This window comes from Streptomyces griseoruber (assembly GCF_001514205.1).
GTDB classification, from domain to species: Bacteria; Actinomycetota; Actinomycetes; order Streptomycetales; family Streptomycetaceae; genus Streptomyces; species Streptomyces griseoruber.
Window position 1 is genome coordinate 57,385 of record NZ_KQ948771.1, and the last position, 112,739, is coordinate 170,123.

The 112,739-nt window shown below is 72.1% G+C and carries 102 protein-coding genes and 6 pseudogenes (2 of these 108 only partly in view); 58 read left to right on the top strand and 50 right to left on the bottom strand.

Annotation, left to right across the window (positions count from 1 at the left end; all coding sequences use genetic code 11):
- The 4 genes from AQJ64_RS22595 to AQJ64_RS22610 form a co-directional block, all read right to left on the bottom strand.
- Positions 1-606, bottom strand: the 5' portion of a protein-coding gene (locus AQJ64_RS22595; RefSeq protein ID WP_211286499.1) for a LacI family DNA-binding transcriptional regulator. 510 nt of this gene lie to the left of the window's left edge; 606 of the gene's 1,116 nt are visible here — the first part of the coding sequence; the start codon lies at positions 604-606; its stop codon lies off the left edge, out of view.
- Between the two features lie 178 nt (positions 607-784).
- Positions 785-2,230: a glyceraldehyde-3-phosphate dehydrogenase gene (locus tag AQJ64_RS22600; RefSeq protein ID WP_059202935.1), complete on the bottom strand. Its 1,446-nt coding sequence runs from the start codon at positions 2,228-2,230 to the stop codon at positions 785-787.
- Positions 2,231-2,393: 163 nt separating this feature from the next.
- On the bottom strand, positions 2,394-3,836 hold the full coding sequence (locus AQJ64_RS22605; RefSeq protein ID WP_079061875.1) for an MFS transporter: 1,443 nt from the start codon (positions 3,834-3,836) through the stop codon (positions 2,394-2,396).
- 28 nt (positions 3,837-3,864) lie between these two features.
- Positions 3,865-4,266, bottom strand: coding sequence for a DUF3291 domain-containing protein (locus AQJ64_RS22610; RefSeq protein WP_059202936.1), 402 nt, complete (start codon positions 4,264-4,266; stop codon positions 3,865-3,867).
- Between the two features lie 117 nt (positions 4,267-4,383).
- Here AQJ64_RS22610 and AQJ64_RS22615 point away from each other — a divergent pair, with 117 nt between their 5' ends.
- The 4 genes from AQJ64_RS22615 to AQJ64_RS22630 all read left to right on the top strand — a co-directional run bounded on the left by AQJ64_RS22615 (position 4,384) and on the right by AQJ64_RS22630 (position 7,326).
- Positions 4,384-5,001 (top strand): MerR family transcriptional regulator, encoded by a 618-nt coding sequence (locus AQJ64_RS22615; RefSeq protein WP_059202937.1) that lies wholly within the window; start codon positions 4,384-4,386, stop codon positions 4,999-5,001.
- 326 nt (positions 5,002-5,327) lie between these two features.
- Positions 5,328-5,531 (top strand): IclR family transcriptional regulator domain-containing protein, encoded by a 204-nt coding sequence (locus tag AQJ64_RS49180; RefSeq protein WP_055639082.1) that lies wholly within the window; start codon positions 5,328-5,330, stop codon positions 5,529-5,531.
- Positions 5,532-5,781: 250 nt separating this feature from the next.
- Entirely contained in the window at positions 5,782-6,180 is a 399-nt protein-coding gene (locus AQJ64_RS22625) for an SseB family protein (RefSeq protein ID WP_055639104.1), read from the top strand.
- A 54-nt stretch (positions 6,181-6,234) separates the two neighbouring features.
- A complete protein-coding gene (locus AQJ64_RS22630; RefSeq protein WP_059202938.1) occupies positions 6,235-7,326 on the top strand; it encodes a hypothetical protein in 1,092 nt (363 codons plus the stop codon).
- A gap of 12 nt (positions 7,327-7,338) precedes the next feature.
- On the opposite strand, the gene AQJ64_RS22635 is transcribed toward AQJ64_RS22630, so the two are convergent.
- The 6 genes from AQJ64_RS22635 to AQJ64_RS22660 form a co-directional block, all read right to left on the bottom strand.
- On the bottom strand, positions 7,339-7,731 hold the full coding sequence (locus AQJ64_RS22635; protein WP_055636147.1) for a MarR family winged helix-turn-helix transcriptional regulator: 393 nt from the start codon (positions 7,729-7,731) through the stop codon (positions 7,339-7,341).
- A gap of 66 nt (positions 7,732-7,797) precedes the next feature.
- On the bottom strand, positions 7,798-8,151 hold the full coding sequence (locus AQJ64_RS22640) for a VOC family protein (protein ID WP_055636148.1): 354 nt from the start codon (positions 8,149-8,151) through the stop codon (positions 7,798-7,800).
- Positions 8,152-8,264: 113 nt separating this feature from the next.
- On the bottom strand, positions 8,265-9,299 hold the full coding sequence (locus tag AQJ64_RS22645) for a LacI family DNA-binding transcriptional regulator (protein WP_055636149.1): 1,035 nt from the start codon (positions 9,297-9,299) through the stop codon (positions 8,265-8,267).
- Complete coding sequence (locus tag AQJ64_RS22650; RefSeq protein ID WP_055636150.1) at positions 9,296-10,201, bottom strand: carbohydrate ABC transporter permease; 906 nt, start codon at positions 10,199-10,201, stop codon at positions 9,296-9,298. Before AQJ64_RS22650 ends, AQJ64_RS22645 begins: the two co-directional genes overlap by 4 nt.
- Positions 10,198-11,121: a carbohydrate ABC transporter permease gene (locus AQJ64_RS22655; RefSeq protein WP_055636151.1), complete on the bottom strand. Its 924-nt coding sequence runs from the start codon at positions 11,119-11,121 to the stop codon at positions 10,198-10,200. The genes AQJ64_RS22650 and AQJ64_RS22655 overlap by 4 nt, the downstream gene beginning before the upstream one ends.
- Complete coding sequence (locus AQJ64_RS22660) at positions 11,118-12,449, bottom strand: ABC transporter substrate-binding protein (RefSeq protein ID WP_055636152.1); 1,332 nt, start codon at positions 12,447-12,449, stop codon at positions 11,118-11,120. The genes AQJ64_RS22655 and AQJ64_RS22660 overlap by 4 nt, the downstream gene beginning before the upstream one ends.
- A gap of 161 nt (positions 12,450-12,610) precedes the next feature.
- On the opposite strand from AQJ64_RS22660, the gene AQJ64_RS22665 reads away from it, so the two are divergent.
- From AQJ64_RS22665 to AQJ64_RS52070, 15 genes are all read left to right on the top strand, one after another.
- A complete protein-coding gene (locus AQJ64_RS22665; RefSeq protein WP_055636153.1) occupies positions 12,611-14,632 on the top strand; it encodes a beta-galactosidase in 2,022 nt (673 codons plus the stop codon).
- A gap of 103 nt (positions 14,633-14,735) precedes the next feature.
- Positions 14,736-16,304: a glycosyl hydrolase 53 family protein gene (locus AQJ64_RS22670; protein ID WP_055636154.1), complete on the top strand. Its 1,569-nt coding sequence runs from the start codon at positions 14,736-14,738 to the stop codon at positions 16,302-16,304.
- 206 nt (positions 16,305-16,510) lie between these two features.
- On the top strand, positions 16,511-16,798 hold the full coding sequence (locus AQJ64_RS22675; RefSeq protein ID WP_055636155.1) for an ArsR/SmtB family transcription factor: 288 nt from the start codon (positions 16,511-16,513) through the stop codon (positions 16,796-16,798).
- A gap of 67 nt (positions 16,799-16,865) precedes the next feature.
- Positions 16,866-17,834, top strand: coding sequence for an SMP-30/gluconolactonase/LRE family protein (locus AQJ64_RS22680; protein WP_055636156.1), 969 nt, complete (start codon positions 16,866-16,868; stop codon positions 17,832-17,834).
- 22 nt (positions 17,835-17,856) lie between these two features.
- Positions 17,857-18,318, top strand: coding sequence for a fluoride efflux transporter CrcB (gene crcB / locus AQJ64_RS22685; RefSeq protein WP_055636157.1), 462 nt, complete (start codon positions 17,857-17,859; stop codon positions 18,316-18,318).
- Entirely contained in the window at positions 18,318-18,698 is a 381-nt protein-coding gene (locus AQJ64_RS22690) for a DUF190 domain-containing protein (RefSeq protein WP_055636158.1), read from the top strand. Before crcB (AQJ64_RS22685) ends, AQJ64_RS22690 begins: the two co-directional genes overlap by 1 nt.
- Positions 18,695-19,054 (top strand): fluoride efflux transporter CrcB, encoded by a 360-nt coding sequence (gene crcB / locus AQJ64_RS22695; protein WP_055636159.1) that lies wholly within the window; start codon positions 18,695-18,697, stop codon positions 19,052-19,054. The genes AQJ64_RS22690 and crcB (AQJ64_RS22695) overlap by 4 nt, the downstream gene beginning before the upstream one ends.
- 88 nt (positions 19,055-19,142) lie before the next feature.
- A complete protein-coding gene (locus AQJ64_RS22700; RefSeq protein WP_055636160.1) occupies positions 19,143-19,979 on the top strand; it encodes an undecaprenyl-diphosphate phosphatase in 837 nt (278 codons plus the stop codon).
- A gap of 185 nt (positions 19,980-20,164) precedes the next feature.
- Positions 20,165-20,842, top strand: coding sequence for a FadR/GntR family transcriptional regulator (locus AQJ64_RS22705; protein WP_055636161.1), 678 nt, complete (start codon positions 20,165-20,167; stop codon positions 20,840-20,842).
- On the top strand, positions 20,839-22,278 hold the full coding sequence (locus AQJ64_RS22710; protein ID WP_055636162.1) for an amino acid permease: 1,440 nt from the start codon (positions 20,839-20,841) through the stop codon (positions 22,276-22,278). The genes AQJ64_RS22705 and AQJ64_RS22710 overlap by 4 nt, the downstream gene beginning before the upstream one ends.
- A gap of 44 nt (positions 22,279-22,322) precedes the next feature.
- The gene (locus tag AQJ64_RS22715) at positions 22,323-23,339 is read left to right on the top strand and encodes an asparaginase (protein WP_055636163.1); all 1,017 of its coding nucleotides are present in this window, start codon (positions 22,323-22,325) and stop codon (positions 23,337-23,339) included.
- A 310-nt stretch (positions 23,340-23,649) separates the two neighbouring features.
- Complete coding sequence (gene aspA / locus AQJ64_RS22725) at positions 23,650-25,062, top strand: aspartate ammonia-lyase (protein WP_055636165.1); 1,413 nt, start codon at positions 23,650-23,652, stop codon at positions 25,060-25,062.
- A 47-nt stretch (positions 25,063-25,109) separates the two neighbouring features.
- Positions 25,110-26,048, top strand: a complete 939-nt coding sequence (locus AQJ64_RS22730) for a glutaminase (RefSeq protein WP_055636166.1) — start codon at positions 25,110-25,112, stop codon at positions 26,046-26,048.
- A 103-nt stretch (positions 26,049-26,151) separates the two neighbouring features.
- Entirely contained in the window at positions 26,152-27,549 is a 1,398-nt protein-coding gene (mptB, locus tag AQJ64_RS22735; protein WP_055636167.1) for a polyprenol phosphomannose-dependent alpha 1,6 mannosyltransferase MptB, read from the top strand.
- Positions 27,546-28,931 carry a glycosyltransferase 87 family protein gene (locus AQJ64_RS52070; protein WP_055636168.1) on the top strand — a complete coding sequence of 462 codons (1,386 nt, stop codon included), beginning with the start codon at positions 27,546-27,548 and terminating at the stop codon, positions 28,929-28,931. The genes mptB and AQJ64_RS52070 overlap by 4 nt, the downstream gene beginning before the upstream one ends.
- Before the next feature lie 35 nt (positions 28,932-28,966).
- On the opposite strand, the pseudogene AQJ64_RS46255 reads toward AQJ64_RS52070, so the two are convergent.
- The 3 genes and pseudogenes from AQJ64_RS46255 to AQJ64_RS22750 form a co-directional block, all read right to left on the bottom strand.
- Positions 28,967-29,866 (bottom strand): annotated as a pseudogene (locus tag AQJ64_RS46255) (D-alanyl-D-alanine carboxypeptidase family protein); the annotation flags it as partial.
- A gap of 82 nt (positions 29,867-29,948) precedes the next feature.
- On the bottom strand, positions 29,949-31,091 hold the full coding sequence (gene rho / locus AQJ64_RS22745; protein ID WP_059202939.1) for a transcription termination factor Rho: 1,143 nt from the start codon (positions 31,089-31,091) through the stop codon (positions 29,949-29,951).
- A gap of 269 nt (positions 31,092-31,360) precedes the next feature.
- Entirely contained in the window at positions 31,361-31,810 is a 450-nt protein-coding gene (locus AQJ64_RS22750) for a MarR family transcriptional regulator (RefSeq protein WP_244902683.1), read from the bottom strand.
- A 98-nt stretch (positions 31,811-31,908) separates the two neighbouring features.
- On the opposite strand from AQJ64_RS22750, the gene AQJ64_RS22755 reads away from it, so the two are divergent.
- From AQJ64_RS22755 to AQJ64_RS22775, 6 genes and pseudogenes are all read left to right on the top strand, one after another.
- Entirely contained in the window at positions 31,909-32,778 is an 870-nt protein-coding gene (locus AQJ64_RS22755; protein WP_059202940.1) for an alpha/beta fold hydrolase, read from the top strand.
- 81 nt (positions 32,779-32,859) lie between these two features.
- Positions 32,860-33,135, top strand: a pseudogene (locus AQJ64_RS51775) (SDR family NAD(P)-dependent oxidoreductase); the annotation flags it as partial.
- A 91-nt stretch (positions 33,136-33,226) separates the two neighbouring features.
- Entirely contained in the window at positions 33,227-33,568 is a 342-nt protein-coding gene (locus AQJ64_RS51780) for an SDR family oxidoreductase (protein ID WP_280529282.1), read from the top strand.
- A gap of 6 nt (positions 33,569-33,574) precedes the next feature.
- On the top strand, positions 33,575-33,991 hold the full coding sequence (locus tag AQJ64_RS22765; protein WP_059202941.1) for a VOC family protein: 417 nt from the start codon (positions 33,575-33,577) through the stop codon (positions 33,989-33,991).
- Positions 33,988-35,505 carry an MFS transporter gene (locus tag AQJ64_RS22770; RefSeq protein ID WP_059202942.1) on the top strand — a complete coding sequence of 506 codons (1,518 nt, stop codon included), beginning with the start codon at positions 33,988-33,990 and terminating at the stop codon, positions 35,503-35,505. Before AQJ64_RS22765 ends, AQJ64_RS22770 begins: the two co-directional genes overlap by 4 nt.
- Before the next feature lie 134 nt (positions 35,506-35,639).
- The gene (locus AQJ64_RS22775; RefSeq protein ID WP_211286501.1) at positions 35,640-36,587 is read left to right on the top strand and encodes a hypothetical protein; all 948 of its coding nucleotides are present in this window, start codon (positions 35,640-35,642) and stop codon (positions 36,585-36,587) included.
- Positions 36,588-36,635: 48 nt separating this feature from the next.
- Here AQJ64_RS22775 and AQJ64_RS22780 read toward each other — a convergent pair whose 3' ends face one another.
- The 4 genes and pseudogenes from AQJ64_RS22780 to AQJ64_RS22795 form a co-directional block, all read right to left on the bottom strand.
- Positions 36,636-37,418, bottom strand: a complete 783-nt coding sequence (locus tag AQJ64_RS22780; RefSeq protein ID WP_055636600.1) for an SDR family NAD(P)-dependent oxidoreductase — start codon at positions 37,416-37,418, stop codon at positions 36,636-36,638.
- Positions 37,419-37,457: 39 nt separating this feature from the next.
- Complete coding sequence (locus AQJ64_RS22785) at positions 37,458-38,126, bottom strand: LysR substrate-binding domain-containing protein (protein WP_240512807.1); 669 nt, start codon at positions 38,124-38,126, stop codon at positions 37,458-37,460.
- Positions 38,127-38,358: 232 nt separating this feature from the next.
- The gene (locus tag AQJ64_RS22790) at positions 38,359-39,723 is read right to left on the bottom strand and encodes an FAD-binding oxidoreductase (RefSeq protein WP_055636599.1); all 1,365 of its coding nucleotides are present in this window, start codon (positions 39,721-39,723) and stop codon (positions 38,359-38,361) included.
- 8 nt (positions 39,724-39,731) lie between these two features.
- Positions 39,732-40,010: pseudogene (locus tag AQJ64_RS22795) on the bottom strand (cyclase family protein); the annotation flags it as partial.
- On the opposite strand from AQJ64_RS22795, the gene AQJ64_RS22800 reads away from it, so the two are divergent.
- The 4 genes from AQJ64_RS22800 to AQJ64_RS22810 all read left to right on the top strand — a co-directional run bounded on the left by AQJ64_RS22800 (position 39,990) and on the right by AQJ64_RS22810 (position 43,382).
- A complete protein-coding gene (locus AQJ64_RS22800) occupies positions 39,990-40,523 on the top strand; it encodes an SDR family NAD(P)-dependent oxidoreductase (protein WP_276206700.1) in 534 nt (177 codons plus the stop codon). The pseudogene AQJ64_RS22795 and the gene AQJ64_RS22800 sit on opposite strands and share 21 nt — an antisense overlap.
- 272 nt (positions 40,524-40,795) lie before the next feature.
- A complete protein-coding gene (locus AQJ64_RS51035; RefSeq protein ID WP_107103422.1) occupies positions 40,796-41,578 on the top strand; it encodes a hypothetical protein in 783 nt (260 codons plus the stop codon).
- Entirely contained in the window at positions 41,557-42,549 is a 993-nt protein-coding gene (locus AQJ64_RS51040) for a hypothetical protein (protein ID WP_107103421.1), read from the top strand. The genes AQJ64_RS51035 and AQJ64_RS51040 overlap by 22 nt, the downstream gene beginning before the upstream one ends.
- Positions 42,550-42,656: 107 nt before the next feature.
- The gene (locus tag AQJ64_RS22810) at positions 42,657-43,382 is read left to right on the top strand and encodes a class I SAM-dependent methyltransferase (protein ID WP_055636597.1); all 726 of its coding nucleotides are present in this window, start codon (positions 42,657-42,659) and stop codon (positions 43,380-43,382) included.
- 16 nt (positions 43,383-43,398) lie between these two features.
- Here the strand turns inward: AQJ64_RS22810 and AQJ64_RS22815 are convergent, their stop codons facing one another.
- The 5 genes from AQJ64_RS22815 to AQJ64_RS22835 form a co-directional block, all read right to left on the bottom strand.
- Positions 43,399-44,565, bottom strand: coding sequence for a serine hydrolase domain-containing protein (locus AQJ64_RS22815; RefSeq protein WP_055636596.1), 1,167 nt, complete (start codon positions 44,563-44,565; stop codon positions 43,399-43,401).
- Positions 44,566-44,667: 102 nt separating this feature from the next.
- Complete coding sequence (locus AQJ64_RS22820) at positions 44,668-45,636, bottom strand: acetylxylan esterase (protein ID WP_055636595.1); 969 nt, start codon at positions 45,634-45,636, stop codon at positions 44,668-44,670.
- Between the two features lie 98 nt (positions 45,637-45,734).
- Entirely contained in the window at positions 45,735-46,322 is a 588-nt protein-coding gene (locus tag AQJ64_RS22825; protein ID WP_055636594.1) for an Rv1733c family protein, read from the bottom strand.
- A 122-nt stretch (positions 46,323-46,444) separates the two neighbouring features.
- Positions 46,445-47,215, bottom strand: coding sequence for a ferredoxin reductase (locus AQJ64_RS22830; protein ID WP_055636593.1), 771 nt, complete (start codon positions 47,213-47,215; stop codon positions 46,445-46,447).
- Positions 47,208-47,813, bottom strand: a complete 606-nt coding sequence (locus AQJ64_RS22835) for a sulfite oxidase-like oxidoreductase (protein WP_055636592.1) — start codon at positions 47,811-47,813, stop codon at positions 47,208-47,210. The genes AQJ64_RS22830 and AQJ64_RS22835 overlap by 8 nt, the downstream gene beginning before the upstream one ends.
- A 169-nt stretch (positions 47,814-47,982) precedes the next feature.
- Here AQJ64_RS22835 and AQJ64_RS22840 point away from each other — a divergent pair, with 169 nt between their 5' ends.
- Both AQJ64_RS22840 and AQJ64_RS22845 read left to right on the top strand, forming a co-directional pair.
- Complete coding sequence (locus AQJ64_RS22840; protein WP_055636591.1) at positions 47,983-48,909, top strand: NADP-dependent oxidoreductase; 927 nt, start codon at positions 47,983-47,985, stop codon at positions 48,907-48,909.
- Positions 48,906-49,607, top strand: coding sequence for a GNAT family N-acetyltransferase (locus AQJ64_RS22845; RefSeq protein ID WP_055636590.1), 702 nt, complete (start codon positions 48,906-48,908; stop codon positions 49,605-49,607). The genes AQJ64_RS22840 and AQJ64_RS22845 overlap by 4 nt, the downstream gene beginning before the upstream one ends.
- A 55-nt stretch (positions 49,608-49,662) precedes the next feature.
- Here AQJ64_RS22845 and AQJ64_RS22850 read toward each other — a convergent pair whose 3' ends face one another.
- Together AQJ64_RS22850 and AQJ64_RS22855 are read right to left on the bottom strand one after the other, a co-directional pair.
- Positions 49,663-50,451, bottom strand: a complete 789-nt coding sequence (locus AQJ64_RS22850; RefSeq protein ID WP_055636589.1) for a hypothetical protein — start codon at positions 50,449-50,451, stop codon at positions 49,663-49,665.
- Between the two features lie 83 nt (positions 50,452-50,534).
- The gene (locus tag AQJ64_RS22855) at positions 50,535-50,969 is read right to left on the bottom strand and encodes a MarR family winged helix-turn-helix transcriptional regulator (protein ID WP_055636588.1); all 435 of its coding nucleotides are present in this window, start codon (positions 50,967-50,969) and stop codon (positions 50,535-50,537) included.
- Between the two features lie 151 nt (positions 50,970-51,120).
- On the opposite strand from AQJ64_RS22855, the gene AQJ64_RS22860 reads away from it, so the two are divergent.
- On the top strand, positions 51,121-51,921 hold the full coding sequence (locus AQJ64_RS22860) for a putative protein N(5)-glutamine methyltransferase (protein WP_055636587.1): 801 nt from the start codon (positions 51,121-51,123) through the stop codon (positions 51,919-51,921).
- Here AQJ64_RS22860 and AQJ64_RS22865 read toward each other — a convergent pair.
- Entirely contained in the window at positions 51,914-52,627 is a 714-nt protein-coding gene (locus tag AQJ64_RS22865) for a hypothetical protein (RefSeq protein WP_055636586.1), read from the bottom strand. The two genes, AQJ64_RS22860 and AQJ64_RS22865, sit on opposite strands and share 8 nt — an antisense overlap.
- A gap of 127 nt (positions 52,628-52,754) precedes the next feature.
- Complete coding sequence (locus AQJ64_RS22870; protein WP_055636585.1) at positions 52,755-54,818, bottom strand: SpoIIE family protein phosphatase; 2,064 nt, start codon at positions 54,816-54,818, stop codon at positions 52,755-52,757.
- 345 nt (positions 54,819-55,163) lie between these two features.
- Here AQJ64_RS22870 and AQJ64_RS22875 point away from each other — a divergent pair, with 345 nt between their 5' ends.
- The 3 genes from AQJ64_RS22875 (at position 55,164) to AQJ64_RS22885 (ending at position 58,225) form a co-directional block, all read left to right on the top strand.
- Entirely contained in the window at positions 55,164-55,532 is a 369-nt protein-coding gene (locus AQJ64_RS22875; RefSeq protein WP_055636584.1) for a hypothetical protein, read from the top strand.
- A gap of 100 nt (positions 55,533-55,632) precedes the next feature.
- Positions 55,633-57,648, top strand: coding sequence for an oxidoreductase (locus tag AQJ64_RS22880; protein WP_059202943.1), 2,016 nt, complete (start codon positions 55,633-55,635; stop codon positions 57,646-57,648).
- A gap of 31 nt (positions 57,649-57,679) precedes the next feature.
- Entirely contained in the window at positions 57,680-58,225 is a 546-nt protein-coding gene (locus AQJ64_RS22885; protein ID WP_059202944.1) for a PadR family transcriptional regulator, read from the top strand.
- 32 nt (positions 58,226-58,257) lie between these two features.
- Here AQJ64_RS22885 and AQJ64_RS22890 read toward each other — a convergent pair whose 3' ends face one another.
- Together AQJ64_RS22890 and AQJ64_RS22895 are read right to left on the bottom strand one after the other, a co-directional pair.
- Positions 58,258-58,800 (bottom strand): hypothetical protein, encoded by a 543-nt coding sequence (locus AQJ64_RS22890; protein ID WP_055631601.1) that lies wholly within the window; start codon positions 58,798-58,800, stop codon positions 58,258-58,260.
- A 194-nt stretch (positions 58,801-58,994) separates the two neighbouring features.
- Positions 58,995-59,942, bottom strand: a complete 948-nt coding sequence (locus AQJ64_RS22895) for a fibronectin type III domain-containing protein (RefSeq protein ID WP_055631602.1) — start codon at positions 59,940-59,942, stop codon at positions 58,995-58,997.
- 407 nt (positions 59,943-60,349) lie between these two features.
- Between AQJ64_RS22895 and AQJ64_RS22900 the strand changes: the two are divergent.
- Positions 60,350-61,051: pseudogene (locus AQJ64_RS22900) on the top strand (glycoside hydrolase family 75 protein); the annotation flags it as partial.
- Positions 61,052-61,299: 248 nt separating this feature from the next.
- Here the strand turns inward: AQJ64_RS22900 and AQJ64_RS22905 are convergent.
- Positions 61,300-62,061 (bottom strand): SDR family NAD(P)-dependent oxidoreductase, encoded by a 762-nt coding sequence (locus AQJ64_RS22905; protein ID WP_055631600.1) that lies wholly within the window; start codon positions 62,059-62,061, stop codon positions 61,300-61,302.
- 147 nt (positions 62,062-62,208) lie between these two features.
- On the opposite strand from AQJ64_RS22905, the gene AQJ64_RS22910 reads away from it, so the two are divergent.
- Positions 62,209-62,847 carry a TetR/AcrR family transcriptional regulator gene (locus AQJ64_RS22910; RefSeq protein WP_055631599.1) on the top strand — a complete coding sequence of 213 codons (639 nt, stop codon included), beginning with the start codon at positions 62,209-62,211 and terminating at the stop codon, positions 62,845-62,847.
- Positions 62,848-62,951: 104 nt separating this feature from the next.
- On the opposite strand, the gene AQJ64_RS22915 is transcribed toward AQJ64_RS22910, so the two are convergent.
- Genes AQJ64_RS22915 through dhaK form a run of 3 tightly spaced genes read right to left on the bottom strand, consistent with a single transcriptional unit; the run spans position 62,952 to position 65,002 of the window.
- Positions 62,952-63,362, bottom strand: coding sequence for a PTS sugar transporter subunit IIA domain-containing protein (locus AQJ64_RS22915; RefSeq protein ID WP_055631598.1), 411 nt, complete (start codon positions 63,360-63,362; stop codon positions 62,952-62,954).
- Between the two features lie 7 nt (positions 63,363-63,369).
- Positions 63,370-63,969, bottom strand: a complete 600-nt coding sequence (gene dhaL, locus AQJ64_RS22920; protein ID WP_055631597.1) for a dihydroxyacetone kinase subunit DhaL — start codon at positions 63,967-63,969, stop codon at positions 63,370-63,372.
- Positions 63,970-64,009: 40 nt separating this feature from the next.
- Entirely contained in the window at positions 64,010-65,002 is a 993-nt protein-coding gene (gene dhaK, locus AQJ64_RS22925) for a dihydroxyacetone kinase subunit DhaK (protein ID WP_055631596.1), read from the bottom strand.
- A gap of 325 nt (positions 65,003-65,327) precedes the next feature.
- Between dhaK and icmF the strand changes: the two genes are divergently transcribed.
- A complete protein-coding gene (gene icmF, locus AQJ64_RS22930) occupies positions 65,328-68,558 on the top strand; it encodes a fused isobutyryl-CoA mutase/GTPase IcmF (protein ID WP_055631595.1) in 3,231 nt (1,076 codons plus the stop codon).
- Between the two features lie 315 nt (positions 68,559-68,873).
- Here icmF and AQJ64_RS22935 read toward each other — a convergent pair whose 3' ends face one another.
- The 4 genes from AQJ64_RS22935 to AQJ64_RS22950 all read right to left on the bottom strand — a co-directional run bounded on the left by AQJ64_RS22935 (position 68,874) and on the right by AQJ64_RS22950 (position 73,697).
- Positions 68,874-70,382: a sigma-70 family RNA polymerase sigma factor gene (locus tag AQJ64_RS22935; RefSeq protein ID WP_079061879.1), complete on the bottom strand. Its 1,509-nt coding sequence runs from the start codon at positions 70,380-70,382 to the stop codon at positions 68,874-68,876.
- A 100-nt stretch (positions 70,383-70,482) separates the two neighbouring features.
- Positions 70,483-71,775, bottom strand: a complete 1,293-nt coding sequence (locus tag AQJ64_RS22940) for a sugar ABC transporter permease (protein WP_079061913.1) — start codon at positions 71,773-71,775, stop codon at positions 70,483-70,485.
- 5 nt (positions 71,776-71,780) lie between these two features.
- Positions 71,781-72,554 (bottom strand): ATP-binding cassette domain-containing protein, encoded by a 774-nt coding sequence (locus AQJ64_RS22945; RefSeq protein WP_079061880.1) that lies wholly within the window; start codon positions 72,552-72,554, stop codon positions 71,781-71,783.
- A gap of 54 nt (positions 72,555-72,608) precedes the next feature.
- The gene (locus AQJ64_RS22950) at positions 72,609-73,697 is read right to left on the bottom strand and encodes a sugar ABC transporter substrate-binding protein (protein WP_055633095.1); all 1,089 of its coding nucleotides are present in this window, start codon (positions 73,695-73,697) and stop codon (positions 72,609-72,611) included.
- 142 nt (positions 73,698-73,839) lie between these two features.
- Here AQJ64_RS22950 and AQJ64_RS22955 point away from each other — a divergent pair, with 142 nt between their 5' ends.
- Positions 73,840-76,266, top strand: a complete 2,427-nt coding sequence (locus AQJ64_RS22955) for a SpoIIE family protein phosphatase (RefSeq protein WP_240512560.1) — start codon at positions 73,840-73,842, stop codon at positions 76,264-76,266.
- On the top strand, positions 76,263-77,351 hold the full coding sequence (locus AQJ64_RS22960) for a sugar ABC transporter substrate-binding protein (protein WP_055633094.1): 1,089 nt from the start codon (positions 76,263-76,265) through the stop codon (positions 77,349-77,351). The genes AQJ64_RS22955 and AQJ64_RS22960 overlap by 4 nt, the downstream gene beginning before the upstream one ends.
- A 12-nt stretch (positions 77,352-77,363) precedes the next feature.
- Here the strand turns inward: AQJ64_RS22960 and AQJ64_RS51045 are convergent.
- Positions 77,364-77,483: pseudogene (locus tag AQJ64_RS51045) on the bottom strand (zinc-ribbon domain-containing protein); the annotation flags it as partial.
- A 187-nt stretch (positions 77,484-77,670) separates the two neighbouring features.
- On the opposite strand from AQJ64_RS51045, the gene AQJ64_RS22965 reads away from it, so the two are divergent.
- On the top strand, positions 77,671-78,651 hold the full coding sequence (locus AQJ64_RS22965) for an SMP-30/gluconolactonase/LRE family protein (RefSeq protein WP_055633093.1): 981 nt from the start codon (positions 77,671-77,673) through the stop codon (positions 78,649-78,651).
- A gap of 1 nt (position 78,652) precedes the next feature.
- Here AQJ64_RS22965 and AQJ64_RS22970 read toward each other — a convergent pair whose 3' ends face one another.
- Genes AQJ64_RS22970 through AQJ64_RS22985 form a run of 4 tightly spaced genes read right to left on the bottom strand, consistent with a single transcriptional unit; the run spans position 78,653 to position 83,939 of the window.
- The gene (locus AQJ64_RS22970; protein WP_055633092.1) at positions 78,653-80,350 is read right to left on the bottom strand and encodes an amidohydrolase; all 1,698 of its coding nucleotides are present in this window, start codon (positions 80,348-80,350) and stop codon (positions 78,653-78,655) included.
- Between the two features lie 35 nt (positions 80,351-80,385).
- Positions 80,386-81,357: an ABC transporter permease gene (locus AQJ64_RS22975; RefSeq protein WP_055638275.1), complete on the bottom strand. Its 972-nt coding sequence runs from the start codon at positions 81,355-81,357 to the stop codon at positions 80,386-80,388.
- Positions 81,354-82,889 carry a sugar ABC transporter ATP-binding protein gene (locus AQJ64_RS22980; RefSeq protein ID WP_055638276.1) on the bottom strand — a complete coding sequence of 512 codons (1,536 nt, stop codon included), beginning with the start codon at positions 82,887-82,889 and terminating at the stop codon, positions 81,354-81,356. The genes AQJ64_RS22975 and AQJ64_RS22980 overlap by 4 nt, the downstream gene beginning before the upstream one ends.
- 9 nt (positions 82,890-82,898) lie before the next feature.
- Positions 82,899-83,939: a sugar ABC transporter substrate-binding protein gene (locus AQJ64_RS22985; protein ID WP_055638277.1), complete on the bottom strand. Its 1,041-nt coding sequence runs from the start codon at positions 83,937-83,939 to the stop codon at positions 82,899-82,901.
- A 268-nt stretch (positions 83,940-84,207) separates the two neighbouring features.
- On the opposite strand from AQJ64_RS22985, the gene AQJ64_RS22990 reads away from it, so the two are divergent.
- Together AQJ64_RS22990 and AQJ64_RS51050 are read left to right on the top strand one after the other, a co-directional pair.
- On the top strand, positions 84,208-85,221 hold the full coding sequence (locus AQJ64_RS22990) for a helix-turn-helix transcriptional regulator (RefSeq protein WP_099054141.1): 1,014 nt from the start codon (positions 84,208-84,210) through the stop codon (positions 85,219-85,221).
- A gap of 77 nt (positions 85,222-85,298) precedes the next feature.
- A pseudogene (locus tag AQJ64_RS51050) lies at positions 85,299-85,662 on the top strand (IclR family transcriptional regulator); the annotation flags it as partial.
- Here the strand turns inward: AQJ64_RS51050 and AQJ64_RS22995 are convergent.
- Both AQJ64_RS22995 and AQJ64_RS23000 read right to left on the bottom strand, forming a co-directional pair.
- Entirely contained in the window at positions 85,599-88,517 is a 2,919-nt protein-coding gene (locus tag AQJ64_RS22995) for a glycosyl hydrolase 115 family protein (protein WP_079061883.1), read from the bottom strand. The pseudogene AQJ64_RS51050 and the gene AQJ64_RS22995 overlap by 64 nt on opposite strands.
- Positions 88,518-88,780: 263 nt before the next feature.
- On the bottom strand, positions 88,781-89,362 hold the full coding sequence (locus tag AQJ64_RS23000; protein ID WP_055638278.1) for a hypothetical protein: 582 nt from the start codon (positions 89,360-89,362) through the stop codon (positions 88,781-88,783).
- A gap of 103 nt (positions 89,363-89,465) precedes the next feature.
- On the opposite strand from AQJ64_RS23000, the gene AQJ64_RS23005 reads away from it, so the two are divergent.
- Positions 89,466-90,368, top strand: a complete 903-nt coding sequence (locus AQJ64_RS23005) for an alpha/beta fold hydrolase (RefSeq protein WP_079061914.1) — start codon at positions 89,466-89,468, stop codon at positions 90,366-90,368.
- Here the strand turns inward: AQJ64_RS23005 and AQJ64_RS23010 are convergent.
- Positions 90,304-90,831: a hypothetical protein gene (locus tag AQJ64_RS23010; RefSeq protein ID WP_055638279.1), complete on the bottom strand. Its 528-nt coding sequence runs from the start codon at positions 90,829-90,831 to the stop codon at positions 90,304-90,306. The genes AQJ64_RS23005 and AQJ64_RS23010 overlap by 65 nt on opposite strands.
- Before the next feature lie 111 nt (positions 90,832-90,942).
- On the opposite strand from AQJ64_RS23010, the gene AQJ64_RS23015 reads away from it, so the two are divergent.
- The 4 genes from AQJ64_RS23015 to AQJ64_RS23030 all read left to right on the top strand — a co-directional run bounded on the left by AQJ64_RS23015 (position 90,943) and on the right by AQJ64_RS23030 (position 96,701).
- Complete coding sequence (locus tag AQJ64_RS23015; RefSeq protein WP_059202975.1) at positions 90,943-91,824, top strand: SCO6745 family protein; 882 nt, start codon at positions 90,943-90,945, stop codon at positions 91,822-91,824.
- A 559-nt stretch (positions 91,825-92,383) separates the two neighbouring features.
- On the top strand, positions 92,384-92,839 hold the full coding sequence (locus AQJ64_RS23020; RefSeq protein ID WP_055632743.1) for an RpiB/LacA/LacB family sugar-phosphate isomerase: 456 nt from the start codon (positions 92,384-92,386) through the stop codon (positions 92,837-92,839).
- A gap of 160 nt (positions 92,840-92,999) precedes the next feature.
- Positions 93,000-95,384, top strand: coding sequence for a phosphoketolase family protein (locus AQJ64_RS23025; protein ID WP_055632744.1), 2,385 nt, complete (start codon positions 93,000-93,002; stop codon positions 95,382-95,384).
- 339 nt (positions 95,385-95,723) lie between these two features.
- A complete protein-coding gene (locus AQJ64_RS23030) occupies positions 95,724-96,701 on the top strand; it encodes an ATP-grasp domain-containing protein (RefSeq protein WP_055632745.1) in 978 nt (325 codons plus the stop codon).
- Here the strand turns inward: AQJ64_RS23030 and AQJ64_RS46280 are convergent.
- The gene (locus AQJ64_RS46280; RefSeq protein WP_079061885.1) at positions 96,685-98,640 is read right to left on the bottom strand and encodes a PAS domain S-box protein; all 1,956 of its coding nucleotides are present in this window, start codon (positions 98,638-98,640) and stop codon (positions 96,685-96,687) included. The genes AQJ64_RS23030 and AQJ64_RS46280 overlap by 17 nt on opposite strands.
- Before the next feature lie 252 nt (positions 98,641-98,892).
- Between AQJ64_RS46280 and AQJ64_RS23040 the strand changes: the two genes are divergently transcribed.
- The gene (locus tag AQJ64_RS23040; RefSeq protein WP_055632782.1) at positions 98,893-99,687 is read left to right on the top strand and encodes a fructosamine kinase family protein; all 795 of its coding nucleotides are present in this window, start codon (positions 98,893-98,895) and stop codon (positions 99,685-99,687) included.
- A 16-nt stretch (positions 99,688-99,703) separates the two neighbouring features.
- Here the strand turns inward: AQJ64_RS23040 and AQJ64_RS23045 are convergent, their stop codons facing one another.
- Positions 99,704-100,069, bottom strand: coding sequence for a DUF6479 family protein (locus tag AQJ64_RS23045; RefSeq protein ID WP_055632746.1), 366 nt, complete (start codon positions 100,067-100,069; stop codon positions 99,704-99,706).
- A gap of 106 nt (positions 100,070-100,175) precedes the next feature.
- On the opposite strand from AQJ64_RS23045, the gene AQJ64_RS23050 reads away from it, so the two are divergent.
- The gene (locus tag AQJ64_RS23050) at positions 100,176-100,472 is read left to right on the top strand and encodes a four-helix bundle copper-binding protein (protein WP_478078896.1); all 297 of its coding nucleotides are present in this window, start codon (positions 100,176-100,178) and stop codon (positions 100,470-100,472) included.
- Positions 100,473-100,478: 6 nt separating this feature from the next.
- On the opposite strand, the gene AQJ64_RS23055 is transcribed toward AQJ64_RS23050, so the two are convergent.
- Positions 100,479-102,449: a hypothetical protein gene (locus tag AQJ64_RS23055; RefSeq protein WP_055632748.1), complete on the bottom strand. Its 1,971-nt coding sequence runs from the start codon at positions 102,447-102,449 to the stop codon at positions 100,479-100,481.
- A gap of 114 nt (positions 102,450-102,563) precedes the next feature.
- On the opposite strand from AQJ64_RS23055, the gene AQJ64_RS23060 reads away from it, so the two are divergent.
- Positions 102,564-103,742, top strand: coding sequence for an acyl-CoA dehydrogenase family protein (locus AQJ64_RS23060; protein WP_055632749.1), 1,179 nt, complete (start codon positions 102,564-102,566; stop codon positions 103,740-103,742).
- 66 nt (positions 103,743-103,808) lie between these two features.
- Here the strand turns inward: AQJ64_RS23060 and AQJ64_RS23065 are convergent, their stop codons facing one another.
- The 3 genes from AQJ64_RS23065 to AQJ64_RS23075 form a co-directional block, all read right to left on the bottom strand.
- The gene (locus tag AQJ64_RS23065) at positions 103,809-104,315 is read right to left on the bottom strand and encodes a hypothetical protein (protein ID WP_240512533.1); all 507 of its coding nucleotides are present in this window, start codon (positions 104,313-104,315) and stop codon (positions 103,809-103,811) included.
- Positions 104,249-104,677: a hypothetical protein gene (locus tag AQJ64_RS23070; protein ID WP_055632783.1), complete on the bottom strand. Its 429-nt coding sequence runs from the start codon at positions 104,675-104,677 to the stop codon at positions 104,249-104,251. Before AQJ64_RS23070 ends, AQJ64_RS23065 begins: the two co-directional genes overlap by 67 nt.
- 110 nt (positions 104,678-104,787) lie before the next feature.
- The gene (locus AQJ64_RS23075; RefSeq protein WP_055632751.1) at positions 104,788-105,819 is read right to left on the bottom strand and encodes a type 2 periplasmic-binding domain-containing protein; all 1,032 of its coding nucleotides are present in this window, start codon (positions 105,817-105,819) and stop codon (positions 104,788-104,790) included.
- Positions 105,820-106,188: 369 nt separating this feature from the next.
- On the opposite strand from AQJ64_RS23075, the gene AQJ64_RS23080 reads away from it, so the two are divergent.
- The 7 genes from AQJ64_RS23080 to AQJ64_RS23100 all read left to right on the top strand — a co-directional run.
- The gene (locus AQJ64_RS23080; RefSeq protein ID WP_240512534.1) at positions 106,189-106,560 is read left to right on the top strand and encodes a helix-turn-helix domain-containing protein; all 372 of its coding nucleotides are present in this window, start codon (positions 106,189-106,191) and stop codon (positions 106,558-106,560) included.
- An 11-nt stretch (positions 106,561-106,571) separates the two neighbouring features.
- Positions 106,572-107,126 (top strand): ImmA/IrrE family metallo-endopeptidase, encoded by a 555-nt coding sequence (locus tag AQJ64_RS46290; RefSeq protein ID WP_079061889.1) that lies wholly within the window; start codon positions 106,572-106,574, stop codon positions 107,124-107,126.
- Positions 107,127-108,914: 1,788 nt separating this feature from the next.
- Positions 108,915-109,178: a helix-turn-helix transcriptional regulator gene (locus AQJ64_RS23085; RefSeq protein WP_055632752.1), complete on the top strand. Its 264-nt coding sequence runs from the start codon at positions 108,915-108,917 to the stop codon at positions 109,176-109,178.
- Between the two features lie 158 nt (positions 109,179-109,336).
- On the top strand, positions 109,337-110,221 hold the full coding sequence (locus tag AQJ64_RS51060; RefSeq protein ID WP_079061890.1) for a DUF6083 domain-containing protein: 885 nt from the start codon (positions 109,337-109,339) through the stop codon (positions 110,219-110,221).
- A complete protein-coding gene (locus AQJ64_RS23090) occupies positions 110,218-110,727 on the top strand; it encodes a hypothetical protein (protein ID WP_055632753.1) in 510 nt (169 codons plus the stop codon). Before AQJ64_RS51060 ends, AQJ64_RS23090 begins: the two co-directional genes overlap by 4 nt.
- A 9-nt stretch (positions 110,728-110,736) precedes the next feature.
- Positions 110,737-112,281 carry a UvrD-helicase domain-containing protein gene (locus AQJ64_RS23095; RefSeq protein WP_079061891.1) on the top strand — a complete coding sequence of 515 codons (1,545 nt, stop codon included), beginning with the start codon at positions 110,737-110,739 and terminating at the stop codon, positions 112,279-112,281.
- Positions 112,278-112,739, top strand: partial view of a hypothetical protein gene (locus AQJ64_RS23100; protein WP_055632754.1) — the 5' portion only. 117 nt of this gene lie beyond the right edge of the window; 462 of the gene's 579 nt are visible here — the first part of the coding sequence; it begins with the start codon at positions 112,278-112,280; the stop codon falls past the right edge of the window. Before AQJ64_RS23095 ends, AQJ64_RS23100 begins: the two co-directional genes overlap by 4 nt.

A 112,739-nucleotide genomic window follows, 5' to 3' on the forward strand; every position in this document is an offset into this window, starting at 1 on the left:
GCCGCCGCGGTTGTCGTACTCGATCACCGTGGCCGGCGCGTCGGAGGGCAGCGGCGGGCGGCCGACCAGGACCAGCCGGGACCCCGCCGAGGCCAGGCCGTGCGCGTATCCGGCCATCCGCTCGTGGTACGCGTCGTCCACCTCCGCGCCGCCGACGAGCACCACAGCGGCGGCGTGCTGTTCGCGCATCAGCTGCACGAGGTCGTTCTCCCGGGCCGGATCGCCGTGCGTGGCGCAGACCAGGCTCAGCCGGCCGCGCATCGCCGCCTCCTGCTCGACGCCGGCCGCCACATGGGCGAGCGAGGGGCCGGTGATGTCGTGGAGGACCAGGGCGACCGGACCGGGAACGCCGCCCGAGAGCGCCTTGGCGTGCACGTTCACCACGTAGTGGAGCGCCTCGACCGCCGCCGTCACCCGGGCCCGGGTCGTCTCGGAGACCGGGTAGTTCCCGGCGAGCGTCCGGGACACGGTGGCCACCGACACGCCCGCCCTGGCGGCGACGTCGCGGATGGTGGCGGGCTTGTCCTGACCCGCGGTGCCGCGCCGCCGCCTGCCCCCGCCCGCGGGCCGCCGGCGCGCGCTGTCTCCGGTGGTGTGATCCGTCACGGCTTGACGTTACTGCATCCGGGGTCGTCCGCAGCCGCGCGCGACGGGCGAAGTGCCTTTCCGGAACGCCGGAAAACGTTTGTCCCCCGGTGCCGGACCGCCCCGGCCCCTTTCCCGGTCCCCGGTGGCCGGTGGCCGGTGACCGGTGGCCGGGACGGGGGCCTTGGGCGGCCGTCGGCTAGACGCTCGTCGCCGGGTACGTCGGGTACTCGACGCCGGAGACGTGCTGGACGACGCGGACGACCTGGCAGGAGTAGCCGAACTCGTTGTCGTACCAGAGGTAGAGGATGGCGTTGTCGCCGTCGACCTTGGTGGCGCCGGCGTCGACGATCGAGGCGTGGCGCGAGCCGATGAAGTCCATGGAGACCGCGTCGGGGGCCGTGGTGAAGTCGATCTGGCGCCGGAGCGGCGAGGTCAGTGAGACGTCGCGGAGGTGGTCCAGGACCTCCTCGCGGGTCGTCTCGCGGCCGAGGCGCAGGCTGAGGATCGCGATCGAGACGTCCGGCACGGGTACGCGGATCGAGCTGCCGGTGATCGGCGCCTTGAGTTCGGGCAGCGCCTTGGCGACGGCGGACGCGGCTCCGGTCTCGGTGATCACCATGTTCAGCGGCGCCGAGCGGCCGCGGCGGTCGGCCTTGTGGTAGTTGTCCAGCAGGTTCTGGTCGTTGGTGAACGAGTGGACGGTCTCCACGTGGCCGCGCTCCACGCCGTACTCGTCGTTCATCGCCTTCAGCGGCGGGACGATCGCGTTGGTGGTGCAGGAGGCGCAGGACAGGATCTGCTCGTCCGGCTTGATCGTGTCGTGGTTGACGCCGTGCACGATGTTCGGGACGTCGCCCTTGCCGGGCGCGGTCAGCACGACCTTGTCGATGCCCGGCCGCAGATGCTGGGAGAGGCCCTCGCGGTCGCGCCACTTGCCCGTGTTGTCGATGAGGATGGCGTGGTTGACGCCGTACGCCGTGTAGTCGATCTCGGCCGGGCTGTCGGCGTAGATGACCTTGATCTCGTTGCCGTTGGCGACGATCGTGCCGTTCGCCTCGTTCACTGTGATCGTGCCCTGGAACTGGCCGTGGACGGAGTCGCGGCGCAGCAGCGAGGCGCGCTTGATCAGGTCCTGCTCCCCGCCGCCGCGCACCACGATGGCGCGCAGTCGCAGACCGTTGCCGGAGCCGGTCTTCTCGATGAGCAGACGGGCGACGAGCCGGCCGATGCGGCCGAAGCCGTACAGGACGACGTCGCGCGGCTCACGGCGGTCGATCTTGTTGCCGCCCGTGGCGCCGGCGACGGCCTCCGCGGTGAAGTCCAGGACCGACAGACCGCGGTCGTCGGCGCGGTGGTTCTCGGCGAGTATGCCGATGTCGATCTGGGACGGTCCGAGGTCGAGCGTGGTGAGCGCCTCGAGGAACGGCAGGGTCTCGGTGACCGAGAGCTCCTCACCCGCGATCTGGCGGGCGAACCGGTGGGTCTTGAGGATGCTGACCACCGACTTGTTCACCAGGGAGCGGCTGTGCAGCAGGATCGTCACGTCCCGCTCGCGGTGCAGCTTCCCGATCATCGGGATCATCGACTCCGCGATCTCCTCGCGGTTCTTCCAGTGGGTGAACGAATCGTCGTTGAGCGTCACGGGCCTATCTTTCGAGCTAGGTGGCGCTCAGATGCTAACCCGATGCCCTTCTGATCATTCAAGCGGGGGTGCGCTCAGGTGTGCGGGACGGCCGGGACGGACACCTCGGCGGGGGAATCCGGAGGCGTCCGCCCCCACCCCGGGTCGGGGGAGAAGAGGCTGGTCAGGCCTCTTCGGGGGCCTGTAGGCGGCGCGGGATCCCCAGGGCGCACAGCGCTCCGGCGAACACCACGGCGACACCGACCCACACCGCGGGGTGCAGACCGTCGACGAACTGCCGGGGACCCTCGGTGCTGCCGTGCGCCACGAACACCGTGCTCAGTACGGCGATGCCGAGCGCGCCGCCGACCTCGCGCACGGTGGTGTTGGCGCCGGACGCCTTGCCCGCGTGATCCTTGGCGACCGAGCCGAGCACGACCGCCGCCGTCGGCGCGAACACGAAGCCCATGCCGACACCGGCCACGATCATCGGGCCGACCAGGGACGAGTAGTCCGTGTCCACATCGGCGACCAGGTTGATCCAGCCCAGCCCGACGCCCTGGAGGAAGAGCCCGAGGGCCATCAGCCGGCCGCCGCCCACCCTGTCGGTGAGCAGTCCGGCGACGGGGGCCACGAACATCGGCATCAGCGTCCAGGCGAGGGTGCGCACACCGGCCTCCAGCGGGGTGCGCGGCGGCACGATCTGGAGGTACTGGGCGAGCAGGAACAGCGAGCCGAAGACACCGAAGTACATGGTCGCGGAGACGACGTTGGTGAGGGTGAAGGCCCGCACCCGGTAGAAGGACAGCGGCAGCATCGGCTCCTCGGTCCGGGCCTCCCGGGCGACGAACGCGGCCAGCAGCACCGCGCCGCCGGTGAACGCGCCCAGCACCTTGCCGGAGGTCCAGCCGTCGGGCTCGCCGTGCACGATCGCCCACACCACGGCGCACAGTCCGGCCGCCGCCAGAACCATGCCGACCAGGTCGAGCCGGATGCCGGGCAGGGAGCTCTCCTCGAGCGCGAAGAGCACCAGCGGGATGGCGATCACGCAGACCGGCACATTGATCCAGAAGATCCACCGCCAGTCCAGACCGTCCACGACCGCGCCGCCGGCGACCGGACCCATCGCCACGGCGAGCCCGCTCACCCCGGACCACACACCGAGCGCCATCCCGCGCAGCCGCTCCGGCACCGCCTGCGACAGCAGCGTCAGCGACAGTGGCATCACGGCGGCCGCGCCGCATCCCTGGAGCGCACGGAAGGTGATCAGCTGGGCGCTGGTGTCCGACAGGCCGCAGCCGATGGAGGCCAGGGTGAACAGGGCGATGCCGACGACGAACACCTTCCGGCGCCCGAAGCGGTCACCGAGCGCGGCACCGGTCATCAGCAGACAGGCGAAGCTCAGGACGTAGGCGTTGACGAACCACTGGAGTTCCTGGGTGTCCGCCTCCAGGTCCACGGCCAGGGTGCGCAGGGCCGTGGAGACGACGAGGTTGTCCAGCGCGACCATGAACATGGGCACGCTCGCCGCGACGATCGCGAGCCAGAGGGGTGTCCGGCGGCCCCCGGTCGCCGGGGCGGAGGCGGCCGGGTCGTCGAGGGCCGGGCTCTCTTCGGACAGGGTCATGGTGGGGCTCTCTCCTGGGTGAGGGGTGTCAGGCACCGGTGCGTTCCTGCTCGGCGAGGCGGCGCCGGGCGTCCGTCCAGTCGATGGGCAGCTCGGCGGCGGGGACCTGCCAGAACGTGAAGACCGAGTCCTTCATCGTGGGCCGCAGCCCCTTCATGATCGACTTGTGCGGCTCGGTCTTCGCGTACGTGTGGAGCGCGGCCTCGTCCTCCCAGGCCGACAGCGTCCAGAAGGTGCGCTTGAGGGGCTCGGCGATCAGTGAGGCGCCGTACGCCCCCGGCGCGCCGGAGACCTGCTTCCACGCGGCCAGCGACTTCAGGAAGAAGCGCGGCACGTCCTTGAGCGAGCGGACCTCCAGCCGGGACGCCATCACGAACGCCTCGGTGTCGGGTGCGGGGGTGCTGACTGTCGTCCAGCGCAGGGTGGGCATGGCTGCGGCCTTCTCTCCGGCGGCGCGAAGGAATATTGGATACCTCTACTATCTATGTTAGACAGTAGAGGTATCCAGTTTTCAAGTGTGGAGCCGGACGAATCGGAGCCGAACCGTATGCGCATCTCCGAACTGAGCAGCCGCAGTGGCGTCTCCGTGACGACGATCAAGTACTACCTGCGCGAGGGACTGCTGCCGCCGGGCCGCCAGACGGCCGCCACCCAGGCCGAGTACGACGACCAGCACCTGCGCCGGCTCCGCCTGATCCGCGCCCTGACCGGCGTGCGCGGACTGTCGGTCAGCACCACCCGCGAGGTGCTCGACGCCCTCGCGGAGTACACCGGCGACACCCACCGCCTGCTGGGCCTGGCCCTGGGCTCCATCCGGGTGGGCGAGGTGCCCTCCGGCGACGCCTCGCAGGCGGCCGAGGTCCAGGCGCTGGTCGAGGAACTGCACTGGGACGTGCACGCCTCGGCGCCCGCCCGGACCACCCTCGCCGAGACCCTCGCCTCCCTGCGCGCCCTGGGCGTCCCGCTCGACTGGCGCACCCTCCTGCCGTACGCCCGGCTCGCCGAACGCACCGCGGCCCTCGACCTCGACCAGCTCGAGGGCCTGGACGACCCGCTGGAGGCCGCCGAGCGCGCCCTGCTGCTGACCGTCCTCCTGGAACCCGCCCTGATGGCCCTCAGGCGCATGGCCCAGGAGAACGAGTCGGCCCGCCGGCACACGTCCTAGGCGTATTGATCACGAGCGTTGTCCGATGTCGCCCTGGTCGGTGACCGTCTCGTGCGGGCGTGGCGGGCAGGCGCGCGGCGGAAGGAGTACGCCGAGGGCGCTCGCGCAAACGGCGGTCTTCGCTTTCTGTTCGTCTCCGTGGAACGCGGCGAGGAACCACGGTCGTCAAGTCGCCGGTCGTCCGGTGCGGCTGCATGGTGCGGACTGCGACTTCTTCGGAGACTTCTTCCCGGCCCACCGTCGCGATACCGGAGCCGGGTCGGCAGACCGCCCGGCAGGGCGGGCTTCAACGATGGATGCGGTCGCGGCGATGCCAGATCACTTCCGTGCTCCAGCAGTGCCTGGCCAAGGTCCGCCGGGAGGGCTGCGCCGCCGTCCAGGGCGCGCTGACCACCGACACCGGTCGGGCTTTCGCGGTGCCGGTGCGCGACAGCCGCGGTGCGGTCGTGGCCGCCGTCGGCGTGGCGGGCCCGCCGGACGTGGCCCGGCCGAGACGGGTGGCCCCCATGTACGTGCCGCCGCCGCGATGATCCAGCGATGCATACGCAGCGAGGGCTTGCGCGTCGCGGAGGTCGGCGCGTGAGCCGACCACGGGGCCGGGGCGCACCGGCATGGCGCGCTCCTCCTCCCGCCGGCCCCGCCCCGACCCGTTCCCCCTGCCGCGACGGCCCGCTCCCGTGGGGCATGATCCGCGCCCGACCGGGTACGCGAGGCCGGACCGCGTCCGGAGGGAAGTATTCCGGAGCGGGCCGTACGACCGTCGCGACAAGGGGAACTGTCATGGAGACGCCTGCCCACGACCGCAACGCCAACCCCGCCCGCTGGGCGCTGGACGCGCTGGCCCGGGACACCGAGGACACGGTGGCCCTGGACACGCTCGCGCACTGCGACGTCCTGGTGCCCGTGCCCGAGGACGCCACCGACGAGGACGTGAGCGACCCGGGCCGGGTGGCCCTGCCGGTACTGGACAATCCCGGCGGCGCACCCGTCGTCCCGGTGTTCACCTCCGAACCCGAGATGGCCGGACTGCTGCCCGGGATCGACCGCTACCGGCTGGTGCCCCTCGGCGCGCTCGCCGCGCAGTGGCCCACCGGGGAACTCTCGCTCGCCATAGACGCCGCCGGTGATCACCCGCTGACGCTCACCTCGGAGGGAGTACGCACGCTGCTCGCCCGCTGACCCGCCACCCGGGCGGCCCGCGCCCGCCCGCTGCCCGTGATCCAGAATGACCCCATGATCTGGCTCTCCGGTGTGGCCGGCGGTCTCGTGCTCGCACTGGTGCTCGGGAGTGTCCTGCGCACCCTCGTCGTCCCGCGCGGCCTGTACTCCGTGGTCGTGTACCGGCTGTGGTGGACCCTGCGCCGGCTGCTGCGCCTCGCCGCCCTGCGCCGGGGTTACGAGGCCGTCGACCGGTGGCAGACCTGGCTCGCCCCGCTGACGCTGGTCGGCATGCTGGGGATCTGGCTGCTCGGCGCCCTGGCCGGATACGGGCTGCTGCTGTACGCGCTGTCCCCGCTGGACTGGACCACCTCCTTCCGGGAGGCCGGCTCGAGTCTGTTCACCCTCGGCTTCGCCGGCGGTGCCCGCGTGCGGCTGTCCGTCCTCGACTTCGCGGCCGCGATCACCGGCCCGGTCGTCATCGCCCTCCAGATCGCCTATCTGCCCACCCTCTACGCCGCCTACAACCGCCGTGAGCTGGAGGTCACCCTGCTCCAGTCCCGGGCCGGCGAGCCCGCCTGGGGCCCCGAGATCCTCGCCCGGCAGTGGCTCGTCGACACCGAGACCGCGCTGCCCGAGCTGTACCGGGCCTGGGAACGGCTGGCCGCGGACATGGGGGAGAGCCACTCGACGTACCCCGTGCTGCTGGCGTTCCGCTCCCCGCGCCCGCACCGCAGCTGGCTGGTCGGGCTGATCGCGGTGATGGACGCGGCGGCCATGCAGCTCGCGCTGTCCCCGCGCTCCGCGCCGCCGGAGGCCCGGCTGGTGCTGCGCGCGGGGTTCACCGCGCTGCGGGACATCGCCCGCTCGATCCGCTTCCCCTTCGACCCCGACCCCGCGCCGGACGGCCCCGTCCGGCTGACCTACGTCGAGTTCGAGGCGGCGGTGTCGATGCTGGAGTCGACGGGCTTCCGGGCCGAACGCAGCTCCGAGGAGGCCTGGCCGCACTTCCGGGGCTGGCGCGTCAACTACGAGGCGATCGGCTACGAACTGTGCCGCCGCTGCGACGCGGTCCCCGCCCTGTGGACGGGCCCCCGCGACTTCCCCTCCACCCCGATCCCGCCCCACCGCCCGGCGGACCGCCGCCCTGGGGAAACAGGGGGCTAGGGACGGCGCCCCTCAGGAACCGCCGAGCATCCGCTCCAGCACTCCCCGCTGCAACGGCAGCACCTCCGTGTGCAGGTCGCGGCCCTTGCGGGTGAGGGTGACGTACACCCCGCGCCGGTCCTCCAGACAGACGGCCCGGGCCACCAGGCCCTCCTTCTCCAGCCGGCCGATCAGACGGGACAGGGCGCTCTGACTGAGGTGGACCCGGCCGACGAGGTCCTGGACCCGGCACTGGTCGCCCTGCCGGGGCGCCTCGGCGGCGAGGATGTCGAGCACCTCGAAGTCGCTCGCGCCGAGGCCGTGCGGGTGCAGCGCGCGGTCGATCTCGCACATCGTGCGCGCGTGCACCGACAGGATGTCCCGCCACCGCTCCTCGAGGCCCGCCCCGGCCGTCTTCGCTGCCATACCCGCACGGTAACACCGATTCCGGTATTTGTTGACTGTGCAACTAGTGCGGGTGCAAGCATGCTGCTACGACGGGTCCTGAAGCAGCCCGACCAGGTTGCCGTCCGGGTCCTTCACGGAGGCGATCAGCCGGCCGTTGCCGACGTCCTGCACGTCCTGGAGCACCTCGGCCCCCGCCTCCACCAGCGCCGCGAGCCGCGCCCGGAGGTCGGAGACGTGCCAGTAGGGGACCGGTCCGGTCAGCCCCTGGGCGTGCCCGTTCGGGTTGAGGCCGACGTCCTGGCCGGCCGCCTTGTAGCCGACGTAGTAGGGCTCGTCGGCGTACGGCTCGACCTGGAGCAGCGCGCCGAACACGGCCTTGGCCCGCTCCAGGTCCTTGACGGGGTAGATGATCGTCTGCACACCGGTGGTGGTCGTCATGGCCGGTCACTCCTCGGTCTTCGTGTGGTTCCGGCGGGATGCGCCGGTGGTCTCACGCTAGGCCGGGGTACGGGGAGTGCGCTTCTCCGATCCTGACCGACCGACGTCACCTCTCAGGTCGAGTCCCGCTTCACCAGCTCCGTCGGCAGGATCACCGCCGCCGGGTCCTCGCCCCCTATCTGGGCGAGGAGGACCCGCACCATCTCGGCGCTGACCCGGTCGTAGGGCTGGCGGATCGTGGTCAGCGCGGGCACCGCCTCCGTCGCCGCGACGGAGTCGTCGAAGCCGCCCACGGAGACGTCCTCGGGGACCCGGCGCCCCGCCCGGTGCAGCGCCGTCAGCGCACCGCGCGCCATCAGGTCGGAGGCGACGAACAGGGCGTCCAGATCCGGGGCCTGCGCCAGCAGCCGTTCGGCGCCCGCCTCCCCGCTGGCCCGGCTGTAGTCGCCGGAGACCACGAGCCGCTCGTCGATCTCGACGCCCGCCTCCGTGAGCACCTCCTTGTAGCCGGCGAGCCGGTCCACACCGCCCGGCGTGTCCAGCGGGCCGCTCACCATGCCGATCCGGCGCCGGCCCAGCGACAGCAGATGGCGCACCATGTCACGGGCGCCGTCCCGGTCGTCCGCCGCCACATAGCTCACCTTGGAGCGCAGCCCCATCGGCTTGCCGCACTGCACGAGGGGCACCCCCGCCTCGCGCAGCTCCTCCGCGACCGGGTCGCCGGAGTGACTGGAGACCAGCAGCACGCCGTCGACATGGCCTGCGGTGATGTACCGCGTGATGCGCCGCCGTTCGTCCTTGGTGCCCGCGAGCATCAGCAGCAGCGGGATGTCGTGCGCCGCCAGCGCCTGGGTGCAGCCGCTGAGCAGGACGTTGAAGTTGGGGTCCTCGAAGAACCGCTCCTGGGGCTCGGTCAGCAGGAAACCCACCGAGTCCGAACGGCCGGTGATCAGCGAGCGGGCGTGCCGGTTCACGACGTAACCCGTCTTGCGGATGGCGGCGTTGACCGCCTCCGCCGCCGCGGGGCTGACGTAGTGCCCGCCGTTGAGCACCCGGGAGACGGTGCCGCGCGAGACCCCTGCCTCCCGCGCCACGTCGTGGATCGTCGGCGGTCTGCGCCGGCCCCCCGCACCATTGCTCATGGTCATGACTTTACGGCCCCGGACAGCAGATCCAGGCTCCAGAACCGCTGAATGACCAGGAACAGCGCCACCAGCGGGATCACCGCGAGGAACGCCCCGGTGATCACCAGTGTGTACAGCGCGGGCTGGTTCGAGCCCTGCTCGAGCAGCGTGAACAGACCCAGCGTGATCGGGAACTTCTCGTCGTCGCTGAGCATGATGTACGGCAGCAGGAAGTTGTTCCACACGGCCACGAACTGGAACAGGAACACCGTCACCAGCCCGGGCACCATCATCGGCAGCGCGATCCGGGTGAAGATCCGCCACTCGCTCGCCCCGTCCATCCGGCCGGCCTCCACCACGTCGGTGGGAACGGCCGCCGCCGCGTAGATGCGGGCGAGATAGACGCCGTACGGGGAGAGGATCTGCGGCAGCAGCACCGACCAGTACGAGTCCGTGAGGTCCGCCTTGGCCAGCAGCAGGTACTGCGGGACGGCCAGGATGATCGGCGGCATCAGCACGCCCGCGAGCAGGATGTTGAAGATCGACTCACGGCCGCGGAAGCGGTAGGTCGCCAGGGCGTAGCCGCTGAACGCCGACACGCACGTCGACAGCAGCGCGCCGAGACCGGCGTACAGGGCGGAGTTGCCCATCCACTTCCAGTAGACGCCGTCGCGGTAGGCGGTGAGCTCCTTGACGTTGTCGGTGAAGCCCGTGCCCGGCAGGAAGGTGAACGTGGAGAACAGCTCACGGCCGGACTTGGTGGAGGCGATCACCACCCAGGCCACGGGCAGCAGGCAGTAGAGCGCGCCCAGCAGGAGGGTGACCGTCGGCATGAGCGCGATCCGGCCGCGCAGCGGGGGCCGGTTCTGCGCCGCACCCGTCGTACCGGCGGCGGTGGGGGCCTTCTGTACGGCAAGAGAACTCATCCCGCTGCCTCCTGCTTGTCACGACGGTTCGCCGCCCGCAGGAAGCCGAAGCTCAGCACCAGCGTGGCGAGGGCGATGATCACGGCCTCGGCGGCCGCCTGGTAGATGTCACCCGTGCCGAACGCGTCCCGGTACACCTTCATCAGCGGACTCCACGTCGTGGACACGGCGTTGGTGAGCGGCTTCAGGGTGGTCGGCTCGTTGAACACCTGGAGCGTGGCGATGATCGAGAAGAAGAAGGTCAGCACCAGCGAGGGCGCCACCATCGGGATCTTGATCCGCAGGGCGATCTGCAGCGGGGTGGCGCCGTCCAGCTTCGCCGCCTCGTACACCTCGGCCGGGATCGCCTGGAGCGAGGTGTAGATGACGATCATGTTGAAGCCGGTGCCTCCCCAGACCGCGATGTTGGAGAGGGCGAGATACAGCGGGCCGCCGTCCAGCAGGTCCGGCTGCGGCAGGCCCAGCTTCTCCAGCACGAAGTAGAAGGGGCTGACGTCCGGCAGGTACAGGAAGCCCCACAGCAGCGCCGCCACCACACCGGGGATGGCGTACGGCAGGAAGATCGCGAGCCGGGTGAACGGGGCGAGCCGCACCTTCTCGGAGTCCAGCATCAGGGCGAACAGCAGGGCCAGGCCCAGCATCACCGGGACGACGATGCAGCCGTAGCCCAGGACGCGCAGCGCGCCGTCCAGCATTTCGCTGTCGGTGAAGGCGTCCGTGTAGTTCTCGACGCCGGCCCAGACCTCGCTGCGCGCTCCCTTGCCCAGCCCGAGGCCGGAGACGCGCACCTTGTGGAAGCTGAGCCAGACCGCGTACCCGATGGGCAGTGCGAAGAACAGGGAGAAGAGGACCGTCGCGGGGAGGAGGAAGGCGTACGGGGCCCCCTTGACCCCGTACGGCTTCCGGCGTGCGGTGGTCACTCGGAGACCTCGAAGCCCTGCTTCTTGAGGTCGGCGACCGTGGCGTCCTGCATGGTCTTCAGGGCGGCGGAGAAGTCCGACCTGTTCTTGGCGGCGGCGCCGAAGGCGTCGTTGAAGGTCTGGTAGGCGACGTTCACGTTGGGGCCCCAGGCCGAGGGCGCCGTGGTGCGCGCGATCTTGGCGGCCAGGGTGTAGAACTCCGGCTGCGTCGAGAAGTAGTCCGGCGGGGTGGCGAAGGCGCCGCTGGTCTGGGCGTTCGTGGCGGCCGGGTAGATGCCGCTCTCCTTGGCCAGCGCCGTCAGGGCCGCGCCGTCGGTGTTCAGCCAGGCGGCGAACTTCGCGGCGGCCTCCTGGTGCTTGGAGTCCGTGGTCACGGCCGTGGAGGAGCCGCCCCAGCTGCCGGTGACGTTGTCGCCGGCCGACCACTGGGGGAGCGGCGCCATGGCCCACTTGCCCTTGGTGTCGGGCGCGGCGGTGGTCAGGGTGCCCGGCGCCCACACGGCCGACACCCAGGCGATCTGCTTGCCGGTGTTCAGCGCCTTGTTCCAGGACGGGGTGTACATCGGCTGGTTGTCGACGGCGCCCTCCTTGACGAGGCCGCCCCAGAAGTCGGCGACCTTCTTGGTGGCCGCGTCGTCGATGCCGACCTGCCACTTGTCGCCGGAGGTCGTCCACCACTTGGCGCCGGCCTGCTGGGCGAGGCCCGCGAAGAGACCGGAGTCGTTGGCGGAGAACGTGGTCAGGTCCTTGTCCGGCGCCTTCTTCTTCAGCGCGCGGGCCGTCTCGGCGAACTCGTCCCAGGTCGTCGGGACCGTCAGACCGTACTTCTTGAAGAGGTCGGCGCGGTAGTAGAACATCATCGGGCCGATGTCCTGCGGGACCGCGTAGACCGCGTCCGTGCCCAGCGTCGTCTGCTGCCACACACCGTCGGCGAACTTGCTCTTGGCGTCGCCCACGTTCTTGGCTATGTCCGCCAGCGCGTCATTGCTGACCAGCGTCGGCAGCGCCTGGTACTCGGCCTGCACCAGGTCGGGCGCCTTGCCCGCCTTGTGCGCGGTGAGGATCTTGGTGACCAGCGTGTCGCCGGACGCCTGCTTCTTCACCGTGACGGTGATCTGGTCCTTCTTGCCCTGGCCCTTGTTCCAGAGGTCGACGACCTTGTCCATGCCGGGCGTCCAGGTCCAGTACGTGAGCGAGACCGGACCGGACTCGGCCTTGCCCTCGTCGTCGGACGAGCCGCAGGCGGCGAGTGCGGTGGCGCCGAGCGTGACGGCGATGGCGGATGCTGCGCCTCTGACAAAGAGCCGCCGGCGCTTCGTGTTGGGCATGGATCTCTCCCCTGACCTGGGTCCTGGTGTCTGTGAGCGTTCACAGTAGAGAAACATCCCGGACACTTGTCAATGGTTGTTGCTGTGCGGTTATGTTGGGCCCGCACCGCCATCCCGATGTGTGCACGTTCCCAAATGTTCGATCAAACGGGAGAAAATCCATGCCGGAGACCACCCCCAAGGGCCTCACCGGGCTCGCCTTCGGTGGGGACTACAACCCCGAGCAGTGGCCGGAAAGCGTCTGGCAGGAGGACGTCCGTCTGATGCGGGAGGCCGGCGTCACCATGGTGAGCGTCGGGATCTTCTCCTGGGCCCTGCTCGAGCCCTCACCCGGGGAGTACGACTTCGGCTGGCTGGACCGGATCATCGGTCTGCTCCACGACCACGGCATCCGGGTCGACCTGGGCACCCCCACCGTCGTCCCGCCGGTCTGGTTCTACCGCGCCCACCCCGACGCCCTGCCCGTGACGCCCGAGGGCGTCCGCCTGGAGTTCGGCTCGCGCGGCGCCATCTGCCACAGCAACGCCGACTACCGCGCGGCCGCCGCGCGCATCACCACCCGGCTCGCCGAGCGCTACGGCGACCACCCCGCCCTCGCGATGTGGCACGTGCACAACGAGTACGGCGTCCCCGTCTCGGCCTGCTACTGCGACTCCTGCGCCGCCCACTTCCGCCGCTGGCTCGCGACGACGTACGGCACCGTCGAGGCGGTGAACGAGGCCTGGGGCACCGCCTTCTGGGGCCAGCGCTACGCGAGCCTCGAGGACATCAACCCGCCGCGCGCCACCCCCACGGTCGGCAACCCGGGCCAGGCCCTCGACTACAAGCGGTTCGCCGACGCCACCATGCGCGAGAACTTCTGCGCGGAGCGGGACATCCTGCACCGCCTCGCACCGGGCGTCCCGGTCACCACCAACTTCATGACGGCCCTCAGCCAGTGCGACTCCGTCGACTACTGGGCCTGGGGCCGCGAGGTGGACATCGTCACCAACGACCACTACCTCATCACCGACGGCCGCCGTACCCACGTCAACCTGGCGATGGCCGCCGACCTCACCCGCTCGGTCGCGGGCGGCGCCCCCTGGATCCTGCTCGAACACTCCACCTCGGGCATCAACTGGCAGCCCCGCAACCCCGCGAAGGCCCCCGGCCAGATGGCCCGCAACTCCCTCGGCCATGTCGCCCGCGGCTCCGAGGGCGCGATGTTCTTCCAGTGGCGCCAGTCCCGGCGCGGCGCCGAGAAGTTCCACTCGGCGATGGTCCCGCACGGCGGCACCGACACGCGCGTGTGGCGCGAGGTGGTCGGACTCGGGGCGTCCCTCGACTCCCTGGCCACCCTCCGCGGCACCCGCACCGAGGCCGACGTGGCCCTCCTGTGGGACTGGCAATCCTGGTGGGCCCAGAACCTCGCCTGGCGGCCCAGCGAGGACCACGACGCCCGCGAGCGCGCCGACGCCTTCTACGAGGCGCTCTACGACCGTCACCTCACCGTCGACTTCGCCCACCCCGAGGCCGACCTGTCGGCGTACCCCCTGGTCGTGGTGCCCGCGCTCTACCTGATGACGGAGGCGGCCGGGAACAACCTCAAGGAGTACGTCGAGAACGGCGGCACCCTCGTGGTGTCGTACTTCTCCGGCATCGTCGACGAGCACGACTGCGTCCACGAGGGCGCCTACCCCGGCGTGCTGCGCGACGTCCTGGGCCTGACCGTCGAGGAGTTCTCCCCGCTGCTGGCGGACCAGAGCGTACGGCTGACCGGCCCCGACGGCTCCGAACTCGGCGGGGACGTGTGGACCGAGTTCGTCGTGCCGCGCGGCGCCGAGACCGTCTGGACGTACGCCGACGGCCTCACCGCCGGCCACCCGGCCGTCACCCGGCACCGCCTCGGCGAGGGCACCGCCTGGTACGTCTCCACCCGCCTCGGCCACGAGGGACTGGACGCCCTGCTCGGCTGGGCCGCCGAGGACGCGCGCCTCGACCCGCGCGCCGGCCTGCCCCACGACGTCGAGGTCGTGCGCCGCTCAGGAGAGAGCGGCAGCTACCTCTTCGCCGTCAACCACACCGCCGCCGACGCCAAGGTGCCGCTGGAGACCTCCGGCACCGAGCTGCTCACGGGCGAACGTGCCGCCGGCCGCCTCGCGGTCCCGGCCGGAGCCGTCAGGGTCGTCCGACTCGACGGCTGAGCCGACTCCTCCTCCGCCCGTGGAGCCGCGAGCCGCGGGCGGAGGGGGTCTCTCCCTCACCCGAGGGATCCCCACCCCTACGTCGAAGGGACGACGGACGACGATGTTCCATCCCAGACGCACCCTCAGAGCTCTGCTGCTGCCGCTGGTCGCGGGGTTCGCCCTCACCGCGCTGCCCGCGCAGACCGCCCAGGCGGCGAGCACGCTCACCAACGGCGGCTTCGAGTCCGACGGCACCGGCACCGCCACCCCCACGGGCTGGTCCACCTACTCGGCGGCGGGCCAGAACTCCGCCTCCTTCACCGAGTCCGGCGGCCACGCCGGCAGCTACCGCCTCACCCACTGGGCGTCCACCGCCTACAAGGTGGAGACGTACCAGTACCTCTCCGGACTGACCAACGGCACCTACACCCTCACCGCCTGGGTCCGCTCCGGCGGCGGCCAGAACTCCGCCTACCTCGCGCTGAAGAACTGCGGCAGTTCCGAACAGCGCACCGATCTGCCGGTGTCCACCAGCAGCTGGGTGCGGATCGTCACGTCGATCAATGTGACGAACAGCCAGTGCACCATCAGCGTCAACAGTGATGCGAACGCGGGCAACTGGATCAATGTGGACGACCTGACCTTCACGTCGGGATCGACCGGCCTGTCCATCAAGGGTTCCGACATCTCCTCCCTCGCCAAGAGCGAGGCCTACGGCGGTGTCTACAAGACCAGCTCCGGCACCACCGGCGACGCGGTCACCATCCTGAAGAACGCCGGCATGAACTACGCGCGCCTGAAGGTCTGGGTCAACCCCGCCGACGGCTACAACAACAAGACGCGCGTCCTGGCCATGGCCAAGCGGATCAAGGCCACCGGCATGAAGCTGCTGGTCGACTTCCACTACTCGGACACCTGGGCCGACCCCGGCAAGCAGACCAAGCCCGCCGCCTGGTCCGGCCACTCCTACAGCCAGCTCAAGACGGACGTCTACAACCACACGTACGACGTGCTCAACGCGCTGAAGGCACAGGGCACCACGGCCGACATGGTCCAGGTCGGCAACGAGATCAACGGCGGCATGCTGTGGAGCGAGGGTTCCACCGACAACTGGTCGCAGCTCGCCGGGCTGCTCAACTCCGGCTACAGCGCGGTCAAGGCGGTCTCCTCCGGCACCCGGGTGGCCCTGCACCTCGCCAACGCCGGTGACGACGCCACCGTCCGCTGGTGGTTCGACAACGCCAAGACGTACGGCATCAACTACGACGTGATCGGCCTGTCGTACTACGGCTACTGGCACGGCTCGCTGGCCGCCGCCCAGACCACCCTGGACGACGTGGCCTCCCGGTACTCCAAGCCGGTGTTCATCGCCGAGACGGCCTACCCCTTCCGTCTCGACAGCGACGACTCGCTCACCAACCAGATCGACACCACCGGTGAGCTGGTCACCGGCTACCCGGCCACCGCTGCCGGTCAGCTCGCCTGGATGAACGCGGTCGCGAACATCGTGGAGGCCGTCCCGAACGGCCGCGGGCTCGGCGTCTTCTACTGGGAGGCGACCTGGACCGCCGTCACCGGCAACGGCTGGGACCCGGCCGACGCCACCTCGGGCAACGGCTGGGAGAACCAGGCCCTGTTCGGCTACGACGACAAGGCCCTCTCCTCGATGGCGTGGTTCAGCCACCGCTGACCCCCGCCACCTGGTGAACCAGGGGCCCGGCCGCACCCCGCGGCCGGGCCCGCACGCCTCGTTGCCGCCCCTCCCCGTCCGAACACCTCCGCATGGCAGAGCTGTTCGATCCCGGCCAAGGCTCACAGAGTCCGGGACACGGCACCTCCGACTGCGGAAGAGTGGGACGACACGGCTCGAGGAGGCCCGGACGGAGGGGGAAGACGATGCTGAGGACTCCCGTCGGCGAGAAGCGACTGGACATCCTGGAATGGCTGAAGGAGCCGCACCGGCACTTCCCGCCCCAGCGGCACGGCGACCTGGTCGAGGACGGCGTCACCGCGGACGCGATCGCGGCGAGACTCGGGGTGCGCCGCGAGGTCGCCGAGACCCACCTCGCCCTGCTCACCGACATCGGCCTGCTGCGCGCCACCCGCATCAAGCGGCGCCTGTACTACCGGCGCGACGAGATACGCATAGCCGAGGTGGCGCGCATGTTCGAGAAGGGTTGGTGAAGGGCCCCCGGGAAAGACGCCCGAGCACCTGCGAGGATGGCCGCCTCCTCCAGGAAGGCGGACCCTCATGGACCGTCGGACGGCCCTCGTTCCGATCAGGTACCTCACTCTCCCCGGACACGGTCCCGAAGACGTCGTGGCCGATTCCGGCGGACGGGTGCTGACCGGGGTGGCCGACGGCCGGATCCTGCGGATCGACGGCCTGGACGACCCGTCCGCGACCCGCGTCACCTGTGTCGCCGAGACCGGCGGCCGCCCGCTCGGCCTCGAACTCCTGCCCGACGGCGACCTGTTGGTGTGCGACGCCGAGGGCGCCCTGCTGCGTGTCGACCCCGAGGGCGGCTCCGACAACGTCCGCGTGCTCACCGAGACGGCGGAGGGGGAGCGGCTGCGCTTCTGCAGCAACGTCGTCGCCCTGCCCGACGGCACGGTGTACTTCACCGTCTCCAACCGCGTCCACCCGCTGCGCGACTGGATGGGCGACCTCGTCGAACACACCGGCACCGGACGGCTGCTGCGCCTCGCACCGGGCGCGGACGATGCCGAGGTCGTCCTGGACGGGCTCCAGTTCGCCAACGGGATCGCCCGCAGCGGCGACGACACGTTCCTCGTCGTCGCCGAGACCGGTGCTCGCCGCCTCACCCGGTTCCACCTCACCGGCCCCCGTGCCGGACAGGCCGAACCCTTCGCCGAGAACCTGCCCGGCTTCCCCGACAACCTGTGGCGCGGCGCCCCCGGCGGCCCGATCTGGGTCGCCCTGGCCGGCCCGCGCGTCCCCCCGCTCGACCTCCTGCACCGCGCCCGCCCCGCCGTACGCCGCCGCGCCGCCCGTGCGGCCCTGCGCGTGCCGTACCGCCCCTCGGGCACGGTCGGCGTCCTCGCGCTCGACGACGACGGCCGGACCCTCGCACACCTCACCCGTCGCCACTCCGGCTACCGCATGGTCACCAGCGTCTGCGAGACGGGCGGCCGGCTGATCCTCGGCAGCCTCCGGGAGCCCGGCATCGCCGTCTGCGAGGCGCCCCCGGCCGGGTGAGGCGGCGATACGCTGGTGCGACATGTCAGCTCCCGAGGCCGAGAGCCTCCGCACCAGCACCCCGCGCGGGACCACCGGGACCGGTCAGCTCCCGGTGGTCGCCGTGGTCGCCGTCGGCGGCGGGATCGGCGCCGCCGCCCGCTACGCGGCCACGCTGTGGTGGCCCACGGCCACCGGCGGCTTCCCCTGGACCACCTTCTGGGTGAACGTCGTCGGCTGCGCGGTGATCGGCGTCTTCCTGGTGCTGATCACCGAGGTGCTGACCGTGCACCGGCTGGTGCGCCCCTTCTTCGGCACCGGCGTCCTCGGTGGCTTCACCACCTTCTCGACGTACACCGTCGACATCCAGCGGCTGGTCGACGCGGGCCGCCCCGGCGCCGCGTTCGCCTACCTCGCCGCGACCCTGAGCGCGGCCCTCGGGGCCGTGTGGCTCGCCGCCACCGCGACCCGCCGTGCCCTGCCCACGCGCCTCAGGAGGCAGTGATGACCAGGCTGACCGGCAACGCCCTGCGCCTGACCGTGTTCGTCGGCGAGAACGACACCTGGCACCACAAGCCCCTCTACAGCGAGATCGTCCACCGCGCCCACGCGGCCGGACTCGCCGGCGCCAGCGTCTTCCACGGAGTCGAGGGCTTCGGCGCCTCCTCCCGGATCCACACCTCACGGCTGCTCTCGCTCAGCGAGGACCTGCCGGTCGCCGTCGTCATCGTGGACACGGAGGAGCGGGTGCAGGCCTTCCTGCCGCAGCTCGACGAACTGGTCACCGAAGGCCTGGCCGTGCTCGACGCGTGCCATGTGATCAGCTACGCGGACCGCACCAAGAACCGGGGCGAAACGGACGCGAAGGGTAAGAAGTCGTTGTGAACTGGCTGGTGGTCGTCGTGGGCGGCATGATCGGCGCCCCCGCGCGCTATCTCACCGACCGCGCGGTGCAGTCCCGGCACGATGCGGTGTTCCCGTGGGGCACCTTCGTCGTCAACGTGATCGGCTGTCTGATCCTCGGCACCCTGACCGGAGCCGCCTCCCTCAGCCCCGACCTGCGGTTGTTCCTGGGCACGGGCTTCTGCGGGGCGCTGACCACGTACTCGACGTTCTCGTACGAGACGCTCCGGCTGACGGAGACCGGCGCGGGCCTCTACGCTGCCGCCAACGTCCTCGGGAGTCTGGTGGCGGGCCTCGGGGCCGCGTTCGCCGGGGTCGCGATAGGCCAGGCCGTGTGACCGGAGCGGGTCCGCCCCGCCCCGGCCGCCGGTAATCGCCTGGTAGGACTGTCCCTCGCCGTTGTCGACCCACCCAGAACTGGATTCCATGAGCGCCATCTCCGTCGGCCAAGCCGTCGTCCTCGGAGCCGTCGAGGGAGTGACCGAGTTCCTCCCCGTCTCCTCCACCGGCCATCTGAAGATCACCGAGGGCCTGATGAGCATCCCGGTCGACGACGACGCGGTCGTCGGCTTCTCCGCCGTGATCCAGGTCGGGGCGATCGCCGCCGTGCTGGTGTACTTCCGCAAGGACATCGTGCGGATCGTGTCGGCCTGGTTCCGGGGTCTGCGCCACCGCGAGGAGCGCGTCCACCACGACTACAAGTTCGCCTGGTGGGTGATCTGCGCGACGATCCCGATCGTGGTCGTGGGCCTCGCCGCCAAACCGCTCATCGAGGGCCCGCTGGCCTCCCTGTGGGTCGTCGCGGGCTCGCTGATCGCCGGCAGCGGGGTGATGTGGGCGGCCGACCAGATGGGCCGGCACAAGCGGGGCGAGGACGACACCTCGTTCAAGGACGCGATGCTCGTCGGCAGCTCACAGATCCTCGCGCTGCTCTTCCCCGGCTTCTCCCGCTCCGGCGCCACCATGTCCACGGCGCTCATCCTGGACCTGGACCGCGTCGCGGCCACCCGGCTCTCCTTCTTCCTGGGCATCCCCGCCCTGACCGGCGCGGGCCTGTACGAGCTGAAGGACGCGCTCGGCACCGGTGTGGGCGTCGCCCCGCTGGCCGTCGGCACCGCCGTCTCCTTCGTGGTGGCGTACGCCTCCATCGCCTGGCTGCTGAAGTTCGTCGCCAAGCACTCCTTCAACGCCTTCGTGATCTACCGGATCGTCATCGGCGTCCTGCTGTTCGGGCTGCTGGGCACCGGGGTGCTGAACGGTTGATCCCCGGGCGGTCGATCCCCGGGCGGTCGATCCCCGGCGGGCGGGAAGTTCTGATGCAGACTTCCCGCCCGTTGAATTTTTCGTTTCGGTTCCCTTGACACCAGCCGTACGTAAACCGGAACATCTCTCCCGTGAACCTGTCAGACAGCCAGACAGGTGGTCCGGCACCGCGGCGCGTCAGCGCGATGGAAGCGGTTCTCGGCCACCTCCGTGGCGCCATCGAGCGCGGCGAGTACGCCATCGGCGAGAAGCTTCCCTCCGAGGCGGAACTCTGCCGCACCCTCGAGGTGTCCCGGCCCGTGCTGCGGGAGGCGCTGCGCGCCTTGCAGACCATGGGCCTGACGGTCGCCAAGACCGGCAAGGGCACCTTCGTGATCGCGAACACCGTCGAGGACCCCACCTTCGGCGACTACGCGGCCAGCGACCTGCTGGAAGTGCGCCGCCACGTCGAGATCCCGGTCGCCGGGTACGCGGCCGCGCGCCGCACCCCGGAGAACCTGGACCACCTGGCCCATCTGCTCGACCGCATGGAACGGGAGACGGACACCACCGCGTGGGTCGCGATGGACACCCTCTTCCACCTGGCCGTCGCCGAAGCCGCCCAGAACCCGGTCTTCCGCCGGGTCATCGAGGAGATCCGGGACGCACTGGCGCGTCAGTCGGCCTTCCTCAACGAGCTGGGCGGCCGGCGCGAACAGTCCAACCGCGAGCACCGGGCCATCGTCGAGGCGCTGATCGACGGTTCCGAGCACGACGCGGTGGAGGCGATGAGCCATCACCTCGACCGCGTCGAGACGACCCTCACCGACATCGTGCGCTCCCCCGGCACGATCACTCCCCTGGAAGGCGGACCCGAGGCGTGAGCGAACAGCACCTCAAAGACGAGACGCGCCCCTCGTCCGGTCACATCGACGCCGGAGACCACGGCTACAGCAAGTCGCTGAAGCACCGGCACGTCAACATGATCGCGATCGGCGGTGCCATCGGCACCGGCCTCTTCCTCGGCGCGGGCGGCCGGCTCGCCGACGCCGGGCCCTCCCTCTTCGTCGCGTACGCCGTCTGCGGCGTCTTCGCGTTCCTCGTCGTGCGCGCGCTCGGCGAACTCGTCCTGTACCGCCCGTCCTCCGGCGCGTTCGTGTCGTACGCCCGCGAGTTCCTCGGCGAGAAGGGCGCGTACACGGCCGGCTGGATGTACTTCCTCAACTGGGCCACCACCGGCATCGCCGACATCACCGCGGTCGCCACCTACACCCACTACTGGGGCATGTTCTCCGACATCCCCCAGTGGGTGATCGCCCTGATCGCCCTGGCCGTGGTGCTCACCGTGAACCTGATCTCGGTGAAGATCTTCGGCGAACTGGAGTTCTGGTTCGCCATCGTCAAGGTCAGCGCCCTGGTGATCTTCATGTGCATCGGCATCTTCCTGCTGGTCACCCAGCACCCGGTGGACGGCACCACCCCCGGACCCTCCCTGATCACCGACAACGGCGGCGTCTTCCCCAACGGCCTGCTGCCCATGCTGCTGATCATCCAGGGCGTCGTCTTCGCCTACGCCTCCGTCGAGCTGGTCGGCGTCGCCGCCGGTGAGACCGAGAACCCCGAGAAGATCATGCCGAAGGCGATCAACTCGATCATGTGGCGGGTGGGCCTGTTCTACGTCGGCTCGGTCGTCCTGCTGTCGATGCTGCTCCCCTGGAACAAGTACACGGCCGGCGAGAGCCCCTTCGTCACCGTCCTGTCCAACATCGGCGTCCCCGCGGCCGGCGGTGTGATGAACCTGGTCGTCCTCACGGCGGCCATGTCCTCCCTGAACTCCGGCCTCTACTCCACCGGCCGCATCCTGCGCTCCATGGCCGTCAACGGCTCCGCCCCGAAGTTCACCGCGAAGATGAGCCGCAGCCAGGTCCCGTACGGCGGCATCCTGCTCACCAGCAGTGTCTGTGTCCTGGGTGTCGGCCTCAACTTCGTGGTCCCGGCGGACGCCTTCGAGATCGTCCTGAACTTCGCGGCGATCGGCATCCTCTGTACCTGGGGCATGATCATGATCTGTCACCTGCTCTTCTGGCAGAAGACCCAGAAGGGCGAGCTGACCCGCCCGGACTACCAGCTCCCGGGCTCCCCCTGGACCGAACTCGTCACCCTGTTCTTCCTCGCGTCGGTCCTGGTCCTCATGTACGCCGACGGCGGCGCCGGACGCACCACCGTGCTGTGCCTGCCGCTGATCGTCGCAGCGCTCGTCGCGGGCTGGTACGCCATCCGCCGCAACCGCGAGCGCACCTCGGCCAAGGCCGACGCGTGAACCCGGCGCCGGCCCACGACAACCCCCAAGTGATCCAGGCAGTGATGTACAGCAGTTCCCTCACGGACGCCCCCGTGATCCGTGAACCCCTCCACGCGCCCGTCGCCCACCTCGTGCGGGGCGGGGTGACGGAGGGTGTCCACCACGGCTCGGTCGTCGTCCTCGGCGCGAACGGTGACGTCGAGTTCCAGCTCGGCGACATCGAGGCCGCCTTCTACCCGCGCTCCGCGCTCAAGCCCGCCCAGGCGGTCGCGATGGTGCGGGCCGGGCTGCCGCTCGACGGCGAGCTGCTCTCGCTCGCCGCCGCCAGCCACTCCGGCGAGGAACGCCACCTCGCCGGGACCCTGCGGATCCTCGAGCTGGCCGGCCTCACGGAGGACGACCTGCGCAACGTCACGGACATGCCGTACGACCCGGCGGTCCGCGACACCTGGATACGCGAGGGCCGCCGGCCCTCCCGTCTCGCGCAGAACTGCTCCGGCAAGCACGCGGCCATGCTGTACACCTGCAAGCTCAACGGCTGGTCCCTCGACGACTACCTCGCACCGGAGCACCCGCTCCAGCAGGCGATCGCGGAGATCGTCGAGGACCTCACCGGACAGCGGATCGCCCGGGTCACCGTCGACGGGTGCGGCGCCCCGCTCTTCTCCGTCTCCCTGCACGGCCTCGCCCGGGCCGCCGCCCGGATCACCACGGCGGCGCCGGGCACCCCCGAGGCCCGGGTCGCGGACGCCATGCGCGACCACGCCGAGATGGCCTCCGGCACCGGCCGGGACGTGGCCGCCCTCATGCGGGCCGTCCCCGGCCTGCTCGCCAAGGACGGCTTCGAGGGCGTGGAGGTCGCCGCGCTCCCGGACGGCCGGGCCGTCGCCGTCAAGATCTCCGACGGCGCGAACCGGGCCCGGATCCCGGTCGCCGCGGCCGCCCTCGCCCGCGCGGGCGTCGACCCCGCCCTCCTCACGGAGTTCGCGGGCGAGGCGCTGCTCGGCGGCGGCGAACCGGTCGGCTCGGTCCGCCCGGTACGGGCCCTGGACCCGGTGACCGTCCGCGCCTGCGCCTGACGACTCCGGTGGCCACCGAGTGTGCGCGGTGGCCACCGGCGGACGGCCCGACCCGGTCGTCCGGCGGCCCGATCCGGTCGTCCGGCGGCCCGATCCGGTCGTGCGACGGCCCGATCCGCGAGGTCGTTCCCCCCAGCGTCGGCCGCATCCTCGCCGACGGCCCCGAACCCGCCGGTCCGGTCACCACCGGGCCGGTGTTCCGGCCGGCTCGGGCGGACGTACCCCGTTCCGTCCGAGCCGGCTCCCGTGCCACCCGTCGTCGCCGGCTCCCCCTCACCCTCACCACCCCCAGAAAGAGGACCCGCACCTCATGACCGTCGCAGCCACCCGCAGCGAACACGACCTGCTCGGCGACCGGGACGTCCCCGCCGACGCGTACTGGGGCGTCCACACCCTGCGCGCCACCGAGAACTTCCCCATCACCGGCGCCACCATCTCCGCCTACCCGCACCTCGTGGACGCGCTCGCCGCCGTCAAGGAGGCCGCCGCCCTCGCCAACGAGGAACTCGGCCTGCTGGCGCCCGAGAAGGCCGCCGCGATCGTCGCCGCCTGCCGCGAGATCCGCGAGGGCCGACTGCACGACCAGTTCGTCGTGGACGTCATCCAGGGCGGCGCCGGCACCTCCACCAACATGAACGCCAACGAGGTCGTGGCGAACCGGGCCCTGGAGCTGATGGGCCACGAGAAGGGGCAGTACCAGTACCTGCACCCCAACGAGGACGTCAACCTCGGTCAGTCCACCAATGACGTCTACCCGACCGCCGTCAAGATCGCGACGGTCTTCGCGGTCCGTGGACTGCTCAAGGCGATGGCCGTACTGCAGGACTCCTTCGGCCGCAAGGCCGTCGAGTTCCGCAGTGTGCTCAAGATGGGCCGTACACAGTTGCAGGACGCGGTCCCCATGACGCTCGGTCAAGAGTTCTCGGCCTATGCCGTCATGATCGACGAGGACCGCAACCGTCTTGACGAGGCCGTCCAGCTGATCCATGAGATCAACCTCGGCGCCACGGCCATCGGCACCGGCCTCAACGCTCCCGCCGGCTACGCCGAGTCCGCCCGCCGCCACCTCGCCGAGATCACCGGCCTGCCCCTGGTCACCGCCGCCAACCTGGTCGAGGCCACCCAGGACTGCGGCGCGTTCGTCCAGATGTCCGGTGTGCTGAAGCGGATCGCGGTCAAGCTGAGCAAGAGCTGCAACGACCTGCGCCTGCTGTCCTCCGGCCCCCGCGCGGGCCTCGGCGAGATCAACCTCCCGCCCGTGCAGGCCGGATCGTCCATCATGCCCGGCAAGGTCAACCCGGTGATCCCCGAGGTCGTCAACCAGGTCGCCTTCGAGGTGATCGGCAACGACGTCACCATCACCATGGCCGCCGAGGCCGGACAGCTCCAGCTCAACGCCTTCGAGCCGATCATCCTGCACTCCCTGTCGGAGAGCATCACGCATCTGCGGGCCGCCTGCCTCACCCTGGCCGACCGCTGCGTCGACGGCATCACCGCCAACACCGAGGCCCTGCGCGCGACCGTCGAGAACTCCATCGGCCTGGTCACCGCCCTCAACCCGCACATCGGGTACACCGCGGCCACCGACATCGCCAAGGAGGCGCTCGTCTCCGGCCGGGGCGTCGCCGAACTCGTCCTGGAGAAGGGCCTGTTGCCCGCCGAGCGGCTCGCCGACCTGCTGCGTCCCGAGGTGCTGGCCGGCAGCGGCGCACCTCAGGTGTGACCCCTTCCTGACCTGCGGTGACGCACCAGGACCGGCCCGGAGGCACAATGGTGATCATGACAACGACGTCGTCCCTCGCCTTCCAGCCGGTCCTGGAGCGCATCGCCGAGGAGATGGAGCACACCCCGGGCCGCGGCCGGCCCGCCGACTACATCCCGGCGCTCGCCGCCCGCGATCCGCACAGCTTCGGCATGGCCGTCGCCGAACTCGACGGCACGGTGTACGGCGTGGGGGACTGGCGCGAGCCGTTCTCCACGCAGTCCATCACCAAGGTCTTCACCCTCGCCCTCGACCTGGCCCGCGAGGGCGACGCGCTCTGGGAGCACGTGGGCCGCGAGCCCTCCGGCAACCCCTTCAACTCCCTGGTCCAGCTGGAGTACGAGCACGGCATCCCGCGCAACCCGTTCATCAACGCGGGCGCCCTCGTCGTCACCGACCGCCTCCAGACCCGTACCGGGGACGCGTCCGGCGAACTCCGCGCCTTCCTGCGCGCCGAGAGCGGCAACCCCGTGCTCGACTTCGACGCGGAGGTCGCCGCGTCCGAGTCCGCGCACGGCGACCGCAACGCCGCCCTCGCCCATTTCATGGCGTCCTACGGCAACATCGACAACCCCGTGCCGGCCCTGCTCGACCAGTACTTCCGCCAGTGCTCGCTCACCGCGTCCTGCGCCGACCTGGCCCTCGCCACCACCTTCCTCGCCCGGCACGGCATCCGCGCCGACGGCACCCGGCTGCTGACGCGCAGCCAGGCCAAGCAGGTCAACGCGGTGATGCTGACCTGCGGCACCTACGACGCGGCGGGCGAGTTCGCCTACCGCGTCGGGCTGCCCGGCAAGAGCGGGGTCGGCGGCGGCATCATCGCCGTCGTGCCCGGCCGCTGCACCCTGTGCGTATGGAGCCCCGGCCTCGACGAACGGGGCAACTCGGTGGCGGGCGTGGCGGCCCTGGACCGCTTCACGACCCTGACGGGGCTGTCGGTGTTCTGAGCCCGCCGTGCGCACACCGCCCGGTCACGCGCAGGTCCCCGGGCGGAGGGCGGCACGTCAGGTTCCGGCCATCCCGCGTTGACACCCTGACCGAGTGTTGGCCATGGGTTTGCCCGTCGATCTCCGTCGCTGCCAGGTCATCGGCCTGGCCGGCACGGTCTGTCTCGCGCTGGGCGGAGAGAGCGCCGGCGCGCTGCCCGCGCGGGAACTTCTGGCCCCGTCCTCCGTGCACGCCGTCCTCGGTCTGGTCGGCGTGTACTTCGGGCTGGTGCTGCTGACCGCGGCCTGGATCCTCCTCGGCGGACTCGTCCGCGGCGCGGACCCGCCGACACCGCGCGCCCTGGTGCTCGTCCTCGCGGTCTGGGCGGCGCCCTTGGTGGTGGGGCCGCCGCTGTTCAGCCGGGACGTCTACAGCTATCTCGCCCAGGGCGCGATGGTGGACGCGCACATCGACGTGTACACCCACGGCCCGGCCCGGCTCGGCGGCCCGCTCGCGGCCGAGGTCGCCCCGCTGTGGCAGCACACCGGAGCCCCGTACGGACCGGTCTTCATGGCCGTCGCCGCCGCGCTGTACGGCCTGACCCACGGGGAACTGCCCGCCGGGCTGCTCGGCATGCGGCTGGTCGCGCTGTGCGGGGTGGCGCTGATGGCGGCCGCGCTGCCCCGGCTCGCCCGGCACAGCGGCGCCGACCCGGCCGCCGCCCTGTGGCTGGGCGTCCTCAACCCGCTGGTGCTGCTGCATCTGGTGGCGGGCGCCCACAACGACGCCATGATGCTGGGCCTGCTCGGGACCGGGCTGGTCGCCGCGCTCGCCCGGCGGCCGGTCCCGGCGGCCGTCCTCGTCACGCTCGCGGCCCTGGTCAAGGCCCCCGCGATCCTGGGCCTCGCCGCGGTCGTGCTGCTGGCCGTGCGCGCGGGCCGGCATCCTGTGCGGGCCGTCCTGGCCACCCTGGCCGCCTGCGCCGCCACCACGGTCGCCGCGACCGCCCTCGCGGGCACCGGATACGGCTGGATAGCCGCCCTCAGCACTCCGGTCTCCCCGCAGAACTGGGCCCTCACCAGCCTCCTGGGCCGCGCCACGGGTGCCCTTCTCGACCACCTCGGCAGCGATCTCGCCCCGCTGGCCGTCCCCGCCTGGCACGCGTTCGGCCTGGCCGTCACCGCCGTCGCCCTGGTCGCCATATGGTGGCGGCTGCGCCCCCGCCCGGTGTACGCGCTCGGTCTCAGCCTCGCCACGGTGGCCGCGTTCGGCCCGGCGATCCGCCCCTGGTACGCCCTGTGGGGCCTGTTCCTCATGGCCGCCGCGGCCCCCAGCACCTCGGTACGGCATCGCATGGCGGCCGTGGCCGGTGTCCTGGCCCTCGCCGTCCTGCCGGACGGCGGGCCCGCCGACGGCAGCCGGCTGCTCCTCGCGGTCTGCGGCGGCGCGCTCGCCGTGGTCGTCCTCTGGCAGGCCCACCTCGCGGCCCAGGCACCGGCCGCGCTGGGGCGTACGGCATGAGAGCGCCCGCCACCGACCGCGGCCGTCTGCTGCTGCTGGGCTGCCTGGTCGCGGCCGTCACCCTGTTCACCGCCACGGTCCCGCTGCTGCGCGACTGGTTCGACCTGCGGGTCTACTACGGCACCGTCAACACCTGGATCCACCACGGCGGCCGTGTCTACGACTACCGGGTGCCGGGGACGCCGTACGGCTTCACCTATCCGCCGTTCGCGGCCGTCACCATGCTGCCCATGGCGCTGGTCGGGCTGCGGACCGCGATCGCGGTCGCCCTGCTGCTCAACCTGGCGGCGCTGGCCGTCGTCGTCCGTGTGCTGGCGGGGCCGGGCTGGCGGCGGCACGGCTGGTACGGCGCGGTCCTCGCGGCCTGTGTCCTCGCCCTGTTCGAACCGCTGCGGGACACTTTCAGCTTCGGCCAGGTCAACCTGCTCCTGCTGGCCCTGGTCCTGGCCGACGCCTGGCTGCTGGCGAGCGGCCGGGGCCGCTGGGCCGGGGTCGGCATCGGGCTCGCGGCGGCCGTGAAGCTCACCCCGGCCGTCTTCATCGGGCTGCTGCTGATCGCCCGCCGCCGACGCACGGCCGCCGTCGCGACGGCCGTCGCGCTCGCCGCCACGGGGTGCGCGGCGCTGGTCGCCCCGGACGCGTCCCGGTTCTACTGGACGCGGGCGCTGTGGGACACCAGCCGCGTGGGCCGGCTCGGCTATGTGTCGAACCAGTCGCTCCAGGGCGTCCTGGCCCGGCTCGGCGTGGACAGCAAGGCCGTGTGGGCGGTGCTGGTCGTGGTGGTGCTGGGCGTGTGGGCGCGGCGGGCCCGGCAGGCGGTGGACGCGGGGCACTGGCAGGCGGCCTTCGCCCTCACGGGCGTCACCGCCTGCCTGGTCAGCCCGGTCACCTGGGTGCACCACCTGGTGTGGCTGCTGCCGTCGTTCGCCGTCCTGGTGCGCGCGGGGCACGCGCGCGTGGCCGGTGCCCTGTACGCCGTGCTGTGCACCAGCGTGGTGTGGCTCTGGTTCGACGACGCGTCCGGCGTCGACGGCTTCCTCGGCAGCAACACCTACACCTGGGTCACGCTGGGCCTGCTGCTGTTCCTGCCGGCCGGTCAGCCGCGCGCCGAGCGCCGCCCCACGAGCCACAGCGCCAGCGCGACGACGGACCCGCCCAGCACGGCCGCCCCCGCGATCGCCGCCACCCGTGACCAGCCCGGACGCCCGGCCGCGACGGCGACGGGCACGGCCGCCGGGTGCGCCACCGACCGCGCCGCGGGGTCGGCCACCGGCCCGGCGGCGGGCCTGGGCCGGGCGCGCAGCGCGTCCAGCGACCCCACCGGCTCGACCCGCCCCCCGGCCGCGAACCCCCAGTCGAGCAGCTCGCGCGCCTCCTCGTAGACGGCGTGCCCGCCGCCTCGCTGCGGATTCATCACCGTGACGAGGAGGGTGCGCCCGCCCCGGCGGGCGGCGGCGACCAGGGTGTTGCCCGCGTTGCTCGTGTAGCCGTTCTTGACGCCGATCAGCCCCGGGTACGGCTCGACGCCGTCGTGCCCGGTCAGCAGCCGGTTGGTGTTCGCGATGCCGTACGACCCGCCCGCCCGCCCGGGGAAGGTCGCCTCCGCCAGGCCGCAGTACCGCGAGAAGTCCGCCCGGCGCAGCCCGGCCCTGCCGAACACCGCCAGGTCGTACGCCGACGACACCTGCCCCGGCGTGTCGTAGCCGTCGGGTGAGCGGACGTGGGTGTCCAGCGCGCCCAGCGCCCGCGCCTTCTCCTGCATCCGCGCGGTCGTCGCCCGCCAGCCGCCGCTGAGGGCGGCCAGGACGTGCACGGCGTCGTTGCCGGAGTTCAGGAACACCCCGCGCCACAGATCGGCGACCGAGTACGTCTGCCCCTCGGCGACACCGACGAGACTGCTGCCCGGCCCGATGTCCGCGAGTTCCTCCTCGGACACCTCGTGCCGGACGCCCGCGGGCAGGACCGGCAGCACGGTGAGCGCGAACAGGGTCTTGAGGGTGCTGGCGGGCGGCAGCTTGCGGTGCGCGTTCGCGGCGGCGAGCACCTCGCCGCTCCCGGCGTCGGCCACCAGCCAGGACAGCGCCGAGAGGTCGGGGACCTCGGGGGCACCGCGGCGGGGTCTGACCTGCGTACCGGGACGGAAGAGGAGCGACGGCTTCGGGGCGTGCGCCCGTTCCGGCGTCCGCGCCCGCACCGTCGCGGGGCCGGGGCCGGCTCCGGGAGGGGCGGCGGCCGCGGTGGGCCCGAGGGCCAGGGCACCTGCCGCACAGAAGACACCGGCCGACAGTCCGACCCGAGAAGGGAATCCGATCTTCATATGATCAACGTAGGAATCCGGGAGGCGTTCCCCGTGCTGCCCGTGCCGTGCGCCGGTCAGTGAGCACCCGGATGCCGCACGCTCAGCGGGCCGAGGGCAGCGTCGGCTGGATCCGCCGCAGGAACGTCGCGTTGTCGGGGGTCTCCCGCAGCCGCTCCAGGAGCGTCTCCAGGTTCGTCTGGCCGTCGCGGGTCTGGAGTGCCCGGCGCAGTCCGCGGGTCGCGGTCAACTCGGCGGGGGAGAGGAGGAGTTCCTCGCGGCGGGTGCCGGAGCCGTTGATGTCGACGGCCGGGAAGACACGGCGCGAGGCCGGTTCGCGGTCGAGGCGCAGCTCCATGTTGCCGGTGCTCTTCAGCTCCTCGAAGAAGAAGTCGTCGGCGCGGGAGCCCGTTTCGACCAGCGCGGTGGCGAGGATGGTGAGCGAGCCGCCCTCCTCGGCGGCCCGGGCGGCCCCGAAGAACCGCTTGGGTCCGATCAGCGCGGTCGCGTCGACGCCGCCGCTGAGGGTACGGCCCCCGGCGGCGGCCGTGTTGTTGTGCGCCCGGCACAGCCGGGTCAGCGAGTCGAGGAGGATCACCACGTCCTCGCCCGCCTCGACGAGCCGCTTGGCCCGCTCGACGACGAGTTCGGCGAGGGCGATGTGCTGCCGGGGCGCCCGGTCGAAGGTGGAGGCGTACACCTCGCCGCGCACCGAGCGCCGCATGTCGGTGACTTCCTCGGGGCGTTCGTCGAGCAGCAGCACCATCAGCCGGGCCTCGGGGTGGTTGCCGGTGACGGCGGCGGCGAGCTGCTGGAGCAGCACGGTCTTGCCGGTCTTGGGCGGCGCGACGATCAGCCCGCGCTGGCCCTTGCCGACGGGCGCGATCAGATCGGTGACCCGCCCGGCCAGTCCGGCGGCCGGGTGTTCGAGACGAAGTCGCCGGTGGGGGTGGACAGGAGTGAGGTCACGGAAGTGCCGGCGGCCGTTCAGGGCCTCGGGCGTACGGCCGTTGACGCGCGCCACCTCGGTCAGGGCGCGCTGCGTGCCGCGCACCCCTTCGACGAGGTCGCCCTTGCGCAGTCCGTGACGGCGGATCAGGGCGGCCGGGACCTGGAGGTCGGCGGGCGTGGGCAGGCAGTCGGCGGCACGCAGGTGCCCCTTCCCGCTCGCGTCGATGTCGAGGACACCGGCGGCGACCCGGGCCGGGGGCTGCTGCACAGGGGGGTGTTCGAGTGTGGTGGTCATGATGGTCTGTCCTTTCACGGACGGAAGGCATGAGGGATGAGGCATGCGAAGGAAGGGGGTGGGGCCGCGAGGGGAGGGCGCGTAGCGCACCTCGGGCGGCGGGAAGCAGCACCTCGGACACGGCGGCACGGAGCCGCTGACGAGGTGGTGCGGGAAAGCCACTGCGCCGGCCGGAAGAACGGCGGGCGGATCAGCTGGTTGAAGGAGACTCAGTACCGCGCCCCGACGGGGACTTACACAAGTACTGGGAGGACCATAACACGTATGCCCTAGCGAAGTCGACCGAGTACGTCGGGGGAGAGAAGTTCGGCGAGCTGTTCCAGCAGGGTGACCGTCCGGGCGATCTCGTCGGCGTCCGCTGTGCCGAGGGCCGCGCCGAGCGCGGCCTCGATGGGTGTGGCGGCGACCTCGGCACGCCGCTCCGAGACCTCCGGGTTGCGGCGCAGCAGGGTCCGGCGCCGGTCGGCGGGATCCGGTGCGGTGACGACCGACCCCACGTCCTTCAGCCGGGCCACGCAGCCGGACACCGCGCTCTGGGGCAGGCCGGTGCGGGTGGTGATCTCGCCGACGGTGGTGTCGGGGTGCGCGTAGACGTCGAGCAGCACGATCAGCATCGACCGTGTGCTGGTCGAGTGGGTGCCGACGCCCTCCGTGGGGATGGCCTCCTCGCCGATCTTCATCAAGGTGCGACCCAGCAGGAAGAGCTCCACTCCGTTCATGGAGGCAGATTACATCCGATCGGATGCATCATTCTTGATGCATCACAAATGATGGATTACCTTGAGGGGGTCGGCCCGTACGCCCCCGAGGAGTCCCCATGCAGTCCACCCTGACCGTCCCCGGCGCCACGCTGCACTACGAAGTCCGCGGCCACGGACCCCTGTTGCTCGTCTCGCAGAGCGGCGAGGGCGACGCCAACCGCAGCGACGCGATGGTCGACCACCTGGTCGACGCGTACACCGTGGTGACGTACGACCGCCGCGGCCTCTCCCGCAGCGTCCTGGACGAGCCCGGCTCCGGCGCCGGCCTCGACGAGCACGTCGACGACGTGCACCGGCTGCTCGCCGCACTCACCGACCGGCCCGCGCTCATGCTCGGCTGCAGCATGGGAGCCGTCATCGGGCTGCGGCTCGCCGCCCGCCATCCGGGGCGGCTGAGCACCCTGGTCGCGCACGAGCCCGCCATCCCCGGCCTGCTGCCCGAGGCGGAACGGCTGCGCACCCGGGCCGAGCTGGACGAGATGCGGGCCGTGTTCCAGCGGGACGGCTGCATCGCCGGCGTACGGCGGATCGGCGAGCTGCTGGGCATCGACCCCGCCCGGCAGGAGGCCGAGCCGGGCGCCCGGCTCGCCCCGCTCGACGCCTCCCGCGAGGCGAACTTCGACTTCTTCGTCCGTCACGACGCCCTCACCATGCGCCACGCGGACCTGACCCCCGCCGAGCTGGGCGCCCTCGACGCGGGCCCCGTCCGCATCGTCCCCGCCGCCGGGCGCACCACTCCCCGTACCGTCTTCGACTACCGCTGCGCCGAGGAACTGGCCGCCGGACTCGGCACCGGACTGATCCACTTCCCCGGCGGTCACAACGGCAACATCACCCACCCGAAGGGCTTCGCGCAGACCCTCCGCACGACGCTGGGGGCGTCCCCCGCATACCAGCCATACGAACCCCCGATGCCCCCGCGCTGACACATTTCTTGTTCCGGTGAAATCCCCTCCCTACGCTGCCACCACCGCACTCGGGCGGCATGAACAAGGGACTTCGCCATCATGGGTCGACTGGCCGGGAAAATCGCCTTCATCAGTGGAACAGGAGCCGGAATCGGCCGGGCCGCGGCACAGGTATTCGCGGCTGAGGGTGCGCTGGTATTCGGCTGTGACATCGACGAGGGCAGCACGGCCGAGACCGTCGAACTGGTCGAGAAGGCCGGGGGCGTCATGCGGTCCCTCGCCCCCGTCGACCTGTCCACGCAGGACGGGGCGCGGGAGTGGATCGAGGCCGGAATCGAGGCCTTCGGCGGGATCGACATCCTGTACAACAACGCCTCCGCGCTGCGCAACGGCCCGTTCGAGTCCATGCCCGCCGAAGACTGGTACTTCACCATCAGGAACGAGCTGGACATCGAACGTGGCGTCCGTGGCCGCCGTGCGCGGTGCCCCGTTCCTGCCGATGGTGCCGCACGGCGCCGCCAAGGGCGGGGTGCTCGCGATGAGCAAGCACCTGTGCGCGGCCGGAGCCCCGCACCGCATCCGGGTCAACACCATCGCCCCCGGCATGACCCGCACCTCCGCCACCGCCCCCTTCCTCGACGACCCGAACGGGCCGAAGGCCCAGCTGGAGGCCCGGATCCCGGTCGGGCGGGTCGGCGAACCCGAGGACATCGCGCGCGCCGCGGCCTTCCTCTGCTCCGACGAGGCGGCCTTCGTCAACGGCGCCAACCTGATGGTCGACGGCGGCGACAGCGCCATGGCCGGCTGAGCCCGGATGGACACGCGACTGGACCACGTGGGCGTCAACGTCCGCGACCTCGCCACCCAGACCGCCTGGTACAAGGCCGCGTTCGGGCTGGAGGCCGTCTTCGAGTTCCGGCTCGACGGACCCGGCCTCAGCGGTGTCGTCCTGGAGCATCCGCACGGCTGGCGCCTGGAACTGCTGGCCAGGACCGGTTCCGCACCGGGCCTCAGGGCCCCCGATCCGGTGACCGCAGCCCTCACCGAGGGATACGGCCACTTCGCGGTGACCACCCCCGAACTCGACCCCGTCTACGACGCCTTGCGGGCGTCGGGAGCGGGCGAGGCCCTCGCACCCGGACCGTCCCCCGAGCCCGGTGTGCGCATGGCCTGGGTCATCGACCCCGAGGGAAATCTCATCGAACTCATAGAGCGACGGAGTACGGAATGACAAGCGTGCTGAAAAGACTCGACAGGGGAACTCTCATAGCCTGCTGTCTGGCCGTTGCCGCCGCACAGCTGTGTATTACCGTCCCCTCTCCCATCAACGGAGAAATCCAGGCGGAATTCGGTGCCTCCGGTTCCCAGGTCGCCTGGGTCACCTCGGCGTTCATTCTTCCCACCGCGATTCTCGAGCTGAATTTCGGTGTGGTGGGCGACCTGTTCGGCCGTAAGCGGCTGCTGGTGCTCGGCGGACTCGTCCTGGCGCTCGGTGAGCTCCTCAACGCCCTCTCGCAGAACATCACCATGCTCTGGATCGGCCAGGCCCTGGCCGGTGTCGGCGCCGCGGCGCTCTTCCCCAGCTCCCTCGCCGTGATCGCGGCCGCCACGCCCGACGAGAAGGACCGTGCCAAGGCCGTGTCCACCTGGGCGCTGAGCATCTCCCTCGCCTCGGCGGTGGGCCCGCTGTCCTCCGGTCTGCTCGCCACGGTCGCCGACTTCCGCTGGGCGTTCGTGCCGCCGGTCCTCCTCGGCCTCGCCGTCGCCGTCTCCAGCCAGTTCCTCGTCACCGACTCCAAGGCTCCCGAGGGCCGCGCCCTGGACTGGCCCGGACAGATCACCGTCGCCGTCGGTCTCACCGCCCTGCTCTGGGGTGTCATCGAGGGCGGCGAGCGGGGCTGGAGCAGCCCGGCCATCGTCGGCGCCCTCACCCTCGCCGCCGTGGCCCTGGTCGCCTTCGTGGTCGCCGAGAAGCGCGCCGCGTCGCCCATGTTCAACCTCGACCTGCTGAAGATCCCCTCGTTCGCCGCGGCCGCCGTGGTCGCGCTGGCCGGTATGTTCGGCTTCATCGGCACCGCCTACTGCGTCTCCATCCGCCTCGGCGCCGTCATGCACCTCAGCCCCCTGCGGGCCGGCATGCCGTTCGTGATCCTCCAGCTCGTCCCGCTGCTCCTCGCCCCGGTCCTGAGCCGGATGCTCACCCGTGTCGAGCCCCGCTGGCTCCTCATGGGCGGTCTGCTGCCCATGGCCGCCGGCCAGTTCTGGATCGCCGCCCTGCCCATCACCACCACCTCCCTCGCCGCCTTCATCGGCCCGGTGCTGCTGCTCGGCATCGGCTTCATCTGCGTCGTCTCCTCGCTCACCTCCGCCGCCGTGAACGCCGTACCGCTCCACATGACCGGCATGGCGAGCGGCGCGACCAGTCTGGTCCGCGAGTTCGGTCAGGGCCTCGGCCCCGCCGTCATCAGCACGGTCGCGATGAGCGCCGCGTCCTCCGCGCTGGTCGGCAAGCTCAGCGGCGCCGACGCCGGGATGGAGGCGGCGGCCGGTCCGCTCGCCGTCGTCAACGCCGGCAGCGAGAGCGCCAGGGCCGCCGCCCAGACCGCCCTCGCCCACGGCATGTCCCTCGGCGTGGTGATCTGCGGCTGCGCCTCCCTGCTGGGCGCGCTGGTCACCCTGCTGCTCGTCCGCAGGAACACCGCCCGCGCGACGGTGACGGCGCCGGTGCAGACCGCGTCCGCCTGATCCGCCACAGCACAGCGCACTGGAGAGGCCGGGTGAAAACCTGGCCTCTCCGATGTTTACGGCAGATGTCCCTAGAGCGTAACGATCTATCACGTCAAGGGACTTGACTGCCATCAGACCATTATCTTCACGTCATGTCCACGCCGCCTGAGCCTCCACAGCAGCCCACACCGCCGTCCGACGCTCCGGCCCCGCCGAGCGCTTACCCCTATCCGAGCCCGCAGACGCCGGGCCCCGGCGGCCCGCTGGGATTCCCGCCGGCCGCGCCCGCACCCCAGGGTGCCCCACAGAGCGTCTACGCCCAGCCGACCCTGGTCGGTGTGCCCGCCCAGCCCGGACAGCCCGGACAGCCCGGACAGCCCGGGCAGCCCGGGCAGCCGCCCCAGCCCCAGCCGGGGAACCCCTACCTCCAGCAGGGCCCGTACCCCGTGGTCGGACCCCCGCCCGCCAGCGGAGGCGGCGGCGCCGGGAGAGCCGTCCTGTGGGCCGCCCTCGGCGCGCTGGTGGCCTCCGCCGCCTGGGCGGCCGGTGTCTTCCTGATCGCCGGCGCGGACAAGGCGGACCTGGCCGGCTACACGGCGCCGTCGAACCTGTGCAACGCCATCGACTACTCGTCCTTCAAGGAGGAGTACCCGACCAACGACGGCGCCCCGACCCGCAACCGGCTCGAGGACGACGCCCTCGACGAGGGCCTGTGCAGCATCAGCCTGAAGAAGACCACGTCGACCTACGCGGACGCGTACCTCTACGCCCAGCTGGACCTGCACAAGAAGACCGATCCGGGGCCCGAGTTCACGGCCGCCTGGAAGAACTACGGCGACAGCCACACCGGCTACGACGTGGAGACCGTCACCGGCATCGGTGACGAGGCCTACCTCGTCAGCAACGACACCACCTCCGGCTCGTCGAGCGGCTCGCTCTACGCGACGCTCGCCGTCCGGGACGGCTGGGTGACGTACACCATGAGCTACAGCGCCTACTACTCCTCGTACGACGCCGACACCGACCCGCCGACCCTCGACGAGGTCTCGGACATGCTGAGGACGGACACGAGGACGACCCTGGCGGACCTCAAGGACTGAGGTCCGCCAGGGCCGCCGTGTTCCCGCGGAACGGTGGCCGCCACCGCGTCAGCGGTCGGCCACCGGCGCGTCCAGCGCGTTCGTGATCGCCTTCACCCCGCCGTGCGCCGCGTACCCGCCGTCCACGGTGATCTCCGCGCCGTTGACGTACGACGCCTCGTCCGACAGCAGATACACCACGAGCGGGGCGACCTCCTCCACCGAGCCCGCCCGGCCCTGGGGCGTCATCGCCAGGTGCGCCGCGACGAACACCGGGTTCGCGGTGGCCATCAGCGGGGTCTCGATATAGCCGGGGTGCACCAGGTTCGTCCGGATGCCGCGCGGCGCCAGCTCCAGCGCCGCCACCTTCGACAGCCCCCGCAGCGCCCACTTGCTGGCCGTGTACGCCACCGCGTGATGGGCGGTCAGCGCGGCCACGGAACCCACGTTGACGATGGACGAACCGGCCGGCATCAGTGGCGCCAGGGCCTGGATGCCGAGCATCGCGCCGGTGGTGTTCACCGCGAACGCCCGCTCCCAGTCGGCGAGTTCGACCTCGCCCAGACGGGCCCGCACCGGGATGCCCGCGTTGTTCACCAGACCGTGCACGACATCGAGCCGGTCCGCGAGCGCGGCCCAGTCGTCCGGCGAGGACACGTCCAGACGCCGGTACGACACCTCCAGACCGTCGGTGCGCAGGGCGGCCGCGAGCTTCTCACCGGCCTCGTCCAGGACGTCGGTGGCGATCACCGTCGCACCCTCCCGGGCGGCCGCCGCGACCTCCGCGGCCCCCTGCCCCTGCGCTGCTCCGGTGACGACGACGGTGCGTCCGGCCAGACGGGTACGGCTCACGGCTCCTCCAGGGTCGGTACGGGTTCCCACCCGTCCACGCTAGGAAGCCGCGGACAGCTCCGGAAACGCGTGTTCCCCATGGCTGTCATCCACATCGGCGATCACCGGCTCGTCCAGCGAGGCCCCGACCCTGCGCACGGTCTCCCGCAGCCAGCGGTGCGCGGGGTCGGCGTGCCGGTTGTGATGCCAGTACATGGCCTCCACCAGCGGGACGTCCGGGAACGGCGGCTCCACCACGGCACAGCGCGCGAACCCGTCGTAGCGGCGCACCAGCCGCTCCGGCACCAGGGCCACCAGGTCCGTGCCGCTCACCAGGAACGGCAGCACACTGAAGCCCGGCGTGCTGACCTGCACCTTCGGTGTGATGCCGAGGGTCTCCAGCTGCCGGTCGGCCGGTGTGTGACTCTTGCCGATGGAGCACGCCGCGTGCGGCATCTCGGCGAGATCGCGCAGGCTGAGCCGCCCGTCCACGAGCCGCGGATTGCCCGGGTCGACCAGACAGACGAACCGGTCGTGCATCACCGCCTCGCTGACCCCCGGCAGCTGGTACCCCAGCGGCACGATCATCAGATCGTGGCAGCGCAGATGCGTCTCCGTCTCCAGCTGCCCGTCGACGATCGGATGGAAGTCGATCCGCACCCCCGGCGCCTCGGCCGCGATGACCCGCAGCAGCGGCTCCACGAACACCGTCATCACATAGTCGGACATGACGACGGAGAACCGCTGGCGGCTGCGCGCCGGGTCGAAGTGCCGGGGGCCGTACCTGATCCACCGTCAACCCGCTCTCCACCGACAGCGCTTCGGCCCCGGCGGCGGACAGGACGCCGTCCTCCAGCAGCCGCAGGACCGTGACGCCCTCGGGCAGCGGGTGCACGACGCCGTCCCGGACCACTCCGGCGCGTTCCATGCCCTCGTACACGTATGTCGCGAAACGCATGCCTCACTGCTCCCAGTGGTTGGTGTTGGTGACGGTCCCCGCGCTGAGGTAGCCCGCGAACACGCCCTCGAGGTCGCGGGCGGCCCGGATCCCCTGGAGCCGCCGCCACTGCGCGTCCCCCATGAACCTGAGCTGCCGCACGGTGAAGTCGGAGTCGCCGAGGTACTGCCCGGCGGTCACCGGCTGCATCGCCGCCATCGCCGCGTCCAGCCAGGCGCGCAGCTCGCCGTCGCGCGCCGGGTCGTCGTGGACGACGTAGGCCGCGCAGTAGATCTCGGACTGCAACGAGAAGGCCATGTCGGGCAGTCGGCGCAGCGGCGCCATGGAGAACCAGATGGTGAAGGTGCCCGGGGTGGGGTGCTCGGTGAACGCCCTGCGGATCGCGGGCACCACCTCCGCCGCCTCACCGGTCAGCCAGGCGTTGTCGACGAGATAGCGGTGACCCTCCGGGTTCGCGGTCCGCTGGTTCTCCAACTGCGCCGCGAACGTGGTGGGTTCGGCCTCCACCCGGAACAGGGCCCGCTCCGCGAAGGGGTTGGCGTGCAGCGGGGCGAGCGCCTCGGCCGCCTCCTCGGGGGTGTCCGTCATCGACACCCCCGTGACCAGCAGGACGGGCGAGCCGGAGCCCGGCGGGGTCTGGGTGAGGGCGACGATCTCCACCAGGTCGGACACCGTGTGGTGCATACCGTGCAGCCAGGTCATGACCTCGTCGAACAGATCCAGCGGGTAGGCGTGGACCGTGTGGGCGAGGTGCCGGGGGAGGGGGCGGGTGCGCAGATGGAAGCGGGTGACGACACCGAAGAAACCGGGGCCCGCGCCGCGCGCCGCCCAGAACAGATCGCTGTGGTGCGTCCCGTCCGCGCGCACCAGCTCGCCCTCGGCGGTGACGACGTCGATCGCCACGATGTTCTCCGCCGCCCAGCCCCAGCCGCGCGCGTTCCAGCCCTGTCCGCCCTGGAGCAGGAAGCCGCCGATGCCGACGGAGGGGCAGTGCCCGCCGTTGAAGAACCGGCCGAACCCGGCGAGATACGGGTTGAGTTCGTCGCCGCCCTTGACGCCGGGCGTGGCGGTCACGATCGCGGTGTCCGGGTCGTAGGCCAGCTCACGGAAGCCGCCGAGGTCGATCAGCAGCGCGTCCGCGCGCACCGACCAGGCGGCCCAGCTGTGCCCGCCGGAGCGGACGGCGACCTGCCAGCCGCGCTCCAGGGCGAGCCGTACGCCTTCGACGACATCCTCCTCGGAGACGGCCGTCAGGACCGCCGCGGGCATACGGTCCGACGGGCGGCGCGCGTTGAAGACCCGGCCGAGGACCGCCTCCTCGAAGCCGTCGTCACCGGGCAGGTGCAGAGTGCCGGAGAACCTGTTCACGCGCGTCCTCACTTGACCGCGATCGGGTTGACGGGGGCGCCGACCGCTCCGGTCACCGGAAGCGGCGCCGCGACCAGCAGGAACTCGTACACACCGTCGGCCGCGCAGTCCTCCGCGAGGGCCTCCAGGTCCCACATCTCGCCCAGCGGCAGGCCCATGTTGGGGATCGCGATCTGGTGCAGCGGGGACATCGCCGGCTCGGCGAACTCGTACGGCCGTACCTCCAGGCCCCAGGTGTCGGAGGCGATCGCGGCCAGCTCCGTGCGGTGCAGCCAGCCCAGCGAGGTGACGCCGGAGTCGCGGGTCCGGTGAAGCCGTTGACGGACATCGAACCCGACGAGTGGGACGACGTGTTCGCCGCCAACGTCCGCGGGGTCTATCTGCTGTGCCGGGCCTTCCTCCCGCCGATGCTGGCGGCCGGCCGCGGCGACATCGTCAACGTGGCCTCCGTCAGCGGTAAACGCCCGCTGCTGAACCGCACCCCGTACACGGCCTCCAAGATGGCCCTGCTCGGCCTGACCCGCACCCTCGCGGGGGAGGTCGGCCCCCGGGGAATCGCGGTCAACTCCCTCTCCCCGGGGCCGGTCCGCGGCCCCCGCATGGACCGCAACTTCCGGCTCACCGCCGAACTGACCGGCTGCACGGCCGAGGAGGCCGAACGGGACTTCGTGTCCCGGGCCGCCCTGGGCCGGCTGGTCGAGGAGGACGAGGTCGCCCGGGCCCTGGTGGCCATGCTGGCGATGCCGGGGCTGTGCGGCGCCGACATCGACCTGTCGGCGGGGATGATCGCACCGGCCTGAACGGAGACCGGCGTACGTGTCGAAGGGGGCGGTGTCACACCGCCCCCTTCGTGCGTTCGCCACGCTGTGTGATCCCTGTCAACCCATCCGCCCGATCCAGGGCATCGGGTTCCGGGATGGGTGTGTGCCAGCCCTATCGGCCTATTTCCAGGGCTGATTCACTCCCTCGTACGCACCCCAGGTGCCCCACGCGGAACCGTTGCTGCCCCCTGTCCGGCGGCCGGTTCGTCACATCGCGTGACGACGTACCCGAATCCGTGGAAAGGCAAGTCATGACGCTGATGACCCGACGCTCCCTCCTGATCGCCGGCACCGCCACGGCCGGCGCCCTGCTGGTGCCCGTCGGATCCGCGCAGGCCGCGCCGGTGACGTCGGGGCGGCAGCTGACGGTGGGCTCCGGCGAGACGTACGAGGTCGCCGCGACCACCCGGCTGAAGCGGCTGACCGTGGCCGACGGCGGCACGCTCACCGCCCCCGGGGGATACGGGCTCACCCTGACCGTCGACGGCGTCGAGACCGGCCAGAAGCTGACCGCCACCGGCGGCATGGCCACCGTCGTCCGGCCCGGCACCTACCGCGGGGACGTCGTGCTGACCGTGGCGGCCGCGAACGACATCACCTACGAGACCCTCACCTTCCCCTTCCGGCAGGCGCTGTACGTCGACGCCGGCGGTGTCGTGCGCGAGCGGTCGGTGCCGGCGGCGGTACAGGGCGGGAAGCTCACCGGCACCCTCGCCCGCGATGTGTCGATCACCTCCACCGGCGAGTGCTTCGACGGCCTCTTCGTGCAGGACGGCACGTACACGCTCCAGCGGCCCGTCATCTCCCTGACGCGCAACGGCCGGTGCGACTTCGCCGGGTACGGCGCGGCCGTCGTCGGCGACGGCTCCGCCACCACCCTCGTCGTCGAGGGCGCCCGGATCAGCACCAAGGGCGTGGTGCGCACCGCGGTCATCTCCAACGACGGCGCAGGAACAGCCGGGCCACCTACCTCAGCTCCACGGTCTTCTCGGAGACCTGGGGCGCCCTGTCGGTGGAGGGCGGCAGCGGGCTGAAGCTGACGGCGATCAACAGCCATGTCGGCAACACCGGGGCGTACGGCTACGGCACGTACGCCATCGGCGACGCCACCGTCCGCGTCCTCGGCTCCCGCTTCGACGTCGGCAGCTACGCCACCATCATCGCGGGCCCCGCGGCCGTCGTGCACTACGGCGACAGCGGCCGGGACGCCGTCGCCGCGCTCAACACCGAGCTGGAACTCGGTCTGACGGCGGCCGAGCTGACGGCGCTGCCGGTGCGCAACACGGTCGTCAACTCGGGCCACTTCGGCTACATGTTCTTCGGCGCCGGGACGCTCACCCTCGACGGCGGAACCGTCGTCAACTCCGAGCGCGCCACCTTCCTCAACAAGGGCCAGCAGACCGCCATCACGGTCGACGGCTCGAAGGGCGCCCGGCTCAACCCGCGCGACGGGGTCATCCTGCAGATGATCGAGCTGGACGACCCGGGCCCGGTCAACGTCGACGGCAAGATGATGAACGTCGGCGTCTACACCGAGCCGACCACCGACCCCGCCAAGGACTCCTCCTTCGACGTCACCGCCGTCCACTCCGCCGACGGCGCCGCCACCTTCACGGACATCAAGCTGAAGGGCGACTTCTGCAACGGCATGCGCAAGGGCAAGAACATGGTCCTCACCTTCGACGGCGCCACCCTCGAAGGCGTGGTCTCGGCGACGAGGACCAAGCACCGGGTGCCGTCCATCGACGCCTCCCGCTTCCACGAGCTCGGCATCGTCACCAACACCGTCCAGGCCGCCGTCAACAACGGCGCGGTCGTCACCCTGGCCGCCGGCTCCACCTGGACGGTCACCGGCACCTCGTACCTGACCTCCCTCACCCTCGCCGCCGACGCGGCCGTGCAGGCGCCGCGCGACAAGGCGGTGACCCTGACCGTGGACGGCACGGTCACCGCGATCACCCCCGGCAGCACCTACACGGGCGCGCTCACCCTCACGGTCGCCTGACCCGGGGAGCGGCCGATCAGGAGGCGGGGGCCGACCGGGTCTCCGCCTCCTGCGCGAGGTGGACTGCCGCTCGCCATCGGGCGCCGGGGCGCCGTAGGCTGAGGGCGATGTTCAGTCCCGAAGGCCCCGGCCTGCGCGAACTCGCCGTCCAGGCCCTGTCGTCCGTCGAGCACGGCTACGACCTCCTCGCGCCCAAGTTCGACCACACCCCTTTCCGCACCCCGGACTCGGTGCTGTCCGCCGTGGCCGCCGCTCTCAAGGAGTCCGGCCCCTACGACGACGGCCTCGACCTGTGCTGCGGCACGGGCGCCGGCATGGGCGTCCTCGCGAGCGTCTGCTCGCGCAGCGCGACCGGTGTCGACTTCAGCGCGGGCATGCTCGGCGAGGCCCGCGGACGCGCACCCGAGACAGGGGTGCGGGTGTCCTGGGTGCGCGCGGACGTCCGTGCCCTGCCCTTCACGGCCGCCTTCGACCTCGTCGTCAGCTTCGGCGCGTTCGGGCACTTCCTGCCGCGCGAACTGCCGGGTCTGTTCGCCCAGGTGCACGGGGTGCTGCGGCCGGGCGGACGCTTCGCGTTCCCCGTGCTCGCCCCGCCCCGCCCCGCGGACCCCGCCTTCTGGATGCTGCTCGGCTTCGACGCCGTGATGCGGGTGCGCAACGCCGTGTGGCGGCCGCCGTTCGTGATGTACTACCGCGCCTTCCGGCTCGGCGAGGTACGGCGGGAACTGGAGCGTGCCGGGTTCCGCGTGGACCTCCGTACGCTGCCCGAGTTCGGCACGCGCGGCGACGGAAGCCCACGGGTCCGCATGGTCGAGGCCCGGCGGGTGGCGTGAATCCGGGCCGGGGCGGTCACAAGGCGCTGTAGAGGGCGTCGACCAGGGCCATCTTGCGCGGGTCGTCCGCGATCCTCGGCCCCATGCGGTTCATGACGTAGCCGAGCGACACCCCGGCCTCCGGATCGGCGAGCCCGCAGGAGCCGCCGAACCCGTCATGGCCCACCGCGCGCGGATTGGGCCCGTAGGAGCCGTCGGCGCCGCTGAGCCACAGTCCCAGCGCGATCTCCGTGTCGTGCGCGAGCCCGACGCCCAGCACCAGGTCCCGGCAGGCCCCCTGCCCCTCGCGCACCCGTTCGGCCGCCTCGGCGGAGAGCACCCGGTGACCGCCGTGGGAGCCGCGCCCGGCCACGACGCCGTAGAGTGCGGCGACCGCGCGGGCCGTGCCGTGGCCGTTGACCGCGGGGATCTCCGCGGCCCGCCACGCGGGCGAGTTGGCCTCGGCGGCCCCGACCAGCGGATTGGCCAGGGCGGCGATCGCCGCGGGCGCCAACTGGGCGAAGACGGCGGCTTGTCCACTGGCCGGCGGGGCCTGCGGGGGCACCAGCTCGGCGACCCGCCCGGCCTCCTTCTCCGGCAGCCCCACGGTGAAGTCGATCCCGAGCGGCCCGGTCACCTCCCGTTCCAGGAACGCCCCCGGCAGCAGCCCCGACACCCGCCGTACGACCTCCCCGACCAGGAAGCCGTAGGTGAACGCGTGATAGCCGGACCGGGTGCCCGGCTCCCACCAGGGCTCCATCGCCGCGAGGCGCGCGGTGGTCGTCTCCCAGTCGTAGAAATCCTCCAGCGTGTGCGGCTCGCGCAGCCCGGACAGCCCCGCCCGGTGCGACAGCAGATGCCGTACCAGCACGTTCTCCTTGCCCGCCGCCGCGAACTCCGGCCAGTACGCGGCGACCGGCGCGTCCAGGTCGAGCAGCCCCCGGTCGGCCAGGATGTGCGCGCACAGCGCGGTGGGGCCCTTCGTCGTCGACCAGACGTTGACCACGGTGTCCCGCTCCCACGCGCGCGTGCGCGCCGCGTCGGCCCAGCCGCCCCACAGGTCCACCACCGGCACCCCGTCGACCGTGACGGCGACCGCGGCGCCCAGCTCGTCCCGGTCGCGGAAGTTCTCCTCGAACGCCGTGCGCACCGCCGTGAAACGCGCGTCGCAGTGGCCGTGAACCTGTGGCACGTGCTCGGACATGGGCCCTCCGTGGTACGCCGGAACCCCGGACCGCCACCGCGCGGCCCGGGCTCCCTGAACGTACCGACTGGTCGGACTGGAGGGAAGGGGTGTGCCGCGACCTCAGGCGTACGAGCGCAGCCAGCGCACCTTGGCCGCCTCCTGGTAGGGGCCGCCGCCCTCGTGGTCGTTGAACTCGTACACCTCGATCGCCTTGTCCTCCCCCGCCCAGGCGTTGAACGCGGCGAACACCGTCGACGGCGGGCAGGTCTGGTCCTCCAGCGCCGCCGAGAACAGGGCGGGCGCGGTGCCGCGCGCGGCGAAGTGGACGCCGTCGAAGTAGGACAGGGTGCGCAGCGCGTCCTGGGTGCGGCCCCGGTGGGTCTTGAGGAACAGGCCGATCTCACGGTACGGGTGACGGTCCGTCAGTGTCGCCGCGCGCGGGAAGTCGCACAGGAAGGGCACGTCCGGCGCGACCGCCACCAGGTCCGGTACGAGACCGCCGACGGCGATCGTGATGCCGCCGCCCTGGCTCGCGCCCAGCGCCACCGTCCGGCCCGCGTCGGTCAGCGGGTGCGCCCGGGCCGCCTCCACCGCGCGCACCGCGTCCGTGTACACCCGGCGGTAGTAGTAGTGCTCCGGCGCGTCGATGCCCCGGGTCATGAAACCGGGGTAGGAGGGCGCACCGCCCACCGGGTCGGCGGTGCCACCGCCGCCGCCCCAGGCGCTGCCCTGGCCCCGGGTGTCCATCACGAAGTGGGCCCGGCCGGTCGACGCCCACAGCAGGTTCTCGTGCGGCAGACCGCGCCCGCCGCCGTACCCGATGAACTCCACGACCAGCGGCAGCGGCCCCTCGGCGGCGGCCGGCACCTTCAGCCAGCCCTTCACCGGGTGCCCGCCGTACCCCGCGAACGTCACGTCGTACACCTCGACCGTCGACAGACCCGTCTCGACCCGTTCGAAGCGTGCGTCCAGGTCGTGCTCGCGGGCCTCCTGGAGCGTCTTGGACCAGAAGGCGTCGAAGTCCTGCGGTTCGGCGGACTCGCTGCGGTACTCGTGGAGCTCCTCGAGGGACAGGTCGAACAGGGCCATGAAGGACCGCCTTTTGTTAAGTGGCCATACGAATGATCACACCGTACGTGCCCCTCAGCGGGCCTCGCCAGAGCGCGTCGCCGGAGCCGTCGCCGTCCTCAGGCGGGCCTGCGACGCGTCCACTCCGGTTCCGTGCGCGTCCATTCCCGGTCCCACTCGTCGAGCCGGTGCCGCATCGCCACCCGGCGGATCACGGTGTGGCCGAGCAGCACCAGGGCGGCGGTTCCGCCCGCCGCACAGGCACCCATGGTGAGCGTGTGCTGCCAGACCGCCGTACCGGTCGGCGGCGGCGGAACGCTGCGGCCGTGCGCGTCGAACCACACGTTCACCAGGTCCCCCTTGTGGGTGCCCTCGGGCACCCGGGCCTCGGCCGTGCGCGCCGTCCCGCCGGGCGGCGTCCAGCGCACGGTCACCCGGTAGGTCCGCTGCCGCACCCCGTCCGCCGAGGGCAGGTTCTCGGGCACCCGCCCGACGACCTCCGCCCGCACCCGGTGCCGCTCGGCCCGCTGCTGGACCGCGACGGTCCGTGCCTCGTCATGGGCCCACAGGCCGGCCACCGCCCCGGCCAGCGGCACGGCGACCAGCAGCAGCACGGCGACGGCCAGCGCCGTCCACGCCTCCACCACGTCCGACCGGCGCCGCAGCGGGTTCTTCCGCCACCGCCAGCCATGCATCCGGCTTCGCATGTCGACCTCCTCGCCGTCACGCGAGCGCCCACATGAAAGTCGTACCCCCATTGGAGTACATCCGCGACCCGGAGCCGGCCCTGCGGCCGGATGCGCGGTGCCACCGACGCGTCTCCGGCCGCTCAGCCGAAGCGTTCGATCCGGATGCGGTCCACCGGCTGTCCGGCGGCCACCAGCAGCCGCGAGGCGTGCTCGGCGAAGGCGTTGGACCCGCACACGTACGCCTCCCAGCCGCCGGCCGGGAGCTCCTCGAAGACCGGCCGCAGATGCGCGGCGCCCAGCCGTCCCACGGGCGCGCCCGCCGGCCCCCGCCGGGTGAAGACGGGCGTGGTCTCCGCGCCGTACTCGCGCGCGTAGATCAGCTCCTCGGGGCCGCGCGCCGACACCAGCAGCCGCAGCGGCACGTCCAGGGCGCGCGCCCGCCGGTGCCGGACCATCGACATCAGCGGGACGACCCCAGAGCCGGCGCCGATCAGCAGCGCGGGCCGGTCGCCGGGCCAGGCGAAGAAGCCGCTGAGGGGACCGCGCACCTCGACCCGGTCACCCGGCCGCGCCCGTGTGTGGAACCAGCCGGAGACCTCGCCGCCCTCGACATGGTCCAGGGTCAGTTCGACGTGTCCCTCGTCGTCGGGCGCGGACGCCAGGGAGTAGTGCCGCTGGGCGGTGTAGCCGTCGCCGGCCGTCAGCCGCAGCATCAGGTGCTGGCCGGGCAGATGTCCCGCCCAGGCCGGCACCGCGAACCGGAAGGTCGCCGCGTGCGGGGTCTCACGGCGGATCTCGGTGAGCGTCGCCGTCTGCCACACGGCGGCGGTCCGGTTGCTCACCGCGATCCGGCCGGGCACGGCGAACCGGGTCGGCGGAACGAAGACGGGCGAGGCGGTGGTCTCAGTCACCGGAGTACCTCTGCTCCTCCCAGGGGTTGCCCCGCTCGTGATAGCCGTTCTGCTCCCAGAACCCCGGCTCGTCGTGGTCGAGCAGGCTGAGGCCCGCGATCCACTTGGCGCTCTTCCAGAAGTACAGATGCGGCACCAGCAGCCGGGCCGGGCCACCGTGCTCCGCGGCGAGCGGCTTGCCGTCGTACTCCCAGGCGATCCAGGCCCGCCCGCCGGTGAGGTCGGCCAGCGGCAGGTTCGTGGTGTACCCGGTGTGCGCGTACGCCACGGCGTGCGTGGCCGACGCGTGCACCCCCACGGCGTCGAGGAAGGCGTCCAGCGACACGCCCCCGAACCGCACCCCGAACTTCGACCAGCTGGTCACACAGTGGATGTCACCCTCGTACGCCGACTCCGGCAGCGTGTGCGCCTCGTCCCAGCCCCAGGTCCGGGGCTCCCGGACCAGCCCGTCGATCCGGAAGGTCCAGTCGGCGGGGGAGAGGTCGGGGGTGACCTCGGCGGAGAGCACGGGCCAGTCGTCGCCCGCGTCGTACTGCCCCGGCGGAAGACCGGGGTTGTCGACACGGGCGCGCCCGGTGAAGCCTCGGGTGACGTTCATGCTTCAACCGTACGCTGTTGTCGTGGGTGCTCCGTCCCAGGTCAGCGCACCCATCATTGCGGCCGTATGAACTCTGCGCGGCTCCGGGAATAGCCGCCGGGCGCCGCTCCTTGGCGATCGGTGCCGGGGCCCGTGCTCCGGACGCAGCGCAAGGAGAGTGAGGAAGAAGATGCCCAAGGCGTACGTCTTCACGCGGTACGGCGGACCGGAGACCGAGGCGTTCGTGGACGTGGACCGGCCGAGTCCCGGCCCCGGGGAGGTGCTCGTCGCGGTGCGCGCCGCCGGGGTCAACCCCGTCGACTGGAAGCTCCGCCAGGGCTACCGGCGCCCCGGCGACACCGCCGAGCGGGTGTTCCCCTCGGTGCTGGGCAACGAGGTGGCCGGCGTGGTCGAGGAGACCGGCGAGGGCGTCACCGGGTTCGCGCCCGGCGACGAGGTGTTCGGCACCGCCGTCGCGGGCGGCTACGCCGAGTACGCCCTGCTCGCGGCCGACATCACCGCGCACCGCCCGGCCGCCCTGTCCTTCGCCGCCGCGGCCACCCTCCCCGTGGCCGCCGCGACCGCCTACGACGGCGTCCACCAGCTCGGCCTGCCCGCCGGGGCGACACTCCTGGTGACGGGCGCGGGCGGCGGCGTGGGCGTGGCGGCGGTCCAGATCGCCCGGGCCCTCGGGGTGCGGGTCGTCGGTGTCGCGGGCGAGGGCAAGAAGGCCCTCCTGGAGTCGCTGGGCGTGGTCCACGTCCCCTCGGGACCCGGCTGGGACGAACGCGTCCGGGCCGCCGCCCCGGACGGGGTCGACGGGGTCTACGACCTCGTCGGCGGCGAGGTGCTGCACACCGCGGCCGCCCTGGTGAAGGACCCCGCGAAACTGATCACCGCCGGTGCCCCGGCCGAGGAGGTCGAGGCGCTGGGCGGCGCCCGGGTGCTCCGGGCCCGCAGCGCGGACGTCCTGCGGGCCGTCGCGGACCTGGTCGTCGCCGGAGACCTGGACCCGCACATCACCCGGACCTTCCCGCTGGAGCGGGCCGACGAGGCCCTGCGCGAGGTCGAGAGCGGGCACGCGCAGGGCAAGACAGTGATCGAGGTCGCCGGATGAGCGCGCACATCCTGGACAACCCCGCGCTGGCCTCCCTCACCGGGCCGCACGCGCACTTCGCCGAGCGCCGGGGCAGGGTGCTGCGCTACCCGGTGGACGTCTCGCCCTGGCTGGCCCTGCCGGACGAACCGGACGCCGACGACTGGGCGGACCTCGCGGCCCTCGCCGGTCCCGGCGCGGAGGTGCCGCTGCCCGGTTTCCGGGGCGAGGTCCCCGAGGGCTGGGAGATCACCTTCCAGGTGGAGGGCGTCCAGCTCGTGGACGACGGCCTCGCGGCGGCCCCGGACCCGGAGGCCGTCCGCCTCGGTCCCGCCGACGTCCCCGAGATGCTCGACCTGGTCGCCCGCACCCAGCCCGGACCGTTCGAGCGGCGCACCATAGAACTCGGCACCTATCTCGGCATCCGCCGCGACGGCGCCCTGATCGCCATGGCGGGCGAGCGGCTCCACCCGCCCGGCTGGACCGAGATCAGCGCGGTCTGCACCGACCCGGCCCACCGCGGCGAGGGCCTCGCCACCCGGCTGATCCTCGCCGTCGCCGACGGCATCCGCGCACGGGGCGAGACCCCGTTCCTGCACACCGGCGCCGGCAACACCGGCGCCATCCGCCTCTACGAGTCCCTGGGCTTCCGCCTGCGCCGCAGAACCGCGTTCCTGGCGGCGCGGACACCGGAGCGCCCGGGGGCGCTGGTGCCGTAGGCGGGCGGCCGTCGGTCAGGAGACCCGGGTGCGGTCCTCCTGGCCGACGGCCGGGTCAGCCGTGCGCCCGCCGGACCGTGACCTCGTACTGGTCGACCGCGCCCTCCCAGCGGATGACGAGCGTGCCGTCGGTCTCTTCGTCGTCCTCCGCGTCCCGCATGGCGTGGAGACTCAGGGCCAGGTCGTGCGACTCGGGGTCGCAGAACGCGGCCAGGTAGTCGCGCAGACCGTCGTCCCGGACGGCGGCGACCCGCTCGTGCGCCTCCTCGCCGACCTCGTCGGCCGCGTCACCGAGGCCGGCGGGCACGTCGTGCGGGCCGGTCGTGGCATGGAGCCCGGTGGCGGCGCGCAGGGCGTCGAGAAGGGTGTCGCCGGAGGCTATCCGGGCCTCCCACACCGTCCAGGCTCTGCCGGGCAGGCCCGCGGAGGCGAGGTCGACGCCGTGACGGCCGGCGATCCGGCCCAGCTCGGCGCCGGACAGCAGGTCGCCGTGGACCGGGCCGGGCGCGGCGAGCTCCTCGGCGAGCCCGGCGGGGAACGCGGCCGGATCCACGGTGAACAGGGACCGGCTCGCGTCGAAGACCAGGACCGTCTCGTCGCAGTCACCGGGTGGCGTCAGCAGCAGATGGTCCAGGCGCACGGGCTCCTCACCGGCCAGCGCCGCGCGGTCCACCCAGGCCGGTTCCTGGTCCATCTCGCTCTCGGCGAGGAAGTTGCCCGTGTAGTAGGCGCCGTAGGGAACGTCCGGAAACGAGGAGAGGGGGCGGCCGACGACCTCGCCGAAGGCCTGGGCGAGGGTGTCCCGCCAGGTGTCGGCCGGCGGGGTCGGGTGGGCGTCGGACATGGGCGAACTCCCGGGACACGGTGCAAGAGTGACGTACAGGAGGAAGTGAACCGCACGGCACTGACAACCGGGCCCCCGGCCGGTCATCCGGCGGGCGGGGCGCCCCACGCGTTGTACCGGACCAGGTACTCCGCGAACCGCTCCAGGTCCCCCGGCGGCCACTCGGCGAGCCGCTCCCGGAAGGCCGCACGGCGGCTCTCGGTGACCTGGGCGAGGATGCGGCGGCCGGCGTCGGTGAGATGGAGGAGCTGGACGCGGTGGTCCTCGGGGTCGACCCGGCGCTCGATCAGGGCCGCCCGCTCCAGGGCGGCCACCTGGCGGCTGACCGTCGACTTGTCCAGGGCGTGGAGCGCGGCCAGGTCCGTGGCCCGGCACCCGCCGCTCTCCTCCAGATGACCGAGGAGGGTGTACGACACCAGGGACAGCTCGGGGTGCAGCCGGCCCGCGGAGGCGCGGGCGCGCCGGGCGAAGACCGTCATCTCCCGCTGGATGGTCTCCACGGCCTCGGCTGCTTGCATGGGGGCTCCCTCATGTTCTTGGTTGCATAGTACAACTCCAGGAGCGGGGGTGCTAAAGTGATCGACCGGCCGTGGACCTCACGGCCCGTGCGACGCGAGGAGGTGAGACCGATTACCGCCGTTCGTTTCCCCGAAAGGTGTTCGTCCTTCGATGTCTCTCTCCTCTCCGTCCGCTCCGTCCTCCCCCCGTGACGCCGTCGTCGCCGCACTGCGCGCCGCCGGGTGCGTCTTCGCCGAGGACGAGGCGGAGCTGATCCTCTCCACCGCCCGTACACCCGCCGAACGCGACGCCATGGTGGCGCGCCGCGTGGCCGGGCACCCGCTCGAACTCGTTGTCGGCTGGGCCGAGTTCCGCGGTCTGCGGATCACCGTCGAACCCGGTGTCTTCGTGCCCCGCCGCCGCACCGAGTTCCTCGTCGAACAGGCCCTCGCGCACGCCCCGCACGCCTCGGTCGTCGTGGACCTGTGCTGCGGCTCGGGCGCGGTCGGCGCCGCTCTCGCCGCGGCGCTCGGCGCGGTGGAACTGCACGCGGCCGACATAGACCCGGCGGCGGTGCGCTGCGCCCGCGCCAATGTCGCCGCCCACGGCGGCCACACTCATCACGGCGATCTGTTCGAGGCACTCCCCGGCCGGCTGCGGGGCCGGGTCGACATCCTGGCCGCCAATGTGCCGTACGTCCCCACCGACGAGGTTCCCCTGCTGCCCGCGGAGGCCCGCGACCACGAGCCGCGCACCGCCCTCGACGGCGGCGGCGACGGACTCGACGTGCTGCGCAGGGTCGCCGCCGGGGCGCCCGAGTGGCTGGCGCCCGGCGGGATCCTCCTGGTGGAGACCAGCGAGCGGCAGACCCCGGCCGCCGTCGAGGCCTTCGCCCGCGCCGGTCTGACGGTCCGTCCGGCCGAGGACGAGGAGCGGAACGCCCACGTGGTGCTGGGGACCCGGGTCAGGTAGCGGCGCCGCTGCCCGTGGGGCCGGGGGAGCCGTCGTCCCCGCGGTTCCACGGGCCGTGCCCCGGGAAGCCGCCGTGCCGGTCGTCCTTGTCCGGACCACGGCCTCGGAAGTCGGAGAAGTCGCCGGAGACGACCCGGGCCGCCGTGTGGGTGCCGCCCGAGCGGGAACCGACGACGACCACCGAGTCGCCCTTCTTCAGCGCGGACGCTCCCGAGCCGGAGCCGCCGTCGGTGCGCACGGTGGCGTCCGCACCGACCGTCCAGGTCCACGAGGTGCCGTCCTCGCTCTTCACCGTGACCCGGTCGCCGTCCACCTTCTCGACCGTGCCGCGCTGCCAGACCCGTACGACCCACTTGCCGGTGTCACGGTCCTTCACGGTCGCCTCGCCGTGCGCCGCGTCGCCGCCGAACCCGAAGCCGAACCACGGTCCGCCGCGCCCGTGCCCGCCGCCCGGCCCCTCCGACGGCGACGACGGCGACGACGGCGACGGGGCCGACGGGGACGCCGAGGGGGAGCCGCCGGACGAGCCGCCCGAGGCCGCCGCGTAGGCGACCGTGCCGCCGAGGGCCAGCACCGCGACGGTCGTGGCCGCGATCAGCGCCCGACCGCGCACCGGCCGGCGCCGCCCTAGCGCGCCCGGCTCGCGCTCCTCGCCGCCCGGACCCGAGAGCACCTCGACCTCTTCCGGCTGCTCATGCTCCTGCATCACGGCTCACCTTCCTCGGCCCGGCCGGCGGGCACGGCTGGAAACGGCTGGCACTCCTCACTGTGATTGTCGGATCGGCGCGATAAGGAAGCGGTAATAAATCCCTGTGAATCGGGCCGCCCGGCTCTCAGCCGCGGGCCCGGGCCACGAGAAGTGCCACGTCGTCGTGGTTGTCGGGGTGGTGCAGCTCGGACAGCAGATGGTCGCAGAGCTCCTCCAGCGGCCGCTGGGGATCGCCCAGGAGCGCGAGCAGCGCGTCCAGGCGCTCGTCGAGGGAGTGCCGCCGGGTCTCCACCAGCCCGTCCGTGTACAGCACCAGCAGGTCGCCGGGGGTGAACGCGACGTCGGTCGTCGAGAAGGCCACCCCGCCCACGCCCAGCGGCGCGCCCGTGGGCAGCTCCAGCAGCTCCGGTGGCGCACCCGGGCGCACCCGGGCCGGCGGCAGATGGCCGGCGTTGGCGATGCGACAGCGGCCCAGCCGGGGGTCGTGGACGGCGTACACACAGGTGGCGATGGAGTGGTCCAGGCCCTGGGTGATCCGGTCGAGGTGCTCCAGGAGCACCGCTGGGTCGAGGTCGAGGGAGGCCAGGGTGGTGGTCGCGGTGCGCAGCCGGCCCATCGTGGCGGCGGCGTCGATGCCGCTGCCCATCACATCGCCGACGACCAGCGCGGTCTTGCCGTCCTCGAGCGGGATGACGTCGAACCAGTCCCCGCCGACCTCGGTGGTGGCGCCCGCCGGCTGGTAGCGCGAGGCGACCTCCAGGCCGCCGGTGACCGGCGGATGGCTGGGCAGCAGGCTGCGCTGGAGGGTGAGTGCCGTCGTACGGGCGTTCTGGTACCAGCGGGCGTTGTCGATCTGCACCGCCGCGCGGGCCGCCAGTTCCCGGGCGAGCAGCAGGTCGTCCCGGCCGAACGGCAGCGGGTTGTGGATCCGCTTGAGGTCCAGCGCGCCGAGCACCTCGCCGCGGGCGATGAGCGGGACGGCCAGACAGGAGTGCACCCCGGCCCGGGCCAGCAGCCCGGCCGCCTCGGCGGAGGGCGCGATCCGGGCCAGGTCCGCCTCCTCGACCCGCGCGATCACGACCGGCTGCCCGGTGCGGACGCACTCCGTGACCAGCTGGTCGGCGGCGTAGCGGACCACCTGTCCGGCCGGGGCGGCGGCGCGCAGCGCCTCGGGTGCGTCGACGGCCCGGACCGCCAGGGAGCGGATGGCGGCCGCCTCGGTGGCGTGCGGGCCGAAGGGGCGGCCCGCCACCACGTCGTCGAGCAGGTCCACCGAGGCCACGTCCGCCAGTTCCGGCACGGCGACCTCGGCGAGTTCGCGGGCGGTGCGCTCCAGGTCCAGGGTGGTGCCGATCCGGGCCGAGGCGTCGGCGATCAGCGCGAGCCTGCGCCGCGCCGCCTCCGCCTCCAGGCCCGCCCGGTACTGGTCGGTGACGTCGACGACCGAGGCGGCCACGCCCAGCACGGTGCCGCGCGCGTCCTCCAGCCGGTACAGCGAGACCGACCACGCGTGGTCCCGGTCCGGGTCGGCCCCGGTCCGGCCGACCGTGGACCGGTCGACGAGCGGCTCCCCGGTCCGCAGCACCTCCCGCATCGCCATCTCCAGCGCGTCCGCGTCCACCGAGGGCAGCACCTCGCGGATCCGGCGGCCGAGGTGCTCCTCGGGCGGCAGGCCGTTGATCCGCGCCAGCGCCGGATTGACCGAGACGAACCGCAGATCCGGGTCGACCACGGCCAGACCGATGGGGGACTGCGCGACCATGCGCGTGGACAGCGCCACGTCCCGCTCCAGCCGGCGCACCGTCGACCGGTCCGCGGCGAGTCCCAGGGCGTAGACGGTGCCCTGGTCGTTGACCAGCCGCATGTTGCGGAACTCCACCATCCGGGTGGAGCCGTCCTTGCGGCGGACGGGGAACGCCCCGGCCCAGCTCCGGCCGGTCGCCATGACGTCGGCGAACAGCTTGACGACCAGGTCGACATGGCGCTCGTGGATCATCACCTGGGCCGCGTACCGGCCCAGCGCCTCGTCCGCCGTGTAGCCGAACAGCTCTTCGGCCTGCGGGCTCCAGAGCACGACGCGCCCCTTGGTGTCGAGCACCACCGAGGCCACGTTCAGTACGTCCAGCAGCCCGCTGGGCAGGGCGGGGGCGCCGCCCACGGCCGTGGACGATCCGACTGCCGCACTCATGCCACGCACCGCCTCCGCACCTCGCCGAGGCACGCTGTCCCCCGTGCCGACTCCCCCTGTTCCTCCGCGCTCAATCCGTTTCTCCCACGGATCGGGACGTTCTTCTCCATGCTCCTGCAGTACGTGGGCGGACGCCGTTCGCCTCAAGGCCGGACCGAGTCACCTGTCCTGTGTGCCGACGGACCGCAAGACTTACCGCTTCCTGCCGCTTCCTACCGCTTCACCAAGAGCAGAGAGCCCGCGGGGCCTCGCTGGTCCCGCCCGGTAAGTGGTGCTTCTCTGGGGTTGTGGGGCTGTGCGCGGGGAACCCATGTACCGCCCCACCGCACGAGAGGAGCGATCACGATGGACCGTGCACGACCGCACGAGGAGCCCGTCTCCCTCGAGATCAGCGGATGCAGCAAGGAGGACGCGCGGATCGTCTTCGACACCCTCTGCGCCTGCTTCGAGTCCGACCGGGGCCCCGACGAGGTGCCCCAGCAGCTCCATGAGACCCGCCCGATGGTGTGGCTGGGCACCTTCGAGGTCACCGAGGCCCACGAGTGCCCGCCGCCGGCCCGGCTCTCGGCCTCCGTCGAGGCCGACGCCCAGGGCGGCTACTGGGCGGTCGAGCGGCTGCGCTCGACGCTCGACTCGATGTTCGCGGTGCGCGACCTCGCCTCGGCCTCCGGGGACCAGGAACGCGAACTGCACGTCCTCCTGGAGAGCAGGTGAGTGCCGCACGTCACCCCTGAAGGTTTTTTGCAACTAGTTGCATAAACCGTGCGCGGTCCTCTAGAACTGGAGGCGAACACCGCCGCGCACGGAGGCCGCCATGAGCCGTTACCCCCACCTGCTGAGCCCGCTCGACCTGGGCTTCACCACGCTGCCCAACCGCGTCCTGATGGGCTCGATGCACGTCGGCCTGGAGGAGGCCGACCGTGGCTTCGAGCGCATGGCGGAGTTCTACGCCGCCCGGGCCCGCGGCGGAGTGGGCCTGATCGTCACCGGCGGCATCGCCCCCAACGACGAGGGGCGCCCGTACGAGGGCGGCGCCAAGCTCACCACCGAGGAGGAGGCGGAGCAGCACCGCACGATCACCGAGGCCGTGCACCGCGAGGGCGGCCGGATCGCGATGCAGATCCTGCACTTCGGCCGCTACGCCTACCACCGGGACCTGGTGGCCCCGAGCCCCCTCCAGGCACCCATCAGCCCCTTCCCGCCCCGCGAGCTCACCGACGCCGAGGTCGAGCGCACCGTCGACGATTACGCCCGTGCCGCCCGCCTCGCCCGGCGGGCCGGCTACGACGGCGTCGAGATCATGGGCTCCGAGGGCTACCTCATCAATGAGTTCATCGCCGCGCCGACCAACCACCGCACCGACCGCTGGGGCGGCTCGTACGAGAACCGCATGCGCTTCCCCGTCGAGATCGTGCGCCGGGTACGCGAGGCGGTCGGCGAGGACTTCATCGTCGTCTACCGGCTGTCCATGCTCGACCTCGTTCCGGGCGGCTCCACCCTCGACGAGGTGGTCACCCTCGCCAAGGCCGTCGAGGAGGCCGGCGCGACCATCATCAACACCGGCATCGGCTGGCACGAGGCCCGCATCCCCACCATCGCCACCTCCGTGCCGCGCGGCGCCTACACCTGGGTGACGAAGCGGCTGATGGGCGAGGTGTCGATCCCGCTCGTCACCACCAACCGCATCAACACCCCGGAAATCGCCGAGCAGTTGCTCGCCGACGGCCGCGCCGACATGATCTCCGTGGCCCGGCCGATGCTCGCCGACCCCGACTTCGTGAACAAGGCCGCGGCCGGCACGCCGGAGGCCATCAACACCTGCATCGGCTGCAACCAGGCCTGCCTGGACCACACGTTCAGCGGCCAGATCACCTCCTGTCTGGTCAACCCGCGTGCCTGCCACGAGACCGAGCTCGTCCTCTCCCCGACCCGGCGGCGCAAGCGCATCGCCGTCGTGGGTGCCGGACCGGCCGGTCTCGCCTGCGCGGTGTCGGCGGCCGAACGCGGCCATGACGTCACGTTGTTCGACGCGGCGGGCGAGATCGGCGGCCAGCTCAACGTCGCCCGCAAGGTCCCCGGCAAGCAGGAGTTCGACGAGACGCTCCGCTACTTCCGCCACCAGCTCGACGCGCACGGCGTGGACGTCCGCCTCAACACGCCAGTGGCGGCCACTGACGTGGACGACTACGACGAGGTCGTCGTCGCCACCGGCGTCGCCCCGCGCACCCCCGGCATCCCGGGCGTCGACCACCCGAGCGTCGTCGGCTACCTCGACGTCCTGCGGGACGGCGCGCCGGTCGGCGACCGCGTGGCGATCCTCGGCGCGGGCGGCATCGGCTTCGACGTCGCCGAGTTCCTCACCGACGGCGGCGACAAGGCGAGCGAGGACCCGGCGGTGTACTTCCGCCAGTGGGGCGTCGACACGGACTACGCGGCCCCCGGCGGCCTCGCCGCCCCCGAGCGCCCCGCCCCGCCCCGCACGGTCCACCTCCTCCAGCGCAAGACCAGCAAGGTCGGCGCCGGCCTCGGCAAGACCACCGGCTGGATCCACCGCACCGAGCTCAAGCACCGGGGCGTCACCATGGTCCCGGGCGTGCGGTACGACCGTATCGACGACGCCGGCCTGCACATCACCGTCGGTGACGAGAGCACGGTCCTGGAGGTCGACACCATCGTGCTGTGCACCGGACAGGACCCGCGCCGCGACCTCTACGAGGCACTGCTCGCCGCCGGGACGAAGGCCCACCTCATCGGCGGCGCCGACGTGGCCGCCGAACTCGACGCCAAGCGCGCCATCAAGCAGGGAACCGAGCTGGCGGCGGCACTGTAGGCCCGTCGGGGCCCCTCCCTAGGATGACGTCATGTCACTCCCGCACGCGATCCTCACCGCCCTGCTAGAGAAGCCGTCGTCGGGGCTGGATCTGACCCGCCGGTTCGATCGGTCGATCGGGTACTTCTGGTCGGCGACGCACCAGCAGATCTATCGCGAGCTGGGAAGACTGGAGGCCGAGGGCCACATCCGCGCCCTGCCCGCCGCCCAGCCGGCCCGGGGACAGAAGAAGGCCTACGAGGTCCTGCCCGCGGGCCGTGCCGAACTGGCGCGGTGGACGGCCGCGCCCCAGGACCCCAAGCCGCACCGCGACGCGCTGCTGCTCCGACTGCGGGCCGCGGCCGTGGTCGGCACCGCGGGACTGGAGGCCGACCTGCGCCGCCACCGGGAGCTGCACCGGCGGCAGCTGGCCGAGTACGAGGAGATCGAGAAGCGCGACTTCCCGCCCGGTGACGACAGCGCGCAGGCCAGGCTCCAGCACCTGGTCCTGCGCGCGGGCATCGAGCTGGAGACCTTCTGGATCCAGTGGCTCACCGAGGCACTGGAGGACCTGCCGGTCGTGGAGGACACTCCTTAGGAGCCCCCTAGGGGGGGGAGCGCGGACGGTTGCTACAGGCGGTACGGCTTGGAGCGGCGGCGCAGGAACCAGGCCGCCGCGATCACGCCGACGCCCACCAGCGCACCGCCCACCCCCATCGTCACCGGACCGACGTCCCGGGCCGCGCCGCCGAGCCCGCCCATGACGCCGCGCGACGGCGAGGCGGACGCCGTGGCGGAGATCGTCGGGGTGGACGGGGCCGACACGATCACGGACTGGGTGCCCGCGGTGTTCCCGTTGGAGCACATGACGACCACGGTGTACGTGCCGGGGGAGACGCCCGACCAGGCGGCGGACTGGCTGACGCTCGTCCCCGACAGCGCCACCTGGCGCCCCTGGGCGAAGCTCGCCTGACCGCTGCCCAGCAGCGCCGCGGTGCCCCAGCTGCCGTTGATCTGGGTGCAGGCGCTGGTCACCACCGACACCGTGGAGCCGGTCGTGCTCACGGAGATGCCGGAGACCGCGGTCGCCGGCTGTGCGGTCAGGACGATCGGCAGCACGGCGGCGGCTGCCACCGCCGGTCCCGAGCGGAGAAGAAGACGGGAAGTGCGCATCGGATGCCCTCCGGCGGCACGGTTGGCGGTACATCCCTTGCGCCGCCGAGGGGTCGGGTACGCCCGTGCTGCCTCAGGGGCAGCCAATGTGTCCCCGGACCGGCCCGCACCCGGACCGCATCCGGGCAGGTGACGGATTCCTTCGGACGGCCCAGGCACCGGGCCCGGACCGGATGTTTCCCGATGTCCCGCCGTCACGCCCCGGTGGTCACCGTCCGCTCCGCCGAGTACGCCCCCCATGTCCCGTCCGGCAGCCGCGCCCGCAGCCGCACCCGGTGCGCGACCCCCTTCTCCCGGCCCAGGAAGAAGCTGTACGTCGCCCTGCCGCGCGGGGGCGTCCCGCCCCACACCAGCGAGGTGACCGTCGACCCGTCGAGCTGGATCCCGTACTCCGTGACCACGCCGTCCACAGGGGGTGCCACCCAGGACAGGTCGATGTAGTACGCCCCGTCGGCCGCGCGGTGGGCCCCGGCGCGGAAGCCGGAAGGCGCCGTGCCGGCTCCTTCGTCGGCGCCGGCCGGCGTGGTCACGCGTACGGCCGGACCGGCCGGGGAGATGTTGTCGGCGGCGTCCCGGGCCCGGACGGCGAACGCGTACGCGGTACCCGGCCGCAGCCCCGTGACGACGGTCGCGGTCTGGCCCCCGCCGACGCTGTGGATCCGCGCGCCGCCCTGGTAGACGTCGTACGACACCACCTTCCGGTCGTCCGTCGACGCCGACCAGGACAGCTGGACCGCCCGACTGCCGGCGGCCCGGCCGGTGACCCGGCCCGGGCGGGTCGGCGCCGAGGCGTCCGCCGGAGCCGCCGCCGGGGTCGTCGCCCGCACCCGCCGGCTGGGCGGCCCGAGCCGGCCCTCACCGTCGCGGGCCCGCACGGTGAAGACGTACGAGGTGGCCGGCGCGAGCCGGACGACGTCCAGCATGTGCGCGGAGCCGGGCACGTCGGCGACCTTCGCCGTGCCCCGGTAGACCTCGTAGCCGTCGACCGGCGGATCGGCGGCGACCGCGTTCCACATGACGTGCACGCTGGTCGCGCTGCCGGCCCGCGCGCTCACCCCCGTCGGTGCGCCCGGGGGCCGCTCCCCGTCCCCGCCGCCGGCCGAGCACCCGCACGACACGGCCAGCGCCAGCCCGCAGAGCATCACACGGCGCACGGCTTCGCCTCCCGGGACCGACACGCGGCGGTATTGGTCCGGACCAATATGGCGTGCGGGGGCGGGTGCGGCAAGATGGCAAACACGTGAAGACGGCCGCCGGGTCCCGGGGGTTGCGTGACCCATCGGGAAAGTTACGTATGCTGATCCTCCTCCCGGCCCGAACTCTCCTTGAGGGAGGACGAGTTCCGGCCGATGGCGCGGACCGCTGTCGTCGCTGATCCCGCGCCGGCGCAGCGGGCCGGGGGGCCGGAGCCGAGAGGCCGCCGGCCCCCCGCCCCCTGTCGGGCCGTCAGAAGCATGCACCGTACGGCCCCCTCGGAATGGCCTCGGCAGGCCGCTCCCACCAGATTGGGCTGAGTGTCCGTCACCGTCCCACGAGAGGGTCCCCCATCGTGCGCGCCCAGTCGCTGACCCTGGCCGCGGCCGGCCTCGTCCTGCTGGCCCCGACCACCGGCTCCGTCGCCGCCCGGCACGACCGGGGCAGCCCCGGGGCACCCGCGCTACGGCAGGAGGGCACCGTCCGCGCCGCCGACCTGCTGGCCCGGGTGCGCGACTGCGCCCCCGTGTCCCGGGGCCGCTACCGCACGGACGACGGGATGCCCGCCACCGTCCCGGTCTGCGGCACCCGCGAGGCGGTCTTCTGGACGGCCGACATGGACATCGACTGCGACGGCCGCCCCGGACCGCACTGCAACAGCCGGACCGACCCGCTGTTCTCCGACACCACGGCCTTCGCCCAGTCCGACGGCCGCTACCTCAGCGCCGAGACCCTGCCGTACATCGTGGTGCCCGAGGCGAGCGACCTGTGGAACCACCGCGATCACGGGGTGCGCGGGGGCTCGGTGGCGGCGGTCGTCTACCGCGACCGGGTCCAGTACGCGGTCGTCGGAGACGTGGGCCCGGACGACATCATCGGCGAGGCCTCCTACGCCACCGCAGCGGCCCTCGGCATCCGCCCCGACCCGCACGGCGGCGGCACCCCGTCCGGGGTCACCTACATCGTCTTCAGGGACTCCCGCGCGACCCCGATCGAGAGCCACGAGTCCGCCGCGGAGGTGGGCGAACGGCTGGCCCGCTCCTTCGTACGGACGGCCGGCCGGGCGGCGCAGGGGCCGCTGGAGGAGCAGGGCGCGGCGGCCCGGACGCCCGAACGGCCCGAGGCCGACCCGGACGCCCGGGCCACGCAGGACGAGACGTCCGAGGAGACGCCCGAGGTGACGTCGGAGGAGACGTCGGAGGAGACGGGGGAGGAGTAGCGGGCAGGGGGCCGCCGCGGCTGGAACGTTCCGCGCCGCAGTGCCCCCCGCGTCGCTCAGGCTCCGGCCGGTGGCCGGTGGCGGTGTCAGACCGCCGACCAGCCGTCGTCGACCGGCAGGACCACACCGTTGATGTTGCTCGCCGCGTCCGAGGCGAGGAACACGATCGCGGCGGCCTGCTCCTCCGCCTCGGCGAGCCGGCCGACGTTGACGAAGTGCGGGCCGAGCGCCGCCGGACCGTGGGCCGCCCGGTCGGCGTCGACGACGATCGCGGTCTTCGTACCGCCCGGCGCGATCGCGTTGGCGCGGATGCCCTTGCCGCGGTACATCACCGCGAGGTTCTTCGTGAGTCCCACGATGCCGTGCTTCGACGCCGTGTACGCCGCGCCGGCCGCGCTGCCCCGCAGGCCCGCCTCCGAGGCGGTGCTCACGATCGCCCCCTTGCCGGCGGCCAGCATGTGCGGCAGCACCGCGCGGGTCAGCAGGAAGGGCGCCGTGAGGTTGACCCGGATGACCCGCTCCCACTCGGCGTCGGTGACGTCCGCCAGCGCCGACATCCGGTCCATGATCCCGGCGTTGTTGACCAGCACGTCGATCCCGCCGAAGCGCTCGACCGCGGTGTTCGCCACCTCGTCCACGACGGACTGCTCACTGAGGTCGCCGGTGACGGCGACGGCCGTGCCGCCCGCCTCCTCGATCTCCTTGACGACGGCCTGCGCGCCGTCCGTGTTGAGGTCGGCCACCAGTACCCGCGCCCCCTCCGCGGCGAAGGCCAGGGCCGTGGCGCGCCCGATGCCCGAGCCCGCTCCGGTGACGACGACGCTGCGGCCTTCCAGTCCAGTGGCCATGTGGTGCTCCTAGCTGCGATGTGCGCGCTGCGCGCGCCGATGGCGACACCCTACGACTTAATGTCTGCGAGTGACATAAAGTCGTGGGGGAGAATCCGGCACGCACGGAGGTGCTGTGGGCGGCGAACGAGACCGGAGGACGACTGGATGACCCCATCCCGCGGACGCACGGGCCGGCCGCCCCTGACCGAGGAGCGCAGGGCGGAGATCCGCCTGAAGATCGCCCACGCCGCGGTGGACCTCTTCGTGGCCCAGGGCGTCGCGGCCACCACCGGCGAGCAGATCGGCCAGGCGGTGGGCGTCTCCGCACGCACGGTCTGGCGGTACTTCCCCAGCAAGGAGGCCTGTGTGCGGCCCCTGCTGACGGCCGGCATCGACACCCTCGCGGCCTGTCTGCGGGAGTGGCACCCGGGCACCGGACTGGGTGACGCCCTGGTCCGGATCCTGGAGGCCGACGAGCGGATCGTCGTCGGACCCGACCCCGCCACCGTGGGGGCGCTCGTCCGGCTGACCCGCACCGAACCGGGCCTGCGGGCCGTCTGGCTCCAGACCTACGACGAGGCCGAACCGGCGTTCGCCCGCGCCCTCGCCGAGCGGGCCGGACTGCCTGCCGGCGCGCTGCGCCCGGCGATCCAGGCGGCGATGTTCAACGCGGCCCTGCGTGCCGCCGTGGAGCAGCACGCCTGGCACGCCGCCGACCCCGTCCCGGACCCGGCGACGGCCCGGACCGAGCTGGCCCGGGCCATCCGCTCGGCCCTCACCGTCGTCGGGGAGGGCCTGAAGTGAGCCGCCGCCAAGCCGTCGTACGGCAGGTCGCCGCACTCCAGCCGTGGTACTCCGAAGCGCGCCGCCCTCCGAGCCGGTGAGGGCCGGGCCGGGGCGCGCCCGGGTCACACCTTCCGGTAGGCGTACGCCTCGGAGGCCGCCGCCGTCACGGCGTCGAGGTCGGCCCCCGTCGCCGCCGTGACCACCGCGGCCACCGCGCCCTCGACGAACGGGGCGTCCACCAGGCGGGCGGAGCCGGGGAGTTCGTCGCCCTCGGCGAGCAGTGCCTTGACCGTGAGGACGGCGCTGCCGAGGTCGGTGAGCAGGGCGACACCCGCGCCCCGGTCGACGGAGGCGGCCGCGGCGGCCACCAGCTCCGCGCTCGTGCCCAGCCCGCCGCCCTCGGTACCGCCGGCCGCCGCGACGGGGACGGCCGCGCCGCCGCCCGCGAGGCCCTTCGCCAGCTCGGCCACGGCGGTCGCCACCGCCGCGCTGTGCGAGACCAGCACGATCCCGACCAGCTTCTCGTCGCTCACCTTCGCCTCACTTCCCGCCGGCCTCGCCGAGCGCCGCGATCAGCAGGGCGGACGAGGTGGCCCCCGGATCCTGGTGCCCGATGCTGCGCTCCCCGAGGTAGCTGGCCCGGCCCTTGCGGGCCTGCAGCGGTGTCGTCGCCTCGGCGCCCCGCTCGGCGGCGGTGCCGGCGGCACCGAACCCGTCACCGAGCGCGGCCACCGCCGGCACCAGTGCGTCGATCATCGTCTTGTCGCCCGGCGCGGCGCCCCCGAGCTGCATCACGGCGTCCACACCCGCCCGCAGCGCCTCGGCGAACTCCGCCTCGCTCACCTCCGCCGCGTCCCCGAGCGCCTTGCCGGTCCGGCGCAGCAGGGTGCCGTACAGCGGTCCGGAGGCGCCCCCGACGGTGGAGATCAGCTGCCGTCCGGCGAGGACGAGGACCGCGCCCGGTGTGTCCGTCTCCTCCTTCTCCAGCGCGGCGGTCACCGCGGTGAACCCGCGCTGGAGGTTGCTGCCGTGGTCGGCGTCCCCGATGGGGGAGTCGAGGGCGGTGAGCCGGTCCGCCTCGCGGTGGACGGACGCGGCGGTCGCCGTCATCCAACGGCGGAAGAAGTCGGCGTCGAGCACGGGATCTCCTTGCCTGGTCGTTTCGGTGCGGGTGCCTGCCTCACATGCCCCAGCGCAGGCCCGGTGTGCTCACCGGCGCGTCCCACAACCGCAGCAGCTCCTCGTCGACCTGGCAGACCGTCACCGAGGCCCCGGCCATGTCGAGGGAGGTCACGTAGTTGCCGACGAGTGTCCGGGCGACGGCCACCCCACGCTGGGTCAGCACCCGCTGCACCTCCGCGTTGAAGCCGTACAGCTCCAGCAGCGGCGTGGCACCCATGCCGTTGACCAGCACGAGGACGGGATTGCGCGGTGGCAGGTCGTCCAGGACGGCCTGGACGGCGAAGTCGGCGATCTCCCCGGACGTCATCATCGCCCGCCGCTCCCGGCCCGGTTCGCCGTGGATGCCGATGCCCAGCTCCAGCTCACCGGCCGGCAGATCGAAGGTCGGGCTGCCCTTGGCGGGCGTGGTGCACGCGCTGAGCGCGACACCGAAACTGCGGGAGTTCTCGTTCACCTGGCGGGCGACGGACTGGACCCGCTCCAGCGGCTGCCCCTCGTCGGCGGCGGCGCCCGCGATCTTCTCCACGAACAGCGTCGCGCCGGTACCGCGCCGCCCCGCCGTGTACAGACTGTCGGTGACGGCCACGTCGTCGTTGACCAGGACCTTGGCGATCTCGATGCCCTCGTCCTCGGCGAGCTCGGCCGCCATGTCGAAGTTGAGCACGTCGCCGGTGTAGTTCTTGACGATGAACAGCACGCCCGCCCCGCTGTTCACGGCGGCCGCCGCGCGCAGCATCTGGTCGGGCACCGGAGAGGTGAACACCTCACCGGGACAGGCCGCGGAGAGCATCCCCGGTCCGACGAACCCCCCGTGCAACGGTTCGTGCCCCGACCCGCCGCCGGACACCAGCCCGACCTTCCCGGCCATCGGGGCGTCCCGTCGTACGACCACCCGGTTCTCCACGTCGACGGTCAGCTCGGGATGAGCGGCCGCCATCCCGCGCAGCGCGTCCGCGACCACGGTCTCCGGAACGTTGATCAACATCTTCATGGGTACCTCCTACTGACACGAGCAGGCTGGGTTCCTCCGAAGGAATTATCGACCTTGGGGCGGCGAAGGTCACGTGGGCGGCAGCTCGGCGGGCGTCGAGGGAGGGGTCCACCGCGCGTTCCGCCGCGGCGGCGCCGGGTCGGGGTGTCCCGCCAAGCGTTGCCCTGAACCGCTCGCAGCGTATTTGTATGAACCTTGACAGTCAAGGGTCGATCGAATCCCGTGGCGCGCGTCCCGTGCCGCGCGACCCCGCCCTGCGGTAAATTAGTAGGACGTCCTAGTATCTCGGGGTCGGCGTACCCCTGACCCGTCCGGGAAGGTCCCCATGAGCGAAGTGCACCGTCCCGTGCACCCCATTCGACTGATCACCGCCTCGGCCCTGTTCGACGGGCACGACGCGTCCATCAACATCATGCGCCGGATCTTCCAGGCCCAGGGCGCGGAAGTGATCCACCTCGGCCACAACCGGTCGGTGCAGGAGGTCGTGGACGCGGCGCTGGAGGAGGACGCCCACGGGGTGGCGGTCTCGTCCTACCAGGGCGGGCACGTGGAGTATTTCGAGTACCTGGTCGACTCGCTGCGCGCCCAGGGCGCCGAGCACGTCCGGGTGGTGGGCGGCGGGGGCGGGGTCATCGTCCCGGAGGAGATCGCCCGGCTGCGGGGCAGCGGGGTCACCATCTTCTCCCCGGAGGACGGGCAGCGGATGGGCCTGGCCGGGATGGTCAACTCGGTCGTCGCGGACTGCGACTTCGACCTGTGGGACGGCAAGCCGGCCGATGTGCCCGCCGTCCTCGCGGGCGACCGGTTCGCGATCGCCCGCGCGATCACCGGCGCGGAGCTGGGCAAGCTGCCCGAGGACTTCCTCGCCCAGGTGCGGGCCGCGGCGGCGGGCCGGACGGTGCCGGTGCTGGGCATCACGGGTACGGGCGGCTCGGGCAAGTCCTCGCTGACCGACGAACTGGTGCGCCGTTTCCGGGTCGACCAGCAGGACAAGCTGCGGATCGCGGTGATCGCGGTCGACCCGACCCGCCGCCGGGGCGGCGGCGCCCTACTCGGCGACCGCATCCGGATGAACTCCCTGGACGGCGGCCGGGTGTTCTTCCGCAGCCTGGCCACCCGGGGCAGCCGTGAGCTGCCCGAGCACCTGTCGGACGTGATCGACGTGGTCAAGGCGGCCGGGTTCGACCTGGTGATCGTGGAGACGCCGGGCATCGGGCAGGGCGACGCGGCGATCGTGCCGTTCGTCGACACCTCGATGTATGTGATGACGCCGGAGTTCGGTGCCGCCTCGCAGCTGGAGAAGATCGACATGCTCGACTTCGCCGACGTCGTGGCGATCAACAAGTTCGAGCGGCGCGGAGCGAAGGACGCGATGCGCGACGTGGGCCGCCAGCTGGTCCGCAACCGGGAGGCGTTCGGCAAGCGGCCGGAGGACATGCCGGTGTACGGCACCTCGGCGGCCACCTTCAACGACGACGGCGTCACCGCGCTCTACCAGCACCTTCGCACCGCCCTGGGCGAGCAGGGGCTGCCGCTGGTCCAGGGCGCGCTGGCGCCGGTCGAGGTGCGTCACTCCTCCGGCATCCGCCAGGTGGTCCCGGCGGAGCGGGTGCGCTATCTCGCCGAGATCACCGACACGGTCCGCGCCTACCACGCGGAGACCGGCCGGCTGGCCGAGGCGGCCCGGCGCGTGCAGCGCCTCGACGCCGTGCGGGGCGAACTCGCCGAGGCCGGCTCCGACGCGGCGAACGTCGAGTCGCTGCTCGACGGCGCCCGCCGCGACCTCCCGCACGAGATCACCGAGCAGCTCGCGAACTGGCCCGCGGTCGTCGCCTCGTACTCCGGCGACGAGCAAGTGGTGAAGGTCCGGGACAAGGAGATCCGCACCAAGCTGACCCGCGAGTCCCTCTCCGGCAACAAGGTCCCCCGGGTCGCTCTGCCCCGGTTCACCGACCACGGCGAGCTGGTGCGGTTCTGGCGCGCGGAGAACCTGCCCGGCTCCTTCCCCTTCACCGCCGGGGTGTTCCCCTTCAAGCGCGACGGCGAGGACCCGGCCCGGATGTTCGCCGGCGAGGGTGACCCGTTCCGCACCAACCGGCGCTTCAAGCTGCTCTCCGAGGGCCAGCCCGCCACCCGGCTGTCCACCGCGTTCGACTCGGTCACCCTCTACGGCCGTGACCCCGACGAGCGTCCCGACATCTACGGCAAGGTCGGCACCTCCGGCGTCTCGGTGGCCACCCTCGACGACATGAAGGCCCTCTACGACGGCTTCGACCTGGTCGCCCCCACCACCTCGGTGTCGATGACGATCAACGGCCCCGCGCCGACGATTCTCGCCTTCTTCCTCAACACGGCGATCGACCAGCAGATCGAGCGGTTCCGCACCGCCGAGGGCCGCGAGCCGAACGCGGAGGAGGCGGCCGAGCTGGGCGCCCGCGCCCTGGCGAACGTGCGCGGCACCGTGCAGGCGGACATCCTCAAGGAGGACCAGGGCCAGAACACCTGCCTGTTCTCCACCGAGTTCTCCCTGCGGATGATGGCCGACATCCAGGAGTGGTTCATCGCGCGGAAGGTCCGCAACTTCTACTCGGTGTCCATCTCCGGCTACCACATCGCCGAAGCGGGCGCGAACCCGATCAGCCAGCTCGCCTTCACCCTCGCCAACGGCTTCACCTACGTCGAGGCCTACCTCGCCCGCGGTATGCGCATCGACGACTTCGCCCCCAACCTCTCCTTCTTCTTCTCCAACGGCATGGACCCCGAGTACAGCGTCCTCGGCCGGGTCGCCCGCCGGATCTGGGCGGTCGCGATGAAGGAGAAGTACGGCGCGAACGAGCGCTCCCAGAAGCTGAAGTACCACGTCCAGACCTCCGGACGCTCCCTGCACGCCCAGGAGATGGACTTCAACGACATCCGCACCACCCTGCAGGCGCTCATCGCGATCTACGACAACTGCAACAGCCTGCACACCAACGCCTACGACGAGGCCGTCACCACGCCCACCGAGGAATCCGTGCGCCGCGCCCTGGCCATCCAGCTGATCATCAACCGGGAGTGGGGCCTGGCGATGAACGAGAACCCCCTCCAGGGCTCCTTCGTCATCGACGAACTCACCGACCTGGTGGAGGAGGCGGTGCTGAAGGAGTTCGAGCGGATCAACGAACGCGGCGGGGTCCTGGGAGCGATGGAGACCGGCTACCAGCGCGGCCGGATCCAGGACGAGTCGATGCTCTACGAGCAGCGCAAGCACGACGGCACGCTGCCCCTCATCGGCGTCAACACCTTCCGCAACCCGCACGCCGACACCGCCGAACCCGCCACCGTCGAACTGGCCCGCGCCACCGAGGAGGAGAAGCACTCCCAGCTCGCGCGGGTCCGCGACTACCAGGCCGGACACCGTGACCAGGCGCACGCGGCCCTGGCCGCCCTCAAGGACGCGGCGGTGAACGACCGCAATGTCTTCGCGGTCCTCATGGACGCCGCCCGGGTCTGCTCGCTCCAGCAGATCACCGACGCGTTCTTCGAGGTGGGCGGCCAGTACCGCCGTAACGTCTGACCCGGGCCGCCCTGATCAGCCGTCGGCGCGGACGTCGCCACGGGCGACGCGGCCGGCGCCAGGCACCTGACGGTCAGGGCGAGCTGGTCGACCCGGCCGGTCGCCTCCACGGCGATGTCGAGCGGTGCCGGACCGGCTCCACGGCCTCGGCGGTGGCGGTGGCGCAGCCGCCCGGACTGACGCCGCTGGGCGCCTCGGCGTCCCGCGTCAGCCGGTACCGGTGCCTCCGTCCCTGACCGCCGCGTCGATCACCGTCACGTCGAGCCCCTGGCCGACCGTCGAACCGACCGGCCTCGGGCGCCAGGACCGCTTCCGTCAGGTGGTTCCCCGGCCGGAGTGGCCGCCCCGGTGACGTCCGTGGTCGCCGTGCTGGGGCTTGCCGTGTCCGGTGTCTCGGGCGGTGCCGGTCGGGCAGGTCGGGTCCTCGTCCTCCCCGGAGCCCTGGCCGTCGCCGTCGCCGTTGTCCCCGGATCCGGTCCCGGGCTCGGGAGCCGTGGTCTGCGCAGGCTCGGGCTGAGGGGTCCCGGGGGAGGGGGTGGTGGGCGGCGGGGTCTCCTCCGAGCCGTCGTCCTGGCCGCCGTCGGCCGGGGGTGACGTCTGCTCCTCCTCCGGCGGGGTGCCGGTGGAGGAGGGCTCCTCGGTGCTCCTCCCGTCCCCCGTCGTGGGGGGCTGCCCGGTGTCGGACGGCGCCGGTGCCTCGGCCGTCGGGGGCGAGGTGTCCGTCCGGGGGGCTCCGGCGGCGTCGGCCACCCGCACGGACGGCGACCGGTCCTCGGCGGCCTCCACCGGCACGGCGGCCTGTACGGGAGGATCCGCCGGCGTCTCCGCCACGGGCAGCCGGCGCACGGGCGCGTCGGCGATCGGGGTGCGCTGGGCCGGTACCGGAGCGGACTCGCCCGGACCGATGACCAGGACGAACGCGGCGGCGCCCGCCACGAGCGCGCCCGCGGCCACCGCGGCCTGCGCCTTCGAGCCGCCGACCGCCACATGGCGCACGCCGTGCAGCAGACCGGCGCCGTGCCCGCCCGCCGCCCCCGCCGCGCCGGCGGACCCCGCGGTGAAGGCCATGAGGAACCTGCCCGTGCCGCCCAGCGCGAACAGCAGCAGCGCCGGCGCGACGATGGCGGGCAGCCGGTCGTTGGCGCGCATCAGCGCGGCGAGCCGGACCCGGCAGTCGTCGCACGCGTCCACATGGCCGAGCAGCCGTTCGCCCTGGCGCGGGGTCGCGGCGCCCCGGACGTACGCGGGCATCCGGGCCCAGTGCACCTGACAGGCCGGGTCCTCCGGGGCGCCGGTCTGGGTGCGCAGGAAGGCCTGCCGCATGCCCTCCCGTGCGCGGTGCAGCAGGACGGCCGTCGCCCCCTCCTTGGTGCCGAGCTGCGGCCCGATCGCGGCCAGCGGCTGCCCCTCCGCCTCGGCCAGCCACAGCGCCTTGACCCAGCGCTCGGGCAGCTGGCCCAGCACCCGCACCACCAGATCGACCTGGGACACCTGCTCGGCCGGGTCGCCCTCGTGCGTGCCCGGCTCCGCCCGCTCGTCGGTGTGCGGGTCCCGCGGAGTCTCGCGCACCGCGGTCCCGGAGGCGATCGCGAGGTGCCGCACCGTCGTCCTGAGGTACGCCGGCACGTTCTCGATCTCGTGCCCCTCGGCCAGCCGTCGCCACACCCGGAAGTGCGCCTCGGCGACGAGGTCCTCGGCGGTCCAGGCGTTCCGGGTGAGCGAGCGCGCGTAGGCGACGAGTCGCGGTTGCTGCTCCTCGTAGATCCGGGCGTACGCGGCGGTCGCGGAGGCTTGAGCGGGGACGGCAGTGGACCTGTCGGTCATGGAGGAACGCTCCAGTTGCCTGCTGGGGGCCGAAGGGTTTGTCAGCCTAGATGACAAAACTTTCAATGAAAGTTGCGAAGGTTGAGTGATGTGGCGCACATCACGCTCGGCCATGTGCTTCCTGTGAGTGACGGGACAGCGCGTCGATGACCACCGCCGCGAACAGCACCCCACCGGTGATCACGAACTGCACCGCCGGGGGAGTGTCGGTGATCGCCATGCCCGAGGAGATCGACTGGATGACGAGCATGCCGAGCACCGCCGACCACGTCGTACCTCGCCCGCCGAACAGGCTGGTGCCGCCGATCACGGCCGCCGCGATGGCGTTCACCAGCAGGACGCCCGAGCCCGAACCCTGGCTCACCGACGTGATGCGCGAGGCGAGGAACAGCCCGCCGATCGCGGCCATCGTGCCGGAGACGGCGAACACGGCGGTCTGGACCCGGAACACGCTCAGGCTGGCGCGGCGGGCCGCCTCGATGCTGCCGCCGAGGGCGTACACCTGCCGCCCGTAGTGGGTGCGGCGCAGCAGGATGTCGAGGCCGGACACCATCACGAGGAAGATCAGCAGGGCGAGCGGGAGCCCCTGGAAACGGTTGAGGAGATAGGCCACGCCGAACGCGATCACCGCCGTGACCGCGGTGCGCAGCCCCACGGCCGCCGACGAGCGGTGCGGCATACCGACCGCCCGGCGGCGCCTTCGGTCCAGGTCGGCCCCGAGGAACACCGCCCCGGTGGCCACCGCCGCCACGCCGTAGGCGACGGCGTCCTGGGTGAAGTAGTAGCTGGTCAACTTGGCGACCAGCCCGTTCTCGTCGAGGTTGACGGTGCCGCTGTCGCCGAGGACGGCGAGCATCAGGCCGTTCCAGGTGAGCAGCCCCGCGAGCGTGACGACGAACGCCGGCACCCGGGTCCGGGCGATGGAGAAGCCCTGGACGGTGCCCGTGACGGTTCCGGTGAGCACGCCGACGACCAGGGCGAGCCACTCCGGGACCCCGTTGTTCACGTTCAGCACGGCGAAGACGGCCGCCGCCAGGCCGCTGATCGACCCCACGGACAGGTCGAGTTCGCCGAGCAGCAGGACGAAGACGATGCCGACCGCGATCAGGCCGGTCCCCACGATGTCCACGCTGAGGTTGGACAGGTTGCGCGGGGACAGATAGTTCGGGTTCAGGGACTGGAAGGTGATCCAGACGACGGCGAGCACCAGCACGACGGGCAGCGAGCCCAGCTCACCCGCCCGCACCTTGCGCTCCAGGAGCGTGAGCACGCGGCGCAGGGCGCGGAACCCGCCGTCCGCGGCCCGGGAGGCGAGCCGCTCGCGCTGCGGCGGGCGGGCCCCGCCGCCGGGCGTGACGGGGTCGGCCGGGGTGCCGTCCGCCACCTTGCGCATGCCTTTCACCACCCCGACTCCCGTTGGGCCGGCCGGCGGGGCACGTTCTCCGTGGCGCCGGTGATGGACGCGATGATCTGCTCCTGGGAGGCGGTGTTCACGTCGAAGAAGCCGTTGTTGCGGCCGAGCCGCAGCACCGCGGCCCGGTCCGCGAGGGCCTTCACGTCCCCCATGCTGTGACTGATCAGCAGGACGCCCAGCCCCCGGTCCCGCAGCCGGTCGATGAGGTCCAGGATCTCGGAGGTCTGCTCGAACCCGAGCGCCGCGGTCGGTTCGTCCAGCAGCAGGATGCGCGGCTCGCCGAGGAGCGAGCGGGCGATGGCGACCGTCTGCCGCTGACCGCTGGAGAGCGAGGCGACGGGCCCGCGCAGATCGGGGACCCGCCGGGTCAGGCGCTCCAGCAGCTCCCGGGTGCGGCGCTCCATCTCCATCTCGTCGAGGAACCCGTACCGGCGGATCTCCCGCCCGAGGAAGAGGTTCCCGACGACGTCGAGGTTCCCGCACAGCGCGAGGTCCTGGTAGACGGTGGCGATGCCGAGGTCCCGGGCGTCGTGCGGGCGTCTGATGTGGACCGACCGGCCCTCCCACTCGATGACGCCCTTCTCCGCGGGAGCCACCCCGGAGATCACCTTCACCAGGGTGGACTTGCCGGCCCCGTTGTCCCCCAGCAGGGCGACGACCTGACCGGAGTGGATCTCCAGCTCGATGTCCGTCAGGACGTCGACCACGCCGAAGCGCTTGCACACCCCGCGCAGCGCCAGCAAGGGGGGATCGGGCACGGCAACCAACTCCTTCCCTGGACCCGGACCAGGCCGGAGTCGCGATGCGGCCCGTCAGATCAGCCCCGCCTCCTCGCAGGCGGGCCGGAGCCGGGGGGTGCAGATCTGCTGGGCCGTGTGCAGGCCTTCCTTCACCACGGTGTCCTTGATGGTGTCGGCGGTCACGGACACCGGCTTGAGCAGCACGGCCGGGACCCGCTCGCCGCCGGGCGGCGTCACCTCGCTCGTCGCGACCCGGTCCAGGCCCTCCCGGCGGGCCGCGGCCACGGCCATCGCGCCGCCGGCCGAGGCCTCCGGACCGAAGGGTTTGAACACGGTCATGTACTGGTCGCCGGCCACGATCCGCCGCAGCGCGCCCAGTTCGGCGTCCTGGCCGGTGACCGGGGGCAGCGGGGCGACCTTGTTCGCCTTCATCGCCGAGATGCTTCCGCCGGCCAGCCCGTCGTTGGCCGCGTAGACCCCGTCGATGGTGTCGGCGCCGAGGGCCGCGATGGCCGCGGACATGTTCATGTTCGCGGTCTCCGCCCGCCACTGGAGGGTGTCGTACGTCTTGCCGATCTGCACCTTGCCGCGCAGCACGGACAGCGCGCCCTCCTTGAACAGCGCGCTGTTCGGGTCGGCGGGATCGCCGTTCATCATGACGATCTGCGGCAGCGCCGCCCCGTCGCCCATCGCCTTGAGCAGGGCCCGGCCCTGGAGCCGGCCGACCTCCTTGCCGTCGAAGGAGACGTACCCGGAGATGGGCCCCTGGGCGAGCCGGTCGTAGGCGATCACGGGGATGCCCGCCGCGTGGGCCTCCGTGACCGACGAGGCGAGCGACTTCCCGTCCACGGCCACCAGCACGATGGCGTCCACTCCCTTGGTGATCATCGAGTCCATCTGCTCCTGCTGGGTGGCCACCTCGCCCCGGGCGTTGGCGTGCTCGATCACGCAGGTGTCGCACAGTTCCTTGATCTTCTTCTCCAGGAGCGGCCGGTCCTGTGCCTCCCAGCGCGCCGTGGTGGCGTCCGGCAGCAGCAGGCCGATGCTCGGCGCGGTCCCCCCGTCGGGACCGTTCCCGGCGTCCGCCCCGCAGGCCCCGAGGGCGACGGCCGCCGAGACCGCGGTCACGGCGGCCGCCGTGTCCCGTATGCAGGCCTTCATGAGTGGTACCCGATGTAGACGACGATGGTGGCGATCGATAGAGGATTCGGAAGGTATGTCTGGTTGGTTCGTATATGCGATTCTGGTGGGTGGGTGCCCCGTTCTCAACCTGTCGGCACCCGTGGCGGGGACGGGAGGTACGTTGCGGACATGCCTCGACCGGGCCCTGATCTTGGCCGGAGCGACACAGGCGGCGGTCTACACGCCCGGGGCCGGGAACGAAGAGCTTCGGCTGGTGGACTCGGCGGGAGGCACCCCTTCCGAGCCGGGGCCACCGGTCCGGCTCCCCCTGCCCGGTGACTCGCCCGCCGCACGCGCCTTCCTCACCGACCGCCCCCTGTGGCTGACCACGGACCCCTCGCTCGGCGCGCTGCCCCTCGACGTGGAGGGCCGGCGGCTCGGCTGTCTCGTCGTCACGGGCGCCTCCGCCGACGGCTTCGAGGCCGACCAGCGCCGCTTCCTGGAGCGCTACGCCGACGCCGTCGCCGGTCTCCTCCAGCCCGTGACGGGCCCGCCCGAGCCGTCCTCGCTGCTGAACCCCGCCCTGCGCAGCCTGCGCGTCGGCTCCTTCGTCCTGGTCCCGGACACCGGTCTGATCGAGGCCGACGACACCCTGCTCGACCTGGTCGGCATCTCGGCGGACGACTTCGACGGCAAGGCCGACACCCTGCTCGCCCACGCCCTCCCGGAGGACATGCACGCCCTGATGTCGGTCCTGGAGCCGTCCCCCCAGGCCTCCGGCCGGCGCGAACTGGAGTTCCGGGTCCGCGGTCCCACGGGCGAGATGCGCTGGCTCAGCCTGAGCTGCCGGGCCGAGCCGGCCACGGCCGACCGGCCGGAACAGGTGCTGGGCGTGGTGACCGCCACCCCCGTCCTGCGCCGCGGCGGCGACGACGTCGCCCGGATCCAGTGGCTGACCGCCGCACTCGACGACGCCGTGACCGTCCGTGACGTCGGCCGCGTGGTGGTCGCCGCCCTGCGCGAGCCGCTGGGCGCCGACCGGGTGGCCCTCGCCGCCCTCCAGGAGGACCGGCTGATGGTCACGGTGCTGGACCCGCCCCAACCCGCCGCCTGGCCGGACGCGTGGCGCTCCGAATGGCGCACCGAGTGGCCCGAAGCACCCGTCCGCGCCCTGCCCACCCTCCAGGCCGCCCTGAGCGACGGCCGGATGGACCTGTGGCCCGCGGGCACCGCCCTCGAACCCGGTCTCGCCGGAATCGGCCCCGGCGGGCTCGTCGTCCTGCCGCTGCCGGCCAAGGGCCGGGTCGCCGGAGTGTGCCTGGTCGGCTGGAACCTCTCGCACGAGTTCCTCCCCGAGGAACGCTCGCTGCTCACCGCCACCGCGGCCCTCGTCGGCCAGGCCCTTCAGCGCGCCCACGCCCACGACGCGGAGCAGGAACTCGCCACCATGCTCCAGCGCAGCCTGCTGCCCCGCCGGCTGCCCGAACTGCCCGGCGGGATCGCCGTCGCCCGCTATCTGCCCGCCCGGCGGGGACTCCAGGTGGGCGGCGACTGGTACGACGTCATCGCCCTGTCCGAGGACCGCGTCGCCCTCGTCATCGGCGACGTGCAGGGCCACAGCGCCGGAGCCGCCACGATCATGGGCCAGATGCGCACCGCGGTCCGGGCCTACGCCATGGAGGGCCACCCGCCCGACGTCGTCGTCTCCCACGCCAACCGGCTCCTCGTCGCCATGGAGACCGACCTCTTCGCCACCTGCTGCTACGCCGAACTCGACATGGAGGAGGGCAACACCCTCTTCGTCCGCGCCGGGCACCTCGCCCCGCTGGTGCGCCACCCCGACGGCGGCACCGAGGAGGTGGAGGTCGCGGGCGGGCCCCCGCTCGGCATCCTCGCCGAGGCGGAGTTCCCCATGACCTCCGTCGCACTGGCCCCCGGCACGGTCCTCGCCCTCGTCACCGACGGCCTGGTCGAGGCCGCCGACCTGCCGCTCGACGAGGGCATGCGCCGCACCCGCACCGCGCTCGCCGCGGCCGACCCCGCCGACCCGGGCGCGATGGCCGACGAACTGCTCGGCGACGCGGGCCGCCGCGAGGACGACGTGGCGCTGCTGCTCCTGCGCTACGACGGCATGGAGACCCGCCCGATCCGGGCCGGCTGGATGGTCTGGCGGCTGCCCGACGCCGTCATGCACGCCCGCCGCTTCACCGCGCGCACCCTGCGCCGGTGGAAGGTCGCGGAAGCCGGCGACGCGGTCCTGCTGGTCGTCTCCGAACTCGTCACCAACGCCCTGGTGCACACCACCGGCCCGGTCCGGCTCGACCTGGTGCTGCGCGGGGACCGGGTCCGGGTCGGCGTGAGCGACGCCTCGCCCCGCGCGCCCGCCAAGCCGGTGATCGTGGACTGGGAGTCCACCGGCGGACGGGGCCTGATGCTGGTCGAGGCGATGTCGGAGTCCTCCGGCTCGGTCCCGGTGGCCGGCGGCAAGCAGGTGTGGAGCGAGATCGTCGTACCGGACGGAGAACCGGACGGTGATCCCGGCGGCGAGCGCGACGGCCGGCCCGGCGGAGGACGGGTCGCCGGTGCGGAAGCCGGTGGGCTGCCATGAGACGGCGCGGCCGGCCGGTCACCGCGGCGCTCGCAGCCGCCCTCCTCGCGCTGCCCGCGGTCGCCTGTGGCGGGGACTCCGGCACCGGGTCCGAAGGCAACGCCTTCACCGTCGGCCTGCTCCTGCCCAGCCGGTCCGTCCCGCGCTGGGAGCACTCCGACCGGCCCCTGATCGAGGCACAGATCAAGAGGCTCTGCCCCAAGTGCACCTTCGTGTACGCCAACGCCGAGAACGACGCGACCCGGCAGCAGCAGCAGATGATCTCCATGATCACCAAGGGGGCCGGGGTGCTGATCCTCGACGCCGCCGACACCCGCGCGCTGCGCTCCTCGATCCAGGAGGCACGGAAGGCGGGCGTCCCCGTGGTCGCCTACGACCGGCTCGCCGAGGGCCCCGTCTCCGGCTTCGTCGGTTTCGACGCCCTCCAGGTCGGCCGGCTCCAGGGCCAGGGGCTGCTGGACGGCATGGAGAAGCGGGCCGACGGCCGGAACGTCGTGATGATGAACGGCGATCCGACCAGCCCCAACGCCGCCTGGTACCGGAAGGGAGCGCTGTCCGTCGTCCGGGACCGCGTGCGGATCGCGAGGTCGTACGAGACCCAGGACTGGAGCACCCAGGTCGCGCACGCCAACATGTCCGCCGCCATCGCCGCGCTCGGCCCCTACGGGATCGACGGCGTCCTGGCGGCCAACGACACCATCGCCGCCGGTGTCATCTCCGCCCTCAAGAGCGCCGGCGTGAGCCGGCTGCCGCCCGTCACCGGCCAGGACGCCGACCTCGACGCCGTACGCCGGATCCTCAAGGGCGAGCAGTACATGACCGTCTACAAGCCGTTCCGCGAGGAGGCCGCCGCGGCCGCCTCCATGGCCGTCGCCCTGGGGCGCGGCGACGACGCCCGCGACCACGCGCCGACCACCGTGGACAGCCCCACCACCCGCGCCATCCCGGCCGTCCTGCTCACCCCCCACTCGGTGACGGCCGCCGACATCGGACGGACCCTGGTCAAGGACGGCGTGTACACCGTCGACCGGATCTGCGTCCCGCCGGTGCGGGCCGCCTGCGAGCGGGTCGGGCTCAGCCCGTGACGGACCCCTGGGGAGCGTGAACTTGGTGACCCGCTTCCTCGGCGTGTGCGCGGCCGGGTTGGCGCACCGGCCGCAGACCAGCGTCAGGACAGCCAGCCGGTACAGACAGACCTTGGTGCCGAAGACGATCACGCGGCTGTTCCCCTCCCGGTCGGTGCCCGTGTGCACGGCCCGGTCTCCCGCATGCGGCAGGCGGGTTCATGCCCTGGGCCACGCGGGGGACCCCCCGGCCGCGACTGCCGCCGCCGTCATCGGCGCGCCGCCATGTTCGTCAGGCGCCGCACCCCGGCGCCTTCCGCGCTCCCCCAAGGAGAGGCCCATGCCCCGACTTCCCCGCCTGGCGGGCGTCACCGCGGTGACCCTCGCCCTCGGTCTGCTCGCGACGGCTCCCGCGGTGGGCGGCGAACCGAGCGTGTCCGCCCCGCGCGTCATCGCCCACTTCGACTTCGCCAAGGGGCAGACGCCCGAGAACATCGCCCTCGAACCCGACGGCTCCGCCGACCTGACCTTCGCCTTCGCCCGGAAGGTCGCGAACGTCACCCGCCGGGGCGACACGCGGATTGTCGCCACCCTGCCCGCCGTGGCGAACCCCGGCACCCCGATCCTCGGCGCCGCCGTCGTCACCGGCATCGCCCGCGCCGACGACGGCACCCTCTACGTCAACTACGCCACCGGCACCCGCAGGACCGGCATCTGGCGCCTGGCCCGCCACGGCGGCGCCCCGCGGCAGATCGCCGAGCTGCCCGCCGACGGCTTCCCCAACGGCCTCGCCCTGGACGAGCGCCGGGGCGTGCTCTACGCCGCCGACTCCGTGCTCGGCACCGTCTGGCGCGTCTCCCTCAAGGACGGCACCCGCACGGCCTGGGCCACGGGAACCGCACTCGACCCGGGGACCGGCCCCGACGCCTCGGGCTTCGGCGTCAACGGACTGAGGTTCCACCACGGCGCCGTCTGGGTGTCCAACAGCGACGCCGGCACCGTCCTGCGCATCCCCGTCCGCGAGGACGGCTCCGCCGGACCCCTGCGCACCAGGGCGACCGGCCTCACCGGCATCGACGACTTCGGCTTCGTCGAGCGGCACCGCGACACCGTCCTCGCCGCGCTGTTCGGCAGCAGCGAGGTGGTCCGGATCGCCCCGGACGGCCGCCGCTCCGTCGTCCTCACCGCCGACGACGGGCTCTCCAACCCGACCGCCGTGGCCGTACGCGGCAGAAGCGCCTACGTGACCAGCGCGTCCTACCTCGACCAGGACGACCCGAACCTCCTCCTCGCCCGCGTCCACCAGCGCGACCGCGACTGACTCAGCGCTCGTGCACGACCCGCCCGTCGAACACCGTCATGTCCACCTCCACCTCGGTGATCTCGTGCGGGTCCAGGCCGAGCAGCGGCCGGTCCAGCACACACAGGTCCGCGACCTTCCCGGCCTCCACGGTCCCCTTCCACTCCTCGGCGAAGTCCTGCCGGGCCGGGTGGACGGTGTACGCCCGCAGTGCGTCGGCCAGGCCCACGCACTGCTCGGGGCCGCTGGCGCGGCCGCTCGCCTTCGACTCCCGGAGCATCATCGCGGCCACCCCCTGCCGCCAGTCCGGCGTGGTGATCGGCGCGTCGGAGCTGGCGCAGACCGCGACCCCCGCGTCCAGCGCGGACCGTACGGGCCACTGGTAGGCGGACCGCTCCCTGCCCACCACCTCGTCCATGAGGTCCGAGACGGTCCACTTGATCGCCGGGTTCATGTTGATGCCCCACCCGTGCGCGGCCAGCCGCGCCAGAGAGCGGGGGCCGACGAAGTCGCCGTGGATGACGTAGTGCCGGGCGTCCGGGCGGGGCACGGCCGCGTCGGCCGCGACGAACGCGTCCACGACCGCGTCGATCGCCAGGTCACCGGTGACATGCACGCCGAGCTGGAAACCCGCCCCGTGCGCGACACGGATCATCTCCCGCAGCTCCTCGGTCCGCAGCGCGGGCGTGTCGCCGTGCACGCACAGCGCGCCGTGACCGCCGCCGGCGTACGGCTCGCTCATCCACGCCGTACGGTTCGGGGGCACCCCGTCGGCGAAGATCTTCACCCCGAGCACGTTCAGCCGGCGCGGATCGGCCGTGACCGGCGCGCCCAGCTCCGCCAGGCCCGTGCGCAGGTCGTCGGCCGAGCCGCCCATCGGCGCGGGCAGCAGCAGCACACCGACCCGGGCGTCGAGTTCGCCGTCGGCCGCCAGTGCGGCGTACGCGGTCAGGTTGTCGGTGCTCAGCCCGCCGAAGAACGTCGTGGCACCGCCCGGCCCGAGCCCCGGCTCGGTGTAGCTGGTGATGCCGCGCGCGTGCAGCTCCGCGACGACGGCCCGGATGGCCTCCCGGCGCCGCTCGACCGTGGGGGACGGCAGCGCGGCCTGCACCAGTGACTGGGCGGCCTCGCGGAGGATGCCGGTGGGCCGGCCGTCCGCGTCCCGGTCGACGACTCCGCCCGGCGGCGCCGCGCTGCCGGCGTCGACGCCGCACACGCGCAGCGCCGCGCTGTTCGCCCACACCATGTGCGAGGAGAAGTCGGTGAGACACACCGGATGGTCCGGTGCCACGGCGTCCAGGTCCCGGCGGTGCGGGAAACGCAGCGGATCACTCACGCACTCCGCGAGATAGCCGGGGTCCCAGCCCAGCCCCACGATCCACTCACCGGGCCCGGCCGCGGCCACGGCCCGCTCGACCGCCCGGGCGACGTCGGCGATCGACCGCACGGCCGGATGACCGACGTCCAGGGCGAACGGGGGCTTCGTCATCCCGTACGCGGCCCCGTGCAGATGGGAGTCGTTGATGCCGGGCAGGACGGTCCGGCCGCCGAGGTCGACGACCCGGGTACCGGGCCCGGCCAGGGCACGCATCTCGGCGTCCGAGCCGACGGCCACGATGTCCCGGCCGCGCACGGCCACGCCTTCCGCGACCGTGAACGCGTCGTCGAGGGTGAGGACCTGACCGCCGGTCAGGACGAGGGTGGGGGTGCTGTCGCTCACGCGAGGCCTTTCTGCGGGGTCGGGGGAGGGGGCGGTCACCGGGTCGTCCGGGGACCGAGGAAGGCGAGGGCCGCGCCCGCCACCAGGGCCACGCCCTGGGCCATCTGCTGCCAGAAGGCGGGCACGTTCAACAGGGTGAGGCCGTTCTGCAGAGAACCGAGGAACAGCACGCCGAGCAGCACCCCGAACACCGAGCCGCTGCCGCCGCTCAGCGCGACCCCGCCGAGCAGCACCGCTGTCAGCACGGTCAGCTCGAAGCCCGCCCCCGACGTCCCCGCCACCGCGCTGTCCAGCACCGACGCCTTGATCGCCCCGGCCAGCGCCGCCGCCACACCCGTCACCACGAACAGCGCGAACGGCGCCCGGCGCACCGCGATGCCCGACAGATGGGCCGCCTCCCGGTTCACCCCGATCGCGAAGACATGCCGCCCCGCCGGGGTGAACGCCAGGAACGACGCGCCCGCCACCAGCACCAGCGCGGCGATCACCACCGGTGCGTCCACCCCGGCGATCCGCGACCCGCCCAGCCAGGCGAACCCCGCCCCGAAACCGCTCAGCGGCAGCGGGAACACCTGCTGCGCCAGTCCGCGCACGGCGGTCAGCATGCCCAGCGTCACGATGAACGCCGACAGCCCCAGGTAGCAGCAGAGCACCCCGTTCACGGCACCCACGGCCGCGCCCACCGCCAGCGCGCCGAGCACCGCGACCACCGGCGACTGGTGCTGTTCCCCCGCGAGCCAGCCGGCCACCAGTCCGCCCAGGGCGAGCGTGGAACCCACCGACAGATCGAGATACCCGCTGATCACCAGCAGCGCGAGCGGGACGGCCACGATGGCGAGCGTCGCCGCGTCGGTGGCGATCCCGCGCAGATTGCCCGCGTCGAGGAAACTGCCCGTCGTCACCTGGAAGACCAGCACCAGCACGGCGAGGACGGCGAGCAGCGGATGACGGCGTACGGCGGTGAGACGCCCGTACGACATCGCACGCGCGGCGGTCAGAGTGGTCATGCTGCTCCTTCGTGGACGGCCGACAGCAGCGCGGCCTCGGTGAGTTCGGGTCCGCTCAGCTCGCCGGCGACCCGGCCGGCCCGGACGATCAGACAGCGGTGGGCGAGCGCGACGACCTCCTCGGGGTCGTTGGACGCGAACAGCACGGCGGTGCCGCGCTCGGCGGCCAGGGTGCGGACGACGCCGTAGATCTCCTGGCGGGCGCCGATGTCCACGCCCTGCGTGGGCTCGTCGAGGAGCAGGACGTCCACCTCGCGTGCCTCGTTGATCCAGCGGCCGAGGACGAGTTTCTGCTGGTTGCCGCCGGAGAAGGCGGCGGCGGGGAGATCCGGGCGGGCGGGGCGCAGCGCGACGGCGTCGGACAGCGTGCCGAAGACGCGGCGTTCGGCTCGGGTGGAGCGGATCGAGAGCCGGGCCATCCGGCGGATGCTGGGGAGCAGGGCGTTGTCCTGGGCGCTGAGCACGGGGAAGAGGGCCTGGGCGCGTCGGTCGCCGGGGACCAGGGCGATGCGGGCGGCCAAGGCGTCCGAGGGGCGGGAGGGGCGGACGGTCCTGGTTCCGACGTGGAGGTTTCCGGCGGTTGCGGGGTGTCTGCCGTAGATCGTTTCGAGGAGGCTGGTGCGGCCGGAGCCGATCAGGCCGTACAGGGCGACGATTTCGCCTTCGGCGACGGTGAGGTCGACGGGGCCGAAGCGGGGGCCCTGCAGGGCGTCGAGGGTGAGGCGGTTCGGCCGCGGCCGCGGGGTCGGCGGTGGCTGGTCGTGCCCACGCGGCGGAGCCGCACCGTGATACGCCCCGCGCCCCTTCGAGGTGCGGCCGGTGATCGCTTCCACCAGGTCGCGACGGGACTGGCCGGTCATCCGCGCGTGGTGGGAGACCCTCCCGTCGCGCAGTACCGTCACCTCGTCCGCCAGGCGTTCCACCTCCCCCAGCAGATGGGTGACGTAGACGATCGCCAGGCCCTGGGTGCGCAGGTCCTCCACCCGTTCGGCCAGGGCCTCGCTCTCCGTGCCCGAGAGGGCGGCGGTCGGTTCGTCCAGGACCAGGACCGAGGCGCTGCGGCTGAGGGCCTTGGCGATCTCCACCAACTGGCGCTGTCCCATGGGGAGTTCACTCACGCGGTCGCGGGGGGAGCAGGTGGCGGCGACCCGTTCGAGCAGGCCGGCGGCGACCTCCTCCTGGGCGCGGCGGTCGATCCGGCCGTACCGGGTCCACTCCTGGCCGAGGAAGATGTTCTCGGCCACCGTCAGGGAGTCGACGACGCTGAGCGTCTGGAAGATGATCGCCACCCCGGCGGCGATCGACTCACGGGGACTCAGACGGGTGTGGGAGGTGCCGCCCACCTCGATGGTGCCCGCGTCCGGCGGGAAGGCCCCGCCGAGACAGCGGATCAGGGTGGACTTGCCGGCGCCGTTGTGGCCGAGCAGCGCGTGCACCCGGCCCCCCGGGACGGTGAGGTCGACGCCGTCCAGGGCCCGGACACCGCCGAAGGACTTGGTCAGACCCCGGATCCGCAGGTTGGGTTCGGTCATCGCCGGGGCCTAGGAGTTCTGGGCGAGCAGGGCGTCGATGCGCGCGGTGTCGGTGGGCCCCACGAGGGTGATCGGCACCTGGACGCCGGGGTTCGCCTTCCCGGCGGCCACGGCGAGCGGGACGTCCACGATCGCGTTGGCGATGTCCTGCGGCGCGAGCGCGGCGGAGGCGCGGTAGAACGTGCCCTGCTGGATGGCGAGGAGGGAGGGCGCGGCGCCGTCCTGGCCGCCGACGAAGGTCTTCGCGTCGGTCGCCTTGCGGCCCGTCTGCTGGAGCGCCTTGAAACCGCCGTACGCCGCCGCGTCCGTGACCCCGAGGACGAGGTTGAGGTCGGGGTGCTTGGCGAGGATCGCCTTGGTCTTCGACAGACCCGTGTCCGGGTCGATGGCCTGCTCCTGGGCGACCACGTCGACGCCCGGCGCGGCCTTGGTGAACGCGTCGACCATGCCCTTGGTGCGCTCACGGCCGAGTTGGATGGTGCTGTCGGTGAGGAAGGCGATCTTGCCCTTGCCGCCGAGCGTCTCCTCGGCCCACTTCGCGGCGGCCTCGCCGAGGAGCCGGCCGCCCTCCAGGAAGCTGAACTGGATGTCCGCGCTCTGGTGTTCGAGCGATCCGCCGTACGTCACCCAGATCAGCCCGGCGTCCAGTGCCCGCTTCGCGGTCGCCTCGGTGGCCTCGAAGACCATCGGGAACGAGACGATCGCCGGGATCTTCCTGGTGACCCAGGTGGTGAGGTTGGTGGCCTGGGTGTCGGCGCTGCTCGCGTCGCTCGTGGTCAGCAACGAGACGCCGTGCTTCTTGGCGGCGGCGGTGGAGAGCTTGACCAGGGTCGCGTAGAGGGGAAGCTGGGTGAAGGGGTAGTCGAGACCGATCTGGCGGAGGTCGCCGGCCTTCGCCGAGGGCGTGCCCGCCGCTTCGGCCGTGCTCGCACCGCCGGGGGCCGAGCAGCCCGCGACGCCGATCGCCCCGGTCGCGACGGCACCGGCCGACCAGGCGAGGAAACGGCGGCGGGACGGCGTCGAGTCGAGGGCGTACGGGGATCTGGACATGGCGCAACTCCCAGGGATGGCGGCCCGGCACGGCGGGCGTCCGGCTGTGCCGAACAGGAAAGACCCGTCCGCCGCGGCCCGCCATCCGTAGAAATACCGACCGGCGCCGGGTGGGGTGGACGTCTTGTGGGCTCGGCCCGCCACCCCTATCGTTAGGGTCCAAATGACTTGCCCGTCATCTCCTGCCCGTCTTCACCTGCTCGCCATCTCCCGCCCGCCATCTCCTGCCCGACGTCTCGCGTCCGACAGGGAACCCCCGGAGGCCCGTGTGTTCGGTCACCGGCAGATCGCCGCCGCCGCCCGCATCGGCATGCTCACCCGGGAACGGGACACCGCCGGCGCCTGCGCCGAAGCCGTGGCGGAGCTGGGCCGGGCCCTGCCCTTCGACGCGGTCACCCTGCTTTCCATCGACCCCGTCTCCCGCACCCACGTCCAGGTCGCGGGCGTCGGTTACACCGCCGAGGACTCCCAGGCCCTGGCCGCCGAGTTCGTCTCCACGCCCTGGTACGACAACGTGGTGGGCCGCGATCTGCCGATGTCCATCTCCGAGGACGCCGACGACGACCCCGGCCCGCGCTTCCGGCAGGGCTGGTTCTACGCCGAGCGGGTCCGGCCGACCGGCTTCCGCGACGGCCTGACCGGGGCACTGCGGCACGACGGGCGCCTGGTCGGCCTGGTGCATCTGTCCACCGAGGGGCGGGACGTCTACGACACCGAGGCACGCCGCCTGCTCGCCTGGCTGCTGCCCGCCCTGGGCGCCCTCGCCGACCCGGCCGATCTGCGCGACCTGCCCGCCGGGGCGCGGGCCGGACTGTGCACCGCCGACGGGCCCGTGGACCTGCCGGGCCGGGAACGCGCCGCAAGTCTGCGCGACCCGGACTTCCGGCGCCTCGCCGCGGCGTTCGAGGCCTCCGGAGGGCTCCGGCTGCGGGTGCTGTGGCCGGTCGGCGCCGGCTGGTGCCGGGTCGTGCTGCGCCGTCGTACCGTCGGACCCGTGCGGGAGGCGGTGCTGGTCACCGAGGTGCCCGTCGAACTGCCCTACGGCGTCAGCCCGCGCGAGCTGGAGGTGCTCACCCGGGCCGCCACGGGCCAGACCAACCAGGCCATCGCGCAGGCCCTCTACCTGTCACCGCGCACCGTGCACAGCCACATCGAGCACCTCCTGCGCAAGACCGGCTGCGCCTCCCGCGCCGAGGCCACCGCCCTGGCGGTCCGCGACGGTGTCCTGCGCCCGGCCCCCGAGCACCTCGCTCACTTCGTGGAGCGGGTACCGGCCGACTGAACCGGCGGGACGGCGCGCGGCCGGCCGGGCCCCGGCTCGGACCCGCGCCGTCAGGAGCCCTTCCACGCTCCGTGGGCATCGGCGGCAGCCTCCCGCTGAACTGCGCCGGTGTCGGCAAGGCCCTGCTCGCGTCCTGCGGCGCCGACCTGGTGGAGGAGGCGCTGTCCCGGCCGCTGCCGAGTCCCACCCCGTACTCCCACTCCCTCACCGACCCGGCCCGGCTGCGCACGGCGCCGGAGAAGATCCAGCACGGTCGCCGCCCTCTCCGTGGCCGTGCCCCGCTCCCGCTTCAGCCCCGCCCGGCTCGCCCCCGCCGTACGGACGGCGGCGCTGGGACTGTCACGGGTGCCGGGGCGCGGCCTGAGGGTCCGCAACCGCTACCGGTCGGGCGCGGCCAGGCCCGCACCGGTGTCCGGCTCGGGGTTGAACACCGGGTGGTAGCTCTCCGGCGGCGCCAGATAGGCGGCGGCCGGCACCCCACCCGTGTCGATCACGATCTGGTCCACGGCGATCCCCGGATCGACCATGAAGATCCGCAGGACATGCTCGCCGGGCTCGGCGACCGTCACGGTGGCGGTCAGCTTCTCGACGCCCTCCTCGACATTGCGCGCCCAGGCGTCCCCCCGGTTGCCGGTGGCGATGTTCTGCCCCGTCAGCACGGTCACCGGCCGGTCGTCGAGGCCGACCGCCAGCCGTCGCGCGCCCCGCTCGTCCAGCGAGGGCAGCCGGAACACGGTGACCGGAAAGACGCCCGTGCTCGTGAAGCGCACCCGGTACCGCAGCTCCGGAGCCCGCACGGCGTGCTCCCCGGTGACCGCAGCCGCCGTGGACGGCACCGCCTGCACCGCGCCCGTACGCCGTCCCAGACCGCGCACGGTCCGCCAGCGGGCCCCGCCCCGCGCCACCCGCCGCTCGGTGTGCACCGCGTCGATCGAGACACAGCCGTCGGCCTCCACGAACCCGCGGGCCCTGCGCCGGGCCCGGTCCCCGCCGTTGACCACCCGCAACGGCACCTCGAACCGCCCGTCGGCACCGGTGACGACGACCATGGCGTCGAGGGTGCCCTCGGGGGCGAGCGACCAGTCCACCTCGACCCACATCCGGGTCTGCTCGGTGAGCGAGCCGCCGGTCGCACTCAGCCGCACCCAGGGGCGGTCGGCCTCGGCGGCCCAGGTCAGCGGCAGGAAGCCGGTGTTGAAGACGTCCACGAACCGCCTGCCCCGGGTCACGGAGGAGAAGGAGAGCGGACGGGCCGTGCCGGTCTCGTTCCCCTCGGCGGCCACGCCGAGCCCGGACGTCTCCTGCCGGGTCACCCGGGTGACGGCCGGACGCCCCGGCGCCTTGGGGATCTGCGAGGGATAGGGATTGATGTAACCGTCCCATTTCCCGCCCGCGACCTGGGAGTTGTACCGCGCGGTGAGCGCGGCCTCCGCCGTGTGCGCGGCCTCGGCGAGATCCGCGAGGCGGTTGGCCCCGGCGCCCCGGCCCTGCCGTACGGCGAGCGCGTTGCGGTCCGCCCAGTAGTACTTGAGCTGCATCAAGCAGGCCCCGTGCACCGGATATTCAACCAGCTCGTAGTAGGCGTCCCGGAAGGTGTCCGGCAGTTCGGCGCCGACCGCCCGGACCCGCTCCAGCAGCCGTTCGTACGCGGCCATCCGGCGTCCCGCCTCGTCCCCGTGATGGACGACCGAGAAGACGTTGCGGTCGATGAACTCCGGTCTGCGCTCGGCCGCCAGCCGGTAGTACTCACCGCGGATCGCGGCCGTCTCCCGTGCGTGGCGCCGTCCGAACAGCCGCCCGTACCACTCCACCAGGAAGCCCTCGACGTCTTCGGCACCCCATCGGTCCACGTCCCAGGCCATGTCCATACAGAACGACAGCCCGGTCTCGATCGACTTGACGTCACCGACGTTGAAGATCCACATCCGGTCCGCGCCGTGCTCGTACACCCGACGCAACTCCTGCCAGACCTTGGCGAGTTGCGTGGTGTCCAGCCAGAGATAGCTGCGCGGGCGGCCCCAGTAGGAGAGGTGGTAGTAGATCCCGTTGCCGCCGGAGCGGGCGCGTTCCGTGTCGTCCGGAAGCTGGCGCATGTTGCCGTGGTTGTCGTCCGGCCAGATCAGCGTCACGTCGTCGGGCACCTCGACACCCGCGTTGTACAGGTCCAGAACCTCCTTGTACGGGATGAAGATCTGCGGCTCGGCCGCCGCGCCGACCTCCTCCGCGAGGATCCGGCGCTGGTCGGCGACGATGTCGTTCATCACCGCGACCTTCTCCGGGATCGTCGTGGCGTTCCTCGTCTCCAGCGCGGTGTCGTGCAGCCCGCGCATCCCGATCGTCCAACTGCTCTCGTTGGCCGCGTTCTCCCGGGCCCTGGCCCTCCAGTAGTCGGAGATGACGGCCGGGTTGACCGTGTAGTCGTACACCGGCAGGCCGCCCTCCGCGGTCCGGTGCTCCTCCGCCCAGGGCGCCCACTCGTGGACCCCGTTGCGCAGCAGCGCCTCGGGGTGGCTGGAACCGACCACGATGCCGTAACGGTCGGCGAGTTCGGGGTTCTCCCGGTACTTGTTGAAGAAGTCGGAGTACGGATGCATCGCCGGCCACAGGTAGTTGGCCTTGAGGCGCAGCAGCAGCTCGAAGATCCGCTGGTACGTCCGCGGGCCGATGTTCTTGTCCGGCTCCTGGGTGCGGTGCGACCAGGTGGTCAGATTCTGCTCGTCGTTGATGAAGACACCCCGGTAGCGGACGGAGGGTTCCAGCCGTTCGAGCGGCCCGGCGGGCACGGTCACGCCGTCCCGCCGCTCGACCGGCACGTCCGCCCACCAGTACCAGGGCGTGACACCGATGCGCTCCGAGGTGTCGTACACGCCGTAGACCGTGCCGCGGCGGTCGCTGCCCGCGATCACCAGGGCGCGGTCCACGCCGGGCGCCGGCCGGTCGACGACCTGGGTGACGGAGGCCTCCCAGCGGCCCCGCACCCGGGAGACGTCCAGCCGCCCCTGCGCCACCAGCCGGTCGATGAGCGGGCTGGCGCCGAGGGTGCCGATCAGGACGAGAGCGGTGGCGCGGTCCGGGAGGGTGTCCCGCAGCTCCGGGCGGACCCCGGTCACCCGCTCCACGTCCGCCTGGAGGTCGCCGGCGACTCGGAGCACCGCCGGGTCGTCGGACGCGTCGACATGCAGGGCCACGGCGATGCCGTCCCGGACGAGTGCGAAGTCCGGGCGGCTCGACGCGGCCGCGGCGCGGGACGCCGGGAGCACGGCGGGGAGCAAGGGGGCGGCCCCGGCGGCCGCCATGCCGCGCAGGAACGACTTACGGGTCAGCGGCGACGGGTGCGGCGGGTCCTGCGGGTCCGGCGGGTCCTGCGGGGCCTCAGGGGTGGAGTGCGACACGAGACGCTTTTCCCTTCCGTGCGGTGCGGCGGACGGCGGGGTGCGGGGTGCTGGTGCTGGTGCCTCCCGGGCACCGGCATGGGCATGCCAGAAAGCGCTTGCTGTGCGGCACCCTAGGTCAGCCCCGTGAGACCCGTCCATAAGCGTGCGTGGACGGGGTGCGAGGATCAGTCGCCCCGCAGTCGGTCGCGCTGGAGCCGCCTGGCCAGGGCGCGGCGCACGGAAGCCGAGGTGGCGGGAGGTTCGCCCCGCGCGGGCAGGTCGAGTCCGCGGCTGATCACGTCGTACGCGGCCCGGAATCCGGTGGGCAGGTCCGTGGCGCCCGCTCTCAGGTCGGCCTCGACGAGACGCCGCAGCGCGTCGACGGTCTGCGGGGTGAAGCGCTTCCTGCCCCGGCTGAGGGCGTCGAGGTGCCGGGTGCAGTGGGCCGCGCCGTCGAGGAGTTCGGAGATCTCCTCGGCCAGGCCCCACAGGCGTCCTTCGAGCCAGTGGGCGTCGGGCTGGTCGAGGGTGAGCTCCAGTGGGGCCGCCGGGCCGTCCCGGTGTTTCGTCATCTGCTTGGACACGGCCGGCTGGCTCATCCCGGCGAGCCGGGCGATGGTGTCCTGCGTCCAGCCGAGCCCGGCGAACACCTGGATCATCTCGGCGCGCAGCGCACGCATCTCCTCGCCCGCGCGGATGACCTCGTTGATCTCCGTCAGCATGCGCTCGGCCTGCTCCTCGGTCAGCGCCTCGGGTGCGCCGTCCATGCTCTCCTCACCTGTCACAACCCGGTTATACACCCTGCTCAGCCCGCGTTCGATGGAGATAACCGGGTTGTATAACCCGGTTATGGGTGTCAGGATCCAGTGCATGCCCACTTTCCGCGCCCCTGACGGCACCCGGCTCGCCTACCGCGAGACGGGCACCGGCACCCCTCTGGTCTGTGTCCCCGGTGGCCCCACGGACTCCGCCTACCTCGGGGATCTCGGCGGCCTGTCCGCGTATCACCGGCTGATCGTCCTGGACCTGCGCGGCACCGGGCGGTCCGCGATCCCCGAGGACACCTCCTCGTACCGCTGCGACCGGCTCGTCGACGACGTGGAGGCCCTGCGCGCGCGTCTCGGGCTGCCCCGGATGGACCTCCTCGGCCACTCCGCCGGGGCGAACGTCGTGACGCAGTACGCGGCCCGGCATCCCGAGCACGTCGGGAGGCTCGTGCTCGTCACCCCCGGGACCCGGGCCGTCGGCATCGAGATCACCGGCGCGACACGGCGTGCACTCGCACGGCTCAGGAAGGACGAGCCGTGGTTCCCGCAGGCGTATGCCGCGCTGGAGGCGATCACCGGGGGCGGGCGCGCGGACGGGGAGGCGATCGCCCCCTTCTTCCACGGCCGTTGGGACGAGGCCGCGCGGCAGCACCATGCGCGGTCGCGCCCGGCCGACGAGCGGATCGCCGCCCGCTTCGGGGCCGAGGGGGCCTTCACCCCCGAGGCCACCCGTGCCGCGCTGGCCACCCTCCTCGCTCCCGTCCTGCTGCTCGCCGGTGAGTTCGACGTCAACAGCCCGCCCCGCTCGGTCGCGGAGTGCGCGGAACTGTTCCCGGACGCGGCCCTCGTCGTCCAGCCGGGAGCGGGGCACTATCCCTGGCTGGACGACTCCGCGCGGTTCGTCGAGACCCTCTCGGCGTTCCTGGCACCGGCAACCGGGCTCAGCGGCACAGGGCGAACAGGTCGTCCTCGAACGTCGGGAACTCGGCCTTCGCCCCCTCGATGACGGCGAGGGCGGGACGGCGCGGGGTGGTGGCGTGCCGCGCGGCCAACTCGGCCAGTTCCGGCCGGGGGCGGACGTCGCGGTCCGGGTCCAGCGCGGCCTCCATCGGGCCGTAGCCGTCGGCGAGGACCCACAGGAAGTCCGAGAGGTTCCCCGCCACCACCCCGACCTCCCCCTCCGAGCCGAGGAACACCACCGGCTGCTCGGTGAGCGGCAGCCCCGGGCGCACACACCACAGGGCGGCGAGCCCGCCCGTACCGTCCTGGCCGAAGACCCGGTAGGCGGCGCCGTCGAGTTCATGGTTGCCGGTCCAGTCGCGGATCCAGTCGGTGGTCTCCTCGGCGGAGTCGAAGTCGTCGTACGGCTCGAAGTCGAAGCCGTCGCCGTCGTCGTAGGGGAAGTCCGCCGTGGCCACCTCGGCCAGGGCGGGCGGGAAGCGGCGGTCGCCGGTGATCGTCTCGGTCATGGACGCAGGCTAGACGCGGCCACCGACAATGCCCCCACGGGGTTGTTATGACCGCCGTCATGATGGATGCTGCCCCACGGCACCGGCCACCGGCGAACGGGGAGGATCACCGTGGGGGACACCGTCGCACGCAGTCTGTGGGAGCGGTTCGAACCGGTCCACGGCCTGGTCTACTTCACCCCCGAGGTCCGCCGGGCCGCCGACGACCTGGGCCTGCGCGGCTTCTGGATGGGCTACTTCGCCCTGCGCGCGGCTCCGCTCGGCCCCGCGCCCGCCCCGGTGGTCACCAGCTGCTTCTACGTCTTCCACCCCGACCGTGTCACCCGGGCGCTGCCGGACGCGTGGGGGTACGCCGACCCGGCGGCCGTGCTCGCGGCACGCGCGCGTGCGGTCGGGGCCGCCATGACCGGCGTCTACGGCCCGGAGGTCGTCGCCTCCGAGGAGATGGCCGAGGCGGCCGACCTGGCCTGGGCGGCGGCCGAGGCGGCGGACACGGCGGGGCGGGTGCTCGGCGCCGCCAACCAGGCGCTCGCCCGCCCGGCCGAGCCGCACATCAGACTCTGGCAGGCCCTGACCACCCTGCGCGAACACCGTGGCGACGGCCATGTCGCCGTCCTCGTCGGGCGGGGCGTGGGGCCCGTCGAGGCGATGGTGCTGAAGTGCGCGGCGGGGGAGTCGGACGAGGAGGCGCAACGGCAGACCCGTAAGTGGGACCTGGAACCGTGGCAGGCGGCGCGGGCCCGGTTGGGTGCGCGCGGCTGGCTCGACGAGGACGGGCACCTCACCAAGGAGGGGGCGGCCGCCCGCGACGAGATCGAGGCCGACACGGATGCCGCGGCCGCCCAGCCCTGGAACGCCCTCGGCACCGAGGCCACCGCCCGCCTCGCCGACCTGCTGGCCCCCCTGGCCCGGACCGTCCTGGACTCGGGGATCGTCCCGCCCGCCAACCCGGTGGGACTGACCAGGGGCTCCTGGGGGACCGCCGGGAGGTGATCCCGCTCGGTGGCGGGGCGGGGGTGATCGCCGCATGCGGTGCGGTGCGGTGCGATGCGGCGCAGGGGCGGGGAACCCGTCGCGGTGCGGTGCGCGGGCGGCCACTGGGGCCGGTGCGGGGCCGTCGCCGCAGCCACGGACATCGGCAGCGCCAGGAAGAGCCGGTCGGTGGCGGCGCACGGGGCGTGACGCGATCCGTGCGGGCGGGCACCGGCACCCGCCGTGCCTCGGCCGTGCCCGCCCCGGCTCCGCCGGTTCGTGGAACACCCTGTCGGCGCGCGGCAGCCGTCCACGGAGGCGTCCGGCCACGGCGGCGCACCGGCGTCGCCGACTCGGAGGTCCGCCTCCGGCAGGCGGGCGCCTGCGACGGCCGTCATCCGTTCCGAGGTCCTGCGGGCCCAGGCCGGGGAGCCAGGTGCCCGGATCGCCGCCGCGCGGGCGTCCCCCGCCCTCGTCGAGTGCGCGCTCGGCCGTGCGCACGAGGACGTCACCCCGTGCCCCCACTTCACCAGGCTCCCGGGGGCGACAGCACCGGCGTCCCCTCAGTAGGCTCCCGGACATGCGGATCTCCGTCTCCTCGGACATGGACGAACCCGTGGCCCGCGCCCTCGTCTCGGAGCTGCGCGGCCGCGGGCACGACGTCGTGACCCACGGCGCGCTGCGCCCCGGCGACGACCCGCAGTGGGCGGTGTGTTCGGAGGCGGCGGCGCGGGACGTGTCGGCCGGGATCTCGGAGCAGGCCGTGGTGTGCTGCTGGACCGGCACGGGCGCGTCCATCGCCGCCAACAAGGTGCCCGGTGTGCGGGCCGCCCTGTGCGCCGACGCCTACACCGCCGACGGTGCCCGCCGCTGGAACGACGCGAACGTCCTCGCCCTCAGCCTGCGTCTGACCTCCGAGCCGCTGCTCAAGGAGATCCTGGACGCCTGGTTCGGCGCGGAGCCCAGCCCGGACGTCGAGGACCGCCGCAACGTGGAGCACATCGCCGGCCTCGACACGGGCCGCACCGCTCCCTAGAAGCACCCCCGCCCCGGAAGCACCCCGAGCCCCTTAAGGACGCATCCGCTCGGCCGTATGGGCCGGTCGGCCCGGTCGGGTACCCGGTGGACCGGAGAGAGTGGGGAGGTACGGACCGGCACGCACCCGCGCGCGACCCCGATCCGGAAGGGAACCCGTGATGCCCGTCGAACCGCAGCAGTCCTCCGCCCGGCTGTCCGACGACGAGCTCAGGACACTGCACGCCCACTGGCGCGCGGCGAACTACCTGTCCGTCGGCCAGATCCACCTCATGGCCAACCCGCTGCTCACCGAGCCGCTGCGCCCCGAGCACGTCAAACCGCGACTGCTCGGCCACTGGGGCACCTCACCGGGCCTCAACCTCGTGTACACCCACCTCAACCGGGTGATCCGGGGCCGTGATCTGAACGCCCTGTGCGTGTGGGGCCCCGGGCACGGCGGCCCGGCGGTGGTCGCCAACTCCTGGCTGGAGGGCTCGTACACCGAGACCTACCCCGACGTCACCCGGGACGGGCCCGGCATGGCGAGGCTGTTCCGGCAGTTCTCCTTCCCCGGCGGCATCCCCAGCCATGTCGCCCCCGAGACGCCCGGCTCGATCCATGAGGGCGGCGAGCTCGGCTACTCCCTCTCCCACGCCTACGGCGCCGCGCTGGACAACCCGGACCTGCTGGTCGCCTGTGTGATCGGTGACGGCGAGGCGGAGACCGGGCCGCTGGCCGCCTCCTGGCACTCCAACAAGTTGCTCGACCCCGTGCACGACGGCGCGGTCCTGCCGATCCTGCACCTCAACGGCTACAAGATCGCCAACCCGACCGTGCTGGCCCGCATCCCCGAGCCGGAACTCGACGAACTGCTGCGCGGCTACGGCCACGACCCCATCCATGTCACCGGCGACGAACCGTACGCCGTCCACCGCGCGATGGCCCAGGCCATGGACACCGCGCTGGACCGCATCGCCGCCCTGCAACGCGCCGCCCGTGTGGAGGGCGCCGGGGAGCGGCCGCGCTGGCCCGTCATCGTGCTGCGCACCCCCAAGGGCTGGACCGGGCCCGCCCATGTCGACCGGCTGCCCGTGGAGGGCACCTGGCGCGCCCACCAGGTCCCGCTGTCCGCCGTCCGGGACAACCCCGACCACCTGCGCCAGCTGGAGGCCTGGCTGCGCTCCTACCGGCCCGAGGAACTCTTCGACGCCCACGGCGCCCCCCGCCTCGACGTCCTCGCCTGCGTCCCCGACGGCACCCGCCGCCTCGGCGCCACCCCGCACGCCAACGGCGGACTCCTCCTGCGTGAACTGCCCCTGCCCGGCCTCGACTCCTACGCCGTCCCGGTCGACAAGCCCGGCACGACCCTGCACGAACCCACCCGCGTCCTGGGCCAGTTGCTCGAGGACGTCATGCGGTCCACCGCCGGGCGCCGGGACTTCCGGCTGGTCGGCCCCGACGAGACCGCCTCCAACCGCCTCCAGGCCGTCTACGGCGCGAGCGGCAAGGCCTGGCAGGCGCAGACCCTCCAGGTCGACGAACACCTCGACCGGCACGGCCGGGTGATGGAGATCCTCTCCGAACACACCTGCCAGGGCTGGCTGGAAGGCTATCTCCTGACGGGCCGTCACGGTCTGTTCTCCTGCTACGAGGCGTTCGTGCACATCGTCGACTCGATGGTCAACCAGCACATCAAATGGCTGCGGGTGACCCGGCGGCTGCCCTGGCGCGCCTCCATCGCCTCCCTCAACTACCTGCTCACCTCGCACGTATGGCGCCAGGACCACAACGGCTTCTCCCACCAGGACCCCGGTTTCGTCGACCACATCCTCAACAAGAGCCCCGAAGCCGTACGGGTGTACCTGCCGCCGGACGCCAACACCCTGCTGTCGGTCGCGGACCACGCCCTGCGCAGCCGCGACTACGTCAACGTCATCGTGGCCGGGAAGCAGCCCTGCTTCGACTGGCTGTCCATGGACGCCGCCCGGGTCCACTGCGCACGGGGCGCCGGCATCTGGGACTGGGCCGGCACCGAGAACGGCAGCCGCGAGCCCGACGTCGTCCTCGCCTGCGCGGGGGACGTCCCGACCCAGGAGGTGCTGGCCGCCGCCCAGTTGCTCCGCCGCAACCTGCCCGAACTCGCGGTCCGTGTCGTCAACGTCGTCGACATCGCCCGCCTCATGCCGAGCGAGGAACACCCGCACGGCATGAGCGACTTCGCGTACGACGGACTGTTCACCGCCGACAGACCGGTGATCTTCGCCTACCACGGCTACCCGTGGCTGATCCACCGGCTCGCCTACCGCCGCGCCGGTCACGGCAATCTTCATGTGCGCGGCTACAAGGAGATCGGCACCACCACCACGCCGTTCGACATGGTCGTCCGCAACGACCTCGACCGCTACCGCCTCGTCATGGACGTCATCGACCGGGTCCCCGGGCTCGCGGTGCGCGCGGCGGCCGTACGGCAGCGGATGGAGGACGCGCGGCTGCGCCACCATGACTGGATCCGGGTCCACGGCACCGACCTTCCCGAGGTCGCGGACTGGTCCTGGGACGGCTGAGACGGCAGGTCACGGGCGGCCTGGCAGGGCGCACACACGGGGGCGGACGGCGCAGGGCGAGGGGCAGGAGGACGGCGCGCGTGCGCCCTGGCACGGCGCCTCGCCCGGTGCTTACAGTGGTCGGCCAGCCCTGCACGCGGATCCGGCGGGGCGACATCCCCGTGGTCCCGGCCGGGCGTCCGCCCGGCTCCCCGGTTCGGCTCCCGCACACCGGCGCGGCTCCCAGGGCGACCGGCGCGAGGACCGCCCGCGCGACAGGCACCATCCGTGACACCGCTCGTACCGCGCGCACGAGGGCACCCGCGGCGCGAGCGCGCGTCGACATCACTGGAGGCCGCTGTGTCCCGACCGAGCATCGCCCTGATCGCCGATCCCACCTCGTCCGAAGGCTGCCGGGAGTACCTCGCCGACGCGGTGGAACTGCTCACCGGCGCACCGCCCGTCCGGATCGACTCCCGGCACTTCGCGACCGGCGGCCGTGGCCGTGGCGTCCGCGACGGCGGCCGGTTACGGCTCCAGGTCCCCGAGGAGCGGCTGGACTTCGTCCCCGACGTCGTCCTGCTCTACGAGATCCCCCCGCACCGCCGGCGGGACCTCGCCGCCTTTCAGGAACTCCTTCAGACCCACGACGTGGTGACGCTGGGCACCGGAGCCGAGGCCTGGCGGACGGCGACGGAGAAGAACCTCACCGTCGCCCGCTTCCACCGGGACGGTGTCGCCCAGATGGAGACCGTGGTCCTGTCCCGGCCCTCCGTCTGGGAGGCGGCCGACGTGTTCGACCGGCTCGGTGGCGACACCTGGGCCCGGCCCGTCGTCGGCACCGGCGGCGACGACACCTTCCACGTCACCACCCCCGACCTGCTGGAGTACGCCACCGCCTACTACGCCGAACACGGCACCGACTGGATGCTCTCCCGTGACGCGGGCAACATCACCGCCGACGGCCTGCGCCACCAGTTCCGGGTCTTCGTCCTCGGCGGGCAGGTCGTACACGCCCGCGAGCACCTCCAGCCGGAACCCGACACCCCCTGCAACACCTGCCGGGGCGCCACCCCCGTCCACATCGACCCGCCCGACCTGTCGCCGCGCCTGACCGAGCTGGCCGTCGCCGCCACGGCCTCGGTCGGGCTGCCGTTCGCCGGCGTCGACCTGGCGATCGAGAACGGCGGGGTCGTCTTCGAGGTCAACGTCCAGCCCGCGTTCGTCGACGGACAGGTCGAGGTGGAGAAGGTGGCCGTGCCGTACGTCCAGGCCCATCTGGACGCCTTCGAACTGGCCCGCGGCGGCCCGTCCCGGGGGCTCACAGCCTCAGCGTGAACCAGGTGGTCTTGCCCTCGTCCGTCGGCCGCACCCCCCAGCCGGCGGCGAGGGCCCGGACCAGGATCAGACCCCGCCCCGACTCCTCCTCCTCGGCCGCCAGCCGGGGCTGGGGCAGCTGCGGGCTGCGGTCGCTGACCTCGACGGTGAGATCGGTGGCCGTGCGGTGCAGATGCAGCCCGATCGGACCCTCGGCGTGCAGGACGGCGTTGGTCAGCGTCTCCGACAGCAGCAGCAACGCGTCGTCGGCGCGGGCCGCGCAGTTCCACGAGGCCAGCGTCCGGCGCAGGAAGGAACGGCCCTGCGGCACGGACACCGGATCCGCCGCCAGATCGGTGGTGACCGCCGCCAGCGGTGCCTCCGGAAGCCGGGCGAACAGCAGGGTCACATCGTCGTTGTGGCTGTCGGCGTCCGGCAGCAGACCCGCCAGCACCTGGTCGGCGGCGGCCTCCAGCGACGGCGTACCGGAGAACAGGCCCTCCAGCAGGACGGTGAGTTCATCGATCCTGAACTCGATGTCGCTGCCGGGCGTCTCCACCAGCCCGTCCGTGTACAGCACCAGCGTGGCGCCCGGCGGTATCTCGGTGCTGGACTGCTCGTAGAGCACGTCGCCCACCCCGAGCGGCGCGTTCACCGGGCAGGGCAGCGCGGTGATGCCGTCGCCCACCCCCGCCACCAGCACCGGCAGATGGCCCGCCGAACACACGGTGACCGTGCCCGCGTCCGGGGCGATGACCAGGTAGCAGCAGGTGACCAGCTGATCGGGGACGTCGAGATCGGCGACGCAGGTGTCCAGCGCCCGCATCAGCTGACGCGGCTGCATCCCGGTCTTCGCCAGCGCGTGCGCGGCCGATCGCAACTGGCCCATCACGGCGGCCGCTTCGAGCCCACGGCCCATCACGTCACCGATCAGCACGCCCACCCGGTCGGCGCCCAGCGGGATCAGGTCGAACCAGTCGCCGCCCACTCCGGCACCCTGGGTGGCCGGCCGGTAGCGGCTCGCCGTGTCCAGCCCCGGCAGGGCGGGCGGCGTGCCCATCAGACTGCGTTGCAGCGTCAGCGCGATGTGCCGCTGCTGCTCGAGGAGTGCCGTGAGTTCGGCCTCGGCCCGCTTGCGGTCGCTGATGTCCCGCACGATCGCGCACGCCCCGACCACCTTGCCGTGCGTGTCCCGGGTCGGCCACAGCGTCACGTCCACGTCCAGCAGCGTTCCCGTGCTGGTCAGCCGTAGGGTCTCGAAGTGCTCGACCTTCTCGCCGTGCCGCAGCCGCTTCAGCAGCGAGCGGACCTCGCCCCGCAGCTCCTGCGGTGCCAGCAGCGAGACATGACGCCCTATCACCTCCTCGGCCGTGTAGCCGTACAGTCGTTGCGCGGCCGCGTTCCAGTAGGTGATGTACCCGTCGAGGGTCTTCGCGAGGATCGCGTCCTGCGAGGACTCCACCAGCGCGGCGAGCTCGTTGATCCGGGCCTCGGCCGCCTTGCGGTCGCTGACGTCCCGCACGGCCGCCGACACCAGCAGCCCGTCGGCCGTCTCCAGCGGACTGAGGCTGATCTCCACGGGGAACTCGGTGCCGTCCTTGCGCAGCCCGTGCAGCTCCAGCCCGGCGCCCATCGGCCGCACCTGACGGTTGGCCGTGTAGGCGCCCCGGTGCCCGGTGTGCTGGTCGCGGAAGCGGTCCGGGATGAGCAACTCCACCGGATGGCCGAGGAGTTCCTCGCGGCCGTAGCCGAACAGCGCCTCCGTCTGTGCGTTGACCAACCGGATGGCGCCCCGGTCGTCGACGATGACCATGGCGTCCGGCGCGGCCTCCAGCAGACCGCGGAAGCGCTCCTCGGCCCCGCTCGGGGCCCCGTCCGGTATGGGCGCACCACAGCCGCACCGTTTCTGCTGTGCCCTGCCCGAACGCAGCACGGGATCTGCCTGCATCACGTCGGCCATCTTCCACCTCACCCTGCGCGACGGTTCAGGCCACTACAGCGCCTTTCGGCCGCCTCCGCCCCGGGAAGTCGTTTACTGTCCGTTCACTGTCCGAACCTGAACGCGACGTCACGGGATGGCCGCGTGATGGCGAACGCAGTTCTGCGCAGCGGGCGGGACCCGCCGTACGCTCGTCCCGTGCCCTCGCCCCGTCGGCCCGACCCGGGCCCCGCCTCCGCCGTCACCGAACTCACCGGGAGGGCCGTCCACCGGATGCGCCCGCTGTCCGGGACGCTCTGGGAGGCCGTACTCGACGACGGGCGCACGGTGATGGTCAAACGGGGCGACCGGCGCGACGCCGTACGGGCCGAGGCCGCCGGGCTGCGCTGGCTGGCCGCGGCGGACACCGTACGGGTGCCCGGCGTCCTCGGGGACGACGAGCGGTGGCTGGTGACCGAGCGGGTGGCGACCGGGGCGCCGGGCGCGGAGCCCGCCGTACGGTTCGGCCGGGACCTCGCCGCGCTGCACGCCGCGGGCGCCCCCGGCTTCGGCGCGCCCCCGCCGGGCGGCCCCGAGGAGGCGTGCATCGGACTCGCCCCCCTGCGCAACACCGTCGGCGAGGACTGGCCGCGCTGGTTCGCCGAGCACCGGGTGCTGCCCTATCTGCGCGCCGCGGTCGACGCCGGCACGGTGCGCCCCGCCGAGGCGGCCGACGTCGAACGCCTCTGCGCGCGGCTGCCCGGGCTGGCCGGGCCCGCCGAGCCGCCCGCCCGGCTCCACGGCGACCTGTGGAACGGCAACGTCCTGTGGGGCGCCGACGGCGACGTCCGGATCATCGACCCGGCCGCGCACGGCGGACACCGCGAGACCGACCTCGCGATGCTCGCCCTGTTCGGCTGCCCGTACCTGCGGCAGGTCCTTCAGGGGTACGAGCAGGTCGCCCCACTCGCCGAGGGGTGGGCCGGACGTGTCGGCGTGCACCAGCTCTTCCCGCTGCTGGTGCACGCCGTGCTGTTCGGGAGGCCGTACGCCGAGCAGGCGCTCGCGGTGGCCCGGACAGCCCTGTGACCCGTCCTCCGGTGACTCAGTGGGCGCCCAGTCCGCCTCCGCCGAACGAGCCGCTGCTGCCCTTGCTCCAGCGGGGCCTGGTCTTGTCCGAGCTCGGCCGGGTCTGGAGGTTGGTCAGCTCATAGGGGGTGAGGGGGCGTTCGCCCTTGGCGACGTGGGGCACCTCCTGGGACTCGCGGTTCTCGCGGATCTCGTGCACCGCGCCCTCCGGCGGAAGGTGCGGCTGATCCTCGGGACGCGGCCTCGGCGACTCGCGCGCCTTCACCCGCGCGCCGAACCAGAAGCTGCCGGCCAGCAGCGCCAGAACGACGACCGCGACCAGGAACAGCACCAGGCTGATCAGGCCGCTCGCGGCGGCCAACTGCTCGCTTGCAGTACTCATATCGCCTCAATACCCCAGGAACGGGGCGCAAATCCCGCACCGCCCCACCCATTACTCAGCGTCGGCAAACCGGCACACAGGGCGTCCGGCTGCGCGGGCCTGCGCGCTGCGGGCGAGCCTGCTGGATCCGGAGGGGACGGAACGGCCGCGGCTCCCGCGCCGCAAGGCCGTCATGCGCGCGGAGGTGTGCGACGCGTCCTGCCGGGTGCCCATCGAGGACACCCGCCTGGACGAGGCGGGCCTGCGCGTCCGGCTGGAGTGGTGCCGGACCGTCTGCCCGGAGACCGCGCACGCCTTCGGAAACCAGCGGAATCGACCGGGGCCGCCGGGCGCCGCGGAGACCGCCGAGGTCTGCCGCTCCTGCGCCCGGACCCGCACGGACTTCCCGGCCACGCCGCACTGAGCGCCGCTACGCGAGCGCCGCGCGTGCCTCCTCCAGGATCCGCCGCATGACCGGCACGGGCAGCCCCGGATGCCGGGCCGCCGTCTCCGCGGTGGCCAGGTCCCGCAGCAGCCCCACCAGGGTGCGGGCGGGCAGCTCCGGGTGCCGGGCCGCCGCCGCGCGGACGGTGTCGTACGGGTCGCTGAGCAGCCGTACCGCGGAAGCGGCCGACAGCCGGGGGTCGTCCGCCGCCCGCGCCCGCACCTCGTCGCTCACGTCCCGGCCGAACCGCTCCACCAGCTCGGGCGTCGAGTCCGGGTCGTCCAGCGCCAGCCGTCGCATCCGGGGGCTGGGGTCGTCGGCGTACCGGAGCAGGTCGCGGCGAGGGAAGTTCGGGTGGCTGTGCGGCCGGTTCGGGTGGCTGAAACTGCCGGTCCACCACCGCCACACCGACAGCAGCAGCTCGGCGGGCGCGTCCTCGCACGACTCGGCGAGGAAGAGGTGGACGATCCGGTCCTCGTCCCGGGCCAGCCGCTCGACGACGTCCGGCGGGAGATGACGGGCGCGGGCGACGCCCCGGCGTACGACGGGGTGCGCCGAGGCGGCGAGGCGGCGCATGGCGTCGGGGTCGCCGTGCAGCGCCGCGACCCAGTCGAGATCGCGGGACATGCTCCTCGGTTCGAAGGGGAAGTCGATCCGGGCGCGTTCCTCCTCGCTGAGACGGGGGTGCACCGACGCCTGGAACCGGACGTCGCCGTCGTGATCCTCACCGAGGACCAGGACCAGGTCGGTTTCCAGGAACGGGTTGCGTGCGAGGCTGCGGCGTCGCGCCGGGTCCTCGTCCCGCGTAACCCGTTCGGCGAGGTCGCGTGCCAGTCGGCAGCCCTCCACCATGCGCGCCTGAACACCTGGCTCCGCCGCCTCGAACACGGACCGGGGCACCGGATGGTCCTCGTGATGCCGCAGCAGGGCAGCGGTGCGGACGCTGCCGTCGTCGTCGTGCAGCAGACCCTCGCGCGTCCGCTCGTCCAGATGGGGCCAGGCCGGCCCACAGGCGGCGGCCCGCACACAGGCGTGGGAGTCCGCCGACAGGGCGGCCAGGACCGGAACAGGCAGCCCGGGCAGCTGCGCCAGCTCCTCGCGGACGGCGAAGGAGGGGTCGGTGACGAGCTGCTCGCACACGGCGGACGGAAGCCCCTTGTGCCGGGCCGTCCAGATCAGGTAGGCCCGGTACCGGGCCTCGGTCTCGGCGACGATCAGGCGACCCAGCTGCTCCGCAGTGAGGTTCCGCTGGTACTCGGCGAACCGCGCCCGTACGCTCGGGTCCTCGTGGGCCATCGCCGCCTCGACCACCGCGGCCGACTGGCGATAGTACGGCAGTGCGCCGGACAGGCCCAGCAGCTCGATCCGCAGGTCGTCGGGGACGCCGGGGTTGCCGCCGAGGCTCTCCGCCCACAGCAGCCAGAACTTCCTCGATGCCCCCGCGAGCAGCGACTCCCAGGCCTCCTCCCGCTGTCGCGGCGTCTCCTCGGCGGCTCTCAGCGCCTCCGCCTCGACGCGCTCCGCGATCCGGTCCACCACCGTGATCCGGACGCCGTCCGCATCGGCGGTCACCCCGAGCAGCGTGTCCCCGCCGACCGCCATGGCGACGAACTCCGCCTGCCCGTCCGGTGCCGGGCGCAGCCCGCCCGTGAGATCCCATCCGGGCGTCAGCCGCACCCGCGCCCAGTGCCGGGGCCCGCTGCCGGGGCGTGGCCCGTCGATCTCGACGAGGAACAGGCCGTCGCCCTCGAAGAAGCCGTTCTCCGCCGCGAGACGGTGCCACCGCGCATCGACCTCCGCGAGCCGGTCTCCCGGCAGGGTGACCAGTGGCGCGGTCTCCCCGGAGGTGACCCGGCGCCAGGCCTCACGGGGTGGCAGCGGTCCCTCGGAGTACCAGGGATCCGCGATCTCGAGCCCCGCCCGCTCCAGCCGCGCACTCATTCCGTCAACCGTCATGGGACGACATCCTCCCCGCAACCTCTCGCTTCCCGCGCCGCCATTCCCAATTACTGGAACACGTTCTACCGTGTGCGCCGTCAGGACACCGGCCTGGGGAAGCCTGGAGGCGCCGTGCACCTCGACCACACGCCCGAGCAGCAGCGACTGCGCACCGAACTGCGCGCCTACTTCGCCGAGTTGGTGCCGGACAACGCCTACGCCCGGCACGCCGACCCGGTCGGCGCGAAACGCTTCTACCGCAAGACCATCCGCCGCCTCGGCTCGGACGGCTGGCTCGGCGTCGGCTGGCCCAAGGAGTACGGCGGCCGGGGCCTGACCCCGATCGAGCAGTTCGTGTTCTTCGACGAGGCGGCCCAGGCCGGCGTACCGCTGCCGCTGATGGCCCTCAACACCGTCGGCCCGACGATCATGCGGTACGGCACCGACGAGCAGAAGGCGTACTTCCTGCCGAAGATCCTCTCCGGCGAGATCGACTTCGCCATCGGCTACAGCGAGCCCGACGCCGGCACCGACCTCGCCTCCCTCAAGACGCGCGCCGTCCGGGAGGGGGAGGAGTACGTCGTCAACGGCCAGAAGATCTGGACGACCAACGGCGACACCGCCGACTGGGTCTGGCTGGCGACCCGCACCGACCCCGGGGCCCCGCCCCACAAGGGCATCACCATGCTCCTGGTGCCGACCACCGACCCCGGCTACTCCTGCACCGTCATCCGCACCCTCGCCTCGCACGACACCACCGCCAGCTACTACGAGAACGTCCGCGTCCCCGTCACCCACCGGGTCGGCGCCGAGAACCAGGGCTGGCGGCTCATCACCAACCAGCTCAACCACGAGCGCGTGACCCTGGCCGCGCACGGCACCATGGCGATCCGCGCCCTGCACGACGTCCAGCGCTGGGCCACCGAGACCAAGCTCGCCGACGGCCGCCGGGTCGTCGACCTGCCCTGGGTCCGCCGCCGCCTCGCCCAGACCCACGTCAGGCTCGACGCCCTCAAACTCCTCAACTGGCAGATGGTCGGCGCCCTCCAGAACGGCACCCTCACCCCGCAGGACGCCTCCGCCGTCAAGGTCTACGGCTCCGAGGCCCGCCGGGACGCCTACGCCTGGCTCCTGGAGATCGTCGCGGCCCCCGGCGCACTCCAGGAGGGCTCGGCGGGAGCCGTGCTGCACGGCGAGCTGGAACGCGGCTACCGCTCCGCCGTGATCTTCACCTTCGGCGGCGGCAACAACGAGATCCAGCGGGAGATCATCTCCTGGATCGGCCTGGGGATGCCGAGGGTGCGGCGTTAGCCTGCTGTGACGAGGATTTTTAGTTGGCACAAAAGAGGGATAGTTGGCACCAAGATCACGACATTCTCAAAGGTGACGGCGCATCACGTCAATGCACTCGGCTCGAGCGGCGTTTGATCGGTCCCGCGGATACGGCACCCCGAGGTTCATGCCGCTGTCCGTGGTGATCGGCGGCTGATCCCAGGCGAGGCTCATCTGTGCCCCGGCCTCCGCCCTGGCCGTGGCCACAAGCGTCGCGTAGGGGCCCGCGACCGCCGACGCCTCGATCTGGAGCCACGCCTGGTGGAATGCCAGCCGGGCCAGAAGGCCGCTGACCTCGTCGGTGAGCTGTTGTCGTACGGTGGAGGAGGATTTGGGGCGTCGTCGTATGCGGTACGGCATTTCCAGGTACTCCTCGACCGCTGTCAGGGCTTCCGCGAAGGTCCTGGCCCGACGTTCTTTGCGTACGGCCCGTTGGTTGAGGGCGTACGTCACGAAGGCGCCGCAGAGGGCGATGAAGGGGACGATCAGTGCGGCGGTCTGGGCCCAGGTCCAGCCGCCGTCCGTCGTTTGTGCCGCCGCGATGACCGCCACGCACCACCCTCCGGCATGCCGTGAGGCGCATCCTCTACGAGCCACTGGCCGCCCTGCTCACCGCCGGTGAGCCGCCAGTAGTGTTCGAGGAACAAGTGTGTGCGGACTATCTCGATGAGGTCCAGTAGCCCTTTCGAACTCGTCCAGCGTCGCTCTTCCGGGTCGAGCGGGTACCAGAGGCAGAGGGCGTCGTCGAACCTGTATCGGTGCTTCGACGGGACTCCGGGCTTGGCGTGCACGCGGGGGAAGTCCTCGGGCCGCTGGCCGTAGAGGGGGTAGGGCGGGTTCGAGTGGAAGCGGATCCGGACGTCGATGGGGTCGGGTTCGCCTATGACGTCGAGGCTGGCGAGTTCGTACAGCAACGACCCTTGGTCGTAGGTGTGTTGGAGCGCGTCGCCGAAGTGTTGGCGGGCGTCCCGTTCGAGCGGGGCCCACCATGACGGCTGGACCCCGTACCAAAGGGGCATGGCGGTCAGTCTCCCCAGGCCCGGGGCCGGGTTGACGTGCCCAGCCGGGTGGCGAGCCCCAGTCCTGAGGCTGCCGTACCGCCCGCGAGGACGGTCCGGGCGAGGCGCGCGGCCTCCTCCGGGGTGCCGTCCGCGTCCGGCACGAGCTCCGGGAGTACCTGGTGCAGCGCGTGTTGCGCGCTGAGCGGGCGCCCGGCCTTCTCATGGTCGATCGCGAGGTCGATGTACTTTTTGGCGGTGTGCAGCCGCTTGTGCACATTCCGGCGCGGCATGTTGAGCGGGATCGGGCCGGCCACCCCAGCCGGGTCGGGCGTCTGACCCTTGTCGATCTCGTCCGCCGCATAAGTGAAGAAGATCTGCAGCGCGTTGATCAGCGGCATGGGCTCCTCGAGGCACCCCAGGCAGAGGGCCTTGATGTTCCAGGAGCACATCGGCTTGCTGTGCGTACAGTTCCAGTGCTTCAAAAGCCGGACCGTTCGAGCGAAGACCACCTTGGTGTCCTCGATCGCCTGGAGCACCATCCGGGTGTGGGTGATCGGGTCGGCGCGGTCCCACTGGTCCGTGATCTTCGTGTTCGGGATGTTCAGCCCACGACCCGAGGGGTGCGGGAGCGCGGTCATCACGTCCGCGGTGAAGTCGACCTGCCCCGGCGTGACCGGGTCGCCGAATCGTACGAGGACGGCGCGGCGGCGGCCTTCTACCTCGATGGTGAGATTGTCGAACTCGTCATCGAGGTCCTCATGGATCACCTCGCGGACCGTCTCCATGAGGTCCAGGGCGCTCTTCCTGCCGGGGCCGTAAGGCTCGGCGTCCTTCTTGGTGAGGACGACGCCGAGGTCGACGTCGGTCAGGGGGGTGTTGGCGTCGCCGTGCGCGACGCTCCCGTTGTAGTAGGTGGTGGAGCCGGGGAAGGCCCGGCGCGCGGACGCGGCCAGGAGGCGGCGGCGGCGCTTGGCCTCAGCGAGTTCCTCGTCGGTCACCTGGATCTTGCGGCGTCCTTCGTCGAGGAGCTGCGCAAGGCTCTCTTTACGAACCATTGATACCTCCTTGCGCTGGTGGGAGACGAGACTTCGGCCCCCCACCAGCGCGAGACGTTCCTACTTCTCGCGGCGGACACCCTTGAACGGAGTGCCGCCCGTTTTCCCGTCCATGAAGCGGCCGTTCTCACCTCGCTTTGTCCACGTGGCGGTCCGGGGATTGAGAACCTGACTCCGCCGGGAGACGCTGCCGCGACGGAAACCCTTGCCAGTGTTCGTAGCCATGTGCCCACCACCCTTCGTCATCGACGCTCAGCCGATTGCAAGATCGATATCGATACCGATCTTGCAATCAGGAGGTTAGAGGAGATGATTCGACTTTCGCAAGTGGTACCTGATGTGTAACCATGCGCGAGAGAGGAGGAGATCGTGAACGAGCGGATTGCAGCAGGACGGTTTGACGCGGTCGCGTTTCACACAGCCCTGGATCGCACGCGTCAGGAGCGCGGCCTTCTCTGGAAGGACGTGGCCCAGCAGGCGGGAGTCAGTGCTTCGACGCTGACGAGATTGGCTCAGGGGCGGCGGCCCGACGTGGATGGGCTCGCAGCCCTCGTCACATGGGCCAATCTGAGCGCGGATGATTTTGTTCGCCGGACCGACGAACCGCGCAGTCAAGACACGTTGACCAAAGTGGCTACACATCTGCGGGGCGATCGCAACCTCACTCCGGAGGCCGCGGAAGCCCTCGAAGCTCTGATCACCGTCGCCTACAACCAGTTGGTGACCGATCAGCCGGAGTAGGGGAGCTCCCTATGTCGTTGCGTCATGGCTTCAAGGCTGAAGCCAACCGCTTGGCGGTGCAGATGCGGAGGGAGTTGGGACTCCACCCCGCCGCACCACTTGCGCCTGCGCAACTCGCTGAACACTTGGCGATCCCGATCAAGACCTTCAGCTCGGCAATCGCGCATGACGCTCGCATCGAGCGACTCCTCACGACCGAGCGGGAATCCCTGAGCGCCCTCACTGTGCACGCGGGACCACGCCGCGAGATCTGGGTGAACGACTCCCATGATCCGGGACGTCAAAACAGCTCAGCCGATCATGAGATCGCCCATGCTCTCTTGATGCATCCACCCGGTCCGGCGCTTGACCTTCTCGGTTGTCGGCACTGGGACGGTGTGATCGAAGGGGAAGCGGATTGGCTGGCGGGAAATCTCCTCATCACAAACGAGGCGGCCTGGTCCATCGCCAGGAAGGGGACGAGTCCTGAGACCGCGATGCTCGCATACGGAGTCAGCAGGAGCATGCTGACCTGGCGCATGAATATGAGCGGTGCGAACGCCCGTCGAGGCCGATCGGCTAGTTGAACCGCCCTCTCCTCCCGTCTGTGTAGACGCTGATCGTCGACTCTTCGGGCATGCGGGTGGCGAGGTGATGTCCTGGGAGATTAGGGGCAGCGCCCTGCGTGTGGAGGTCTGAGCGCCCATTACCGCGGCCGCCTGCCGCCGGTGCGACGGTGCGCGTCGTTGGGGCGGTCGATGTGGCTGGTGGGCCGGGGCTCGGCAAGGCACTGAGTTAGTCGGCTGCTCGGGTGATCTCGTCGGTCCAGGGGCATCGCGTAGGGAAGCGGAGCCAGCGGCGGCAGGGGTGACCAGCTGTGTTCAGGGACTTCCGGTCCGGTCATCTCCGGCAAACCGCTCCGCTCCGCTCTGCTGACGACGTACATATCCATAGGCAGTTGGCCTTTGCCCGCGGAACGGGTGAAGGAGGCCTGGTGGAGTGCGGCGATCTGCCACAGCAGGACGCAGGGTGTGAAGCGTCCGTCGTGAAGAGAGTCGAGGGCGCCGATCTCCACGAGGCGATCGGCGACCGGTGTGCTGGGAGGTAACAGGTTGATTCTCAGGCCGGTCGCCTCAGTTCTCGGGATCCGCGACAGCGTCAGATCGGCTGGCTGCCCGCTGCTTCTGATTGCCCTTGGGCAATAGCTCCCAGTGCAGATCTCCTGAAGCGGGGGCCATGCTCCAAGAGGTCAGGAAGCTTGCCAATCGGTCGAGCACGGAGAACAGAGCATCAGGAACGAGTCCACACTCACGCGCGATCCGGTCCATGTCGGCACACCCGCGACCCGTCGAGAAGTCGGTGTGCGCCGCAAGGCAGAGAACGGTCAGCCGCAGAGACGGGTCGCCGACGTCCCCACAGCCACCTCGCCCCATACGCAGCGCCCAGTCGGCAGCGCTCCTGCGGTCTGGACGTGCGGGGCTCTGAGTAAATAACACGCCGTCGAGGATGTGGGCGCCTACCATCCTGTCGGTAGAACCCCAGGCAGCTGGCCTTCTGCGGAGCCATCGGGCCTGCTCCAGTTCACGCCACGGGAGCGGATTGGGGCCAAGGCGAAGACTGCGTAGGACCCCAGTCGGCAGCCGGACCTCCCCCTTGGAGTCCATGCGCAGTGCACACTGCACGGCCAGCAGTCGGGTTGCGGCCCCCGTGTGGCTCGGGAGGGCTGCGGCCAAGTAGCTGAGCATCTCCCGCACGCGAATCTGGTCGCCCGGCCCTCTGGATCGTCGTTGGCGACGCCGCGAGGCTCCGCCTGACGCTGCCACGGCCACATGTAGGAAGGTTTCCGGAACCACGGCGGCCTGCGCCGTCACCGACGCGCAGGCCGTACAGGCGTCAGCAAGACGCCAGAGCCGCCCTCCCCGCTCGCGGGCGAGGAGCAGACGGACAGGGCCGGCACAGCCGCGGTGACGGGGATGCCAACGGCAACCTCGCTCGTGGCACTCGCAGGTGCGCATGTATGACGGCAGGGCGTCGCTCCGGGCATGTCCGGCCAGATGCTCGAGCGCTGCGGAGCGCGCGGATACGTCGGCGAGCAGCACGCCCCGGTGGTCGCACTGCTGACACACAAGCTGCGGTCCGCCAGAACCTGGCCGCAGCTCAACAGTCCAGGCACGCCGCGCTGCCGAGCGTGTTGTGCAAAGCCTCATAGGGCGCGCGCTCCTCCCAATCCTGCTTCCGCGCTCGTTGTCTGCTCAAGAGAGCGACGGCCGCACACGGTAGTGCAGACCTCTGCCCTCGCGCCCGCGCTGCGACCTGGAGAAATAGGGCAGAGGTCTGCACTGACAGGGCAGGGGTCTGCCCCGTCGGATGGTCGGGTGACGATCTTTCCGCCCGATCCGGACTTCGAGGCGCTCCGCCTGGAGCTCGCGCGCCTGCGGGCGGCCCGAGGATGGAGCTATGACGAGCTCGCCGCCCGTAGTGGGCTCGCCAGACGGACTCTTATCGAGATTGAGCAAGGCCGCACGATCGGGACTCTGAAATCCTGGCACGCCCTCGCGCACGCCCTGAGCACCCCTGTCGACGGCCTCTTCGTCACCCTGTGCAACGGACACGAGCCTCCCGAGCAACCCGACGACTGACCGCATTCAGGGCGAAGTTCACCAACGCTCGAACGGGTGACTCCACGTGAACGCACGATCGCATCCTCGAAAACCAGTCTCACCAGATGCGGCACTTCGGGGGACACGTACGGTACTGGCGACGGCTGGACGGCGTGTCGACTGACAGATTCGCTCGCATGCACTCCACACCCCCTTCTCCGCAGCGCTGGGATGGCAGCCGCGTCCATGTCCGTGCGAGGCGTTCCCTACGCGTCAGCAACGACAGCGCCAGTCGTCTCCTGCGATGCGGTCAGATCGACCGCTGCCGGGACTGCGGCAACCGCATCGAGTGGTATCACCGCACCAACGCCCGGCCCATCCGCCTGCACCCTCACGAGCTGCCGGTCGAGAGGGTGCCCGCCACCTGCCAATGGCACGTCAGCTGCGGCGTCGCTCATCCGTCGGGCGACGGCAGCGGGTGGTGCCGCCTGCCCCACGCCAGGCTGTGCCCTGCCCGTCACGATCTTCCAGCTGTACCCGAATTGGCAGGACTGCGCCGCGCTCTGGCAGTCAACACCCGCCGCCTGATCGACACCGGTGCATTCCCTTCTCCACCCACCCCGCCGAACACTGAAGCCCCGCCGATGGCTACCTGTCGGCCGACCCGCCCCGTCGTCCAACTCCTGTACATCCGCTACCTCGCCAACCGCCCGGTGGACGAGATCCAGTGCGTCGCCCAGACCCGACGCCGCCGCCGCTGCACAAGTCCTCTGCTCACAGCAGAGACTCAGGCAGGCGTCTGGACCCTTGTGCCCGTCCCCATAAGGCACGGTCAGTTTCCTCTGCCTGGAACAGCCATGGCCGTCTACGCGCTCACTGGCCTGCCTTATGCCGAGCAGCTGCGTTGGAGGGCTCAACGCTGCCCCGAACACGCCGCCATTCCCACAGCTGCAGACGTGGCGGTGACCGAGTGGGAGTCCTTCGATCCCCTCATCCACCACGAACACATCCACACCCGGCTCCCGACGCTCACCCGACGCCAAGCGCCTGGTGGCCGGAACAGGAAGGCGACACGACCGTGACAGCGCACCACGCGATTGAGATCACCCTGACCCGGCCTGCCACCGACTGTGAACTGCGTCGTGCTCGTCGTGTCGTGGCTCTGGCCGGAAACAACGACAGCACCCGACTGCTGACTCTGCAACGCGCAAAGACTCCAGGGCGTGCGCTGCGAACACTTCGGCGTCAACTCGATGCCGTATTGCCCATCGATGTCCTGACTGCCCATTACCCAGACAGAGAGGGCTGTGTCCTGCTGAACTTCGCTCTCAGTCACCACGCCCGCGCCACCATCGGCCGAGCTGCGGAAGCCTGCGGCCAACGGCCCCGGGACTTCTTGAGGCAGACCGTGACCGACGCTGTTGCCCAGCACAAAGAAGATCGCGTCCGCCGGCTGATGACCCGGTTCGAGGGGATGTTGGCCCTGCACTCCCCGGAAGAACTCCTGGCCTGTGCAGCGAGCACCTTCCTCAGTCATGACAACCGCCTGCCCAGCGGCCGCAGCCAGTCCTGCTCCACCCCTTCTTGAGGAGCCGTTGTGCCCATCCCGACCGACGAGCAGGTCCAAGCCTCCGACACCTTCCGAGCAGGGCACCACCTTGTTCTGCAGGCGGGGGCGGGTACCGGCAAGACCACCACCCTCGCGATGCTCGCCGCCGGCACCAAACGACGCGGTCGCTACCTCGCTTTCAACAAGGACATCGCTCGCGTCGCCGCTGATCGTTTCCCCCGAACGGTGATGTGCAAGACCGCCCACGCAACAGCGTACGCAGCACTCGGCCACCGCTATGCCGGCCGACTCAACGGCCCTCGCCAGCCCGCCTGGAAGACCGGCCAAGCGCTTGGTATCACCCGGCCCATCCGCATCGGCGATCACGAAATCAGTCACAAGACGCTCTGCCACACGGTGCTACGCGCCGTGACACGCTTCTGCTACTCCGCGGACCGTGCTCTGGCTCGCCACCATGTGCCGCACCTTCGCCGCCTGACCACGCGGGCCGAGCACGCCCAACTCGTCGACGAAGTACTACCGTTCGCAGCCAAGGCATGGGCCGACCTGCACATGTTCGACCAGGGCGAGGTCCGCTTCGAACACGACCACTACCTGAAGATGTGGGCCCTGACCCAACCCAAGATCGAAGCGGACTTCCTCTTCCTCGATGAAGCTCAGGACACCAACCCCGTTCTGGAACAGGTCTTCAACGCCCAGCGAGACCACGCCCAACTTGTCATGGTCGGCGACTCGGCCCAAGCCATCTACGGATGGCGCGGCGCCCGCGATGTGATGACCGACTTCGACGCCGCCGCTCACACTCTGACCCGCTCCTTCCGCTTCGGCCCTCTCCTCGCCGAACAAGCCAACCGCTGGCTCGAACTCGCGCAGGCACCCATCCGCCTGACCGGAAGCGAGACCATTCCCACCGAGGTCGGACACGTGGCCAACCCGGATGCAGTGCTGTGCCGCACCAACATCGGCGCCATGGCCGAAGTCATGCGCCTCCTCTCCGAGGGGAGCCGCGTCGCCCTGGCCCGCGGAGGGCACACGCTCGCCTCGCTGGCGCTCGCCGCTCGCGACCTCAAGGAAGGACGCCGCACCAGCCACCCCGAACTCGTCCTCTTCGCCTCCTGGGGCGAAGTACAGGACTACGCAACCTACGATCCGGCAGGAGGCGACCTCCAGCCCTTTGTAGACCTCGTTGACACGCACGGCCCCGACGCCATCCTGGCCGCAGTCGACGAACTCACCGACGAGGACCACGCCGACGTGACCGTGTCCACAGCTCATAAGGCCAAGGGACGTGAATGGGCAACCGTCCGGATCGGCGACGACTTTCCACCTCCCAAAGACACCGACCAACACGACGCCGAGGGCCGTCCCATCCCGGAACCCGTCAACGACACTGACGCCCGCCTCGCATACGTCGCCGTCACGCGTGCACGCTGCCGACTCGACCTAGGCGGATTGTCCTGGATCGACACACATCCTGCGGCTTCAAGTTCTATGGCGGTTGCGGAACTCAACCCAGCGCACCGCTCCCAGCAACCACGCCGCACGCCGAGTACCACGAGTTGTAGGGCTTGATCGATTTCGCCACCCTGGACCAAGGCCGCGTCGACCTCGGCACGAGGCTGGTGGAAGACTCCTACTTGGTTGGCAGCCTCCACATCGATGCGCGTCAGACGTGCCTTGAAAGGCTCATGGACATCGCGGCCGACCCCCGCGAGATTGCTCTGGCACGGCAGGACGCCATCACCGGTGCCCGCAACCTGGTCGTAGACCTGCCGGTCGAAGTACAACGGCGCACGTTCCTACTGGCCAAGGAGTATGCACTAGAAAGGCGGGATGGAAGCCACCTCGACGGACGAGTGACCGGTAGTCCCCACCCGCTCAGCTCGTTTAAGTTCTCCGGCGGTTCGGCGTCGCTCCGCGGCAAGGGGCTACGGCTGGCTGAGGTGTCCGCCACTTACCCCGAGGACCACGTCAGGGTACGCGACCAGGCAATCAGTCTGCTCTCCGAACAGGACACCGAGATCCTTGAT

Coding starts and splice junctions, on each gene's coding strand:
- AQJ64_RS22860 (WP_055636587.1), top strand. CDS start 51,121: ATGTCTCTCTCCTCTCCGTCCGCTCCGTCCTCCCCCCGTGACGCCGTC.
- AQJ64_RS22610 (WP_059202936.1), bottom strand. CDS start 4,266: ATGCCCACCCTGCGCTGGACGACAGTCAGCACCCCCGCACCCGACACC.
- AQJ64_RS22605 (WP_079061875.1), bottom strand. CDS start 3,836: ATGACCCTGTCCGAAGAGAGCCCGGCCCTCGACGACCCGGCCGCCTCC.
- AQJ64_RS22690 (WP_055636158.1), top strand. CDS start 18,318: ATGACCAGGCTGACCGGCAACGCCCTGCGCCTGACCGTGTTCGTCGGC.
- AQJ64_RS22750 (WP_244902683.1), bottom strand. CDS start 31,810: ATGAACGGAGTGGAGCTCTTCCTGCTGGGTCGCACCTTGATGAAGATC.
- AQJ64_RS22835 (WP_055636592.1), bottom strand. CDS start 47,813: ATGAACGTCACCCGAGGCTTCACCGGGCGCGCCCGTGTCGACAACCCC.
- AQJ64_RS22905 (WP_055631600.1), bottom strand. CDS start 62,061: ATGGCCACTGGACTGGAAGGCCGCAGCGTCGTCGTCACCGGAGCGGGC.
- icmF (WP_055631595.1), top strand. CDS start 65,328: ATGAGCGAAGTGCACCGTCCCGTGCACCCCATTCGACTGATCACCGCC.
- AQJ64_RS22645 (WP_055636149.1), bottom strand. CDS start 9,299: ATGACCATGAGCAATGGTGCGGGGGGCCGGCGCAGACCGCCGACGATC.
- AQJ64_RS23045 (WP_055632746.1), bottom strand. CDS start 100,069: ATGAGTACTGCAAGCGAGCAGTTGGCCGCCGCGAGCGGCCTGATCAGC.
- AQJ64_RS22965 (WP_055633093.1), top strand. CDS start 77,671: ATGCCCCGACTTCCCCGCCTGGCGGGCGTCACCGCGGTGACCCTCGCC.
- AQJ64_RS22700 (WP_055636160.1), top strand. CDS start 19,143: ATGAGCGCCATCTCCGTCGGCCAAGCCGTCGTCCTCGGAGCCGTCGAG.
- AQJ64_RS22975 (WP_055638275.1), bottom strand. CDS start 81,357: ATGACCACTCTGACCGCCGCGCGTGCGATGTCGTACGGGCGTCTCACC.
- AQJ64_RS46280 (WP_079061885.1), bottom strand. CDS start 98,640: ATGGCCGACGTGATGCAGGCAGATCCCGTGCTGCGTTCGGGCAGGGCA.
- AQJ64_RS22935 (WP_079061879.1), bottom strand. CDS start 70,382: ATGACCGACAGGTCCACTGCCGTCCCCGCTCAAGCCTCCGCGACCGCC.
- AQJ64_RS22650 (WP_055636150.1), bottom strand. CDS start 10,201: ATGAGTTCTCTTGCCGTACAGAAGGCCCCCACCGCCGCCGGTACGACG.
- AQJ64_RS22995 (WP_079061883.1), bottom strand. CDS start 88,517: ATGGCGGCCGCCGGGGCCGCCCCCTTGCTCCCCGCCGTGCTCCCGGCG.
- AQJ64_RS22640 (WP_055636148.1), bottom strand. CDS start 8,151: ATGACGACCACCACCGGTGTGCAGACGATCATCTACCCCGTCAAGGAC.
- AQJ64_RS22635 (WP_055636147.1), bottom strand. CDS start 7,731: ATGGCAGCGAAGACGGCCGGGGCGGGCCTCGAGGAGCGGTGGCGGGAC.
- AQJ64_RS22660 (WP_055636152.1), bottom strand. CDS start 12,449: ATGCCCAACACGAAGCGCCGGCGGCTCTTTGTCAGAGGCGCAGCATCC.
- dhaK (WP_055631596.1), bottom strand. CDS start 65,002: ATGAAGATGTTGATCAACGTTCCGGAGACCGTGGTCGCGGACGCGCTG.
- rho (WP_059202939.1), bottom strand. CDS start 31,091: ATGACCACCACACTCGAACACCCCCCTGTGCAGCAGCCCCCGGCCCGG.
- AQJ64_RS22840 (WP_055636591.1), top strand. CDS start 47,983: ATGCCCAAGGCGTACGTCTTCACGCGGTACGGCGGACCGGAGACCGAG.
- AQJ64_RS22615 (WP_059202937.1), top strand. CDS start 4,384: ATGCGCATCTCCGAACTGAGCAGCCGCAGTGGCGTCTCCGTGACGACG.
- AQJ64_RS22845 (WP_055636590.1), top strand. CDS start 48,906: ATGAGCGCGCACATCCTGGACAACCCCGCGCTGGCCTCCCTCACCGGG.
- AQJ64_RS22985 (WP_055638277.1), bottom strand. CDS start 83,939: ATGTCCAGATCCCCGTACGCCCTCGACTCGACGCCGTCCCGCCGCCGT.
- AQJ64_RS22885 (WP_059202944.1), top strand. CDS start 57,680: ATGTCACTCCCGCACGCGATCCTCACCGCCCTGCTAGAGAAGCCGTCG.
- AQJ64_RS46290 (WP_079061889.1), top strand. CDS start 106,572: ATGTCGTTGCGTCATGGCTTCAAGGCTGAAGCCAACCGCTTGGCGGTG.
- AQJ64_RS22825 (WP_055636594.1), bottom strand. CDS start 46,322: ATGCGAAGCCGGATGCATGGCTGGCGGTGGCGGAAGAACCCGCTGCGG.
- AQJ64_RS22870 (WP_055636585.1), bottom strand. CDS start 54,818: ATGAGTGCGGCAGTCGGATCGTCCACGGCCGTGGGCGGCGCCCCCGCC.
- AQJ64_RS22680 (WP_055636156.1), top strand. CDS start 16,866: ATGGACCGTCGGACGGCCCTCGTTCCGATCAGGTACCTCACTCTCCCC.
- AQJ64_RS22810 (WP_055636597.1), top strand. CDS start 42,657: ATGTTCAGTCCCGAAGGCCCCGGCCTGCGCGAACTCGCCGTCCAGGCC.
- AQJ64_RS22665 (WP_055636153.1), top strand. CDS start 12,611: ATGCCGGAGACCACCCCCAAGGGCCTCACCGGGCTCGCCTTCGGTGGG.
- AQJ64_RS22880 (WP_059202943.1), top strand. CDS start 55,633: ATGAGCCGTTACCCCCACCTGCTGAGCCCGCTCGACCTGGGCTTCACC.
- AQJ64_RS22625 (WP_055639104.1), top strand. CDS start 5,782: ATGGAGACGCCTGCCCACGACCGCAACGCCAACCCCGCCCGCTGGGCG.
- AQJ64_RS23055 (WP_055632748.1), bottom strand. CDS start 102,449: ATGACGGTTGACGGAATGAGTGCGCGGCTGGAGCGGGCGGGGCTCGAG.
- AQJ64_RS51060 (WP_079061890.1), top strand. CDS start 109,337: ATGCACTCCACACCCCCTTCTCCGCAGCGCTGGGATGGCAGCCGCGTC.
- AQJ64_RS23040 (WP_055632782.1), top strand. CDS start 98,893: ATGCGCCCGCTGTCCGGGACGCTCTGGGAGGCCGTACTCGACGACGGG.
- AQJ64_RS22980 (WP_055638276.1), bottom strand. CDS start 82,889: ATGACCGAACCCAACCTGCGGATCCGGGGTCTGACCAAGTCCTTCGGC.
- AQJ64_RS22715 (WP_055636163.1), top strand. CDS start 22,323: ATGTACAGCAGTTCCCTCACGGACGCCCCCGTGATCCGTGAACCCCTC.
- mptB (WP_055636167.1), top strand. CDS start 26,152: ATGGGTTTGCCCGTCGATCTCCGTCGCTGCCAGGTCATCGGCCTGGCC.
- AQJ64_RS22940 (WP_079061913.1), bottom strand. CDS start 71,775: ATGCGCAAGGTGGCGGACGGCACCCCGGCCGACCCCGTCACGCCCGGC.
- AQJ64_RS22785 (WP_240512807.1), bottom strand. CDS start 38,126: ATGTCCGACTATGTGATGACGGTGTTCGTGGAGCCGCTGCTGCGGGTC.
- AQJ64_RS22855 (WP_055636588.1), bottom strand. CDS start 50,969: ATGCAAGCAGCCGAGGCCGTGGAGACCATCCAGCGGGAGATGACGGTC.
- AQJ64_RS22775 (WP_211286501.1), top strand. CDS start 35,640: ATGTCCACGCCGCCTGAGCCTCCACAGCAGCCCACACCGCCGTCCGAC.
- AQJ64_RS22705 (WP_055636161.1), top strand. CDS start 20,165: ATGGAAGCGGTTCTCGGCCACCTCCGTGGCGCCATCGAGCGCGGCGAG.
- AQJ64_RS22670 (WP_055636154.1), top strand. CDS start 14,736: ATGTTCCATCCCAGACGCACCCTCAGAGCTCTGCTGCTGCCGCTGGTC.
- AQJ64_RS22765 (WP_059202941.1), top strand. CDS start 33,575: ATGGACACGCGACTGGACCACGTGGGCGTCAACGTCCGCGACCTCGCC.
- AQJ64_RS22730 (WP_055636166.1), top strand. CDS start 25,110: ATGGTGATCATGACAACGACGTCGTCCCTCGCCTTCCAGCCGGTCCTG.
- AQJ64_RS23020 (WP_055632743.1), top strand. CDS start 92,384: ATGCGGATCTCCGTCTCCTCGGACATGGACGAACCCGTGGCCCGCGCC.
- AQJ64_RS22950 (WP_055633095.1), bottom strand. CDS start 73,697: ATGAAGGCCTGCATACGGGACACGGCGGCCGCCGTGACCGCGGTCTCG.
- aspA (WP_055636165.1), top strand. CDS start 23,650: ATGACCGTCGCAGCCACCCGCAGCGAACACGACCTGCTCGGCGACCGG.
- AQJ64_RS22960 (WP_055633094.1), top strand. CDS start 76,263: ATGAGACGGCGCGGCCGGCCGGTCACCGCGGCGCTCGCAGCCGCCCTC.
- AQJ64_RS23000 (WP_055638278.1), bottom strand. CDS start 89,362: ATGGACGGCGCACCCGAGGCGCTGACCGAGGAGCAGGCCGAGCGCATG.
- AQJ64_RS52070 (WP_055636168.1), top strand. CDS start 27,546: ATGAGAGCGCCCGCCACCGACCGCGGCCGTCTGCTGCTGCTGGGCTGC.
- AQJ64_RS22910 (WP_055631599.1), top strand. CDS start 62,209: ATGACCCCATCCCGCGGACGCACGGGCCGGCCGCCCCTGACCGAGGAG.
- AQJ64_RS22865 (WP_055636586.1), bottom strand. CDS start 52,627: ATGCAGGAGCATGAGCAGCCGGAAGAGGTCGAGGTGCTCTCGGGTCCG.
- AQJ64_RS51035 (WP_107103422.1), top strand. CDS start 40,796: ATGACGCTGATGACCCGACGCTCCCTCCTGATCGCCGGCACCGCCACG.
- AQJ64_RS23075 (WP_055632751.1), bottom strand. CDS start 105,819: ATGGTTCGTAAAGAGAGCCTTGCGCAGCTCCTCGACGAAGGACGCCGC.
- AQJ64_RS22890 (WP_055631601.1), bottom strand. CDS start 58,800: ATGCGCACTTCCCGTCTTCTTCTCCGCTCGGGACCGGCGGTGGCAGCC.
- AQJ64_RS22820 (WP_055636595.1), bottom strand. CDS start 45,636: ATGGCCCTGTTCGACCTGTCCCTCGAGGAGCTCCACGAGTACCGCAGC.
- AQJ64_RS23005 (WP_079061914.1), top strand. CDS start 89,466: ATGCCCACTTTCCGCGCCCCTGACGGCACCCGGCTCGCCTACCGCGAG.
- AQJ64_RS23010 (WP_055638279.1), bottom strand. CDS start 90,831: ATGACCGAGACGATCACCGGCGACCGCCGCTTCCCGCCCGCCCTGGCC.
- AQJ64_RS22770 (WP_059202942.1), top strand. CDS start 33,988: ATGACAAGCGTGCTGAAAAGACTCGACAGGGGAACTCTCATAGCCTGC.
- AQJ64_RS22875 (WP_055636584.1), top strand. CDS start 55,164: ATGGACCGTGCACGACCGCACGAGGAGCCCGTCTCCCTCGAGATCAGC.
- AQJ64_RS22755 (WP_059202940.1), top strand. CDS start 31,909: ATGCAGTCCACCCTGACCGTCCCCGGCGCCACGCTGCACTACGAAGTC.
- AQJ64_RS22675 (WP_055636155.1), top strand. CDS start 16,511: ATGCTGAGGACTCCCGTCGGCGAGAAGCGACTGGACATCCTGGAATGG.
- AQJ64_RS22630 (WP_059202938.1), top strand. CDS start 6,235: ATGATCTGGCTCTCCGGTGTGGCCGGCGGTCTCGTGCTCGCACTGGTG.
- crcB (WP_055636157.1), top strand. CDS start 17,857: ATGTCAGCTCCCGAGGCCGAGAGCCTCCGCACCAGCACCCCGCGCGGG.
- AQJ64_RS22895 (WP_055631602.1), bottom strand. CDS start 59,942: ATGCTCTGCGGGCTGGCGCTGGCCGTGTCGTGCGGGTGCTCGGCCGGC.
- AQJ64_RS22815 (WP_055636596.1), bottom strand. CDS start 44,565: ATGTCCGAGCACGTGCCACAGGTTCACGGCCACTGCGACGCGCGTTTC.
- AQJ64_RS23025 (WP_055632744.1), top strand. CDS start 93,000: ATGCCCGTCGAACCGCAGCAGTCCTCCGCCCGGCTGTCCGACGACGAG.
- AQJ64_RS22850 (WP_055636589.1), bottom strand. CDS start 50,451: ATGTCCGACGCCCACCCGACCCCGCCGGCCGACACCTGGCGGGACACC.